Genomic DNA, 115343 nt, shown 5'->3' with positions numbered 1-115343 from the left:
TCGCACGTACTGCTTGTGGTTCAGTCAAGACGCATGTCCGTGGTGCGGTCGATGACGGCCCGCGCGATCTCGGTAGAGGTGCGGCTCTGCGCGAAGGCCCGGGCACGGAGACGCAGGACGGCCTCCGCGGCAGTCACTCCCAGTTGCACCATGATCATTCCAGTGGCCTGGTGGATCTCCTCCCGGTCGGACTCCACCCCCTCAAGCCACGTTACGACTCCTTCCGGGCCCATAGAAGTGTGATCAAGGGCTGTCACGGCCAGCGTGACGGCATCGGCGACCAGCAGAGACGTGCGCACATGATCACTACTCAGCGAGCCCGCGGTGTCCCGGTACAGGTCAAGGGTGCCCAGTGGCTGTCCGACGCTGCCCGCCAACGGAATGGAGAAGGCGGCCTCCGCGCCGGCCTTGGCCGCCTGAACGGAGAACAGTGGCCAGCGGCGGGCATCCGGGGCGCGGGTCAGATCCGTCGCGAACACCGGGGCCCGCAACCGGACCGCCTCCATGCACGGACCCTCACCGAGGGTGTACTGGATCTCCGCGAGCCGCGCGGCCACGCGGTCGCTCGCACAGAGCACGACCCCCGTGTCCACGTCCTTGCCCTGGACGAACACCGACAGCCCCGAGACATCCGGCAGGAGCGTCATACAGGCACGGCACAGCGCGTCGGGCACGTCGGCGGGTGACAGCCCTCGCACGCTGTCGATGAGCTCGCGGGCGATCCGGGCCCGCCGGACAAGGGTCTCCTGCTCAGCGTCTTCGCTGCTGAGCTCGTCGTCATTGGGCACCGTTCTCACCTCCCCGCAGGCACACCCACAAAGGCTTCACTCGATCTTGCCCTATCGACGGCACCGCGTCCGGCACGCCGAACGGCGTTCCTCGCCGCCCACTTCATCCGTCCCGCGGTCCCGTCGCCTGCCGTCGGCAGTCACGCCACATCACTGTGCGCGTCGCCCCCCTCCATGACCGGCGCGTCCACCCGCCTCCGCTTCCTCGCGGCGCGGGGGCCGAGTCCCCGCTTCGCGGGGCACAGAAACCCCGGTGGCGGCGCTGTCTCGGCCCTGCCGTCCCAACGGCCGACCGCAGCCGCCCCTGGTCGGCGCGCACCGACCGGTCGCCCGCGGAACAGTTTTGGCGGACCGCCGGGGCACATTTCGCCCAACTGGCGTCAAATACGGTGACGCTGGTTCTGAGTCGGGCTCAGGCGGAGATTCGGAAGCAGGCGGAGGTCCTGGGGACCGCTCGAAAGGGGCCGCACCTCCAGGTACTCCAGGCGCGGCGTGTGACTGACACCTGACCGCCGCGGACGCGGGTACGGAGTGGAAGTCCCACGGTGAGCGGCAGCGGATCCCGCGGCGCGGCGGCCTGCTGTCCGTCCTCATGAATGAGGCGATGTACGTCCAGGAGTTCGCCCTGCCGAGGATGGCCGGCTCCTTCGCGCGAACCCGGGCGGGCGCCGCCTCCCGCCTCCTGTCCAAGGAGTACGGAGTGACATGGAAGCCGTCCCGCTCGCAGTACTGACGCAGTCCGAGGCGGCCCCCGGCATGTCCATGACCTGGGCGGGGCGGGGCGGGGTGGGCGCTATCCGGGTCCACGGAAACGGAGTCACGCGCTCGCGTTCTCAAGACCGGTCCCAGGCCGCTCGGGCCACCCACCCCGCGCCGCTGAGAGATCGGCGCGGGGGCACGAGTTACGGGTCAGCTGTCGCCCTCGCGCTGGCCCAGGGTGACCTCGGCCGTGCGCTGCTTTCCGTCGCGGGTGTAGGTGAGCTTGACGGTGTCGTTGGGCTGGTGGGTCCAGATCTCGCCGATGAGGGTGGGGCCGCTGTCGATCACGCGGTCGTCGAGCTTGGTGATGACGTCACCGGGCTTGAGGCCGGCCTTGTCCGCGGGGCCGTTCGGCGTGACCGCGGCGGAGTCGCTCGCGCCCTTGTCCGTGATCTTCGCGCCGCCCGTGCCCTCCTCCAGCGAGACCGAGGCGCCGATCACGGGGTAGACGGGCTTGCCGGTCCTGATGAGCTGCTGCGCGACGGTCTTCGCCTGGTTGACCGGAATCGCGAAGCCCAGACCGATGGAGCCGGACTGGCCGGCGCCGCCCAGGCCACCACTCGTGGACTGGATCGCGGAGTTGATGCCGATCACCGAGCCCTGCGCGTCCAGGAGCGGGCCACCGGAGTTGCCCGGGTTGATCGAGGCGTCGGTCTGCAGGGCGCTCATGTACGAGGCCTTGCTCTGCGAACTGCCGTCGCTGGAGGCCACCGGGCGGTTCTTGGCGCTGATGATGCCGGTGGTCACCGTGTTCGAAAGGCCGAACGGGGCGCCGATCGCGATCGTCGAGTCGCCGACGGCGATCTTGTCCGAGTTGCCGAGCGGCAGCGGCTTGAGGTCGTTCGGCGCGTTCTTCAGCTTGATGACCGCCACGTCGTAACCCTGGGCGTGGCCGACGACCTCGGCGTCGTACTTCTTGCCGTTCGAGAAGGTGGCCGACAGCTTGCCGCTCTCGACCGCCTCGGCGACCACGTGGTTGTTGGTCAGGATGTGGCCCTGCTTGTCGAAGACGAAGCCGGTGCCCGTGCCGCCCTCGCCGTTGCTGCCCTCGGCCTCGATGGTGACCGTGCTCGGCAGAGCCGTGGCGGCCACGTTCGCGATCGTGCCGGCGTCGCGCTTGAGGTCGCCGCCGCTCTGGGACGCGGAAACCGTCGTGGAACCCGTGGAGTCGTTACGGTCCGCCGCCCAGTAGCCGATGCCGCCGCCCACGCCGCCCGCGATCAGCGCGGCCACCAGGACCGCGGCGACCAGGCCGCCGCGCCCGCCGGACTTCGGCTTGGGAGCGGGCTGCTGGTACGAGGATCCCCACACGTCCCCCGTGCCGCTCTCGCCGCCGTCTCCGTACGAGGGTGTGGCCGGCGGAGGAGGCGGCCAGGCACCCGCCTCCGGGGCGGGGGCGGCGTGCGCGGGAGCCCCCGAGGGCAACGTGGCGGTCGGCGCGCCTCCCTGGTACGAGCCCGCCTCCTGGAAAGAGGCCGAGCCCTGGGGCTGAGCCGTGCCCTGGTGGGGGCCGTGGGGGCCCACGGGGCCCGCTGCCTGCGCGGCCGCCTGCTCCGGCGGCACGGAAGCAGCGGGAGTGTCCACCGGCACGGGAGGTGCAGACGGGGCCGGGGGTACTGCAGTGCCCTCGTTCTCGGTGCTCACAGCTCTTCCTCTCGATCCACGGCTGTTCTTTCAGGTCGCATCCGCTCACGTTCGGTCGCGTGTGTTCAGGACTTCACTCACGCGTGTTCGGGAACCGACACGATTCAGCTGTGCATGTGCTTTTGTATGCCGTCAGCTTTTCCCACGGGACGTCAGGGCACCATAAGCGGCACCTGTGACTCCGGGAACTTCCTTTATATAGGACAGGTCCGACAAAACCATTTCATGTCCGCGCCACCCACCCCACGCGTACCCACTTGCGATGGCACCATGACGCGGTGACCCACGCACGACAGAACCTGACCCAGGTCGTCGCCCACCGCGGGGCCTCCGAAGAGGCCCCCGAGCACACCCTGGCCGCGTACGAGAAAGCGATCGAGGACGGGGCCGACGCCCTTGAGTGCGATGTCCGGCTGACCGCGGACGGGCATCTCGTCTGCGTCCACGACCGCCGCGTCAACCGCACCTCCAACGGCCGTGGCGCCGTATCGGCCCTGGAACTCTCCGATCTCGCCGCCCTGGACTTCGGCTCCTGGAAGAACCGCGACGAGGCACCCGACTGGGAACAGCAGCGGCCCCCCTCCTGGGAGCAGCAGTCCGTCCTCACCCTGGAGCGCCTGCTCGAACTCGTGGCCGACGCCGGCCGCCCCGTACGGCTCGCGATCGAGACGAAGCACCCCACACGCTGGGCCGGTCAGGTCGAGGAGCGCCTGCTGGTCCTCCTGAAGCGCTTCGGCCTGGACGCGCCACCCTCGCCCGCCGAGTCGCCGGTGCGCGTCATGAGCTTCTCGGCACGCTCCCTGCAGCGCGTCCGTATGGCGTCGCCGACGCTGCCGACGGTCTATCTGCTGCAGTTCGTCTCCCCCCGGCTGCGTGACGGACGGCTGCCGCCGGGGGTCGGGATCGCGGGCCCCTCCCTGCGGATCGTGCGCAACCACCCTGCGTACATCGAGCGCCTGAAGCGGGCAGGCCACCAGGTGCACGTGTGGACGGTGAACGACCCGCAGGACGTCGACCTCTGTGTCGGACTGGGCGTCGACGCCATCATCACCAACCGCCCGCGCGCGGTACTGCGCCAGCTCGGACGCTGAAACCCCCGCCCCACCGGCCTCGCGAGGCACTCGGGTTTCACCCACGGGCCCTTACGTCCTGGCCAAGCCGTCGAATTCAGGCCATACGGTTACAGGGAGTGCTCCGGCGCGTTCGGTCCGTATTCGATCGTTGCGAGTGCGTCACTGCACGTGCATTGGCCGGTTTCCGGTCCAGTCCAGGAGGGCATCCACACCGTGGCGTGGGGCAAAGGAGGTCTCGGGGGTGGCGTTGGTGGTGGCACAGGAGGTGCCCGCGTCGTCGAGCATGGCCGTACCCCATGGCCCTGCGGGCGTGGGACAGGCAAGACACCGGATGCGGGCTCAGCTGCGCACCGGCGGTGTGGCGGAAACGGTCATCGACGATGCCGTACTGATCCTTTCCGAACTACTGAGCAACGCGTGCCGGCACGGCAGGCCGCTGGGTGACGCCCTGGCCGGGGACGGCGACGTCCTGGCCGCGTGGCGCGTCGAACCGACCGGCCGGCTCACCGTCGAGGTGACGGACGGCGGTGGTCCGACCCGTCCGGTTCCGGCCACGCCCTCGGTCACCGCACGCGGCGGCCGCGGGCTGAACATCATCACGGCCCTGGCCGACGACTGGGGCGTACGGGACGACGCCCGGGGTGAGGTCACGGTGTGGGTGGTGGTGCACAAGGACGCTCACGCGGGGCGTCGCCGCGACGACTTCGCCACGCGGGTCACGGCCCCCGCGGTGTCCGCGATACCCGACCTGGACTTCGGGGACGCCTTCGACAGCCTGGACTGAAGCGGACCCGGCAGCGGGCAGCGGGCAGCGATCAGGCACTGCATCAGACACACAAGCGCGCACAGCAGCGAGCTCGAAGCAGACGGAAGTGCCGGTTCCGGGACGAACCGAAGCCACGCTCCGGGTACGACCCGGCACGTTGTCCACAGGGTCCCGTCGGTCCTCGTACGAGCGGCTAGGCTCGCGCCCGTACGAGTCGAGCCGTAACCGGGAGACATCCACGATGGCCAAGAAGCGACCCCAGACCAAGGCCAAGCCGGCGCAGCCGAAGGATGGAGCCCGCGCCGCCGGCGCCGACGGACACGTGCCGGTTGTCGGCGCACGCGAACCCTGCCCCTGCGACAGCGGCCGCCGCTACAAGGCCTGTCACGGCCGCGCCGCCGCGCACGCCGTGACCGAGCTGGTGCACCGGCCCTTCGAGGGACTGCCGGGCGAGGGCGACTGGGTCGCGCTGCGCGAGCTGGTGCCCGCGGCCACCGTCGAGCTGCATCTGAAGGAGGCCCTCCCGGAGGGCGTTCCGTCGGTCACGCTCGCGACGGTGCTGCCGATGGCCTGGCCGGCGCTGCGCCGCGACGACGGCTCGGTCCTCATCGGCCTGCAGAACGACACGGCGTCCGGTGACATCAGCCGCGACCTGGCCGACACCCTCCAGCGTGCGCTCACCGCCGAGCCCGGTACGCCGGTCCAGGGCCGCCGCGCCCCGAGCGACGGGGTGCGCCTCCAAGACCTCCTCGACCCCGAAGGCGCGTTCGAGCCAGTTGTGCACGCGGGCTTCGAGTTCTGGGTTCCGGACGCGCAGAACTCGACCGCGGAGGTGACCGCCTCCCTGGAGCGGGCCAACGCCGCCGCGATCCCGACGGTGAAGCTCACCGGTGTCGACGCGGCGTACTGGTGCGAGACCCCCGACAAGAACCACCTGCGCTGGGTCATGCCGCACCCGGAGGAGCAGCTTCTGGACGCCCTCGCGCGGCTGCACGCGGCGGGCCGGTCGAGCCTCGGCGAGGGCACCCGTCTCGTGGGTTCCTTCCGAGCCCACGGCCTCACCGTCCCCGTCTGGGACCTGCCGACGGGTGTCACGGCGGAGGACGTCGAGAAGCCCGCGGCCGAGTTCGCCGAGCGGCTCGCCGCCGCGCTGGCCACGGACGCACCGCTCACCGCGGACGAGCGCCGGGCACGCGGCGGCCTCACCAACCGCCAGGTCACCCTGAGCTGACACACAGCGGGCGCCCGGCCCCGGCTGACCGACCGGTCAGCCGGGCGACAGGCGTGCGGAGCGGGTGACTCCTGTCACAACTCCCGGACGTCACAAGCGAATCGGTGTCCGAATAGCCGAGATCGAATTTGCGAACCGCCGATCTCTTGTTACCGTTTCTGTAGCCCGGTTGCTGGTGCATCCCCCGTCGCCAGCAACCGGGTCTTTTCATGTCCGGATACGGGCCCGCCGTCGACGAAGTCCTCAACGCGCGGTCTGCGCAGGTGAGTTGCTCCCCGACCGCAGCAGCAGCGGCCCATCGGCACCCTCCGCGAACTCAGCGACCGCCGTGTACGACGGCGCGTCCGCGGTCGTACGTTCCCGCGGCGTCTCGCACAACCCGGGCTCGTCGTCCGCTCCCACCACGCAGTGCATCCGCACGGTGCGGTCTCCGGGCGCCATGAGTGTCAGTACGGACGTGAGATCGTCACCGGTCGCGTTGCGGTAGTAGGTACGCGCCCAGGTCTCCCGCCCCTGTGTCAGCACGCACGTCTGGGCCTCGATACCGCCCGGCGAGGTGAGTTCGGGACCGCAGCGGGCCGCGGTGGCGAGCCCCACACCCAGTGTCAGGGGGTCCTCGGGCGCTGCGGCGGGCGAACCTGGCGCCCGGTCGTCGGTGCGGCCGGCGCCACGGGCCTCGTCGGGGAGGCGGCCTCCCGCGTCACTGCCGCCGCCGGAGGCCCGCCCGCCCGGAGCGCGGTCCGCGGAGGTAGCTGCGCGGCCCGCGGCTCGCAGGGCATCGCCGGAGGCGTGTACGGACGTGTGTGCGGACGCGGGGGCCTCGCCGCCCGTCGGCCCCGCGGAGGCCACGGCGAGCGGAAGCGCGACCGTGAGCACGACGATGCCCGTGAGCATCATCAGGCGGACTCTTCGGGGGTCCAGGGGCCGTCCCCCGGAGTGACGCAGCATGAAAGGGACGATAACGAGCAAGGCGGGCGCGCGGCGGGCCGCGCGCCCGAGTGCCCTACAACTCGGGGGCGCTCACACCCGTACGAGTGAGCGCCTCCACCACCGCGTCCACCACGGCCTCCACGTCGGGCACCCAGGGGGCGGCCGAACCGGGCAGTGGCGCCCTCTCCCAGCGGATCGCGCCCTGGCCGGTCTCGGACGGGGGCAGGGCCACGTAGCCGCCCTCGCCGTGGAAACGCAGCGAGCCCGGCACGAAGTCCTTCGCGTAGAGCAGTTCGCCCAACTGCTCCAGGGAGTACGGCTTCACGAGCAGCGCCCACCGCGTCGGGGCCGCGATCACGGGGCCGAGGCGCATCCCCGTGTGGTCGAGTGCGGCGAGCGCGCGGGCGGCCGCCGGTGCCGGCAGGCTCACCGCGCACGGGGCCCTGCCTCCGGTGGCGAGGATGATCGGCGCCGTGGGCCGGTTCGTCCACCACCAGCGCGCCATGCGCTCGTCGGTGGTGGCCGCGAGGAGGCCGGGGTCGAAGGGATGGGCACCGGGCACCGTGCACTCCGAGTCCGGGCACCCGCATCGGGCCCGCCCCTGCGGGTCCGGGGCCACACCCGGCAGTACGGGCCACTCCCATGCGGTCGCGAAGGTCAGGGCCGCGCTGAGCATCTCAGGCCTCCCGTCGTTTCGCCTGGACAGGAGCCTGCGTCGCCTTCCGAGGATCTCGCGCATGTGCGCTCGTTCCTTTCCGTTGAACGCCGAGGAACCACATCACACCATGTGTCGATCACTTCACTGTGCGTACCTGCTGGCGCATCACACCCTTGTCCGAGACAAGGGGAACCCCTATGGGCCGATCATTGGCTGCGTCCGCGTCCATACTGCGTGTGTCTGAAGCACGGGCATGGCGTGGGGTGGCGGCGCCTGGCGTTTACTGTCGCGCGTATTTCTAGCCGCCTCCGCCACGGGAGGATGGGGCACGGTCGTCAGTGGTTAAGACGCCCGGGTCCGTCGCCAGGTTCCGGGACGATCCCAACCACCCCTGGCCTTCACCGAGTACGTACCCATCACGACCGCTGTGACGCTCTGTCGAGCAAGGCCAGTCGACCGCAAAGCACCGAGACTCGAGTCAGTTTTCAGTCAACTTTACATTCCCGCAACGGTCCCATGGACACCAGGAATCCCGGCAGGACAATGCTGGACATCCCCTTACGAGTGCGTGTACATGTGGAGACACTGCCAGCGGCGCAGAATGACATGGGGGTTTGCGATGCTATTGAGCAATACGCACCGGTCGGAAAGCCGGACACCATGAACGCCCCTCACCTTCCGAAAGTGGCCGGAATCGATTCAACGGTTCCGGCACCCGCACACACTGTCGCGCCTACACGTGCCACCACGGGTCCCGAACCGACCACTTCGCCCCACGCGCCCAGTGCCGTTCTCCAGGACAGACTCGCAGGCTGGGTCTCGGATCTCACCACTCTGCACGAGCTCACCGAGCGGCTGGCACGCACCGCCTCACTGGCGGACGCACTCCAGGAACTGCTGCGCGCCGGAGCCGCCCTCGTGGGCGCCCGGCGCGGCCTCGTGGTGCTGGAACCGGGCGACGGACTCGGCCCGGACACGACGATCGGCCTGGGGCTGGCCCGAGCCGATCTGGGCCACATCGAGACCGTCCCGCGCAGCTCCATGTCGTACGGCAAGATCCTCGACGGGCTCCCCGGGGGCGAGGGCGAGATCGCCCAGCCCGACCTCCTCTCCGAGGACGGGCTCGACCCGCGGCACCGCGAGGTGGCCGCCCGGCTCGGATATGCCGCGAGTTACGCGCTGCCGTTGGCCACGGAGGCGGCCGGCCGGCTGGGCGCCGCCGTGTGGCTCTACGACGAGCCGGCCGAGCCGGTCGAACGGCAGCGCCACCTGGTCGGCCTCTACACGGGGTACGCGGCCGAGCACCTGGCCCGCCTGGTGGAACTGGAGCGCACGCGCGCGTGCATGGCGACCATCTCGGAGGAGCTGCTCCCCTCCCGGCTGCCCCGCGTCTCCGGAGTCCAGCTCGCCGCACGGCACCGCACGGGTCCGCGCGGCGGCGGCGACTGGTACGACGCGCTGCCGCTGCCGGACGCCGCCCTCGGCCTCGCCGTCGGATCCGTCACCGGTTCGGGCCCCAGCGCCGTCGCGGCGATGGGCCGGCTGAGGGCCTCACTGCGGGCGTACGCCGTGATGGAGGGCGAGGACCCCGTCGCCGTCCTGTCCGATCTGGAACTGCTGCTCAGGCTCACCGAGCCGGCCCGCTCCGCCACCGCCCTGTTCGCGTACTGCGAGCCCGCGCTGCGCAAGATCACACTGGCCGGGGCCGGGCACAGCCCTCCGCTGGTGATCGGCGAGCGGCGCACCGAGTACGTGGAGACGTCGGTCTCGGCGCCGCTGGGGATGCTCGCCTGCTGGGAGGCGCCGAGCGTGGAGTTCCAGGCGGAGGCCGGAGAGACGGTTCTGCTGTACACGGACGGGCTGCTGCACCGCACCGGTGATCCCATGGACCGGGCCTTCTCGCGGCTGCACGCGGCCGCCGCGAGCGTGCCCAGGGCACTGCGCGCGGACCCGGGCGCCGTCGCCGACCACGTCCTGCGGAGCGTGCTGCCCGACGGCCTCGCCGACGCCGACAGCGACGAGGACGTGGTGCTCCTCGCGGCCCGGTTCGAGTGAGCCGCACGTCTCGCGGGTGAGCCGCACGTCATCAGGTCTTCCGGCCCTGGGCGTCCTTCCGTACGACCGTACGATGGAGGGCGTCCAGAGTCGTATCGAGGAGGCAGATCGTGTCGGAGGCGCTCAACCCGGAGACCCCGGAAGCCGTGCTTGAAGAGGCCGCCGACCAGGCGGACGGAGAAGAGCCCGTCAAGCAGCGCAAGAACGGCCTGTACCCGGGCGTGTCCGACGAGCTGGCCGAGAGCATGAAGTCCGGCTGGGCCGACACGGAGCTGCACGGCCTGGAGCCGATCCCGCAGGCCGCGCACACGGCCCGCCGCCGCGCCGCGCTCTCCGCGCGCTTCCCGGGCGAGCGCCTGGTGATCCCCGCGGGCAACCTGAAGACCCGTTCGAACGACACGGAGTACCCGTTCCGTGCCTCGGTCGAATACGCGTACCTGACCGGCAACCTCACCGAGGACGGCGTCCTGGTGCTGGAGCCCACCTCGGACGGCCACCGGGCCACGCTCTACCTGCTGCCGCGCTCCGACCGTGAGAACGGCGAGTTCTGGCTCTCCGGCCAGGGCGAACTGTGGGTCGGCCGCCGCCACTCCCTGACCGAGGCCGAACAGCTGTACGGCATTACGGCCTCGGACGTCCGCGAGCTGCCCGACAGGCTGCGCGAGGCGACCGGCCCGGTCCGCGTCGTCCGCGGCCACGACGCCGCCGTCGAGTCCGCGCTCACCGACAAGGTCACCGCGGAGCGCGACGCCGAACTGCGGGTCTTCCTCTCCGAGGCCCGCCTCGTCAAGGACGAGTTCGAGGCCGGCGAACTGCAGAAGGCGGTCGACTCGACCGTGCGCGGCTTCGAGGACGTCGTACGGGTCCTGGACCGCGCCGAGGCGACCAGCGAGCGCTACATCGAGGGCACGTTCTTCCTGCGCGCGCGGGTCGAGGGCAACGACATCGGCTACGGCTCGATCTGCGCGGCGGGACCGCACGCATGCACCCTGCACTGGGTGCGCAACGACGGCCCCGTGCGCTCGGGGGACCTGCTGCTGCTGGACGCGGGCGTGGAGACCCACACGCTCTACACGGCCGACGTCACGCGGACACTGCCGGTGAACGGCACGTACAGCGAGATCCAGAAGAAGATCTACGACGCCGTCTACGAGGCCCAGGAGGCCGGTATCGCGGCCGTGCGGCCGGGCGCCAAGTACCGGGACTTCCATGACGCCTCGCAGCGCGTGCTGGCCGAGAGGCTCGTCGGGTGGGGGCTCGTCGAGGGCCCGGTCGAGCGGGTCCTGGAGCTCGGGCTGCAGCGCCGCTGGACGCTGCACGGCACCGGTCACATGCTCGGCATGGACGTCCACGACTGCGCGGTCGCGCGGACCGAGACGTACGTGGACGGCACGCTGGAGCCGGGCATGTGCCTGACCGTCGAGCCGGGGCTGTACTTCCAGGCGGACGACCTGACCGTGCCGGAGGAGTACCGCGGCATCGGCGTGCGCATCGAGGACGACATCCTCGTCACCGAGGACGGCAACAGGAACCTCTCCGACGGGCTGCCCCGCCGCTCCGACGAGGTCGAGGCGTGGATGGCTTCGCTGAAGGACTGAGCTGAAGGACTGATACGAAACCGATGGCCGGGTACCAGTGGGGTGCCCGGCCGTTTTTCGTCCGCGGGTGACCTGCGGCTCGGCGCGCGGGCCCCATGCCCCCGCGGGGGCCCGTCGCACGTGAGGGGAACTGATCGGTGGACTCGTTCTGGGCCGGTGTCGGTGTCGACCTCCATCTCGAACCCGACGCGGCCGACGGGCGCCGGGCCGGCCTCGAACGGGCGTTGCGCGACGCCGTGCGGGACGGGCGGCTGGCCCCCGGGACACGGCTGCCGGCGACCCGGCGGCTCGCGGACGAGCTCGGGATCTCCCGGGGCACGGCCAAAGCGGCGTACGACCAGCTCGTCGCCGAGGGGTACCTCACCGCACGGCAGGGGGCCGGCACGCAGGTCGCCTCGCTGCCCTCCGCGAGCGCGGCCGCTCCAGGGACGGCGGCACGCGCGCGTGCGCCCCGTTTCGATCTGCGGCCCGGCAGCCCCGACGTCGGTACGTTCCCGGCGGCGGCCTGGCTGCGGGCGCTGCGCCGGGCCATCGCGAACGCGCCCTCCCTGGCGTACGACTACGGGGATCCGCGGGGCCGGATCGAACTGCGGACGGCCCTGTCGGGGTACCTGGGGCGGGCGCGCGGGGTGATCGCGCCGCCCGAGCGGATCGTCGTCACATCGGGATACGTACAGGGGCTCGCGCTCCTCACACGGGTACTGGACGGTGGCGCGATCGCCATGGAGGACCCCGGGCTGCCCTTCCACCGGGACGTGGTCCGGCACAACGGCGGGGCGGTGGTTCCCGCGGAGGTCGACGAACGGGGCGTGCGCGTGCGGGGGTTGGGTGACGCGGCGGCCGTCGTCGTCACGCCCGCGCACCAGTATCCGACCGGGGTGACCCTGCACCCGGAGCGACGACGGGCCCTCACGGACTGGGCACGCGCGCGTGGAGGCGTGATCGTGGAGGACGACTACGACGGGGAGTTCCGCTACGACCGGCAGCCCGTGGGCGCTCTCCAGGGCATGGCTCCGGGGCAGGTGGCCTACCTGGGGACGGCGTCCAAGACGCTCGGGCCCGCGCTGCGGCTCGGCTGGATGGTGCTGCCGCCGCACCTGGCCGACGCGGTCACCGACGCCAAGCTGCACAGCGACCACCACACCGAGTCCATCGGCCAGTTGGCGCTCGCCGAGCTGATCACCAGCCACGCCTACGACCGGCACGTGCGCGCGTGCCGGCTGCGCTACCGGCGTCGCCGTGACCAGCTGCTGGACCGGCTGGGCGCGCGGCGCGGAGTTCGGGGCATCGCCGCGGGGCTGCACGCGCTGGTCGACGTGGCGGACGAGGGGGCGGCGCTGGCGCGGGCCGCGGAGATGGGGCTCGCGGTGGGATGCCTGGGTGAGCACTGGCACGGGCCGGGCGACGGCCGACCGCAGGGGCTCGTGGTGGGGTACGGGACGCCTCGGGAGCGGGTCTATCCGGAGGCGCTGGAAGTGCTGGGCAAGGTGCTGGAGGAGGTCTGACCTCGCGAGCTTTCCCGCCGGAATTGGACCACAGAACAGCATCGATATTGGGCCTGTATGTGAGCCCACTGCGCCCATAGCGTCGTAGTCATGAGGAAGCGAGCAGCAGCAGCCGAGGCCCCCGCGCGGACGAGCCGTCTGGTCCCGCCCGCGGGCCCGCAACGTGTCCTGGCGCTGGCCCAGTTGAGCAACTCCGTCGGGGACGGTGCCTACTACGTCACCTCCGCCCTGTACTTCACGCACGTCGTCGGGCTCGCACCCGCGCGCGTGGGCCTCGGCCTCACGATCGCGTGGGCGGTCGGCTCGGTGGTGGGCGTGCCCCTGGGCCGTCTCGCCGACCGGCGCGGACCGCGCGGCACCGCGGTGCTCCTGGCGCTGGCCACGAGCTTCGCCGTGGCGTCCTTCCTCGTCGTGCGCGGCTTCGTGCCGTTCGTCCTGGCTGCGTGCGCGTACGCCACCGCGCAGTCAGGACTCGCGGCCGCCCGGCAGGCACTGCTGGCCGGACTGGTGTCCCGGCAGGAGCGGACGGGCCTTCTCGCGCACCTCCAGTCGACCCTCAACGCCGGGCTCGCGGTCGGAGCGGGACTCGGCGGGCTCGCACTGCACGCCGGGACACAGGCGGCCTACCTCACGGTGTTCGCGCTCGACGCGGCGAGCTTCCTGCTGTGCGCGGCCGTGCTGCTGCGGCTCCCGGCCGTCGAACCGGCGCACACGCGCGCGGGAGTCGCTCGGGAGCACGTGAAGGGCGGCACACCCGGGGTCCTGCACGACCGGCCCTACGCCGTCGTGACCCTCCTCAACACGGTGCTCCTGCTGCGGATGCCGCTGCTGAGCCTGGGCATCCCGCTGTGGATCGCCGAGCGGACCGAGGCCCCGACGTGGCTGGTCTCCGCGCTGTTCGTGCTCAACACCGGCGCGGTGATGCTCTTCCAGGTGCGGATGGCCCGCGGGGTGACGGGCGCGGCGTCGGCCACGCGCGCGGTACGGCGTTCGGGGCTCGTGATGCTGGCCTCGTGCGCGGTGTTCGCCCTGTCGGCCGGGGTCTCGCCCTGGGTGGCGGTGGCCCTGCTGACGGTCGGCGCGGTGCTCCAGGTCGTCGCCGAGATGCAGCAGTCGGCGGGCTCCTGGCAGCTGTCCTTCGACCTCGCCCCGGCCGACCGCGTGGGCGAGTACCAGGGCTTCTTCGGTACGGGCGTGACGGTGGCGCGGACCCTCGGCCCGCTCGTGCTGACGGCGCTGCTCGTGGGCTGGGGGACTCCGGGCTGGCTGCTCCTCGGCGGGCTGATGCTGGCGGCCTCGTACGCGATGGGACCCGCGGTGCGGTGGGCGACGGCCGGCGGGCCCGTCGCGCCGCGGGTCAGGCAGCCCGTGCCGGCGAACTGACCCGCACCGGCAGCGAGTCCGCGAACAGGGCCCCCGCCAGCAGCCCACCGCTGCCGCGGGGGCTCCACGCGCGCGCGTGGAGGTCGTCGTCGAGGGCTGTCAGGGCCGCGCGCCCCGCCGCGGTGGCCGTGCCACCCGCTTCGAGGACGCCGCGGGCGCCCGCCTGGACGCGCCGCAGCCCGTGCGGGCCCGCCGTGTGGAGCAACTCCGTGTCCTGGAGCGTCGACATGACGGTCAGCAGGGCGTCGAGCCGCGCCTGAGACTCGGGGGCACCCGCCGAGCGGGCCGTGGCCAGCGCCTCCAACGCCCTGCGCACATGCGGGAATCCGGCTCTCGCCTCGCCGCGCGCGCCGGCCGCGCCGAACTGCGCGGAGACCGACGAACCGCGTGAGGGCCTGCGCGGCGCCCCCCGGTCGGGGTGCGCGGCGATCCGCTTGGCGGTCGCCGCCAGGTCGCACCCCGTGGCCGCGGGCTCCAGGGCGGCCGCGGCGACCAGCAGACCGAGTACCCACAGCGCGCCGCGATGTCCGCCGCCCGCCAGGGCCACCGAGTGTTCGGTGCAGCGCCCGATCGCCCCGAGTTCCGCCCGCAGCCCGGGGGTCGCGGAGCCGGTGCGGCGGGCCGCCGCCGCCATCGCCGCGAGGCCGGGCGCCAGGGCCTTGGCGGACCAGCGCAGGGAGCAGTGGTCCTCCCCGGTCGCGCGGGCGCCGAGATCGCGCGGGTCGGGCAGTCCGGGCTTGGGGGCCAGCGCCAGCTGCCCGGTCAGTGCGGTCACGGCGGCGTGGGCCAGCGTCTCGTCCTCACGGCTGCTCATCGACGTGCCCGCCTACGCCGAGGGGCCTGTGGAGGAGGTGGAGAAGGCCGACGTGCCCGGAGCGGCGCCCGGGCCGTCACCGGGGGCTCTGTCCGGGGGTGTCCCTGCGTCGTCGCACGGCCGCGTGATGCTCGTGTCCTGGTGCGTTCCCGTCGTCATGAGTAAACGCTAGGAGGGCCACCCGTCAGGAACCTGGGGGAAGGCTGTGAGCACCCTGAGAGTGCCGAAGTGCCGAAGCCGGCGGGAGTGCCGCGCCGTCAGACAGCCAGCAGCGGTACGCCCTCGCGCCACTTGAGCATCTTGTCGAAGCTGACCACCGCCCCGCCCCTGCCGGGGCTGTTGCCGATGTGGACGTGGTCGGCGAGCTCCTCGATCAGACACAGGCCCCGGCCGTGCTCCGCGTCGCTGCGGGCGGGCCGGACGGGCACCCGGCCACGCCCCGACGGGAACCCGGGACCCGAGTCGGTCACTTCGATCCGGCACTTCTCGCCGTCCAGGTACGCCGTGACGCGGTAGGCCTCCGTGGGCTCGCCGCGGACCGCGTCGCCCCCGTGCTCGACGGCGTTGGCGCAGGCCTCGCTCAGCGCGACGGAGAGGTCGTAGGAGATGTCAGGATCCACCCCCGCCGACTCCATCGTGCCGATCAGCAGGCGCCGGGCGAGCGGAACGCTCGCCGCCTCACGCCGGAGATGGAGGGACCACCAGATGCTCATGCTCCAGCCTCCTGGCCGCGGCTCGACATACCGTTACGTATTGCCGCCGAGGGCCGGGTGTAAGCGTGCTGTTGACGTGATGCCGCCCATACGGGGGATGTGCCGGCACCATCTGCCGGTGTAGGCGAGGTGCGACTCGGCCCAGAACATGATCTTCCGGACCGTACGTCATCTTGTGGACCTGCCGTACGGAGCGGACGGGGCCAGTGCGATGATGAGCCCGCCATGACTGCCCCCCACCTGCGCACGCACACCGGAGGTGATCTCCGGGTCCTGAGGGCCTCGGTGTTCACCGCGGTCTGTGTCGTGCTGGCCGCGGCCGGTCATGCCATCGCCTCCTGCGCCACCGTTCCGCTGTGGTCGCTCGTCGCGGGATTCGTCGCCGTCTTCGCCGTCGCGGCGCCGCTCGCCGGGCGGGAGCGCTCGCTGACGGGCATCACCGTGCTCCTCGCGACCGGCCAGACCGTGCTGCACACGCTCTTCGGTCTCGGGCAGCACGGCACGGCGACCGCCGCGACCACGGGCGGGGACACCTCGCTGGTGGCCCGGGCCGCACGGCTGGTCTGCGGCGCGTCCGTCGCGACGCTCAGCCCCGCGCAGGCACAGCGGATCCTCGCCGACGCACGGCTCGACACCGGCAGCGGTACGAACAGCGCGGGCACCGCTCACGCCCTGCACGAGCAGACGGGCGCCGTGCCGGCCGCCGTCGGAGCACCGGCGTCGTTGCTGCCGTCGCTGTCGATGCTCCTCGGCCACGTTCTCGCCGCCGTCGCCGCAGGATGGCTGCTGCGCCGCGGGGACGTCGCCCTGCGGCGCCTCCTGCGGCTCTCGGCCCACGGAGTGTCGGAGGGGCCGCTCGTCTCCCTGCGCGGAGCCCTGGCACTCGTACGTGCCCTGCGCGCGGGCCTGCCCGGCGCTTGCCCTGCGGTACCGGACGCCCCGCGCGCGTGGCGGTACGAGCCACCGGTTCCGCGGACGACCGCTCTTCAGCACTCGGTCGTCCGGCGCGGTCCACCGGCCGGCGGGGCTCTCGTCCTCGCCGCCTGACACCGCGCACCACTTCGGACGTATCACTCCTGGGGTGCCGTCGTGCGGCACGCGCGCGTGCCCGCTCTTTCGCGCGCGCAATCCCCGGTTCTTCACCGCACCAGTGCTGAAAGTGGAGTGTTTCCCGTATGAAGGCTTCTCGTATCGCCGCGACCGGTGTCGTCGCCGCCTCCGCCGTCCTCGTCCTGTCCGGCCCCGCGTTCGCGCACGTCAGCGTGCAGCCCGAGGGCACGGCCGCCAAGGGCGGTTACGCGACGGTCAACTTCAAGGTGCCGAACGAGCGCGACAAGGCCTCGACGACCAAGCTGGAGATCAACTTCCCGGCCGACCACCCGCTCGCGTCGGTGATGCCGCAGGCCGTCGACGGCTGGAACGTCAAGGTCACCAAGTCGAAGCTCGACAAGCCGCTCGAACTGCACGGCGAGAAGATCAACGAGGCCGTCACCAAGGTCACCTGGACCGCGGACGGCAAGGGCATCCAGCCCGGCTACTTCCAGAAGTTCCCCCTCTCCATCGGCGCGCTGCCCGAGGACACCGACGAACTGGTGTTCAAGGCGATCCAGACGTACTCCAACAAGGAGGTCGTGCGCTGGATCGAGACCCAGGAGAAGGGCGCGGAGGAGCCCGAGACGCCGGCTCCGGTGCTCGCACTCTCCGCGGCCACCGACGACCACCACGGCGCCGCCGCCTCCGACGACACCGAGAAGGGCGACGACGCGAAGGCCGCCGCCAGTACCTCGACGACCGAGGCCGCCTCCGGCGACAGCAGCGACACCACGGCCCGTGTGCTGGGCGTCGTGGGAATCGTCGTCGGTGTGGCGGGCGTGGCGTTCGGCGTTCTCGCCGGCCGTCGGCGTACCAACGCGTAAGTCCGGTCCGACCCGACCCAACGTCGGACGCCCCACCGGCATCCCCGGCCGAACTCCGGCCGGGGATCCGGGCCCACGCAGTGGAATGCGGGTGCGGCGTCCCCGGGAGAATGCACTATGCACAAGAAGACGTACGCCGTGGCCGCTCTGTTCGCCGCGGCCGCTCTGACCCTTTCCGGCTGCGGCAGCGGTGACGGCGACAGTGGCAACGCTGTCGCCGAGGTGTCCACGGATGCCGGCTCGGACAAGGCCGCCACGGTCCTCGACAAGCCGTTCGAGAAGCCGGACCTCGTCCTCACCGACACGCACGGCAAGAAGTACGACCTCCGCGAGGCGACCAAGGGCAAGCCGACGCTGATCTACTTCGGCTACACCAACTGCCCGGACGTCTGCCCGCTGACGATGAACAACATCGCTGTCGCCGAGAAGCAGCTGGCCCAGGACAAGAAGCTGTCCCAGGCCGAGAAGGACTCGCTGCGCATCGTGTTCGTCACCACCGACCCGGAGCGGGACACCCCCGCCGCGCTCGGCAAGTGGCTCAAGGGCATCGACCCGGACGTCATCGGTCTGACCGGCTCCTTCGACACGATCCAGGCGGGCGCCCGGACGCTCGGCATCTCCATCGAGGCGCCGAAGAAGGAGAAGAACGGCAAGGTCACCTCGATGCACGGCACGCAGGTCATCGCCTTCTCCCCGAAGACCGACGCCGGTTACGTGCTGTACGGCGAGGACGCCACCGTCGACGACTACACCAAGGACCTCCCCGAGCTGATCAAGGGCGAGAAGCCGTGACCCGTCGTACGGCGACCGCGACTCGTACGGCGACCGCGACCGCCCTCGCCCTGGCCGCCTCGCTGGCCCTGGCGGGCTGCGGCGACTCGGACCCGGCCCCGTCGGACGGCGAACTGTCGGTCGGCTCGGCCTACATGCCGCAGCCCGTCTCGGACTCCATGGCGGCCGGTTTCCTGGTCATCGCCAACGGCGGCGGCGCGGGCGACAGGCTCTCCTCCGTCACCAGCGACGTCGCCGGCGAGGTCACCATCCACCGGACCGTCGGACAGACGATGGAAGAGGTGAACGACCTCGACGTCCCGGCCCACGGCAAGCTCGTCCTCGAAAGCGGTGGCGACCACCTCATGTTCGAGAAGCTGAAGCGCAAGCCGAAGGAGGGCGACACGGTGTCCCTGGAGCTGCACTTCGCGAAGTCCGGGCCCCTCAAGGTCGAGATGCCGGTGAAGTCCGCCGTCTACCGGCCGTCGGCGGCGACCGGCTCGTCCACGCAGTCGTCCACGCAACCGTCCACGACGTCGCACCACTGAGGGAGGGACCACCGTTGAGTCAGACCATCGCTCCCCGGGTCCGGACGCTGCTGTTGCTGCTCCTCGCCGTCACCGGCGCGCTCCTCGCCGGAGCCGCGCCCGTCTCCGCGCACGCCGCGCTGACCGGCAGCGACCCCCAGCAGGGAGCGGTGGTCGACGAGGCGCCCTCCCAGGTGTCGCTGACCTTCTCCGAGCAGGTCGCGATGTCCGACGGCTCGGTGCGCGTGCTCGATCCCAAGGGCAAGCGCGTGGACACCGGCAAGACGTCCGGGCTGGGCGGCACCACCTACGCCGTGAAGCTGCACTCCGGCCTGCCCGACGGCACGTTCACCGTCACCTACCAGGTGGTGTCCGCCGACAGCCACCCCGTCGCCGGTGCCTTCACCTTCTCCATCGGCGCTCCCTCGAAGACCTCCGTCGCGGTGTCCGACCAGGAGGCCGGCGGCGGGGTCGTGGGCGGGCTCTACGGCTTCGGCCGCTACCTCTCGTACGCGGGGTTCATCCTTCTGGTCGGCGGAGCGGCCTTCGTGCTGACCTGCTGGCCGCGGGGCACCGGCGTGCGGGCGGTGCAGCGGCTCGTGGTGTCGGGGTGGCTCGCCCTGACCGGGGCCACGCTCGCCATGCTGCTGCTGCGCGGGTCGTACACCGGCACGGGGAAGGTCGGCGACATCTTCGACCTGACCCTGCTCAGCCAGGTGCTGCAGACCAAGACGGGCGCCGCCCTGGTGTCGAGGCTGCTGCTGCTCGCCGCGGCCGCGCTGTTCATCGCCGTGCTCTTCGGCGCGTACGAGAAGCGCGACGACGAGGAGGAGAAGGGCGATCTGACCTTCGGGCTCGCCATCGGCGGGTTCGTCGTGGCGGCCGGTCTCGCCGCGACGTGGGCGATGGCCGAGCACGCCTCGGCCGGCATCCAGACCGGCATCGCGATGCCGGCGGACATACTCCACCTGCTCGCCGTCGCGGTCTGGCTCGGCGGGCTGTCGACGCTCCTGGTGGCGCTCTACCGCGCGCCGTCGATCGAACCGTCCGTCGTACGCCGCTTCTCGCGCGTCGCGTTCGGCAGTGTGGCCGTGCTGGTCGTGACCGGGATCTACCAGTCGTGGCGGCAGGTCGGCACGTGGTCGGCGCTCACCGGGACGTGGTACGGGCAGCTGCTGATGATCAAGGTCGCGCTGGTGGTCGTCCTCGTCGGTATCGCCTGGATCTCCCGGCGCTGGACCGCCCAGCTGTCGCAGGTACCCGCCGAGGAGCCCGTGAAGGCGTCCGTCGGGGCCCCCGCGGCGTCCGTCGGGGCCCCGGCGTCGCAGAAGACCGAGAAGTCGAAGCAGTCCACGGAACCCGGGAAGTCCGAGGAGCCGGAGGAGCCCGAGGAGCCCGAGAGCCGCCCGGACGAGAAGAAGACGGCTTCCGGAGGCGCTGACAGCGGGGGCGGCAAGCGGGCCGCTCAGCTGGCCCGGCAGCGAACCGCCGTGGCCACCACGCGCGAGAAGCGCCTGCGGGACGCCGACCCGCTCCGCTCGGGCCTGCGCCGCTCGGTGTTCGCCGAGGCGGGCGTCGCGATCGTCCTGCTGGCCGTCACCACCGTGCTCACGTCCACCGAACCGGGGCGCACGGAGGAGGAGGCCAAGGCCGCCACCGCCGCCACCTCGGAGCAGCCCGGCGGTGCACTGTCGCTGGACATGCCGTTCGACGCCGGGGGCGAGGACGGCAAGGGCATCGCCCGCGTCGAGCTCGACCCGGCCCGCGTGGGCGGCAACGACATGCACGTCTACGTGCAGCGGCCGAACGGCAAGGCCTTCGACATTCCCGAGGTCAAGGTCGCCTTCACGCTGGAGGCGCAGGACATCGGGCCACTGCCCGTGGTCCCCGACCGCATCGCCACCGGACACTGGACGGCGAGCGGGGTGCAGATCCCGATGGCGGGCAACTGGCAGATCGCGGTGACGGTGCGGACCTCCGACATCGACCAGGTGACCGTGGACAAGAACGCGCAGATCGGCTGAACGACACCATGGCTGAACAGTCCACTCCGGAGACCTCCCCTTCGGACGTCTCTTTCGACGGAGAGCCTCCCAAGAGGGCTGCTTCCCCCTCTGATCAGGCCCGTTCCGAAAAGGCGCCTCTTGAGGAGGCCGTTTCCCCGGAACCCCCGCGGCCCGCCTCCAGGGGCGTCGTCTCCCGGCGGCGTCTGCTCGGCACGGCCGGCGCCACCGGGCTCGCGCTCGGCGCGGCGGGCGGAGCCGCCGGATACGCCGCCGCGCCCTCCGCCGACCGGACCGCGCTCCTCAGCTCGATCGGCGCGGACGAGGTGATGTTTCACGGGAAACATCAGCCGGGCATCACGACCGCCCTCCAGGCCCGCGGCCATCTCGTCGCCTTCGACCTGACGGCCGGCTCGGGCCGCAAGGAGGCGGCCGCTCTGCTGCGGCGCTGGTCGACCACCGCCGAGCGGCTGATGGCGGGCGAGCCGGCCGCGAGCGGGGACACGGACGTCGCACGTGACGCCGGGCCGTCGTCCCTCACGGTCACCTTCGGCTTCGGCCACAGCTTCTTCGCCCGTACGGGACTGGAGAAGCAGCGCCCGATCGCCCTGGACCCGCTGCCCGACTTCTCCTCGGACCATCTGGACAAGGCCCGCAGCAACGGCGATCTGTGGGTCCAGATCGGCGCGAACGACTCCCTCGTCGCCTTCCACGCCCTTCGCGCGATCCAGCAGGACGCAGGCCGGGCGGCCAGGGTGCGCTGGCAGATGAACGGCTTCAACCGCTCTCCGGGCGCCACCACCCACCCCATGACCGCCCGCAACCTGATGGGCCAGATCGACGGCACGCGCAATCCCAAGCCCTCGGAGTCCGACTTCGACCAGCGGATCTTCGTACCCGACGCGGGCGACCCGGCATGGATGGCGGGCGGTTCGTACGCGGTCGTACGCCGTATCCGCATGCTTCTCGACGACTGGGAGAAACTCTCGGTCAAGGACCAGGAAGGCGTGATCGGGCGCCGGAAGTCCGACGGGGCGGCGCTGTCCGGCGGTACGGAGACGACCGCGATGGACCTGGAGAAGACCGACAGCGACGGCAGACTGGTCGTCCCCGTCAACGCGCACGCCCGGATCACCCGGCCCGACGCGAACGGCGGCGCGGCGATGCTCCGCCGGCCCTTCTCCTTCCATGACGGCATCGACACGGACGGCGTGCCGGACGCCGGCCTGCTCTTCGTCTGCTGGCAGGCGGACCCGCTGCGCGGCTTCGTCCCGGTGCAGCGCAAGCTCGACCGCGGGGACGCGCTGTCCACGTTCATCCGGCACGAGTCGAGCGGGCTGTTCGCGGCGCCGGGCGGGGCGGCGAAGGGGGAGTACGTGGGACAGAAGTTGCTCGAGGGGTGAGAGTCGCTCTCCGGGGCGGCAGCAGCGGAAGCGAGAGCCGGGCGGCGCAAGGCCCATTAGGGTGAGCCCATGCCAGCCAGCTACGCGTATCTCGGCCCCGAGGGCACCTTCACCGAAGTGGCCCTGCGGACTCTTCCCGAGTCGGCCACCCGGCAGCTCATCCCGATGGTGTCCGTCCCCGCCGCGCTCGACGCGGTCCGGGCCGGCGAGGCCGAGGCCGCGTTCGTCCCGATCGAGAACTCGGTGGAGGGCGGCATCACCACCACGGTCGACGAACTGGCCGTCGGCGAGCCCTTGATGATCTACCGCGAGGTGCTCCTCTCGATCACCTTCGCGCTGCTGGTCCGTCCCGGCACGAAGCTCTCCGAGATCAAGACGGTCAGCGCACACCCGGCCGCCCAGCCGCAGGTGCGCAACTGGATGAGGAACAACCTCCCGGACGTCATCTGGGAGTCGGCTGCCTCCAACGCGGACGGTGCCCGTCTGGTGCAGGAGGGGCGTTACGACGCGGCCTTCGCGGGCGAGTTCGCAGCGGCGCGGTACGGCCTGGAGGCCCTGGAGACGGGCATCCACGACGCCGAGAACGCGCAGACCCGGTTCGTCCTGGTGGGCAAACCCGCCCGGCCCGCGGCGCCGACCGGCGCGGACAAGACGTCCGTGGTCATCTGGCAGCGCGACGACCACCCGGGCGCCCTGCTCGAACTGCTCCAGGAATTCGCCGTCCGCGGAGTCAACCTGATGCTGCTGCAGTCCCGGCCGACCGGCGAGGGCATCGGCAACTACTGCTTCGCCATCGACGCGGAGGGGCACATCTCGGAGCGCCGGGTGGGCGAGGCGCTGATGGGGCTCAAGCGGATCTGTCCGCAGGTGCGGTTCCTCGGGTCCTATCCGCAGGCCGATGTCGACCCCAAGGACGTGACCGCGCCTCGGCCCGGTACGTCGGAGGGCGAGTTCATGGCGGCTGCCGACTGGCTGGCGCGCTGCCAGGACGGCCGTTTCTAGTCGGTCCTACCTGCAGATTTTCTCCGTCCACAGAGTTATCCACAGGCTTGCTTCTCGACCTGGGGACAAGTCGACAACGAAGTATGACTCAGTCGACATATCGGCCTACAGCCCACATCTCCGTCCACAGCCCCGCAGGTCACCCTTCGTCCACCCGTTTTCCTTGACCAATCCCTTAGAGCGAACCATTTCCACTCGAACGTGGGTGTAGAGAAGGTTTGACCCGGGAATTCTCTGCCCCGGATGCGGCTTTCGGAATGATCGCTTCCGATGTCCACAGATCTTTCGCACAGCCTGTGGATAACTTTTCCCGGGCACGGATTCCTGTGGACAACCCCCTCCTCAAGTCCCTTGTCCCGCAAGGAAATCGGGTCAACCCTCCACACTGCGCCTGCCCCGTTCCAGGGAACCCGGCCCGCTTTATTGACGCAATGCGAGCCAATCGGCAATTCCTCCAAAAAGGGGCAGAAGCGGCAGATCGGAATACCGGGTCGTGTGCCGGAACCCCGCACCGGTAGCCTTGTGGGGTGATTGACCTTCGCCTGCTCCGTGAGGACCCCGACCGTGTTCGCGCCTCCCAGCGCGCCCGTGGAGAGGACGTCGCGCTCGTCGACGCCCTCCTCTCCGCCGACGAGCGGCGCAGGTCGTCCGGCGTCCGCTTCGACGAGCTCCGTTCCGAGCAGAAGGCGCTCGGCAAGCTCATCCCCAAGGCCTCCGGCGACGAGCGGGCCGAGCTGCTGAAGAGGACGGGCGAGCTCGCGTCGGCCGTCAAGGCGGCCGACGCCGAGCAGCACGAGGCGGACGAGGAGACCAAGCGTCTTTTGACCCAGCTCGGCAACCTCGTGCACCCCGACGTCCCGGTCGGCGGCGAGGAGGACTTCGTCGTCCTGGAGACGCACGGCACGATCCGCGACTTCGGCGCCGAGGGCTTCGAGCCCAAGGACCACCTGGAGCTCGGCGAGGCACTGGGCGCCATCGACGTCGAGCGCGGCGCCAAGGTGTCCGGCTCGCGCTTCTACTACCTGACGGGTGTCGGCGCGCTCCTTGAGCTCGCCCTCGTCAACGCGGCGATCGCGCAGGCGACGGAGGCCGGGTTCATCCCGATGCTGACTCCGGCGCTGGTCCGCCCGCGCGCCATGGAGGGCACCGGCTTCCTCGGCCAGGCCGCGGAGAACGTGTACCACCTGGAGAAGGACGACTACTACCTGGTTGGCACCTCCGAGGTCCCGCTCGCGGCGTACCACATGGACGAGATCCTCGACGCCGAGAAGCTCCCGCTGCGGTACGCGGGCTTCTCGCCGTGCTTCCGCCGCGAGGCCGGCACGTACGGCAAGGACACGCGAGGCATCTTCCGCGTGCACCAGTTCGACAAGGTCGAGATGTTCTCGTACGTCAATCCTGAGGACGCGGAGAACGAGCACCAGCGGCTCCTCGACTGGGAGAAGCAGTGGCTGACCGGCCTCGAACTGCCGTTCCAGGTCATCGACGTGGCCTCGGGCGACCTGGGCGCGTCCGCCTCGCGCAAGTTCGACTGCGAGGCGTGGATCCCGACTCAGGGCAAGTACCGCGAGCTCACCTCGGCCTCCAACTGCGACGGCTTCCAGGCCCGTCGTCTGTCGGTGCGCATGCGCGACGGCAAGAAGGTGCAGCCGCTCGCGACATTGAACGGCACGCTGTGCGCCGTGCCGCGCACGATCGTGGCGATCCTGGAGAACCACCAGCTGGCCGACGGCTCGGTGCGCGTGCCCGAGGTGCTGCGTCCGTACCTGGGCGGCCGTGAGGTGCTGGAGCCGATCTCCAAGTGACCGGCACCACCGGGTCGTCCGGACCGACCGAAGCGACGGGCTCCGCGGGAGCGGCGGGAGCCGAAGCGACCGGATCCGCTCCGGCGTTTCCCTACAAGCTCGTTGCGACCGATCTCGACGGAACGTTGCTGCGCTCCGACGACACGGTCTCGCAGCGCACGCGTGAGGCGCTCGCCGCGGCCACCGTGGCGGGCGCCGCGCACCTCGTCGTCACCGGCCGGGCGGTCGCCTGGACCCGGCACATCCTCGACTCACTCGGCTACGAGGGCCTCGCGGTGTGCGGTCAGGGCGCCCAGCTGTACGACGCCGGCGCGCACCGGCTGCTCACTTCGGTGACCCTCGACCGGCAGCTGGCGGGGCTCGCCCTCGCCAAGATCGAGGCGGAGACCGGCCCGCTGGCCCTCGCAGCGAGCCGTGACGGCCTCGACGGTGACGTCCTGATCGGCCCGGGCTACCAGGTGCAGGGCCTGCTGCAGGCGGTCCCGTTCACCGACGTGGCCGAGCTGTGGGCCGCGCCCCTGACGAAGATGTACATCCAGCACCCCCGCCTCACCGACGACGAACTGGCGGCCGCTGCGCGGGCGGCGGCCGGCGGTCTGGTGAGCATCGTGATGGCGGGCGAGGGCATCGTGGAGATCCTGCCCCTGGGTCTGTCGAAGGCCACGGGGCTGTCCCTGGCGGCCCGTCGCCTGGGCGTGAAGGCGGCCGAGACGATCGCCTTCGGTGACATGCCGAACGACATCCCGATGTTCGCGTGGTCGGCACACGGCGTGGCGATGGCCAACGCCCACGACGAGCTCAAGGCGGTGGCCGACGAGATGACCCTGTCCAACGAGGAGGACGGGATCGCCGTGGTGCTGGAGAGACTGCTGGGCTAGGCCCCGTCGGCCTGGGGCCGCGCCGCCTGCCGCGAGCGGCCTCCCCGGGAGGGCGGCGACGGGCGGTGGCCCGCCGCCGGACCCGCGGGCCGGTCGGCCCGCGTACGGGAGCGGTCGAGTGGACAGGGCGGGCAGAAAGTTGCCACCGCGAGGCGGCACCTCGCTGAAACCCGCCCTGTCAGGGCGACAACGTCGTGCGGAGGATGCGCGGATCGAACGCGCGCGGGCTCAGAACCCGACCACGGCTTAGCAAGCCGGTGCCTTACCGCTCGGCCAATCCTCCGGGTGGGCGGCCCGCGCATGTGCGCGCTCGAAGCGGCCGCCCCGGGCAGTTCCCCGTGCGGGGTGGACTCGACGGAGGGGTAACTACTCCGGAGTCCGCGGACTGCCCTGGTGGGAGCTCGACGAACTGCTTCTGACGGGCATCGTCGTGCTCCTCTCCCGGACTGCGGCGCCGGCTGGACCCCGGCGATCTGGACATAACCACTCTGCCCGTAAGCCAAGTTGGACGCCACCGAATAAACGACCACCCGGCGGGCGTTCGCGCGCGACGGGGGCCGGAACCTCCTGGCGGAGAACACCACCGCGGAGGCCGGGGCCCGAGGGCGGAGACCGCTGGGTGGGCGTCAGGGCCGGTGGGCGGCGGGTCTAGCTGCGACGCCACCAGCGTCGTCGCGCCTTGCTGAAGAACCACCCCGCGGGCGGCTCGTCGGAGCGCCAGGGCTGCGGGTCGGGGCCGCCGTCGCGCCAGCGGGCCGCGAGCATTCGGGCACGCGCGGACGGCTCGGCCGTGTCGGCGGACCGTATGAAGTCCTCGTCGAGGACGAGGTCGTCCCAGGTCTCCCCGGCCTCCCCCCGGCCTTCGCCGGAGCCCTGCCCTTCGCTCCTCGGTGCCTTCGCTGCCATCCCCGTTCCTCCTCGTCCGGCATTCCCTCGGGCCAGTGTGCCGTTACGCGCGTAAAGCCGATCTCAAGACCAGAAGTGGCTCCACGCGCGCGTGGCCGTTGTCGTGGTCCACACGCGCGTGGAGCCGTCCGGGCTCCCCGTGGCGGTTACTCCTCGCCTGCCAGCGTCAGCGTCCGCAGCTTCTGACCCGCGAACCACGTGGCGGCGACGGTCACCACGACCAGCAGCACCGTGCCGGTGGTCAGGCTGACGTCCGAGGTGACGAGGTCCCCGCCGGACACCTTGTGGGCCACCGCGAGCGACCACTGCTGGACGCTGAGCGTCTTCGCACCGGAGACCAGCGTCCCGAAGAGTGCCTCCCACACGAGGGCGTAGACGAGTCCGAAGACCACCGCGTGCCGCGTGATGGTGCCGAGCAGCAGGAAGAGCGCGGCGTACGCGATGGAGGCGACCAGCGCGGCCACGGTGTAGGCGACGGCGATCTGCTGGCCATTGCCGTTGAGGATCATCCCGGCGATGAACGTCGGGACCGCCGAGAACGCCATGGTGACGGCGACGGCGACGATCAGCTTGGTGAAGATGATCGTGGGGCGCTTGACCGGCTTGGCAAGCAGGTAGACGACCGAGCCGTCGTCGATCTCGGGGCCGATCGCGCCGGTGCCGGCGATGACGCCGATGATGGGCACCATCGTGGCGAGCGCGAACCCGCCGAGGACGTCCACGGCGACCTGGTCGTCGGCGCCCGTGAAGGTGCGTACGGCGACGGAGATGACGATCAGCAGGACGGGCAGGGCGCCCAGGATGAGGGCCCTGCGGCGGCCGAGCAGGCCGCGGTAGGTGAGCCGGGCGACTGTGGGGTCGTACATCTTTTTCGGCCTCCTACGCCGCGACGAGATACGAGAAGACGGACTCGAGGGACTCGTCGGACGGCGAGACCGTGAGCAGCCGGATGCCGTGGTCGCGGGCCACCCGCGGCAGCAGTGCCGTGAAGCGTGGGAAGTCGACGGCCTGGATGCGCAGCACGCCCTCCTGGAGGTCCACTTCGATGCCGGACGTCGACGGGTCGGCGATGAGCGCGGCCGCGAGCGCGCGGTCGTCGCTGGAACGCACGAGATAGCGGTGCGGCCGGTCGGTCATCAGACGGCGGATCCGGCGGAAGTCGCCGCTCGCCGCATGCCGTCCGGCGACGATCACCTCGATGTGCGAGGCGAGTTGCTCGACCTCTTCGAGGATGTGCGACGAGAAGAGGACCGTGCGGCCCTCGTCGCCCATGCGCCGCAGCAGGTCCATCAGCTGCATGCGCTGGCGCGGGTCCATGCCGTTGAACGGCTCGTCGAGCAGCAGCAGGGACGGGTTGTGGACGAGCGCGGACGCCATCTTCACCCGCTGGCGCATGCCTTTGGAGTACGTCGAGATCTTGCGGTCCTGCGCGTACTCCATCTCGACCGTGGCGAGCGCCCGGTGGGCGGCCTTGTCGCCGAGGCCGTGCAGCTCGGCGTTGGCGACGACGAACTCGCGTCCCGTGAGGAAGTCGTACATCGCCTCGCGCTCGGGCACGATGCCGATCTGCTGGTAGATCTCCTCGTTGCGCCAGGTCGGCCGGCCGTCGAGGGTGACGGTGCCCGTGGAGGGGGCGAGGAAGCCGCCCATCATGTTGATGAGGGTGGACTTTCCTGCGCCGTTCGGGCCGAGCAGACCGGTGACGCCCGGGCCGATGGTCATCGTGATGTCGTTGACGGCCACCACGTTGCCGAACCAGCGTGAGACGTGGTCGATGGTGAGTGTGCTCATGGGCGCGGCCCGTTCCTTGGAAGGGTGGTGGCGGACGACGGGCGGGCGGTCACAGTCCGACCTTTCGGTAGCGGCGCATCAGGAGGCCGTAGCAGCCCGCGACGAGCCCCAGCACGACGAGCAGGTAGACCACACCCTCGCTCCCGGAGGGGCCCTCGCCGCCGGGGAAGGCGGACGTGGCGCCCAGGAAGGCGGTCTGGACCCCGTCGATCAGCGTGATGGGCGAGAAGAGCCCGAGCCAGGCGATCGCGTCGGTGCTGGACTGGTCGTAGGCGATGGCCTGGACGGTGGACACCGCTCCGTAGGAGATGGTCAGCACCGCGATGACGGCGGCGATGCCGAAGCCGCGCCGCGGGGTGACCGCCGAGATGACCAGGCCGATGCCGGCGAAGAGCAGGGAAAGCAGTGCCACGGAGACGAGCCCTTGTGCGAATCCCTTGGTCTGATCCGCGAAGTCGAGTTTGGCCAGCAGTGCGCCCACATACAGGACGAGCAGCGGCGCGGAGGTGAGCATGAACAGCGCCGAGGCCAGCGCCGCGTACTTGGCGCGTACGTAGTCCTCGGTCTCGATGGGACGCGAGAAGTACAGCGGGACGGTCTTGAAGCGCAGGTCGCGGGAGACCGCCTGCGGTCCCTGCGAGGCGACGTACAGGCCGATGACGGCCTGCATGATGACCGCGTAGCGCGTGTAGTCGACGGGCAGGTCCTTCGCCTTGGTGGCGACCGCCACCGCGACCATGATCAGCGCGGGGACGCACATCACCACGAAGAGCAGCATCGGCAGGACCTTGGACTTCACCGAGCGGCCGAGGCCGTAGGCGCCGCGCAGGGACTGCGAGTAGAGCGAGCGGCGGGCGTACGCGCGGCCGAGGCGTTGGCCGTCGTAGTTGCGGTAGCCGATGTTGTGGATCCTGGTCTGCTCGCCCGCGCGAGCCGAGGCCTGTGCCTGGGGCTGCTCAACCGCCATGGCCGACCGCCTCCTTCCGCTGTTCGTCGCCGTTCTTCGGGTCCGGCTGCGCCTGGGCGTCCCTGGCCGCCTGTTCGTCGCTGTCCTTGAAGACCTCCGCGATGTGGTGCCTGCGCTGCTCCATGCGCACCAGCCCGAGGCCGAGGTCGGCGACGACGTCCCGGACGAGGTCGTACGTCTCCTCGCCCTGCGCGGTGAGCAGGAGGATGTGGCCCGCGCCCGGGAGCCCGCTGCCGTCGTGGGTGTCGATCCCGCGCGCGTGCAGCACGTCGCGCAGTGCGCCGGTGCCGTCCGGGTGCTCGTCCGTGTCGGTGACCTCGACCGCGAGGATCGCCGTGCTCTGCGTGAAGTCCGTGGTGGAGCTGGACCGCAGGAGCTTGCCGCCGTCGATGACGACGACGTGGTCGCAGGTGCGCTCCAGCTCGCCGAGCAGGTGCGAGGTGACCAGGACGGAGATGCCGAAGTCGGTGTGGATGCGGCGGATCAGGCCGAGCATCTCGTCGCGGCCGACCGGGTCGAGGCCGTTCGTCGGCTCGTCGAGGAAGACCAGCTGGGGGTCGTGGACCAGCGCCTGGGCGAGTTTCACGCGCTGTTTCATGCCCGTCGAGTAACCACCGATGGGGCGGTACCGCTCCTCGTAGAGGCCGACGTGGCGCAGCGTGTCCGCCGTGCGCTCGCGGGCCGCCGCCGGGGGCAGGCCGGACATGCGCGCCATGTGGACGACGAACTCGGTGGCCGAGACGTCCGGCGGCAGACAGTCGTGCTCGGGCATGTATCCGACGCGCTCACGGATGTCGCCGCCCTTGGTGGCGACATCGAGTCCGAGCACCGCGGCGCGGCCCTCGGTGGCGGGGGACAGACCCAGCAGGATCTTGATCAGTGTGGACTTGCCGGCTCCGTTGGCTCCGACGAGTCCGGTCACACCGGGTCCGACGTCCACGGAGAGCCGGTCAAGAGCGGTCACCCTCGGGAACCGCTTGCTCAGGCTTTCGGTCGCGATCACAGTCACGGTTCGAAGGTAGTGGCGCAGGCCACACCACACATCAGACCTGGGAGCTGTATCGCCGTCACTCTCCAGTCGTACGGGCCCGTAGGGGTCGCCCTGAGGTCGAACGACCGGCGGCCGCCGCCCGGCATCGAGCGGCGTCCGTGGTCACCGGGTTGTCCCCAGCGACGCGGTTTTCCACAGGCCGCGTGCCCGCCCCTTGACGCAGCCTCCAACAATTGTCACATTCATCAGTGTCAAGTTACGGGCGCGTACGGCAGTCGGCTTGGAACGGACGGTGGCATGACCTCAGCAGTGGCCCCACCAGGCGAACTCACCGCGGAGCTGCGCGGGTTCCGTGATGTGCAGCGGCTCGCGTACGCCTGCGCGGAGGCGGTCGCCGCCCGGCTGGAGCCGGGGGTGACCGAGCGCGAGGCGGCCCGCATGCAGCGCGAGTGGCTGCGGGAGCGCGGGGTCCGGGACTGGTTCCATCTGCCCTTCGCCTGGTTCGGGGACCGCACGGCGTTCGCGGGCTTCAAGATCCCGCTGCAGTTCTTCCCCACGAACAGGCGGCTGGAGCGGGGCATGCCGTTCATCCTCGACCTGGCGCCGGTCCACAAGGGCTTCACCGCGGACATCGGATACTCCGGCTCGCTGGGACCGAACGCGCTGCAGGACAGGCTGCTCGCCGACCTGGAGGCGCACCGCGAGCTGATCCTGCGCGAGGTGCGCGAGCGGCGCCCGCTGCGCGAGATCTACGAGGACGTGGACCGGCTCATGGCCCGCCAGGGCTACGCGAACCGCCATCGGGCCTACCCCTTCGGCGTGATCGCCCACAAGGTCGACCGCGTGCGGCAGCGGCGCTGGTCGCCGCGCCTGTTCGGTTTCGGGACCCAGTCGCTCAAGGGCCTGGCAGCCGACGCGGTCCACGGCCACCGCGACGGCTGGTCCCCCCTGTGGTCGCCGTACCGCTTCTCGGACCACCCACCGCACCCGGGCCTGTGGGCGGTCGAGCCGCATCTGGGATTCCGGGGCACGGGCGCGAAGTTCGAGGAGATCCTGGTGGTCACCGACTCCAGGGACCCCGAGCAGAGCGCGTTCTGGCTGGACGACGATCTGCCGCACGTGCGGCGCTGGGCGGAGGACAAGTGACCCTTCACGGTGCGCGCGAGCGCTGGGTACGGACGGGCGGCATCGAGCTGTGTGTCGCCGAGTGGGGCGATCCGAAGCGGCCCACGGTGGTGCTCGTACATGGCTATCCGGACTCCAAGGAGGTGTGGTCCGAGGTCGCGGGGCGCCTGGCGGAGCGCTTTCACGTGGTGCTCTACGACGTGCGCGGCCACGGCAGGTCCACCGCTCCCAGGCCGCTGCGCGGCGGGTTCACCCTGGAGAAGCTGACGGACGACTTCCTGGCGGTCGTGGACGCGGTCAGCCCGGGCCGGCCGGTGCACCTGGTGGGCCACGACTGGGGCTCCGTGCAGGGCTGGGAGTTCACCACGGTCAAGCGCACGGAGGGACGGATCGCCTCCTTCACGTCGATGTCCGGGCCGTCCCTCGACCACTTCGGGCACTGGATCAAGAAGCGCGTGTCCCGCCCGACACCCCGCAGGGTCGGTCAACTGCTCGGCCAGGGCGCCAAGTCCTGGTACGTGTACCTGCTGCACACCCCTGTTCTGCCCGAACTCGCCTGGCGCGGCCCGCTCGGCAAGCAGTGGCCCAAACTCCTGCGGCGGCTGGAGAAGGTTCCCGCGGACGGCTACCCGACCCCGTCGCTGCCCACGGACGCGGCCCACGGCGCCTGGCTGTACCGGGACAACGTCCGGCCGCGCCTGCGCAGGCCGCGCACCGACGCGTACGCGCACGCGCCCGTGCAGCTCATCACGCCGCTGGGAGACGCGTTCCTGTCGGAGAAGCTCTATGACGAACTGGAGCTGTGGGCACCGAAGCTGGTGCGCCGCACCCTCCCGGCGAAGCACTGGATCCCCCGCACCCGGCCCGACCAGCTGGCCGCCTGGATCACCGACTTCGTGACCACCATCGAAAGCGGTCGTCCCGCACCGACGGTGAGCGGCCCGCACGCCGACCGCTTCGGCGGGCAGCTCGTGCTGGTCACCGGCGCGGGCAGCGGCATCGGCCGGGCCACCGCCTTCGCGTTCGCCGAGGCCGGCGCGCGTGTGGTGGCCGTCGACCGGGACGCGGAGAGCGCGGCGCGCACCGCCGAACTGTCCCTCCTCATCGGCGCCCCCGAGGCCTGGGCCGAGACGGTCGACGTCTCGGACGAGCAGGCCATGGAGAAGCTCGCCTCGAAGGTCGCCGCAGAGTACGGAGTGGTCGACGTACTGGTGAACAACGCCGGCATCGGACTGTCCGGCTCCTTCCTGGACACCTCCGTGGAGGACTGGCGCAAGGTCCTCGATGTCAATCTGTGGGGTGTGATCCACGGCTGCCGGCTCTTCGGGAAGCAGATGGCCGAGCGCGGGCAGGGCGGCCACATCGTCAACACCGCGTCGGCGGCCGCGTACCTGCCGTCGAAGGCGCTTCCCGCCTACAGCACCTCCAAGGCGGCGGTACTGATGCTCAGCGAGTGCCTGCGCGCCGAACTGGCGGGCCAGGGCATCGGGGTGTCGGCGATCTGCCCCGGGTTCGTCAACACCAACATCACCTCCACCGCCCGCTTCACCGGAGTCGACGCCGAAGAGGAGAAGCGACGCCAGAAGAGGTCCGCGCGGCTGTACGGGCTGCGCAACTACCCGCCGGAGAAGGTCGCCGAGGCGGTCCTGCGGGCCGTCGTCCGCAACCAGGCCGTGGTGCCCGTGACGGCGGAGGCGCGCGGCGGCCGTCTCATGTCCCGTTTCACTCCCGGAGCGCTGCGCGCGATCGCACGGATGGAGCCACCGCTGTGACCGAACAGCACGCCATCACACCCCGACGGGTGTCCTTCGACTGGGAAGAGACCCCGCTCCACTGGATACCGGACGAGCCGACCGCGACCCACGTCATCAACGTGCTGCATCTGCTGCTGCCGGCGGGGGAGCGATGGTTCGTCAAGGTCTTCAAGGAAGGCCTGCCTCTGGTCACCGACCCCGAACTCCTCAAGGACGTAAAGGGGTTCATGGGCCAGGAGGCGACGCACAGCGTGCAGCACGCGTACGTGCTGGACCACCTGGCGGCGCAGCGGCTGGACACGGACGCGTACACGAAGCACGTCGAGTTCCTCTTCCGGAGGATCCTGGGCGAGACTCCGCCGCTGGGCGCCCTGATACCGGAGCGCGAGTGGCTGCGCTTCCGGCTCTCGGTGATCGCGGCGATAGAGCAGTTCACCGCGGTGCTGGGCGACTGGGTGCTGGCCGCCCGGGGACTGGACGACGCCGGGTCCGACGAGGTCATGCTCGACCTGCTGCGCTGGCACGGCGCCGAGGAGGTGGAGCATCGCGCGGTCGCCTTCGACATGTACCAGCACTGCGGCGGTGAGGGCCTGCCGCGGTACGCGCGCCGGGTGGCGGGCATGGCGGTCACGGCACCTGTGATGCTGTACATGTGGGCGTGGGGCGCGGCCTATCTGATACGCAACGACCCCCAGCTCGCGGGGCGGTTGCGTTATTCGCTCGGGGCGCACAACCGGGCGGTGCGCAAAGGGCTGCTGCCCACGTGGAAGGAGCTCGGCTCGGCCGTGCCGCGCTATCTGCGGCGCTCGTACCATCCCTCGCAGGAGGGCTCGATGCGCCGCGCGGCCGAGTATCTGGCGCGGTCGCCCGCGGCTCGGGCTGCTGTGGGGGCGATCGGCAGGGCGGCGATCGCGTAGCGACGGGACTTCGGGACGACGGGGACCGGGAGGGCAGGAACCGTGATCGACGAGCCGGCCGGCGTGGCCTACCGGATCGAGGACCTGGCGCACCACAGTGGCGCCACGGTCCGGACGATCCGCGCCTATCAGGACCGCGGGCTGCTCCCCCGCCCGGAGCGGCGCGGTCGCGCCAACGTCTATTCCCCTACGCACCTTGCCCGGCTTCGGCAGATCGCGGACCTGCTGGACCGTGGTTACACCCTGGCCTCCATCAAGGAGCTCCTGGAGGCCTGGGACGCCGGGCGCGGCCTCGGCGGCGTGCTCGGTCTGGTCGCGGAGGTCGACGGGCCGTGGACGGACGAGGAGGCGGTCCGTATCTCGCGGACCGAGCTCGACGAGCGGTTCGGCGGCGACCCGGACGACGCGGCGGTGGCCGACGCGGTGGAGCTCGGCGTGCTCGAACGGATACCGGGACAGGAGGACATGTTTCTCGTCCCCAGCCCTCAAGAGCTGGCGGTGGCTGCGGAGTTGTACGAGGCGGGCGTCCCGCTGTCGGCGATCTCGGGCCATCTGAGGGAGTTGAGGGGCCAGGTCGAGCACATCGCCTCGCGCTTCCTGGAGTTCACCACCGAGCACGTCTTCGCCCGCTATCTCGGCGAGCACCCCCCGACCGACACCGACGCCGCCGAGGCGGCCGAGCTCGTACGGCGACTGCGGCCGCTCGCACGACAGACGGTGGACGCCGAACTGGCGCGGGCCATGCGGTTGTTCGCGCATCGACACCTGCGCCGGCACCTCGGTGCGGAACAGCCCCCCGCGGGTGCGGAGGAGACACGTACCGTGTCGGTGCCGGACACGACAATGGCCGCCGTGGAAGGGCTTGTCGGCGCGGAGCATGCGTCCGAGTTCATCGCTCTGGCGGCCGAACGCGAGGTCAGGGCACGGACGTTGGACGCGCTGGCCGCAAACCATGTGCAGGCGGCCAATGTTGACGAACCGGCCTGAACTGTCAGCCAGTTGTCCACAGAATCCCCAACTGGCCCTGTGGATAACGCATTTGGCTGTGGATCAAACCTCGAAGTCAAAATCAAATGCGTGATCAGCGTCTCTCCAGGCAATCTGACTGGATGAACGAAGGCGACATCGATGAGAGTGACGAGAACGGTGTGGACGAGAACGGAGTGAGCCCGGGCGGTGGGAGCCCGGACGGTGGGAGCGCGAGCGGGACCCGCCGGGGCGGGACGGACGAGCGGCGCACCGTGAAGGTGTCGAAGTACCTCTCCAAGCATCTGCGCCACCAGCCCGAGCGGATCGGGCTCACGCTCGACGAGGGCGGCTGGGTGGAGATCGGCACGCTGATGTCCGCGGCGGCCGCGCACGGCTTCCGGTTCACCCGCGGCGAGCTCGATCACGTGGTGGCCACCAACGACAAGCGGCGCTTCGCGATCGAGGGCACCCGGATACGCGCCAGCCAGGGCCACTCCGTGACGGTCGACCTGGGACTGCCGTCGGCGACCCCGCCCGCGTACCTCTACCACGGCACCGTCGCCCGCAGTCTGGACGCGATCCGCGCCGAGGGCCTGCGGCCCATGAACCGGCACGACGTCCATCTCTCGGCCGACCGCGAGACGGCGACCCGCGTCGGCGCCCGCCGCGGCCGTCCCGTCGTGCTCTCCGTGGACGCCGGCGCCATGGACCGTGACGGCCATGTCTTCCGGGTCAGCGCCAACGGCGTGTGGCTCACGGCCGCGGTGCCTCCGGGCTACCTGCGGTTCCCGGCCACGCACTGACCGGCCGAACCAGCGAGTCCGGCGGGGCCTGGGCGGCCCGGTCGGTCGGCAGTCCCGGACTGCTCGGTCACATCGGCTGCCCCGGGCGATCCGGTCACATCGGCTGCCCCAAGTGATCCGGTCACATCGGCCGCGGGCGAAACAGCCACACCGGCCGCCCGCAGTGAGCCGGCCGCGTCGGCCACGTCGGCCGTCCGGCACGTGCACCTGTCCGCTCGGCGCGCTCGGCCCGCCCGCCACCCGTCGTCCGGCCGGACCCGGCCCCGCCCCTCGGCCGTTCGGCGTGCCCCGTGGCTGCGCTTAGGCTCTGAGGCATGAGTCTGCGCCTGAGCACCGTGATCCTGCCGTACCTCCGCTGGCACGAGGGAGGGCGTTCCACCTGGCAGCGCGCCGAGCAGCTCGGGTTCCACACCGCCTACACGTACGACCATCTGTCGTGGCGGACGTTCCGGGAGGGCCCCTGGTACGGCGCCGTGCCGACACTGACGGCCGCCGCGGGCGCCACCGACCGCCTGCGCCTGGGCACGCTGGTGACCTCACCGAACTTCCGGCACCCGGTGACCCTCGCCAAGGAGCTGGTCTCACTCGACGACATCTCAGGTGGCCGGTTCACGCTGGGCATCGGCGCGGGCGGTTCCGGCTTCGACGCCACGACACTGTTGCGCGGCGACGAGGAGCCATGGACACCGCGCGAGCGGGCCGACCGCTTCGCCGAATTCGTACCGCTGCTCGACCGGCTGCTCACCGAGGACACCGTGTCGTACGACGGCACGTTCTACTCGGCGCGCGAGGCCTACAACCTCCCCGGCTGTGTCCAGCGCCCCCGTCTGCCCTTCGCGGTGGCCGCCACCGGGCCGCGCGGTCTGAAGCTCGCCGCCGCGCACGGGCAGGCGTGGGTGACCACCGGCGACCCGAAGCTCTTCGAGTCGGGCACCCCCGAGCAGTCGCTCCACGCCCTTCGTGGCCAGGTGGAGAAGCTGGGCGGCGCCTGCGAGACGGCCGGCCGCGATGTGCGTGAGCTCGACAAGGTCCTGCTCACCGGCTTCACCCCGGACCGCGGCCGTCCGCTGGAGTCCCTCGACGCGTTCGTCGACTTCGCGGGCCGCCACATGGAACTGGGCTTCACGGACATCGTGATCCACTGGCCCATCCCGGACTCCGACTTCGCGGCGGACGAGAAGGTCTTCGAGCACATCGCGATGGAAGCGGTGGCGCAGCTCGGCTGACGCCCGCTCCGGGACACGTCCGTCCGCCCACGCGCCCGACAGGCGGCCGAGGCCGCCCCGCTCGGACCACTCCGGTCCGGACAGCGCCCCCGGTCGGCCGCCCGAGCACCTGCCCGGGCGGCCGACCGCCCGACGTGCCCGACTGCCGCTCCGGCCAAGGCTCGGAAAGATCACAGAGCCGTCGTCGGCTCTGCGAACGCGCAGGTGAGGGCCCAGGTCACTCACCTGCGCGGACCGCCGCACGACCGTGCACGCGGGTACGCGAGAATGGCGGCGTGACCTCAGCGACCCGACGGCCCGGGACCCCGGCCTCCCCTCTCCCGCCCCGCCTGATCGCCACGGATCTCGACGGCACCCTGCTGGGCGACGACAAGTCCGTGTCACCGCGCACGGTGGCCGCCCTGGCCGCCGCCGAGGACGCCGGCATCGAGGTCTTCTTCGTGACCGGGCGCCCGGCCCGCTGGATGGACGTCGTCAGCGATCACGTCCACGGTCACGGCCTCGCCATCTGTGGGAACGGCGCCGCGGTGGTCGATCTGCACGGCGGACCCGGCGCCCACCGCTTCGTCAAGGTCCGGGAACTGGCGCGGGAGAACGCGCTCGACGCCGTGCGGCTGCTGCGCGACGCCGCTCCGGGCACCCTCTTCGCCATCGAGCAGACGTACGGCTTCTACCAGGAGCCCGCGTACCCGAAGCTGCACATGGAGGCCCCCGACGCCCTCGCGCCCGCCGAGAAGCTTCTGGCGTCGGACGCTCCGGGTGCCGACGAGCCGGTGCTCAAGATCCTCGCCTACCACCACGAGATCGCTCCGGACGACTTCCTCATGACCGCCCGCCTGGCGATCGGTGACCGGGCCGACGTGACCCGGTCCAGCCCCAGCGCCCTCCTGGAGATCAGCGGGCCCGGCGTCTCGAAGGCCAGCACCCTCGCACTGTGCTGCGCCGAGCGCGGTATCTCGCACGAAGAGGTCGTCGCCTTCGGTGACATGCCGAACGACGTGGAGATGCTCACCTGGGCGGGCACGTCGTACGCGATGGGCAACGCGCACCCCGACGTGATCGCCGCCGCGTCCGGGCGTACGGCCGCCAACACCGACGACGGCGTGGCGGTCGTGATCGAACGGATCCTCGCGGAGCGCCGGTAAGGCACTCCGGCTTGCTCGGCCGTCAGCCTCCCCGGGGACTGACGCCCTAGAGCTGGACCCCCCGACGGGCGAGCCACTCCCGCGGATCGACCCCCGAGCCCAACTGCGGTGTGAGGCGCACCTCGAAGTGCAGATGAGGTCCGGTCGAGTTGCCGGTCGTGCCCGCCTGGCCGATCCACTGCCCCGCGGCCACCCGCTCCCCCTGGTCCACCGTGGCGGCGGCCAGGTGGGCGTACTGCGTGTAGTAGCCCCCCGCATGTTCCAGCACGACCTCGATGCCGAACGGGCCGCCGCACGACACCTTCACCACCCGCCCTTCGCCCACCGACCGCACCGGCGTGCCGATGTCCACCGCGAAGTCCTGCCCCGTGTGCCGGCTCGCCCAGCGGTCACCGCCGCTGCCGAACCCGGCGGAGAGCCCGTACGTCTCCACCGGCGCGACCCACGGCTGGGTGAAGGCCGTCCGCGGCTGGTCGAGCCGGACGGAACCCCGGCAGGCACCGGCGGCGACCGAGGCGTCCGCCTGCCCCTGGAGCGTCCACTGGGCCTCCTCCAGTCTCCGCTCGATACCCCGCTTGATCTCGGCGAGTTCGCCGTTGCGCCGTTCCAGCGCCTGCCAGGCCGACGCCGCCTTGGCCTCGTCGGCGGAGAGCCGGTTCTCCGCCCGGCGGCTCTTGGTGACCGCGTTGTTGAGCGCCAGATCCGCCTGCCAGACGGCCCGCTGCCCGCGCATCAGCTCCTCAGGGCTCTCCGCGAGCAGCATCTGCGCGGTGTGCGGGAGCCCTCCACCGGTGCGGTACTGGGCCCGTGCGATGCGGCCGAGGTCCCCGTGCAGTGCGGCGATGTCCTGCCGCTCCCGTTCGAGAAGCCGCTCCAGCCGCTGTGCCCGGCCCCGCTGCACCTCCGCCTCGCGGCGGCCGGCCTCGTACTGCTGTGTCGCCAGTGACGCCTCCTCGTACAGCCGAACGACCTCGGCGCCGACCCCGCCGGAGCCACCGGTATCGCCCGTGGCCGTCGTGGGACCGGCCACCAGGACGGCCGTCGCGCACAGCAGCACCAGCACGAGCGGGGGGTGGCGACGGCGTGAGCGCATGACATGGATCGTGTCGCGCGGGGACGGGTCCGGTCCTGTTCAAGTCGTACACCTGGGGGACCGGTCGTCACGGATGGACCAGTGCGCTGAGCCGAACAGGGGTCCCCGGGAGCCCACTTCGGCGGGTCGGTGTGCACGGCTGCGCGTAGCGCGTCTGGTTCAGAACGGCGCTTCCCAGACCACCGACGTGCCGCCGCCGTCCTTCCCGGGGCCCGGCCCGTACCAGCTGTTCCCGCCGAGCGACTCCGCCCGCCGTTCGAGGTTCTTCAGTCCGCTGCGCCGGCCCCCCTCGGGGATGCCGACCCCGTCGTCCGCGACCGTCAGGCGCACGCCGGGTTCCTCGTCCGGCAGCCGTACGGTCGCGTCCACGGTGACGTCGATACGGGACGCCCCCGCGTGCCGGAAGGCGTTGGAGAGGGCTTCGCGGAGGGCCGCGATGAGGTTCTTGGCCGTGAGCTCTCCGACGGCCGTGTCGACGGGACCGACGAACTGGTGCGAGGGCTTGAAGCCGAGCGGTACGGCAGCCATGTTGATCTCGCGCAGTACGCGGGTGCGCAGCCCTGTCGGAAATTCCGCCGGCCCTTGCTGGAGCGCGAAGATGGCCGTGCGGATCTCCTGGATGGTGACGTCGAGTTCGTCGACCGCCTTGCCGACTCCCCGCCGCACCTCGGGCAGCACGGAGCGCCGCTGCGCGCTCTCCAGCAGCATCCCGGTGGCGAACAGCCGCTGGATGACGAGGTCGTGGAGGTCACGGGCGATCCGGTCGCGGTCCTCGTACACGGCGAGGCGCTCCCGGTCCCGCTGCGCCTCGGCCATCATCAGCGCGAGCGCGGCCTGCGAGGCGAACTGTGTCGCCAGGGTGCGCTCGGTCTCCGTGAACGGACGCGCGCCGTGCACCCGTGCCATGACGAGTGCGCCCAGGACGCGGCCGCCGCTCCTCAGTGGCAGCAGCATCGTGGGTCCGTAACCGCGGGCCAGGTCGGCGAGCATCCGCGGGTCGGCAGCCGCGTCCTCGACGAACACGGCTTCCCCCGCGAGGACTTGGCCCGCCACCTCGTTCTCGGGCGGCACGACCAGTCCCAGCGCCCTCGACGGCCGCTCGGACGCGGCGGCGACGATCTCCAGACCCCCTTCCGTCGAGGGCAGCAGCACCAGTCCGGCCATGGAGTCCGAGAGCCGGCGGGCCTGTTCCGCGACCACCTGGAGGGCTTCGTCGGCGTCACCTCCGGAGAGCAGCGCGGTGGTGACGGCCACGGATCCGTCGATCCAGCGTTCACGCTGCTTGGCGGCCTCGTACAGTCGCGCGTTCCCGAGGGCGATGCCCGCCTCGCGCGCCAGTACGCGCACCATGTCGAGGTCGTGCTCGCCGAACGGTTCACCGCCGCGCTTCTCGGCGAGGTAGAGGGTGCCGAGGCTCTCGCCCCGCAGCCGGATGGGGACGCCCAGGAATCCGGCCGTGGGCGGGTGGCGCAGTCGTTCGTGCCCGTCCGGCAGGCGCCCGATCCACCGGATGCTCTCCCCGTCGACGTCCTCACGTGCGCGCTCGGCGAGCCCGTCCCAGCCCTCTGCCGCCAGCCCGACCACCGCGTACCAGGCGTCCGCCATCTCCGCCGCTGTCTCACAGATCCGCTCGAGCGAGGACCGCAGTTCCAGCCCGCTTCCCACCGCCCGCATCGCTTCCAGCAGCCGCGGCACGTCGTCCGGATTCGGGGCGGCACCGGGGCCCGGCTCGTCTGACATGCACCGAGCCTAGTTAGTCCCATTTGTTCGGGAAAGTCGAGCGCCGTCAGCGATGACCGCACCCTCCCGGGGCATCCTGCTCGGGATGCCCTCACCGTGCGACGGCGGGCGTCTCCGTCCGGCTCTCCCGCTCGGCCATCTCCCGCAACGGTCCCCGCGCGTGCACCAGCTCGTCGAACGCTCCCCGCTGCACGACACGCCCCTCGGCCAGGACGATCACCTCGTCCGCCGCCTCCAGCCCCGCGAGCCGATGCGTGATCATCAACGTCGTGCGCCCCGCGGTCGCGGCCAGCAGGTCGGCGGTGAGGGCGTCGGCGGTGGCCAGATCGAGGTGCTCCGCGGGCTCGTCGAGAAGCAGCACGGGAAAGTCCGCGAGCAGGGCACGGGCCAGCGCCAACCGCTGCCGCTGCCCCCCGGACAACCGGGCGCCGTGCTCCCCGATCAACGTGTCGAGCCCGTCGGGCAGCCCGTCGGCCCAGTCGAGCAGCCGCACCCGGCCCAGCACGTCCCGCAACGCGGAATCGGTCGCGTCCTTCCGGGCGAGCAGCAGATTCTCACGCACCGAACTGTCGAAGAGGTGCGCGTCCTGCGCGCAGAGCCCCACCAGGCGCCGCACGTCGTCGCCGTCCATGCCGTACGCGTCCACCCCTCCCAGCGTGTACGTCCCCGCACGCGCGTCCAGGAAGCGCAGCAGCACCTGCGCCAGCGTCGTCTTGCCGGAGCCGGACGGCCCGACGACGGCGGTCCGACGCCCGCGCTCAAGTACCAGATCCACGTCGGCGACCGCGTCCCGCCGCTGTCCCCCATGGCGAGCGGCCAGGCCCTTCAGTACGACCGGGAAGGGCGACTCGGGTGCCTTCACGGGCCGCTCCGGCTCCCGTACGGGCTCGGGCGCGTCCAGGACCTCGTACACGCGCTCCGCGCTCCTGCGCACCCGCTGCCGGTACTGGACCGCCAGGGGGAGCCCCAGCACGGCCTCGAATGCGGCCAGCGGTGTGAGGACGACGACGGCCATCGTCACGCCGCTGAGGCGTCCGTCGAGGACCGCCTGGGCACCGGCGAGCGCGGCGGCCGTGACGGTGAGACCCGAGATCAAGGCGATCAGCCCGTCGCCGAGCGCGGTGGCGGTGGCGGCACGCGAGGCGATGCGGGTGAGTTCGGTGTCGGCCCGTCGCGCCTCGGCGGTACGTGCGGGGAGCGCGCCCGCGACCGTCAACTCGGCCGTTCCGGTGAGGAGATCGGCCACACGGGTCGCCAGCACTCCGCGGGCCGGAGCCAGCCGGTGCTCGGCACGGCGCGCGACGGCGCCGGTCAGCAACGGCACACCCACCCCGGCGGCCAGCAGCCCCACGGCGAGGGCAGCGCCCGCCTCGGGCAGCAGCCATGCCGTGAACCCGACGGAGCCGGCGGACACGACGGCCGCCGCGGCGGCGGGCAGCAGCCAGCGCAGCCAGTAGTCCTGCAGCGCGTCCACATCGGTGACGAGCCGCGAGAGCAGATCACCGCGCCGGGCGGTACGCAGTCCCGCGGGCGCCAGCCGTTCGAGACGCCGGTACACGGCGACCCTGGTGTCGGCGAGCATCCGAAGCACCGCTTCGTGCGACACCAGCCGCTCGGCGTACCGGAAGACGGCCCGCCCGATCCCGAACGTCCGCGTGGCCGTCACGGCGACCATCAGATACAGCACGGGTGGCTGCTGCGAGGCTCTGGAGATCAGCCAGCCCGAGGTGGCCATGAGGCCGACGGCACTGCCGAGCGCGAGACTGCCGAGCAGGAGGGCCAGCACGAGCCGTCCGCGCCGGGGTCCGGCCATGGCACGTACGCGTGTGAGCACGCCGCCGCCCCTCCGAGGAGGCAAGGGCGCTACTTCCTCGGGCCGCTCGGGCGCCACCGCCACCACGTCGGAGTGAGTCGTCCCCGCGTCGGCGGACCGTTCGGGTCGCTCGTCCGGGGCCGCCGGTTCCCACCGCACCACCCGGTCCGCCACGGCCAGCAGGGCCGGCCGGTGGACCACCAGAAGCACGGTCCGCCCGACCGCGAGACGCCGCACCGCCTCCACGACCTCGGCCTCGGTCGCCCCGTCCAGCGAGGCGGTCGGCTCGTCCAGGAGCAGCACCGGCCGATCCGACAGGAACGCCCGTGCCAGGGCGAGCCGTTGGCGCTGCCCGGCGGACAGTCCGGCACCGTCCTCACCGAGACGTGTGTGCACGCCGTCGGGCAGCGCGTCCACGAACTCCAGGGCCCCGGCATCGGACAAGGCCTGCCGCACCGCGGTGTCGTCCGCCTCCGGCCGGGCCAGCCGGACGTTCTCGGCGATGGACGCGGCGTACAGATGAGGCCGCTGCGGCACCCACGCGACCCGCGAACGCCATTCCTTCATGTCGGCTTCCGCGAGATCGACTCCCCCGACACGCACTCGGCCCGCCGTGGGTTCGACGAATCCCAGCGCCACGTTCAGGAGGGTCGTCTTGCCCACGCCGCTGGGGCCGACGAGCGCCACGGCCTCCCCGGGCCGGACCTCGAAGGACACGTCGGACACCGCGTCGGACGACCGGCCGGGGTACCGGACCGTCACGCCCTCGAAGCTCAACTCTCCCGAGGAGGGCACAGCGCCCGTCCCGGATGCCGGCACGGGCGTCTCCAGGACCGCGAAGATCTCCTCGGCGGCCGACAGCCCCTCTGCCGCCGCGTGGTACTGCGCCCCGACCTGCCGCAGCGGCAGATACGCCTCGGGAGCGAGAACGAGCACGACCAGCCCGTCGTACAGCGCCATGTCACCGTGGACGAGCCGCATCCCGACGGTCACCGCGACCAGGGCGACCGAGATCGTGGCAAGCAACTCCAGCGCGAAGGACGAGATGAAGGCGATGCGCAGGGTCCGCATGGTCGCCTGCCGGTACTCCCCGGTGATCCGGCGGATGGAGTCGGCCTGCGCCTTGGCCCGCCCGAACACCTTCAGCGTGGGAAGCCCGGCGACCACGTCCAGGAAATGCCCCGAAAGCCGGGACAACAGCCGCCACTGGCGGTCCATCTGGGACTGCGTGACCCAGCCGATGAGCATCATGAAGATCGGGATGAGCGGCAGTGTGCCGACGATGATTGCTGCGGACACCCAGTCCTCGGTGACAATCCGCGCGAGCACGGCGACCGGGACGACCACCGCGAGCCCCAACTGCGGCAGGTAGCGCGAGAAATAGTCGTCCAGGGCATCCACGCCACGGGTGGCGAGCGCGATCAGTGATCCCGTCCGCTGCCCGCTCAGCCACTCCGGTCCGAGCGCGCCGGCTCGCTCCAGCAGCCTCCCGCGCAGCTCCGACTTGACCGCCGCGCTCGCCCGGTGAGCGGCGAGCTCGGTGAGCCAGGAAACGAGCGCCCTGCCGACCGCGACCGCCGCCAACAGCACGAGTGGCGTGCGGAGTTCACCGACCGACAGTTCACGCTGGAAGGCTCCGACCACCACCTCGGCGATCAGCATGGCCTGGGCGACGACCAGTCCCGCCCCCGCGATGCCGAGACCGACGACCGCCATCAGGAAGAAGCGGGTGGCGCGGGCGTAGCGGAGAAGTCGCGGGTCGATCGGTTTCACGTGAAACACACCCTCGGGTCAAGCAGGTGTGTTTCACGTGAAACACACCCTCTTCTCATTGGGCATGTTTCACGTGAAACGTGCCCTCGGATTCATCGGTCTCAGTGCACGGTCTCGGCGATGTGCTGGGTACCGATCCGCTTGCGGAACACCCAGTACGTCCAGCCCTGGTAGAGCATGACCACCGGCATCGCGATCACCGCACCCCAGGTCATGATCTTCAGGGTGTACGGGCTCGACGAGGCGTTGGTGACCGTCAGGCTCCACTCGTCATCGAGCGAGGACGGCATGACGTTCGGGAAGAGCGTCAGGAACAGCATCGCGACCGCGGCGACGATGGTGAGGCCGGACAGGGCGAACGCCCAGCCCTCACGCCCTGCCTGGTTCGCCCCGATCGCCGCGACCAGCGCGGTCACGGCCACGACCAGAGCGACCAGGCTCTTACCGTCACCGCTCTCGACCTGGGTCCAGAGGAGGAACACCGCCGCGAGCGCGGCTGTCACCAGTCCGAGCCCGAGTGCCAGCTTCCGCGCCCGCTCCCGGATGTCTCCGAGGGTCTTGAGTGCCGCGAACACCGCCCCGTGGAAGGTGAACAGGGTCAGCGTCACCAGACCGCCCAGGAGGGCGTAGGGGTTGAGCAGGTCCCACAGGGTGCCCACGTACTCCATGTCCTGGTCGATCTTGACGCCCCGCACGATGTTGCCGAACGCCACGCCCCACAGGAACGCCGGGAGCAGCGAGGTCCAGAAGATGGCGTTCTCCCAGTTGCGCTGCCACTGCTCCTCGGGTCGCTTCACCCGGTACTCGAAGGCGACTCCGCGCACGATCAGGCAGACCAGGATGAGCAGCAGCGGCAGGTAGAAGCCGGAGAACAACGTGGCGTACCACTCGGGGAAGGCGGCGAAGGTCGCACCTCCCGCCGAGAGCAGCCACACCTCGTTGCCGTCCCAGACCGGGCCGATGGTGTTGATCAGCACCCGCTTCTCGGTCCGGTTGCGGGCGAGCAGCTTGGTGAGGACACCGATCCCGAAGTCGAAGCCCTCCAGGAAGAAGTAGCCGGTCCACAGGACCGCGATGAGGACGAACCAGACGTCGTGAAGTTCCATGACTCAGCAGCTCCCTGGGCCTAGTAGGAGAAGGCCATCGGCTTGTCGGCGTCCCGGAGGTCGCCGCCGATCTTCGTGGGCGGGTTGAGGTCGGCCTCGGTCAGCTCGGGCGGCCCGGCCTTGACGTACTTCACGAGCAGCTTGACCTCGATGACGGCGAGGATCGCGTAGATCGTCGTGAGGACGACGAGCGAGGTGATCATCTCGCCCTGCGACACGCCGGGGGAGACCGCGTCCCGGGTCTGCATCACGCCGTAGACGACCCAGGGCTGCCGGCCCATCTCGGTGAAGATCCAGCCCCATGAGTTGGCGATCAGCGGGAAGCCCATCGTCCAGACCGCCAGGAGCCAGTACAGCCGGGTGAGCCCGGCTCCGAGCGGCTTCCTCAGCAGCACCAGGTGCGGTACCTCGTCCTCCCCCGTCCGGTGGGCGGCCGGCAGCAGGAACCTCTTCCGTGTGAGCCACAGCCCCAGCAGGCCCAGCGAGAAGGACGCCATTCCGAAGCCGATCATCCAGCGGAAGCCCCAGTAGGCGACGGGGACGATGGGCTTGTAGTCACCGGGGCCGTACTTCTCCTGCTCGGCCTTGTTGGTGTCGTTGATGCCGGGCACGTACGAGTCGAAGTCGCTGTGGGCAAGGAAGGACAGGAGGCCGGGAATCTCCAGGGCCACCTTGTTGTGACCCTCGTCGACGTCCCCGTACGCGAACACGGAGAACGGCGCGGGCTTCTCGCCGTCCCACAGCGCCTCGGCCGCGGCCATCTTCATCGGCTGCTGCTCGTACATGACCTTGCCGAGGGTGTCCCCGCTGATCGCCGTGAGCAGACCGCCGACCGCCATGGTGACCAGGCCGAGCCGCAGCGAGGTCCGCATCACCGGGATGTGCTTCTTGCGCATCAGGTGGAACGCGGCGATGCCGACCATGAAGGCGCCTCCCGTCAGGAAGGCCGCGGAGAAGCTGTGGAACACCTGGTTGACCGCGGTGTTCTGGGTGAGGACCAGCCAGAAGTCGGTGAGTTCGGCCCGGCCCTTCTGCTCGTTGATCCGGTACCCGACGGGGTGCTGCATCCAGGAGTTGGCCGCGAGAATGAAGTACGCCGACAGCAGCGTGCCGATCGAGACCATCCATATGCAGGCGAGGTGGATCTTCTTCGGCAGCTTGTCCCAGCCGAAGATCCACAGCCCGATGAAGGTGGACTCGAAGAAGAAGGCGATCAGAGCCTCGAAGGCGAGCGGCGCTCCGAAGACATCACCGACGAAGCGCGAGTAGTCCGACCAGTTCATGCCGAACTGGAACTCCTGCACGATGCCCGTGACGACGCCCATCGCGATGTTGATCAGGAAGAGCTTGCCCCAGAACTTGGTGGCCCTGAGGTACTTCTCCTTCTCCGTGCGCACCCAGGCGGTCTGCAGGCCCGCGGTGAGCGCGGCGAGCGAGATCGTGAGCGGGACGAAGAGGAAGTGGTAGACGGTGGTGATGCCGAACTGCCATCGGGCCACGGTTTCCGGCGCCAGAGCCAATTCCACGTCGTCATCTCCTTACATCGCCGTAGAAACAGCGGCAGTTTGTCCCGCTTGTCGCAGACATAACGGAAGCAACTGGGACTCGCTTGTGAACGCGTTCACATTCACAAGCAATTATGCCGCATGCTCGTTCGAGCGGTGACGGGTGGGGGGTACCTGGATGCGGACTCCGGCACTCCACCCGCAAAGGCCCAGCTCAGCGACATGTGAGGGGTGTAGTGGCATACGCCACAGACGACTCGGGCCCCGACACCCCGCGAAGCGCGGGATGCCGGGGCCCGGGGTTGTCCGTGATCTCAGGTCCGGGGCTCGTCTAGAGCTCCTTGCGGAACCCCTCCGTCGTCTTCAGGAGGATGTCGTTGGCCTCGGTCTCGCCCACCGTCACGCGAACCCCCTCGCCCGCGAACGGCCGCACGACGACCCCGGCCCGTTCACACGCGGCGGCGAAGTCGCCGGTGCGCTCCCCGAGCCGCAGCCACACGAAGTTCGCCTGGGTGTCCGGCACCGTCCAGCCCTGCCCGCGCAACGTCTCGACCACCCGCGCACGCTCGGACACCAGCGACCCGACCCGGCCCAGCAGCTCGTCCTCGGCCCGCAACGAGGCGACCGCCGCGTCCTGCGCGAGCTGGCTCACGCCGAAGGGCACGGCCGTCTTGCGCAGCGCCGCCGCCACCGGCTCGTGCGCGATCGCGAAGCCGACCCGCAGCCCGGCGAGGCCGTACGCCTTGGAGAACGTCCGCAGCACGCACACGTTCGGCCGGTCCCGGTAGAGCTCGACGCCGTCCGGCACCTCCACATCGCGCACGAACTCCCGGTACGCCTCGTCGAGGACGACGAGGACATCGCCCGGCACCCGGTCGAGGAACCGTTCCAGCTCCGCCCGGCGCACCGCCGTGCCCGTGGGGTTGTTGGGGTTGCAGACGAAGATCAGCCGCGTCCGGTCGGTGATCGCGTCCGCCATCGCGTCGAGGTCGTGCACATCCCCCGGCGTCAGCGGCACCTGGACCGCCGTCGCCCCACTGATGCGGGTGATGATCGGGTACGCCTCGAAGGACCGCCAAGCGTAGATCACCTCGTCGCCCGGCCCGGAGGTCGCCTGCACCAGCTGCTGGGCCACGCCGACCGAGCCGGTGCCCGTGGCCAGGTGCGCGAGCGGCACCCCGAACCGGTCCGCCAGCTCGTTCATCAGCCCTGTGCACGCCATGTCGGGGTAGCGGTTGAAGGCGCGGGCAGCCGCGCTCACGCTCTCCAGCACGCCCGGCAGCGGCGGATAGGGGTTCTCGTTGGAGGACAGCTTGTAGGCCACCGGGCCGTCCGAGGCCGCCGCGGGCTTCCCCGGCCTGTACGTGGGGATACCTTCCAGCTCGGCTCGCAGCTTCGGGCTCGTCTCGCTCACCGCAGTCCTCCTTGTGACCGTCTCCGGCTCATCACCACCACCGGCTACCAATACTCCTCACCTTAAGAGGATTCGGCACCGCTGAGTACGGCCCGGGACCGACCGTCCGGCCGGCGGCCGGCGTCCGCGCACGCACTCCCGGGCATCACCGCACGAAGGCGTACGAAAGAGGGGGCGCGCCGTCCCTCAGCGCCCGCGCCGGTGGCTCGCGCCGTGGCGCGCATCCCTCGTGAAGGTGAGTTGAGACCTCTTCGAAACATGGCTCATTTGGCAGGCTCATGCGCGCGGACAAGTGACGCCCTGCCGTTGAAACGGTCAACTCCCTTGACTTCCAAGGCAATTGAGTGCTTTTGACCATGCAGAAACGTGCCTGTCAACGAGTGCATATGCGTCCGCACTACCCCACCGCATGAGCCCTACTATCGGCTCGCCATGACAGCAGCAGGGAAGCACCAGGTGAACCGGTCGGAGACCTCCCGACGAGGAAGCCGGCCGGGCCGAGCGGGCATCAGAGACGTGGCCGCGGCCGCCGGAGTCTCCATTACGACGGTGTCCGACGCCCTCAACGGCAAGGGGCGACTGCCGGACGCCACCAGACGCCATGTCCGCGAGGTCGCCGACCGGCTGGGCTATCGCCCCTCCGCCGCGGCCCGAACACTCCGTACCGGCAAGTCGGGCCTCATCGGCCTGACCGTGACGACCTACGGGGACGAACCCTTCACCTTCACGGAGTTCGCGTACTTCGCGGAGATGGCCAGAGCCGCCACCTCGGCCGCGCTCGCCCGGGGCTACGCCCTGGTCATCCTCCCCGCGACCTCGCGCCACGACGTGTGGTCGAACGTGGCCCTGGACGGGACGGTCGTCATCGACCCCTCCGACCAGGACCCGGTCGTCAGCGAACTGGTCCGCCAGGGGTTACCGGTGGTCTCGGACGGCCGCCCGGCCGGCTCCCTGCCGGTAACCGCCTGGGTGGACAACGACCACGAGGCCGCGGTCCTGGGAATCCTCGACCACCTGGCCGATGCCGGAGCCCGCCGGATCGGTCTCCTGACCGGGACGACGACCGACACCTACACGCACCTGTCGACCACCGCATACCTGCGTTGGTGCGAGCGTGTGGGCCAGGATCCCGTGTACGAGGCCTATCCCGCGCATGATCCGTGCGCGGGAGCGGTCGCGGCCGACCGGCTGCTCGCCCGGCCCGACCGGCCCGACGCCGTCTACGGGCTGTTCGACCCGAACGGCACCGACCTCCTCGCGGCGGCCCGGCGCTACGGCCTGCGCGTACCGGACGACCTGCTTCTCGTGTGCTGCAGCGAGTCCACCGTCTACGCCACCACCGAGCCGCCCGTCACGACGCTCTCCCTCAAACCACGACGAATCGGTACGGCAGTGGTCCAGCTCCTCATCGACGCGATCGAGGGGGTCGAATCGGACCAACCGGTCGAGCAGGTCATGCCGACGGAGCTGATCGTGCGCACGTCCTCCGAGCGACGGTCGCCGCGGACGACCGTCAGCCCACCGAGGTCCCCGGAACAGGGGTGACCTCCAACGCGGAAAGCTCCTCCCAATTCGGGAGAAAAGCACGGTGAACTGGGGTTCTGCTCCGATTCACCACCCCTGGGTCATCACATGGCGCGATCCGCATTCCTATGATGGGCGGACGACACCGCGGGCCGCTGCGACCAGGCAGTCCGACGCGGTGCAGATGCGGCGCGATGGTGGTGGAGGGGTCGATGACTCAGGGGGCCGGTCAGGGACCCGAGATGCGGACGCCGACGGTGCGCGACTTCCGCGTGCCGGCGTACGTGCACGAGGCCGGTCCGCACGCGCAGCCCCCCGGCCCGCACGCGCCCGCCTCACCGCCGTACGACCGGTCCGCCGGCCCGTACGACCAGAGCGCGGCCCCGTACGCCGGGGCCGCGGAGCAGTACGGCCGGTCCGGCCCCTACGCCGGGCCCCCGCCGCACGGCGAGGGCGGCGTCCCGGCCCAGGAGCCGGAGGGCTACACCCCGACGGAGCGCGATCTGCCGGTGATCAACCGCGGTGACACGGTGCAGGTGCCGGTCGGCCCGGAAGCCGTCCAGGTCCCTCAGCCCGACGAAGGGCCGGGGCCGCTGTACGTCGTCGGTGACGTGCACGGGTACATCGGCGAGCTCGTGGCCGCGCTGCGTGAGAAGGGGCTCATCGACGCCGAGGCCCGGTGGGCCGCCGGGACCTCGCGTCTGTGGTTCCTCGGCGACTTCACCGACCGCGGGCCCGACGGCATCGGCGTCATCGACCTCGTGATGCGGCTGTCCGCGGAGGCAGCGGCGGCCGGCGGCTACTGCAAGGCGCTCATGGGCAACCACGAGCTGCTCCTCCTCGGCGCCAAGCGGTTCGGGGACACCCCCGTCAACTCCGGCGCGGGGACCGCCACCTTCCAGGCCGCCTGGCTGCTCAACGGCGGCCAGAAGTCCGACATGGACCGCCTCGAGGACCACCATCTGCAGTGGATGGCCCGCCTCGACGCCATGGAGATGGCGGACGGGCATCTCCTCGTGCACTCCGACACGACCGCCTATCTCGACTACGGCGACTCCATCGAAGCGGTCAACGACACCATCCGCGAGACCCTCACGCGCAACGACGCGGACGAGTGCTGGGACCTGTTCCGCAAGTTCACCAAGCGCTTCGCGTTCCGCGACGACGGTGGCGCCCAGGCGGTGCGTTCCCTGTTGGAGACGTACGGCGGTTCACGCATCGTCCATGGTCACAGCCCCATTCCGTACCTCCGGGGCGAAGTCGGATCGGAGGACGGCGACACCCCGTCGACCCCCGTGGTCGACGAACCGCACGTGTACGCCGACAAGCTCGCGATCGCCATGGACGGCGGTGTGACCATGGCCGGAAAGCTACTGGTCCAGCAACTTCCTCTGGATAGCTGAGCGTTCAGCGGGCAGGCGTCTTCCGACGGAGGACACGTGCAACCCAGGGGCAATTTCTGGAAACCCCCTGTCACCGTGTGCCGTCGCCGCTCTACCATCGGCTTATCCGTAGCAGGCTCCCCTCCGTTTCTGCCCGACGGCTCGTCAGCATGCCGAGCCCCAAGCCCTACGGAGCATCGGGGGATGCACATGAACAGCGTTCCGCAGCACCTGCTGAGCGAGGACCGCCAAGAGTACGAGCGGATCCTCGACGAGGCGCTGCGCTCCGCACCACACCGTCCGGAACTCGCCGCTGTCGGTCAGCGGCTCAACCCCGAGCAACTGCGCACGATGGCGCTCAACGCCACCGCGATCATCACGGCGGCCGCGGCGACCGAGTACCAGCACTATGTGAAGGTCCGCGAGGAACTGCGCCAACCGGCGCCGTCCACCCCTCCCGTCCGCGAAGGGTCCACCAGCACCACGGATCCGGCCACGGGCGCCGTCGGGTTCGCCACCGCCATGGGAGAGGTCGCCGAGACCGCCGGGGCTGGTGCCGCCGCGGTCGTCGCCGTGCTCGCACCCGTCCTCGCCGGCACGGCCGCGGCGATATTCCTGCTCGTCGGCTACATATTGAAGATGCTCGACCCCGAACCGGGCATCGCTCAGACCCTCCTCACCACGGGGTGGGTCTTCGGCGCCATCACCGCGGCCACGATCCTGGTCGCCGCGGTCGGTCTACTGCTCGCCGCCCTGCGCAACGGCTCCAGCTCGCTGCAGGCCGGTGCCAACGGCGAGCGCAGCGAGGAGGCGTCCCTGGCCAGGGACGCCTGGCACGACGCCCTCCTGGAGCGCGGCATCCTGCCGTTCCTCAGGGATGCGCTCGCGGACCCGGGCACGGCGGCCCTCGGGCGCGCCAAGCCTGCGGCGCCGATCAGCCGAATACCGCAGCTCGGCTACAACCGCCCGGGCTTCAGCAGCCCTGACGGCGGCCCGGCAGCGGGCCCCCGCCCCAGTTTCTCGAGCCCGGACTTCAGCAGTCCGGACTTCGGGGGACCGGAGCACGCTCCCGAATAGGGGCCCTGCCTGCCAAGACTGATCGACGACGGAAATCCGTCGTCGATCTTTTCTTTTTGCATTCCCTTCAGCGATGTCGCCAGACAAGGCTGCCCACGTCTCTTACGTTGCCAACCATCACGTAAAGAGAAATGGGTCCCTTCTGATAATTGAGCACCATAAATAGTCCCACCTACACAGATTCGCAGGTGGGCTTGTTTTATCCAGGGGAGCGAAGGATGCTATATGCCATGTGGCAATCCATCATGATGCACTTCGCACCCAGGCAGGCAGGATGGCAGCGTTAGGTCAGCGGGCCGCAGGCCTCGTGGCTGACAGGGGCCAGGCCGTCGGGTCATCGGCAGGCAGTGTCTTCGCACTCCGCCGAGCAGCCCTGAGCGGCATGTCGGAGCGCCTCGAGGCCGTTAGCCTACTGACCTACAACGCCAACCGCGTCAGGACGGAGACCTCGGTGCCACAGGAAGAGCCCGGATTCCAGCGTGCACGACTGCGTGATCGCCTGAAGAAGGCGAGGGAGAGCGCGGGGCTGAAGCAACGGGAGGTCGCGGAGCAACTCGAGTGGTCACCCTCAAAGGTGATCCGGATCGAGGCCGGCACCGTCGGCGTGTCGGTGACCGACGTGCGGGTGCTGCTGGGGCACTACGGGATCACGGACCAGGCACAGGTCAAGGCTCTCACCGACATGGCACGGGCCGCGCGTCGCCCACCGTGGTGGGACGAGTACCGCGCCTGGGTGACCCAGGACTTCGAGACCTACCTCGGGTACGAAAGCTCCGCGTCGATCATCAGGAACTTCGAACCCAACCTGGTGCCCGGTCTGCTGCAGACCGAGGAGTACATGCGCACGGTCCTCAACCGGCTGAACTTCGGCACGGAGAAGACCGAGCAGCTCGTCCAGCTCCGCCTGGAGCGCCAGGACCGCCTCATCCAGTCCGACGGACCCGAGTCCTTCTTCATCCTGGATGAGGCCGTGATCCGAAGGACCGTCGGCTCGCTGGAGACGATGCACAAGCAGTTCGAAAAGCTGCTGACGATCAATGAAATGACCAACGTAACGGTATTCACTGTGCCCTTCAGCGCAGGAATCTACCCACGCTTCGGATCGCCGTACGCCCTTTTCGAGTTCCCTGACGACGAGGACGAGATGGTCGTCTACCTGGAGAACCCGGAGGGCGAGGCAATTCTTAGCGAAAAAGCCTTGGGCCGCACGTCACAGCGCCGCCCGACAGACTATCTCGACATCTTCTGGGAAGTGGAGAGGGGGGTTGCCACTGGGGTGACGCGAGAGTTCCTCTTCGGCCAGGAGTGACACAGGAAAAATGCTGGGGAGCATGTTACGGGACGTCACTGGCCGTAGAACAGGAACAGCTGTAGCGGCGGAGTCGAAGTGGCTAGGAAATGGCTTCCGAGCCAGAATCCTTCACCACGCCGAGGAAAGAATGCCAGGCATATGCACTGAACCCCAATAACGCCCTCTCGGGGTAGTGCGAATCCCGCACGGCCACTTGATCGGCGAAAGCCACCTCGACACAGTTTCCTCCGTTAGTCGCGGAGCTCTTTCGCCACTGCAGTTCAGCACCATCGAGTTCCATGCAGCCCCCACGTCTTCGCCTACGAAAAGTGGCGATGCCGAGCCATTTCGGCATCCAAATCAGTATGGGCGCCGCCGCCAGGGCTGCCAAGACGCACACCGGCGCCCACCACATGCCAATAAATGGAGGTATATGCATCATAAAAGCAATAAAAGGCCAGCCGCGTTGCGCAAACGGCTGGCCGAAAAGAAACCGCGCTTGTTCAGAATGAACACAGCAAAAGGGAGCCCTCGACCCGGCCGGCAAGCTTCAGGTCACGGACTCCCTCGCCAAGCACCCTCGTCTGCGAAACCGAAAGGAGCTCTGTCATGGAGTCTACAGACTCCATCCCGGAGAGCTACACACCGCACACGACCAGCTCAAAGAACTGGAAGCTGTGGGCGCGCTCAGCAGGCGCCAACGTATTCAAGGGAGCTTGCACGGCTCTTGGGGCCGGAGCAGTCTCCCTGTTGATCTGGTGGTTCGAAAACCAATAGCGTCACTCGCTCACCACTGGCCTCATCCGCGCGTCGGCACCGGGCCGGATCACCGAGGTCCTGGATTGCACTGCCCAGGGCCTCGGCTCCGCAGCACGAGGACCGTTCGGTCGGCCAAAGGTGACTGCCTCTGATCATTCCTGCCCGCGAACGCTCATCAGTGGCAACGCGAAAGCGGAGCTGCACTGGGATTGTCCATGCCTTCCGCCGTCGGACTCTCCCCGTACCTGGGCAGGCCCCGGCCGTCATGACCGGGGCCCCGCGAACGCAGCCGGCGCGTCCGCCCCTGCTCAGTCGGCCATGGGCAGGTAGACCCGATTGCCCGCGGCGGCGAACTCCTTCGACTTCTGGAGCATCCCGTCGGCTACCTCTTCGGGCGAAGCTCCCTTGACCGCGTCTCCACCGAACTGCTCGTTGATGCTGTGACTGATCTTCATCGAGCAGAACTTCGGCCCGCACATGGAGCAGAAGTGCGCCGTCTTGGCCGGCTCGGCCGGGAGCGTCTCGTCATGGAACTCCCGGGCCGTGTCCGGGTCCAGGGCCAGGTTGAACTGGTCCTCCCAGCGGAACTCGAAACGGGCGTCCGACAGGGCGTCGTCCCAGTCCTGCGCGCCCGGATGCCCCTTGGCGAGGTCCGCCGCGTGAGCCGCGATCTTGTAGGTGATGACCCCTGTCTTGACGTCGTCCCGGTTGGGCAGGCCCAGGTGCTCCTTGGGCGTGACATAGCAGAGCATCGCAGTGCCCCACCACGCGATCATCGCGGCACCGATGCCCGAGGTGATGTGGTCGTACGCCGGCGCGACGTCCGTGGTCAGCGGGCCCAGCGTGTAGAACGGAGCTTCCTCGCAGATCTCCTGCTGAAGATCGATGTTCTCCTTGATCTTGTGCATCGGGACGTGCCCCGGACCCTCGATCATGGTCTGTACGTTGAACCGCTTCGCGATCCGGTTGAGTTCCCCGAGCGTTTTCAGCTCCGCGAACTGCGCGGCGTCGTTGGCATCCGCGATCGAGCCGGGCCGCAGGCCGTCGCCGAGCGAGTAGGTGACGTCGTACGCGGCGAGGACCTCACAGAGCTCCTCGAAGTGCTCGTACAGGAACGACTCCTTGTGGTGCGCCAGACACCACGCCGCCATGATCGAGCCGCCGCGCGAGACGATGCCGGTCTTGCGGTTCGCGGTCAGCGGGACGTACGGCAGACGCACCCCGGCGTGGACGGTCATGTAGTCCACGCCCTGCTCGGCCTGCTCGATGACCGTGTCCTTGTAGATCTCCCAGGTGAGCTCCTCGGCGCGCCCGTCGACCTTCTCCAGTGCCTGGTACAGAGGCACCGTGCCGATGGGCACGGGGGAGTTCCGCAGCACCCACTCCCTGGTGGTGTGGATGTTGCGGCCGGTGGACAGATCCATGACCGTGTCGGCGCCCCAGCGCGTCGCCCAGGTCATCTTCTCGACCTCCTCCTCGATGGAGGAGGTGACGGCGGAGTTGCCGATGTTGGCGTTGACCTTCACCAGGAACCGCTTACCGATGATCATCGGCTCGATCTCCGGGTGGTTGACGTTGGCCGGCAGAACAGCCCGGCCCGCCGCGATCTCCTCACGGACGACCTCGGGGGACACGTTCTCCCGGATGGCCACGTACTCCATCTCCGGTGTGACCTCCCCCCGCCTCGCGTACGCGAGTTGCGTCACTGGCTGCCCGTCACGGCTCCGGCGGGGCAGGCGTGGGCGCCCGGGGAAGACGGCGTCGAGGTTGCGCAGGCCTCCGCGCGGTGAGGTGTGCTTGATCCCGTCGTCCTCGGGACGCACGGGACGGCCCGCATACTCCTCGGTGTCGCCGCGCGTGATGATCCAGTTGTCGCGCAGGGGCGCCAGCCCCCTGCGTACGTCCGTTTCGACGACCGGATCCGTGTACGGACCGGAGGTGTCGTACAGGGTGACCGACTGCCCGTTGGTGAGGTGCACCTGGCGGACCGGCACCCGCAGGTCGGGGCGCGAACCCTCGACGTACGCCTTGTGCCAGCCGATGGACTTGCCGCCTTCGCCGTTCTCGGGCAGGGCTGCTGCCCCCTCGTTCTCGGGCGAAGCGGACACCTCGGTGCTGTCGGCCGGGGCGGGTGCCCCGATCGTCTGGCTGGAGGCAGGCGTGCGTACGTCCTTGTTGGTCATGAGACCTACTCCCTACGCCGGCATTACCCGGTAACAGGTTCGGCGGTCGACGCAGCGTTTTCCGTCCCGGCGATGTTCCACGTGAAACATCGCGGATACGGAGGTCAGCGCCCTCTCAGCCCGGTGCTCCGAGCTCCCGCGTGTGCAAAGGTGCTTCCACGCTAGCGTCACAATGGGCGCGGTGAACAGTGGGCCCCTCGCGTTCTTGCGATGATCGGTCGGTGACCACGACGCAGCAGCCCCCACTTCCGCCGTCCGAACCCCCCCACGGACACGGCCACGACGGCCATGGTCACGGGGGCGGCCCCGGACACGGACCCCACGGCCCCGGAGGGGGCGGCGACGACGGCCCGCCCGGCGGCGGGCACGGTCACTCGCACAGCCATGGCCCCGCGGCCCCCGTCTCCATGCACCTGCGCAAGGTCATCGCCGCCGTGCTGATTCCTTTCGCCGCGGCGGTCGTCGTGGGCCTCGTGGTGCTCTGGCCCGGCGGTGCCCCCGGACACGAGCGCACGGGTGTCGGCTTCGACCGGCAGACCCAGCAGGCCACGGTGACCAAGGTCGACGAGGTCGACTGCAAGTCCGTGAACGCCTCGGGCGAGACTCCGACCGGTGACACCTCGACGGCCGAGGGTTCCTCGGCGCAGCAACAGGCGTCGGGCACCTGCAAGAAGGCGACGGTCCGGGTCGACACCGGGAAGGACAAGGGCCGTACCTTCACGGAGATCGTCCAGCCGGACTCCTCCCGGCAGTTGAAGCAGGACCAGGAGGTGATCGTGGCGTACGCGCCCGACGCCCCCAAGGAGCTTCAGTACTCGGTCACCGACGTGAACCGCAAGCTCCCGATGACACTGCTCGCCGGCATCTTCGCCCTCGCTGTGGTCGTGGTGGGCCGGATGCGCGGTGTCATGGCACTGATCGCGCTGGCTGTCAGTTTCCTGATCCTGACGTTCTTCATCCTCCCGGCGATCCTGCAGGGCTCGAACCCGCTGGTCGTCGCGGTGGTCGGGGCGAGCGCCATCATGCTGATCGCGCTCTACATGTGCCACGGGCTCTCGGCGCGGACGTCGGTGGCCGTACTCGGCACGTTGCTCTCCCTGGTGCTGATCGGGCTGCTCGGCTCGCTGTTCATCGACTGGGCCGCGCTGACCGGCAACACGGACGACAACACCGGTCTGATCCACGGTCTGTACCCGTCCATCGACATGAGCGGTCTGCTGCTCGCGGGAATCATCATCGGTTCGCTCGGAGTCCTCGACGACGTCACCGTCACACAGACGTCGGCGGTCTGGGAGCTGCATGCGGCCGATCCGACGATGGGCAGGCGAGGGCTGTACCGGGCGGGCATCCGCATCGGCCGCGACCACATCGCTTCCGTCGTCAACACGCTCGTCCTCGCCTATGCGGGCGCGGCGCTCCCTCTGTTGCTGCTGTTCTCCATCGCGGAGAGCAGCGTGGGAACGGTGGCCAACAGCGAGTTGGTGGCCGAGGAGATCGTGCGCACACTCGTCGGCTCGATCGGACTGGTCGCCTCGGTGCCTGTCACGACAGCGCTGGCGGCCCTGGTGGTCGCGGCGGACCGCCCGGGCGACGCAGCCCCGGCACAACAGCAACCACAGCCGCAGGCCGGTTCAAGGGCACCCCTGCGCGGGAGCGGCCGCCGCCGCAAGCACTGAACCCGACGGCGTACGGCGCGGGGGCGTCACAGCACGCCGGGCCGTCCTCGCGTCATCCCGCGCTCTGTTCCTCCGCCAGGATGCGGTCCAGGGCCTCGTCGAGATGGGTGTCGAAGTCGGCGAGCGAGCGCTCCTGCCCCAGCGGAACCACCCGGTCCGTACGGTCGAGGAACGCCAGCAGGGGTGCCGTGCCGCAACGGAACAGGGCCTGGTCGGCCCCCACCTGAAGCCGGATCAGGACATCGCCGAACCCCTCCGCGTCGGCGGGCGTGATGTGCACGTCCCCGTCCCCGCAGGGGCGGCCCACGCCATCGATCAACAGCTCCCTGCCGAAGGCCCAGGTCACGGGGGCGTCACCGGGCAGGTGGAAGGTCAGCCGCACGGCATAGGGATCACAGGTCTCGTAACGCAGCTCCACCGGGATACGGAAGGAGAGCTCCTCCGAGACGACGAAGCTCATCATGACCTCTGCCTGTACTACCGACTCGCGCATCGCCTACCCCGTCGTTTGCCGTCGACTGGCCGGGAATCATCCACCTGACACTGCAGGCATCTTGCTGAACGTACACACCAGATCACAAGGAGTGAGTTTTCAGATGCTGATAGACAGCGAAAGCGTGCCCAGCAGCCTGCCGATCTCGCCCTGCAATTGCCGCGCCGCCGGCATCAGCCGGTCGGCCTGGTGGGACGGCATGGAGATGGCCATCGTGGCCGCTGTACTGCCCACCGTGATGGGGATCGCGGCGCAGACCGTGCCCAGCGCGTACTCCTGACGCTCGATCACGGGCTGCATGCGTCGCGTCGATTCGAGGCGCCGCATCAGGGTGTGATCGTCACGCACCGTATATGGCGTGATGGACTGAACGGGGTAGCGGTCGAGGTGGTCCCTGCGCGTTTCGGCGTCGAGCTGGGACAGCAGACACTGGCCGATCGCATGCGCGTGCCCTGTCTCACGGAAGTCCGCCCACTCCTCGACCGCCGGATTGGCCGGGGTGTCTGCGACGCACTGGACCTCGATCTCACCGGCGGCGTAGACCGCGTAGTACACGGGTACACCGATCGAATCGCGCCACCGCCCCAGCGCGTCGGCGACCGTGCTGCGACGTTTCTGCTGGGCACTGCTGCTGCTCAGGCGCACGGCCGCCTCGCCGAGGAAGAACAGCCCCTTCTCGCGGCGCAGATAGCCCTCGTGCGCCAGGGTGCGCAGCAGGTGGTACGCCGTGGGGAGGGCGAGCCCGGCCTCACGGGCCAGCTGCTTCGCGGGCGCCCCGTACTCGTGGCGCGCGACGGACTCCAGCAGGCGCATCGCGCGCTGGACCGATCCGATGAGGGTCGTGGGGTGCGGCTCGGGGGTGGGAACCTGCGGTCCTGCGGGTGCGGTGTCAACCGTGGCCAAGGGTCACTCCCGAAGCGCGAGGGGGGCCGCCCGTGCGGGGGTAACACGGGAGGGTTCGGAACGCCGCTCGCGGGGATCAACCCCGCGTCGAATTCCGGACTTTAACCGTCTGCCACCGATCGCCGACGGCATGCGTCGAAAACTTCCCCCGCCCGAGGGAACTGTCGATTCCTGGTTACCGGCGGCGGTTGCCGCACAGGTGGGCCATCGGTCGCCACGAGCCGATGACCCCGTCGAGGAGCGGGCACGTCCGCGGCCGGCTCCTGTCGGCGAGGGGCGGCGATTCGCCTGCCCCTTCCGCCACCGCCTACCAGTCGCTCCTCGACGAGGAGTTCGACATGAACTTCCGCCCGACGTAGATCAGGCCGCCGACCAGTGCCACGAAGACCAGCAGCTTGAAGAGCAGGCCGATCACGAAGCCGACGATGCTCGCTATCAGGCCGCCGAACACGACCAGGGCGATGACCGGCACCGCGACCCACTTAATCCACCACGGCATCCCCGCGAAGATCTCTTGCATCGCCTTGTTCCTTGTCTCTCTGCCCGTTTCCGAGGGCTGTCCGTGCCCGTTCGCGGAAGCTGACGGGTCCTGCGTGTCCTGTCCTCGATGCTAGGTGCGGCAGGGGTGCCTGCGGGGGCCTGGCACCCCTTGTCCTCCCCTGACCGGTCCCCTAGGGAACCCTGAGGCGGACGTCAGCTCTCCGGCGGAGAGAAGACCACGACGACCCGCAGATCCTCGCTGATGTGGTGGAACTTGTGAGCCACTCCCGCGGGTACGTACACGACGCTGCCGCGGGCCACCTGGGTCGTCTCCATGCCGACCGTGATCGCGGCACGGCCGCTCACGACGAAGTAGACCTCGTCCTGGCGGTGGGGCTGCTGCGGGTCCTGCGTGCCCGCGTCCAGCGCGTACAGGCCGACCGACATGTTCTTCTCACGCAGGAACTGGAGGTAGGCGCCGTCGTTGGCGGCGCGCTCCGCCTCCAGTTCGTCCAGCCGGAATGCCTTCATCGCCCTTGTCCGCCCTTGCCCCGCTGCTCGTGTTCGATCTCGTCTGTCACGATCAGACACATGAAGAATTTCGTAGTCAAGACGATCGCCAACGCGGGCGCTCTGGCAGTGGCGGTGTGGCTGCTCGACAAGATCACCCTGACAGGTGACAGCACGGGCAAGGAGGTCGGCACCCTGCTCCTGGTCGCGCTGGTCTTCGGGCTGGTGAACGTGCTGGTCAAGCCCATCGTGCAGGTCCTCACCTTCCCGCTGTTCATCCTCACGCTCGGTCTGATCACGCTGGTGGTCAACGCCCTGATGCTGCTGCTCACCTCGTGGCTGGCGGACAAGCTCGATCTGAGCTTCCACGTCGAGGGCTTCTGGACCGCCGTGCTGGGCGGCCTGATCATCTCGGTCGTCTCCTGGGCGCTGAACGTCGTCCTCCCGGACACGGACTGAGCGACCCGGATGCCCTATCGCGTGTGCTTCGTCTGCACCGGCAACATCTGCCGCTCCCCGATGGCCGAATCCGTGTTCCGCGCGCGGGTGGCCGAGGCCGGGCTCGACGGCCTGGTCGAGGTCGACAGCGCGGGCACGGGGGGCTGGCACGAGGGTGACGGCGCCGATCCGCGCACCGTCTCCGTGCTGGAGACGAACGGCTACGAAAGCGGCCACGCGGCCCGCCAGTTCCTGACCGGCTGGTTCTCCCGGCTCGACCTGGTGATAGCTCTCGACGCCGGGCACCTCAGAGCCCTGCGGCGCCTCGCGCCCACCCCGGCCGATGCCGAGAAGGTCCGGCTGCTGCGCTCGTACGACCCCGCCGCGGGCGACGACCTCGACGTACCGGATCCCTATTACGGGGGCATGGGCGGATTCGAGGAGTGCCTTGAGATGGTGGAGGCGGCGAGCCCCGGTCTGCTCGCCGCTGTGCGGGAGCAAGTGGAGGGACGGGCGGCATGACGGATTTCTTCGAGGGAACGGGCGACGGTACGCGCGCGGTGCGGGCGGGCCTGCCCGAGCCGGTCAAGCACGAGCCGACCCTGCCGGGCCCGGTCTTCGCCGCCCACTTCCATCTGCCGGGCGATCCCACCGGCCCGTACACCTACGGACGTGACGAGAACCCGACCTGGACCCACCTGGAGCGCGCCATCGGCGAGCTGGAGGCGCCCGGGCGGGACGACGTCGAAACGCTCGTCTTCGCCTCCGGCATGGCCGCCATCTCTGCCGTCCTCTTCTCGCAGCTGAGCGCCGGCGACACGGTCGTGCTGCCGAGCGACGGCTACCAGGTCCTGCCACTCGTACGCGGACAGTTGGAGGCGTACGGGATCGAGGTGCGTACCGCGGCGACCGGCGGTGACGCCCAGCTCGACGTCCTGGACGGCGCGAAGCTGCTGTGGATCGAGACCCCCTCGAACCCGGGGCTCGACGTGTGCGACGTGCGGCGGCTGGTGGCGGCGGCCCGCGCGCGCGGCTGTCTCGTCGCGGTCGACAACACCCTGGCGACACCGCTCGGGCAGCGGCCCCTGGAGCTGGGGGCCGACTTCTCCGTGGCCAGCGGCACCAAGCAGCTCACCGGGCACGGAGACGTCCTGCTGGGGTACGTCTCGGGTGGCGACGCCGCGACGATGGCCTCCGTACGGCGCTGGCGCAAGATCGTCGGGGCGATCCCCGGGCCCATGGAGGCATGGCTCGCCCACCGCTCGCTCGCCACGCTGCACCTGCGTGTGGAACGGCAGAACGCGAGCGCGCTGGTGATCGCCGAGGCACTGCGGGACCGGTCCGAGGATCTCGGCGTCCGTTATCCGGGACTGCCTGGCGACCCCTCTCACAAGATCGCCTCGCAGCAGATGCGGCGCTTCGGATGCGTGGTGTCGTTCACGTTGCCCACGCGCGCGCGTGCCGACCGTTTTCTCGACGCGTTGCGGCTGGTGGACGATGCGACGAGCTTCGGCGGAGTGCGGTCGACGGCTGAGCGCCGCGGCCGCTGGGGCGGCGACGCGGTCCCGGAGGGCTTCATCCGTTTCTCGGTCGGTGCCGAGGACCCCGAGGACCTGGTGGCGGATGTCCTGCAGGCTCTGGACCGGTCGGCGACGTGAACGCCTGCTGAGCGACCGGTCAGTAGGCAGGTGGCGCAAGGCGGACGGTCCGAGCCTCCCCCCTCGTGGCTCGGACCGTCCCGGTTCTGCGCGCGAAGAACCGCGCGAACAAGGCTAGTTGACTCTGCGTCAGTGTCCAATCACGGTAGCGACAGAGACCTATCGACTTATTTATAGTTGAAGGCTTCCGGGGAGCTGGAGAGGGAAGGAACGCCATGGATTTGGCCCTGCTGCGGACCTTCGTGACCGTGCACAGGGCCGGTTCCTTCACCCGCGCCGCCGCGCTGCTCGGCCTGTCCCAGCCGGCCGTCACTTCACAGATCCGGACGCTCGAACGGCAACTGGGCCGCCCCTTGTTCCTGCGCCAGGCCCGCGGGGTGACCCCCACCACCATCGGCGACGAGCTCGCCCACAAGGCTGCTCCGCATCTCGACGCCCTGGTGGAGATCACCGAGACCGGCCTCGACGAGGACTCCTCGATCCGCACGCTCCACCTCGCCGGACCGCCGGAGTTCACCGCTGAGCGCGCGCTGCCCGCACTCACCGAGCTGATCGCCGACGACGGCCAGGGCTTCGCTCTGCGGGCCTCCTTCGGCAATGCCGAGGAAACTCTGGAAGGACTCTCCGCCGGGCATCACGATCTGGCCATCAGCACGGCCCGCCCTCGCGGTTCTCTGCTCACCGCGACTCCGCTCTGCGACGAGGAGCTTGTCCTGGTCGCCGCTCCCCGCTGGGCCACCCGTATCGGCTCCGCCAGGGCACGGCACAGGGGGGCGCCCGCCCTGGAGAACCTGCCGGTCGTGGAGGTGCACGAGTCGCTGCCGTTCATCACCCGCTACTGGGCCTCTGTCTTCGACTCCCTGCCCGCCGCGTCGGGCACCGTCATCGTCCCCGACCTGCGCGCGGTACTCGCCTGCGCCACCACCGGGGCGGGACTCGCGGTGCTGCCGCGCTATCTCTGCGGACCGGCCCTGGAGCGGGGAGACGTCGTGGCGCTGACCGAACCCGCGGTGCCTCCGCTTCGCACGTACTTCGTGGTGGTACGCAGCGGCACCCTGGCCATGCCGCATATTGCGCGGGCGCACGAGTGGCTGCTGCGCGCCGCCACCGACTGGGCGTGACAAAGATGCTTCCCCTGGTCAGCCCCACGATGTTTCACGTGGAACCAACCGGGCCACATTCCTCCCATGACCGTCCGACCCGTGGTCAAGCGCACCGCCCGGGCCGTCCTTCTGGACGGCGATGACCTGATCCTGATCAAACGGACCAAACCCGGCGTCGATCCCTACTGGCTGACGCCCGGCGGTGGGGTCGAGCCGGAGGACACGACCGTCGTCGACGCGCTCCACCGCGAAGTGCACGAGGAGCTCGGCGCCAAGATCACCGACGTCGTGCCCTGTTTCGTCGACACCGTCGAGCACATCGGCGAGGACGGCGGCGCGAGCGGAGTCAAGGTCCAGCACTTCTTCGTATGCCGCCTGGGCTCCATGGATCCCTCGCTGCGCCACGGCCCCGAGATCGACGAACCCTGCGGCGAGTACGAGATCGTGCGCATCCCCTTCACCCGCGTCGGCATCGCCTCCGTCCATCTCGTACCGCTGTCACTGCGGCACTATCTCGACGGGAACATCGAGGGCGTACGGGCGATGCACGCGCCCGATCTGGGCTGAGACGCACGGCTGCGGGCCGGGACCCCGAATCGGGCACACACGGCCCGTGAAGCGTCACCGTGGGCCCTGTGCCCGTCGTCCGTGGCCGGGCCCGCAGCCGGCGAGCCGTGAGCTCCGTGCCGCCGGAGTCAGGCCCTGGTCGCGACGAGTTCTTCCACCGCGTCGTGACGGATCCGCTCCGACGGGATGCCGATGTCGCGGAGCGCGTGCACACCGTTGCGGATCATGCCGGGCGGGCCCGACAGATAGGCGTCGTACTCGTTCCACGGGCCGTAGTCGCGTACCGCGTCGGGCAGCTGAAGATGGGCGTGCCGGTCGACTATCGGACGCACGGCGAGCCAGGGATGGCTCTGCTGGAGCTGGAGCATGGTGTCGAGGTCGTACAGGTCGTGATCGGTCCGGGCTCCGTAGAAGACCTCCACGGCGCGCCTTTGTCCGTACTCGGCAACGTCCTCGACCAGTGCCTTGATCGGTGCGATGCCGGTACCGCCGCCCAGGCAGAGCAGCCCGCTGTCGGTGGTGTGGTCGACGGTCATGGAGCCCGCGGGCGGACCCAGCCGGATGGTGTCGCCGGGGCGGGCCCGGTGCACCAGCGCACCGGAGACCCAGCCCGCCGGTACCGCCTTCACGTGGAACGACAGCAGTCCGTCGGACCGGGGCGCCGAAGCGAACGAGTAGTGCCGCCATATACGCGGCCACCAGGGGGTCTCCAGGCTCGTGTACTGCCCTGCGAGGAAGGGGTACGGCTGATCGGGCCGGACGGTGATGACGGCGATGTCCTGGGTTCGCAGGTCGTGCGAGACCACCTCGGCCAGCCACCAGGCCGGGGCGCGCAGTTCGTCCGTCGCGGCGGCATCGATCATGACCTGCGAGATCGTCGTGTACGCCCTGACCCAGGCCGCTTCCGTCTCCTTGTCCCAGACCGGCGCGGCGAACCGGCTGAGCGCGCCGATGAGGCACTCTCCGACGGCCGGGTAGTGCTCGGAGCGAGTGCCGTACTTGCGGTGGCCGCGGCCGAGGTTCTGCAGATACGCGACCAGGACCTCGGTGTTGTCGATGTGCTCGGCCGCCGTCAGCAGGGCCTTCAGCAGCCGGTCCCGCTGGGTGTCCATCGCGGCGGGGAACAGCGGACGCAGGTAGGGATGGCGGACGAACAGCAACGCGTAGAAGTACGAGGTGACCTTGTCGGCCACGGGCCCCACCTCGGCCATGGTGCGGCGGATGAGGACGGCGTCGGGAGTGGCGGGCGCGTCGGTCCGTACGAGGTTCCCGGCGGGGGCGTCGGCGGGCCCGGGCCCGGCGCGGGTGGAGCCTCCGGCCGGGGAGCCCGCGTGGCGGCCTCCCGCGCGCGTGCTTCCGGCTTCGGCCCGGTCGGCGCTCGGTGCGGGCTCGGCACCCCGGGGCGTTCGCCGCCGTGTCGCGTCACCATCTCCCGGCGTCGGCCTGCCGACGGGACGCAGCGCGGCCAGGCGCCGCCCCTCGGTCGTCTCCTGCTCGCCACCCGCGGGCGGCTCCGGCGGTGTGCGCGACGTGAACCAGTCGTCCCCACCGCCACCAGAAACGGCGTTGTCGGCCGATGTGGTGGCCGGAACGTCCATGGAGTGCCTCGCCTCGAACATCTTTCGGTCGGTACGCGCACCTCCTCGATCGGAAGATGCCTCTTCCCTCGCAGACTCCTTGCTTCTCCCGTTCCACCTCGGCGGCGACGCGGCCCCTGCGAACCGCGGAATCCCGGTCCCCCTGGGACGAGCACACCGAGAACGTGGCATCGGGCGCATTGTCGCCATCGAAGCATCCCACCCGGCTTCAACGCCCGGTCACATAACCGGAAATGCGGGTCTTCGATCTCTCTGTCCCGTTAGGCTGCATTGCTCTGTGTTCGCCCCGGTGGGAGGCGTGGGAACCCGGCCGGGCAGAATCCGGAATCTGCCATACCGACCACTGAGCGCCGCGCAGGTATTCGCCTCCCTCACGTCAGGAACCGGGTGCTGACCGACCCGTCGTTCTCGTCGGCTACCGGGCAGCGCACACCAGTTCATAGGCGTCCCGCAGATCCCGCCCCACGTAGGAGTGGGTGGCGAGGCCCGTCAGATGCTGGTCCGCATTGACCGCCACGGACACCGGGACCACCTGGAACAGATCCCTGTCCGACATCGAGTCGCCGTATGCGACACAGTCGGTACGCCCCACCCCGAACTCCTCGCAGAGCCGGTCCGCGATCCGCACCTTGGCAACCGAACTCAGAAGCCCCGCCGGATCCACCGGCTCGGTGAACGGCACCGCGGGGAAACGTGATCCGTACGCCGCGTGCGCGCCCCACCCTGTCAGCCTCTCCACGAAGAACGAGGGCGAGAGCGAGACAACAGCGCAGTAGTCGCCGTTCCGCCTGATCCGCGTCCAGACATCCTCGATGCCCGACAGCCACGGGGCACCCGTGAAGGCAGCCTCCACATGAGCCTCGGTGAGGTCCGCCCAGAGGGCGTGCACCTGCGTCGCGTACTCCGGCGGGCCTATGAGCCCCGCCCCGATCGCCTCGTCGAGCGCCACGGCCTCGGCCGCCAGCCCCAGCTGCCGGGAGATTTCCACAGGCGCCGACGAGCCGTGCAGCAGCGTCCCGTCCAGATCGAAGAGGTGAAGTCTCGCCATGTACGCCGAGGCTAGTACGTGGAGTTACTCCCATGGGCAGACGTCCGGGACGCTCCCGCCCGGCACGGTGTTTCACGTGAAACTAAGTCGCCCCGCGCGCCGGGCCACTCTCGTCGTCCACGCAGCCGCGTCCGCGTGCTGGCTCGGGCTCACGCTGGGGCTGCTCGCTCTGGGCGTCACCGCGGCCACCACCGGGTCCGCGGAGACCGCGGAAGCCTCCGTCCGCGCCATGAAGATTTTCGCCGACTGGCTCCTGCTCCCCCTGGCGTTTCTCACGCTCTTGAGCGGACTGCTGCTGTCCCTCGGCACTCCCTGGGGGCTCGCCCGGCATCGGTGGGTCCACACCAAGTTCTGGCTGACCCTGGCGACGCTCACCGCCACCGCTTTCGCGCTGCGCCCCGGGGTCGACTCAGCGGTCACCGCGGTGTCGGCCGGCGGGCCCCTGCCTGACCCCGGTGACGTCCTGTTCGGCCCGGTCGTCTCACTGTCCGCCTATCTCTTCATGACGGTCATCTCGATCCTCAAGCCCTGGGGGCTGACCCGACGCGGGCAGAGGATCCGTACGGCCGCCCGCAAATCGGTGGACGCCGAGGGCACCCGTCAGACAGCCTGACCTGCGTGTCGACTCCTTCCACCGCTTCCTTGTCCATCCGCCGGCTGACGACTCGCGATCTGTCCGCCTGCGCAGACCTCTCCGAGGACCGGAGCTGGCCCCGTGAGGAACACAAGTGGGGCCTGCTGCTCGCGGCCTGCACGGGGTACGGCATCGACGACCCCGATGGAGGACTCGTCGCCGCGTGCGTCGTGACCGCCTACGGGCCTCAGGACCAACCTGATCTGGCAGCCATCGGCATGGTGCTCGTCTCCGAGCGGCATGCCCGCCAGGGCATCGGGCGCCGACTCATGCGTCATGTGATGGCCGAGTCGGGGACCATCCCGCTGACCCTGCATGCCACGCCGTACGGGCGTCCTCTCTACGAAGAGCTTGGCTTCAAGGCCGTCGGCCGGGTCGAGATGGTCCGCGGCCACTTCACTCCCAGCGGCCCGGAGCCCGAGGTCCCCACACGTCCGGCCACGGCCGAGGACCTCCCTGCGATTCTGCGACTCGACGAAGAGGTCTTCGGTACTGACCGCACGCACATGATCACGCGTCTTCCCGCCTTCGCCGACCAGTTGCGTGTCGCCGAGGAGGACGGACGGATCACCGGGTACGCGGCTGCCTGGCCCAACATTGACAACCACGTCGTCGGCCCGCTGATCGCCAGGGACACGCAGACGGCCAAGGCGCTCATCGCCTCACTGGCGGCCCACACGGACAGTCCCTTGCGCACCGACATCGACGTACGGCATGAGGAGTTGCTGGCCTGGGTGAAGGAACGCGGGCTCGCCTCCACGAGCTTCAACGCGGTCATGACGTACGGCATCGGAGAGCTACCCGGCGACTGGGCGCGGCGATTCGCCCCGCTCACCGTGGCCGCGGGCTGACGGTGGCCACGGACTGAGCAGACGGCTGCCTGCTGAAATCGGCTCTGCTCCGTGCGATCGCCTGCGAGCGGTGCTGCAGGCGGGTGAGCCGAGCGACCGACAGCGAAGCGCCTGTCCCGTACGGGACAGGCGGTTCGCTGCTCATGACTTCCCTGAGATGCCTGAGGTACCTGAGGCGTCGGACCTCGTCAGGCGAGGGCCTTCACCGCAGCGGTGGCGACGGCGTGGTCCTGCTCCGGCGCGCCACCGCCGACTCCGATCGCGCCGATCAGTCGGCCGTCGCGGTGGACCGGGACACCGCCCGCGATGAAGAGGAGCGGGCGGTCGAGCGCGGTCGGCAGGGTGTGGAACAGCCCGCCGGGCTGGACGGCTTCGACGAGGTCCGCGGTGGAGGTGTCGAGCTGCAGTGCCGTGTAGGCCTTGCGCGTGCTGGTCTCGCCCGAGATCAACACCGCGCGGTCGTCACGTCGGAAGGCGAGCAGGTGACCGCCCGCGTCGAGGACCGTGACACTGACCGTGGCGTCGCCGGCTTCCGCGGCACGACGGGCCGCCGTGACGAGAGCCTCGGCGTCCTGAATGGTCAGCGGGGCAACGGTGGTGGTGCTCATAAGGGGTTTCTCCTTGTGGGGAGGTGCCGGGGTGGTGCTGTGCGGAGGACGACCGCCTGTCGGCGTCGCACCCGGACTCGGGGACGGCCTGCTCACGACCGGTCGCGCACGGCCGGCGTGGCCCACAGGGGTGCCGGGCCCGCACAGGGGCGAGACGGCCGGGCAGGCGGCTCAGTTGTGAACGGGGGCACGCTGCTTCGAGGACTGCACCGGCTCCGCCTCGACGGCGGGCGGGGCAACCGAGTCGGCTCGGCGCTCCAGGGCGGCCGAGAGGATCGCGAGCAGCAGGGCCGCGGCGGCGAGGACAGCGCCGACCCAGTTGGGGGCGGTGTAGCCCAGGCCGGCCGAGATCACGAGGCCGCCGAGCCAGGCCGAGAGGGCGTTGCCCATGTTGAAGGCGCCGATGTTCACGGCGGAGGCGAGCGTCGGGGCTCCGTGCGCCTGGTCGAGGACCCGCTTCTGCAGTGGCGGCACGGAGGCGAACCCGAGAGCGCCGATCAGCGTGATGGTCACGGCCGCACCGATCTTGTTGTGCGCCGTGACGGTGAAGAGGGCGAGTACGACTGCGAGAGCGCCCAGCGAGACGTACAGCATCGGCATCAGGGCGCGGTCGGCGAACCTGCCGCCGACGAGGTTCCCCACGACCATGCCGAGGCCGAAGAGCACGAGCAGCCAGGTGACGGAGCCGTCGGCGAATCCGGCGACATGCGTCATCATCGGCGCGATGTAGGTGATCGCCGCGAATACTCCGCCGAAGCCGAGGACCGTCATCAGCATGGCGAGCAGGACCTGGACGTTCTTGAAAGCGGCCAGTTCGTGACGCAGTCGGACGCCTTCCGGCCTGGGCATGTCGGGCACCAGTTTGGCGATGCCCGCGAGGCCGAGGACACCCAGTGCGGCGACGGCCGCGAAGGTCACCCGCCAGCCGGCCGACTGCCCGATGAGAGTGCCCAGCGGCACGCCGACGACGTTGGCGACGGTCAGGCCCGTGAACATCATCGCGATGGCGCCGGCCTTCCTGTCCGGAGCGACGAGGTCGGCGGCGACGACCGAGCCGATGCCGAAGAAGGCCCCGTGCGCGAGCGACGCGACGACACGGCCGATCAGCATGACGGAGAACGTGGGGGCCACGGCGGAGAGCAGATTGCCGACGATGAACAGTCCCATCAGCAGCATCAGCATCCGCTTGCGGGGCACCTTGGTGCCGAGGACGGTCATGAGAGGCGCGCCGAACATGACCCCCAGCGCGTAGCCCGTGACGAGGAAACCCGCGGTGGGGATGGAGACACCGAAGTCACCTGCGACCTCGGGCAGCAAGCCCATGATCACGAACTCGGTGGTTCCTATTCCGAAGGCCCCGATCGCGAGGGCCAGAAGCGCGAGAGGCATGGGGGAGAACCCTTTCCAGAAGATTGCAGGAGCGCTTTACGTGCGTTCACAATAGTTGCACACGCGGGTTAAGTGCAAGCGCAGGATATTGCAGCTGTGCTCTATCCTGGTGTCAGCCGCTCCGGGACGGAGGAATTGCCATGACAGCGACGGACCCCGCGCTCACCGCTCTCGCCCAGGGCTGGTGCGCCCTCTCCCTGCTGCACGGGAGGATCGAGGCGCACATCGAACGGGCCCTGCAGACCCGGCACGGCCTGAGCGTGCGCGAGTACTCGCTCCTCGACGTCCTCAGCCGGCAGCACGACGGCGACGGCGGCCATCTGCAGATGAAGCAGGTCGCTGACGCGGTCGTCCTCAGCCAGAGCGCCACCACTCGGCTGGTGACCCGGCTCGAGGACCGCGGCCTGCTTGCGCGCTACCTGTGCCCCACCGACCGTCGGGGCATCTACACGAACGTCAGCGAGGCAGGGCTCAAGCTTCTGGAGGAAGCTCGGCCCACCAACGACACAGCGCTGCGCGAGGCGCTGGACGAAGCGGCCACGAAACCCGAGTTGGCCCCACTGGTTCGCGTCGTGGAGTCGGCGAGCCTGCCCACCCCCGCGTAGGCGGACCGACGCAGGAGCAGACGGCGCCGAGCGGGGCCCGCGCCGGACACACCCCGCGAAGAAGCCGGCGACGGGCGCACGTGCCCGCGGGGCACACGACGGGCGCCTTCGACGCCGCGTGCGTGCTGCATAGGCTGTCCGCCATGGGAGATCTTGAAATACGCCCCGCTCTCGCGAACGACATCCCCGCGATCGTCGCGATGCTCGCCGACGACCCACTGGGCGCGCAGCGCGAGTCGCCGGACGACCTGACCCCGTATCTGGCCGCCCTGGAACGCCTCAGCGGAGATCCGAACCAGCATGTGGTCGTCGCCGTGCGCGCGGGACGCGTCGTCGGCACGCTCCAGCTCACGATCGTCCCGGGGCTGGCCCGCATGGGAGCGACGCGCTCGATCATCGAAGCCGTCCGCGTGCATGCCGACGAGCGGGGCAGCGGCCTGGGGACCCGTTTCATCGAGTGGGCCGTGGACCGGTCCCGGAGCGAAGGCTGCCAGCTGGTGCAGCTGACCTCCGACGCCAGCCGGAAAGACGCTCACCGGTTCTACGAGCGTCTGGGCTTCACGCCATCGCACGTCGGGTTCAAGCTGCAGCTCTGAGGCACGTCCCGCCGACGACGAATCCCATCCGGCATGACGAGGGGCGTCCTGTTTCACGTGAAACAGGACGCCCCTCGTCATGCACCCCGCTATGCGCCGCGATCGACGGCTACTTGATCCCGCGCCACCCCTCGGGGTCCACGCCACCCGGGACGGGAGCCCCCTCTCCGTACGGCTGGCGCGTGAACACGAACGAGCCGAGGTCCAGGTGGCTCACCGCCCCGTCGGGGCCCTCCACGGCCCGCAGAAGCTCGCCGGCGTAGTAGCCGTCGAGTCCTGTCCAGGACCCGTCCGCCCGGGCCCGAAAGCGCGAGCGCCGACCAGTGCCCGCGAGAGGGCCCAGCGTGACATCCCCGCCGGCGGTCAGACGCAGCACGAAGGCGTGCGTCCCCCAGTACCACGGTCCGGTCAGCTCCAGTACGGACCGGTCGGCTTCGGGCAGCGGCCGCCACGGCGCGGGAATCCGAGGCTCGGCCTCCGCGACGATACGGACGAGGTCGGCTGCCACCGTCGACACGGGCGGACCCGAGGTGCAGTTGGCGAGTACGACGACGGCCAAGTCGTCCTCGACACTGATCATGAGCCCGGCGAGGAAGCCCGGGAGGGAACCGCCGTGCCCCACGAGGGTGCGGCCGTCCCGGTGCTGGATCTGCATTCCCAGGCCGTACGCGGCACCTGCTGCCACCTCCTCCGCTTCGGCCGGAGCGGAGGGCGTACGCATCTCCCGTACGGAATCCGTGCCCAGTACCCGGTCGTCGCCCTTCGCGAGGAAGGCGGCGAAGCGGGCCAAGTCGCCGCTCGTCGACCAGAGTTGACCGGCCGGCGCCATCCGGCCGAGATCCTCGGTCGGCTCGGGAAGCATCACGTCCGCCCAGGGATGTACGGCCCAGCCACCCGCGTGGGGCGCCTGCGGCTGACCGCTCGTCCTGTGCAGCCCCAGTGGTTCGAGCACCTCGTTCCGCAGGACCTCCTCCCACGGGGCGTCCCGCAGTGCCTCGACCAGAGCGCCCAGCAACGTGTAGCCGGGGTTCGAGTAGTGGAACCGCCGGCCGACCGGATGCCGGTGCGGGTGCTCGCCCAGCACGTCGGCGAGTTCAGGACGCAGCGATCCCGCAGTGCGTTCCCACCAGGGGCCGGGAGACTCCGCGGCCAAGCCGCCTGTGTGCGCGAGGAGTTCGGCAATCGTCGCCTCCCCCGCGCCGGTGCCCGGAAGATACTTCTCCAGCGGATCGCCCAGGTCGAGTAGGCCCTCGTCACGCAGCCTCATCACCAGGACCGCGGTGAACGTCTTGGTGATGGAGCCGATGCGGTACTGAACGTTCTCGTCGGGCCCGTGCCCGTCCACGGAGGTACGGGAGCCGTGCCACACCGTGTCCCCGCCCCGCACGACCGCCGCGACCAACGACGGCGCCCGCCCGTCCGCCTGGGCGGTGGCGATTCTGTGCAGCAGGGCCCGGCGCGTGGCGGGAAGCAGATCTTCCCCAGATGTCGTCGTCATGACCCCAGTCCACCTGCCCCGACGGCTCGCGTCGAGCGCATTTGTCACCGGGTGGCGGTCAGGTCTGTGCCATGTCCACGAAGCGTGAGTAGTGACCCTGGAAGGCGACCGTGATCGTGGCCGTCGGGCCGTTACGGTGCTTGCCCACGATGATGTCCGCCTCGCCCGCGCGCGGCGACTCCTTCTCGTAGGCGTCCTCACGGTGCAGCAGGATCACCATGTCCGCGTCCTGCTCGATGGACCCGGATTCACGCAGGTCGGAGACCATCGGCTTCTTGTCGGTGCGCTGCTCGGGACCACGGTTCAGCTGGGACAGCGCGATGACGGGCAGCTCCAGCTCCTTCGCCAGCAGCTTCAGGTTTCGGGACATGTCCGAGACCTCCTGCTGCCGGCTCTCGGAGCGCTTGCCACCGGACTGCATCAGTTGCAGGTAGTCGATGACGACGAGCTTCAGGTCGGCACGCTGCTTGAGACGACGGCACTTGGCACGGATCTCCATCATCGACAGGTTCGGGGAGTCGTCGATGAAGAGCGGGGCGGCTGAGACATCGGGCATCCGGCGGGCGAGCCGGGTCCAGTCCTCGTCGGTCATCGTGCCGGAGCGCATGTGATGCAGCGCCACGCGTGCTTCGGCGGACAGCAGACGCATGGCGATTTCGTTGCGGCCCATTTCGAGCGAGAAGATCACACTCGGCATGTTGTGCTTGATCGAACAGGCTCGCGCGAAGTCGAGCGCCAGCGTCGACTTACCCATGGCGGGACGAGCCGCGATGATGATCATCTGCCCGGGATGCAGACCGTTGGTGAGCTGGTCGAGGTCGGTGAAGCCGGTCGGCACACCGGTCATCTCCCCCGAGCGCGAGCCGATCGCCTCGATCTCGTCGAGGGCGCCCTCCATGATGTCGCCGAGCGGCAGATAGTCCTCGGTCGTGCGCTGCTCGGTGACCGCGTAGATCTCGGCCTGGGCACTGTTGACGATCTCGTCCACGTCACCGTCGGCCGCGTATCCCATTTGCGTGATGCGGGTGCCCGCCTCGACCAGGCGGCGCAGGACGGCGCGCTCGTGGACGATCTCCGCGTAGTACTCGGCGTTGGCCGCGGTCGGGACCGTCTGGACCAGGGTGTGCAGATAGGACGCGCCGCCGACCTTGGTGATCTCGCCGCGCTTGGTGAGCTCGGCGGCGACCGTGATCGGGTCGGCCGGCTCGCCCTTGGCGTAGAGGTCGAGGATCGCGCCGTAGACGGTCTCGTGTGCCGGACGGTAGAAGTCGTGGCCCTTGAGGACTTCCACGACGTCGGCGATGGCGTCCTTCGAGAGCAACATGCCGCCGAGAACGGACTGTTCGGCGTCGAGATCCTGCGGTGGTACGCGCTCGAAGGACGAACCGGCCCCGTCCCAGGCACTGTTGTCCGAACCGCGGTCGTGCTGGTCGTCCCGGCTCCGGCCCCCGTCGCGGCGCTGGCGGGAGGCGGGCAGACGGTCACTGGGACCGCTGTCGGCCCACGGATCGTCCAAGGGCTCGGAAATACTCACCGGGCCACCTCCTCCCGTCCGCTGAGCGGACCTCGCCGTGCCTCTCATTCCTACGGCACGACACTGACAAATGAGACGCCCAACTCCGGTTCTGACGCGTCGGTTTTGCGAGGTTTCCGAGGACGGAGGAGGGAGAGGGTGCCGCACCACGGTAGGCCCGCGGGCACCGTCAGCCAATCTGGTTATCCACAGGCCATGTGGACGACGGCCCCGATGCTGTGGAGAACTCCGCAAAACCTGTGCACGACCCGGTGGACAGGCCTGTGAACAAGCACTCAGCCTCTTTTCCACACCCATCTTGACCTGCACTTATCCCGTCCACCGGCTGTGCAGAAGAAAAACTTTCCCGGTCGGACCAAGATCTATGGAAACGGCGTGTGACGACCCGTCGCACGAGTTTGCCAGTAAGGGTCACGAGACACTTGCATCTCTTACCTGTGGAAGATTAGATTGATGTGCATGACACAGGCTCCCGAGGCCCCCAAGGCCACCCGGCGTCGGCACGACCGAGAGATCGTCGCGCTGGCTGTCCCGGCCTTCGGCGCGCTCATCGCCGAGCCTCTTTTCCTGATGGCCGACACCGCCATCGTCGGCCATCTCGGCACAGCTCAACTCGCCGGTCTCGGAGTCGCCTCCGCTCTCCTCGCCACCGCCGTCAGCATCTTCGTCTTCCTCGCGTACGCCACCACGGCCGCCGTCGCCCGTCGGGTCGGCGCGGGAGATCTGCAGGCCGCCATCCGTCAGGGGATGGACGGCATCTGGCTCGCCCTGCTGCTCGGTGCCGCCGTCATCGCCATCGTCCTGCCCACCGCACCCGCTCTGGTGGAACTCTTCGGAACCTCGGACACGGCTACCCCCTACGCCGTCACGTACCTGCGTATCTCGACGCTCGGCATCCCCGCGATGCTCGTCGTCCTCGCTGCCACCGGCGTCCTGCGCGGCTTGCAGAACACGAGGACCCCGCTCTATGTCGCCATCGCGGGCTTCGTCGCCAACGCCGTCCTGAACGCGGCTCTCGTCTACGGCGCGGATCTCGGTATCGCCGGCTCCGCCTGGGGCACCGTCATCGCCCAGTTCGGTATGGCGGCCGCGTACCTCTATGTGGTCGTCCGCGGGGCGCGCAAGCACGGAGCGTCCCTGCGCCCCGACCTCGCAGGGATACGCGCTTGTGCCCAGGCCGGAGCACCTCTCCTCGTCCGAACCCTCTCCCTGCGCGCGATCCTGATGATCGCCACCGCTGTCGCCGCGCGCCTCGGAGACGCCGACATCGCAGCCCACCAGATCATCCTGTCGCTGTGGAGCCTGCTCGCCTTCGCGCTCGACGCGATCGCCATCGCGGGGCAAGCCATCATCGGGCGCTATCTGGGGGCGGGCGACGCCCGAGGAGCCCGCGAGGCATGCCGCCGCATGGTCGAGTGGGGTATCGCCGTCGGCGTCGTACTCGGAGGTCTGGTCATCGCAAGCCGCCCGCTCTTCCTCCCGCTCTTCACCAGCGACTCGTCGGTCCAGGACACGGCACTACCCGCTCTTCTCGTGGTGGCGCTGTCCCAGCCGATCTGCGGCATCGTCTTCGTCCTCGACGGCGTCCTGATGGGGGCGGGAGACGGCCCCTATCTCGCACGGGCCATGTTGGTCACTCTGGCGGTCTTCGCTCCGGTGGCGCTTCTCGTACCTGTATTCGGCGGCGGGCTCACCGCGGTCTGGGGCGCGATGACCCTCATGATGACCGTGCGCATGCTGACCCTGTGGCTGCGCACCCGTTCGGGCCGCTGGATCGTGACCGGCGCTACACGCTGACTGTTTCACGTGAAACGGTGGGCGGTTTCTCCGTTTCACGTGAAACAAGAAGCCGCCCAACCAAGGGTCTTCGTCGCCTTGCCGGCTGCCGGACTCCGGCCCGTTTCACGTGAAACGGAGAAACGGTCGGCCCCGGAGCGGGACCTCCCACTCCACGCCTCGCGCAGATTCGAGCCTCAGCAAGGACCAAAGGACCTCAAGACGCGAACCGCACGGAGCCCGAACCACATGAAGAAGGGCCGCACCCTCGCGGGATGCGGCCCTTCTCTCAGCTCTGCTGAGCGCAGGGGTCAGGCTGCGACAACCTCGATGTTGACCTTGGCGGCAACCTCGGGGTGCAGACGCACGGACGTCTCGTGGGCGCCCAGCGTCTTGATCGGCGAGCCCAGCTCGATGCGGCGCTTGTCGACCTCGGGGCCACCGGAAGCCTTGATCGCCGAAGCGACGTCGGCCGGGGTGACGGAACCGAAGAGACGACCGGCGTCGCCGGAGCGGACGGCCAGACGGACCTTGACGCCTTCGAGGCGGGCCTTGATCTCGTTGGCCTGCTCGATCGTCGCGATCTCGTGGATCTTGCGAGCACGACGGATCTGCTCGACGTCCTTCTCGCCACCCTTGGTCCAGCGGATAGCGAAGTTCCGCGGGATCAGGTAGTTGCGAGCGTAACCGTCCTTGACGTCGACGACGTCGCCCGCGGCACCGAGGCCGGAGACCTCGTGGGTGAGGATGATCTTCATTTGTCGGTCACCCTTCCCTTATCGCGCGGTGGAGGTGTAGGGCAGCAGCGCCATCTCACGGCTGTTCTTCACAGCCGTGGCGACGTCACGCTGGTGCTGCGTGCAGTTGCCGGTCACGCGGCGGGCACGGATCTTGCCGCGGTCGGAAATGAACTTCCGCAGCATGTTCGTGTCCTTGTAGTCCACGTACGTGACCTTGTCCTTGCAGAATGCGCAGACCTTCTTCTTCGGCTTGCGCACAGGCGGCTTCGCCATGTGTGTCTCTCCTGTTTGATCAAGAAGTGTGGGTACGGCCCACCTTCGGCACGAGGCCTAGAAGGGGGGCTCGTCCGAGTAGCCGCCGCCGGAACCGCCGGAGTTTCCACCCCAGCCGCCACCGCCGCTACCGGCCTGGTTGCCGCTGCCGCCGGCAGGAGCGCTGGTCGCCCAGGGATCTTCGGCGGGAGCGCCGCCACCCTGCTGCTGACCGCCGCCGGAGCCTCCGCCCCAGCCGCCGCCCTGCTGACCGCCACCGCCACCACCGGAGTAACCGCCCTGGCCACCCCGACCGGTGGTCTTGGTGACCTTGGCCGTGGCGTTCTTCAGGCTGGCGCCGACTTCCTCGACGTCCAGTTCGTAGACCGTGCGCTTGACGCCCTCACGGTCCTCGTAGGACCGCTGCTTCAGCCGGCCCTGCACGACGACGCGCATGCCTCGCTGGAGCGACTCGGCGACGTTCTCCGCCGCCTGACGCCAGACCGAGCAGGTCAGGAACAGGCTTTCGCCGTCCTTCCACTCATTGGTCTGACGGTCGAAGGTGCGGGGAGTGGACGCGACACGGAACTTCGCGACCGCCGCACCGGACGGGGTGAAGCGCAGCTCGGGGTCGTCGACAAGATTGCCGACGACCGTGATGACGGTCTCGCCTGCCATGGGGGAACCTCTCGGCGGGTTTGCTGCTGGCTGCTTGGTGCTGCTGCTACTCGGTGTCCGAGATCAGCTGAGCTGGAAAGCTCAGTGGGTCTCGGGACGGAGGACCTTGGTCCGGAGGACCGACTCGTTCAGGTTCATCTGGCGGTCGAGTTCCTTCACGACCGCAGGCTCGGCCTGCAGGTCGATGACCGAGTAGATGCCCTCGGGCTTCTTCTTGATCTCGTACGCGAGACGACGACGGCCCCATGTGTCGACCTTCTCGACCTTTCCGTTCGCCTCACGGACGACGGAGAGGAAGTTCTCGATCAGCGGCGAGACAGCACGCTCTTCGAGATCGGGGTCGAGGATGACCATCACTTCGTAGTGACGCATGTGTAACCCACCTCCTTTGGACTCGGCGGCCACGGTCGTTCCGTGGCAGGAGGGTTGTGATGCGTAGCAACGGTATCGGCAGCCACTGACAATCGGGCCGCTGCTCAGCGAACTGGGCAGGAGACCGTGTCGTGGCCTGGGCAGACACCGGTGCAGACGGTACAGACTACCCGCACACCCGCTTCCGGTTGAAATCCGGGGCTCCTGACCGTCAATCTGTACACATCGGGTGTGTATGGCGCTACGATGCGCCGCCTTCCGCAGGAGGTGCCACATGGCACAGGCATTGCGACCGAACACCGCCGGTTCCCTCTTCGCCACCGACCACAAGCCCCATCCGCTCCAGGACACCCTGCTCGCCGTGACGCTGGTCCTCGGAGTGACGGCCTTCGTGTCCGCGATGTTCCATGACCTGCATCTGCTCAGTTCGTGGGCGGGGCTGGTGGGGATCATCACCGGCGCGTACGGGCAGTTCGTCTCCGAGACGACCCGGGAACGGTTCGGGCTGATCCTGGGTCTGGGTGCCTCCGCCCTGGGCTTCTTCCTCGGCATGGCACACGGTGGCCTCTTCGGCGGCGTCATCGGCTGACGGCGGCTCCGGGACGGAGGCGGCTTCCGGGCCTCCCGACTCCCGGCCCACCGGCAGGACAACACCTCGCGGTGCCCCGACCGCGTATCGGTCGGGGCCCGGGATGCATACGGCCAGACGGGGCGCTCGCAGGGCGCAGTAGGCTTCGGCGCGAGAGCCGGAGCCCCTGTATCCATGGGGACACACCAGCCCGAGGAGCGCCCCGAATGAGCCTGACCCTGAGGACCATCAGCCGAGAGCAGCATCTGGCGTACATCCAGAGCCTGCCCGCGGCCAGCCACATGCAGGTCCCCGCCTGGGCAGACGTCAAGGCGGAGTGGCGCTCCGAGAGCCTCGGATGGTTCGACAACAGGTCCGGCGAGATGGTCGGGGCGGGCCTCGTCCTGTACCGCCAGCTGCCCAAGATCAAGCGCTACCTCGCCTATCTGCCCGAGGGCCCGGTCATCAACTGGTTCGCGCCGAATCTGACCGACTGGCTGGATCCGATGCTCGCGCACCTCAAGCAGCAGGGCGCCTTCTCCGTGAAGATGGGCCCGCCGGTGATCATCCGGCGCTGGGAGGCCACTTCGATCAAGAGGGGCATCCAGGACCCGGACGTGAAGCGCCTGCGCGACATCGAGGCCGACTTCATCGAGCCGCGCGCCTTCGAGGTCGCCGACAAGCTGCGGCGCATGGGCTGGCAGCAGGGCGAGGACGGCGGGGCGGGCTTCGGCGACGTACAGCCCCGCTACGTCTACCAGGTGCCGCTCGCCAACCGGTCGCTGGAAGACGTCCACAAGGGCTTCAACCAGCTCTGGCGACGCAACATCAAGAAGGCCGAGAAGGCCGGCGTCGAGGTCGTACAGGGCGGCTATCAGGACCTCGAGGAGTGGCAGCGCCTCTACGAGATCACGGCTCTGCGCGACCACTTCCGGCCTCGACCGCTCTCGTACTTCCAGCGCATGTGGACGGCTCTCAACACCGAGGACCCCAACCGCATGCGGCTGTACTTCGCCCGGCACGAGGGTGTGAACCTGTCCGCCGCGACGATGCTGGTCGTCGGAGGGCACGTCTGGTACTCCTACGGCGCCTCCGACAACATCGGGCGCGAGGTCCGGCCCTCGAACGCGATGCAGTGGCGGATGCTGCGCGACGCCTACGCGCTCGGCGCGACCGTCTACGACCTGCGCGGCATCTCCGACTCGCTGGACGAGACGGACCACCTCTTCGGTCTCATCCAGTTCAAGGTGGGTACCGGTGGGCAGGCCGCCGAATACCTCGGCGAATGGGACTTCCCGCTCAACAAACTGCTCCACAAGGCGCTCGACATCTACATGTCGCGCCGCTGACGCACCAGAATCCGTTTTCACACCTCTGATACACCGCTGCCACGAGAAAGGTTCCAGGTCCGGCCATGGCGCTCACGCTCTACGTCGACACCGCACGCTGGCGGGCGCACCACAAGCACGTGTCCGAGCAGTTCCCGGGGCTCGTGCCCGTCTGCAAGGGGAACGGCTACGGCTTCGGCCATGAGCGGCTCGCCGACGAGGCCACCCGCCTGGGCTCGGACGTCCTGGCCGTCGGCACGACCTACGAGGCGGCGCGGATCAAGGACTGGTTCGGCGGCGACCTGCTGGTGCTGACGCCGTTCAGACGGGGCGAGGAGCCCGTCCCGCTGCCCGACCGCGTCATCCGCTCGGTGTCGTCGGTCGACGGCGTCTACGGCCTCGTGGGCGCCCGCGTCGTCATCGAGGTCATGTCCTCCATGAAGCGGCACGGGGTGAGCGAGCGGGACCTGCCCCAGCTGCACGCCGCCATAGAGAACGTGCGGCTCGAGGGCTTCGCGATCCACCTGCCCCTGGACCGCACCGACGGCTCGGACGCCGTTGAGGAGGTCATCGGGTGGATGGACCGGCTGCGCGCGGCACGCCTGCCGCTGCACACCATGTTCGTCAGCCACCTCAAGGCCGAGGAGCTCGCCCGGCTGCAGCAGCAGTTCCCGCAGACCCGGTTCCGCGCCCGTATCGGCACGCGGCTGTGGCTGGGGGACCACGACGCCACCCAGTACCGCGGAGCCGTTCTGGACGTCTCCGCCGTCGCCAAGGGCGACCGCTTCGGCTACCGCCAGCAGAAGGTGGCCTCGGACGGCTGGCTGGTCGTCGTGGCGGGCGGTACGTCGCACGGAGTGGGTCTGGAGGCTCCCAAGGCCCTGCACGGCGTCATGCCGCGCGCCAAGGGTGTCGCCCGGGCCGGCCTCGCCACGGTCAACCGGAACCTCTCACCCTTCGTGTGGGGCGGCAAGCAGCGCTGGTTCGCGGAGCCCCCGCACATGCAGGTCTCGATCCTCTTCGTGCCCTCGGACGCTCCGGAGCCGAAGGTCGGTGAGGAGCTGGTGGCCCACCTGCGGCACACCACCACGCAGTTCGACCGCGTCGTCGAGCGCTGACCGCACGCGGCGCCTCGGCCGCCCGTACACGCGTGAAAGGCCGTACACGGAGTCCGTGTACGGCCTTTCACGCACCTCAACCACGCCTTGTTCGCTCAGAGCGAACGCGGATTCTTCCCGGGTTCGTCGCCGCTGCCCCACTCCACGTACGGACCGTCGAAGTGCGCGGCGTGCCGTGGCGGGCGGGCCGCGGCGCCCAGGACGAACACGTCCTCCGCTCCGTCCAGCACACCACCCGACGGATCGTCGTCCCCGGAGCGCCGCACCACGTCCCGCTCCGGCATGAAGATGTCCCGCACGATCACCGCGCACAGGTAGAGCGTCCCCAGCAGGTGGACGGCGATGGCCAGTTGGTACCCCTCCTGCGGCAGTCCCTTGTGGGCGTCGCCGCTGGTCGTGTACGCGAGGTACATCCAGATCCCGAGGAAGTACGCGACCTCGCACGCCTGCCAGATCAGGAAGTCCCGCCACTTCGGGCGGGCCAGCACGGCCAGGGGAATCAGCCACAGTACGTACTGCGGTGAATAGACCTTGTTGGTGAGGATGAAGGCCGCGACGATCAGGAACGCCAGCTGGGCGAAGCGGGGCCTGCGCGGAGCGGTCAGCGCGAGTGCGGCGACGCCCACGGAGGAGACCAGCATCAGCAGCGTGGCCACCGTGTTGACGGTGTCGGTGACGAGTGGCGTCTCCATGCGCTGGGAGAGGATCAGCCAGAAGGAGCCGAAGTCGACACCGCGTTCCTGGCTGAACGTGTAGAACTTCGACCAGCCCTCGGGCGCCAGCAGCATGACCGGAAGGTTCACGACCAGCCAGGAGCCGACGGCGCCGAGCAGGGCGGTACCGAACTCACGCCATCTGCCCGCGCGCCAGCACAGGACCAGCAGCGGCCCCAGCAGCAGCATGGGATACAGCTTGGCGGCCGTGGCGAGCCCCAGCAGCACGCCGAAGGCGAAGGGGCGGCTCCGAGCCCACATCAGCATCGCCGCGGCCGTCAGAGCGACCGCCAGCAGGTCCCAGTTGATGGTGGCGGTCAGCGCGAACGCGGGTGCCAGGGCGACCAGCAGGCCGTCCCAGGGCCGCCGCCGGTGGGTGCGGGTCACGCAGACGGCGATGACGGCGGCGCACGCCATCAGCATTCCGGCGTTGACCATCCAGTAGACCTGCTCCTGGTGCTGGATGGTGCCGCTGCCCGGCGTGAGCCAGGCGGCGACCTCCATGAACACGCCGGTCAGCACCGGGTACTCGAGGTACTCCATGTCGCCTTCGAGCTTGTCGAAGTACGGCACGAGCCCGTCGGCGAAGCCCCGTCCCTGGTAGAGGTGCGGGATGTCGGAGTAGCAGGCATGTGTGTACTGCGAGCTGGCGCCGAAGAACCAGGCACCGTCGTAGCAGGGCAGCTTCTGCACCATGCCGAGGGCGAACACGCCGATCGCGATGAGTGCGATGACCCGCACGGGAGTCCACCAGGACGTCCCGAGCAGCGCACGGCGCCCGAGGGGGCCGCCGAACAGTTCGCTGCCGGTCGCGGCGACCGGGTCCTCCTTGGTCGGCCGCACCAGATCTGGCTCGTGCACGCTCGCGCGCGTCGTTTCTGCACTGGGCATGCCGCACATCCTGCCGTACGCGCCTGGGAACACGCCCGGACGGGCGGCTCGGCCCGGACGGGCCCCCGCCGAGGCGGCCCGCTGTCCGCCGCTCATGCCTGCCCGGAGCGGGAGAAAGGCCCCTCTGCCGCCTCTCCGGCCGCTGAAACGCGACGTGGTCGCCGGCCGGAGCCGGCGACCACGTCGCGTTCGGGAAACCCTGGTGGCGCTAGCCCGTCGAGCCTCCGAACAAACCACCGTTGCCGTTGCCGTTGCCTCTGGAGTCGCCGTCCTCCTCGGACTGTGAGGGTGACGCGGTCACGCCTCCGTCCGTACCGCCGGCATCGGTCCCGCCGTTGTTGGTCCCCCCGGTGTCCTCGCACCCGAAGCCGCCGAAGTTGCCGCAGCTCTCACTCGCGGAGGGCGAGGGAAGGGTCTCGGACTCCGTGGGCGTGGGAGTCGGCGTGGCGCTCTCCTCCTCCGTCTCCGTGGGCGTGGGCGTCACGCTCGGGGTGGGGACGTCGTTGACGACCTCGCCGATCGGCTCGGGCGTCGGGAACTGCTCCACCTTCGAGCCCTTGAGCGCGTCCTCCATGTAGTCGTGCCAGATCTCCGCCGGGAACGAGGCACCGTGGATCTTGTCCTGGCCACCCGTTCCGTACATCTCGAGGAACTCGCGCTTCTTGTTGGACTCGTCGTCGTCCATCCGGTACATGGAGACGGCGGTCGAGAGCTGCGGGGTGTAGCCGACGAACCAGGCGGACTTGTTGCCGTCGGTCGTACCGGTCTTGCCCGCGACCGGTCGGCCGTTCAGCTTCGCCGCGGTACCGGTGCCCTCGTCGACGACGGTCTTCAGGACGTCGGTGATGTTGTCGGCGACCAGCGGGGTGAAGGCCTGCTTCGACTTGGCGACGTTCGCGTGGCTGAAGACCTGCCCCTCCTCGTTGGTGATCTCGTCGACCGAGTACGGCTCGTTCTGCTTGCCGCTCTCCGCGAAGGTGGCGTACGCGCCGGCCATACGGATCGCGCTCGGGTCGGAGGTGCCGATGGAGAACGACGGGAAGTTGGCGCTGGCCAGGCTGCCTTCCTTGATGCCCGCGTCCAGGGCGGACTCCCTGACCTTCTCGAGACCCACGTTCATGCCGAGCTGGACGTAGGCGGAGTTCGAGGAGACCCTCATCGCCTCACGGAGGTCGATCTGGAAGCTGGGCGGGTTGTACGACTCGTCGCCGTCGTTCCGCTGCAGCCACTCCTTGCCGTCCTTGTCGGTCCAGACCGACCCGTCGTAGTCCTGGATCTTGAGCTTGTTCTTGCCGCTGTAGAGGCTCTTGGGCGAGACCTTGATCCGCTCGTCCTGAGCCTGGTTCGGCCCGAGGTCGGGGTCGAGGACGCCCCACTTCATGGCGGCCGCGAGCACGAACGGCTTGAAGGTCGAACCGACCTGGGCACCGGTCTGGTCGGCGTTGTTGGTGAAGTGCTTGGTCGCGTCCTCACCGCCGTAGATGGCCCTGATGGCTCCGGTCTTCGGGTCCACCGACGCCCCGCCGAACTGGACGTGTTTGTCCGTCTTCGGGCGGGTCTTCTCGTTGATGTTCTCCTTGACGACCTTCTGCACCGCGTTCTCGAGCTGCTCGACCTTCTTCTTCTGGAAGGTCGTGTGGATCTCGTAGCCGCCCTCGCGAAGATCCTTTTCGGTGATCCCGGTCTTCTCGCTGTTGTTGACGATGTACGCCTTGGCGAGGTCGACGAGATAACCGACCTGACCGCCCAGCTGTGCGTTCGAACGCGGGTTCTGCAGCTTGGGGAAGTCGGGGTACTCGGACCGCTTCGCCTGCGTCAGGTGCCCGTCCTTGACCATCTCGTCGAGGATCCAGCGCCACCGGGTCTCCGCACGCTGGCGGTTGGCGGCGGGGGTGGCGGACGGGTCGATCGACTCCGCGCCGGCCGGGTCGTAGTACGTGGCTCCCTTGAGCACCGCTGCCAGGAAGGCGCACTGGCTCGGGTCGAGGTCCTCGGCGTCCTCGTCGAAGTACGTCCGCGCGGCGGCCTGGATCCCGTACGCCCCACGGCCGTAGTACGCCGAGTTCAGGTAGCCGGCCATGATGTCTTCCTTCTCGACATTGGCGCCGACCTTGATCGAGACGAAGAGCTCCTTGAACTTCCGCGAGATCGTCTGCGACTGATCCTCCAGCATCGCGTTCTTCACGTACTGCTGGGTGATCGTGGAGCCGCCCTGGGTCTCACCGCCCTTGGCCATGTTGAACAGGGCCCGGCCGATGCCGACGGGGTCGACACCCCGGTCGTTCTCGAACGTCTTGTTCTCGGCCGAGATGACGGCGTAGCGCATCTCCTTGGGAATCCGGGAGTAGTCGATGATCTGCCGGTTCGTCTCACCACCGGTCGCGACCATCTGTGTGCCGTCGGCCCAGTAGTAGACGTTGTTCTGCGCCTCCGCCGTCTTGGCGACGTCCGGGATGCCCACCAGCGCGTACGCGACTCCCGCGACGGCCATCATGCTGCCGAAGAAGCCGATGAACACACCGGTCACGAGCTTCCAGGACGGCACCCATCGCGCCGCCCCGTACCTGCCCGCGCGCGGGTAGTCGATGATCCGGTTCTGCGGCGGTGCGGAACCACGTCCGCGGCCCCGTCCGGGGCCGGTGGGCCCGCCGGGTCCGCCTCGCCGGCCGCCACCACCGTGGCCGCCGGTCCCCGCGCCGTCGGCCGCTCTGCGCCGGCCGCCGCCACTGTTGCTTCTCTGTGTCGCCCGCCGGGCTTCGGCACGGCTGCCGAACGGGCGATCCCCACCCCCCGAGTCATACGAGTCGGAAGGAGATTCGGTTGCGCCTCGCGGTGCCGCACGGCGGCCGGAGGACGACCCTGTCTGGCCGCGTCGGGCCGCGGCACGTCCGCCGCCCTGCGGCTGCGGCGGTTTGCGACGGTGCTCGCTCATCGAACGATTACTCCTCGGGCAGGCGCACCTGAGCGCGCCTGGAAACGGCGGCTGGTTTCCGGTCCCCCCGAAGTACGGATGCGGTCGTTTTTACATTCATCCGTACTGCACCAAGGACAAGGACGTCCCCAGGCGTCACACGGTTCCCGGTGGTTTGCATGGCGCACAGACTACGCACCGTCAAAACCCGCCTAGCGCCGAAGTTCACCCCAAATCAGGCAACTTGCTTCCTACGAATCGGTGATGTGACGCCGTTCACCGTGCCCCCTCTTGTCGCACGACGAGGTCCGATCTATCGTTCTGATGTATCGAGTCGATACATCAGCTCGGCATAAAGACCGTCACGGCAGGGCCGCGGCAGAGAGGAGGCGACGATGAGCCGGCGTTCCGGGATCCTCGAGTTCGCCGTCCTCGGCCTTCTGCGCGAGTCCCCGATGCACGGCTATGAGCTGCGCAAACGCCTCAATACGTCACTGGGTGTGTTCCGTGCGTTCAGTTACGGGACGCTCTACCCCTGCCTCAAGACGCTGGTCACCAACGGCTGGTTGATCGAGGAACCGGGGAGCACCCCCGAGGACGCCGTCGCGGCACCACTCGCAGGGCGTCGCGCCAAGATCGTCTATCGGTTGACGGCCGAAGGTAAGGAACACTTCGAGGACCTGCTCTCGCAGACGGGTCCCGACGCGTACGAGGACGAACATTTCGCCGCTCGTTTCGCCTTCTTCGGCCAGACGTCACGGGACGTACGGATGCGGGTCCTCGAAGGACGCCGCAGCCGTCTCGAGGAGCGCCTGGAGAAGATGCGTGCCTCGCTGGCGCGCACCCGGGAACGCCTCGACGACTACACCCTTGAGCTCCAGCGCCACGGAATGGAGTCCGTGGAGCGCGAAGTGCGCTGGCTGAACGAGCTCATCGAGAGCGAGCGGGCAGGACGGGACCATCAGCGTCCCGGGCCTGACGGCTCCGCTCAGCAGGACAAGACATCTGGGGAGTCGGGCGGCCTGCCCCGGCCCGGGGGCGACCTCGGGCCGGATCCGTCCGACGACACTGCCACGTGAGGTCCGCTCAGGGCTTCACCAAGTACACACAGGGAGCAACCGGAATGGGTTCGGTTCGCGTAGCCATCGTCGGCGTGGGCAACTGCGCCGCCTCGCTGGTTCAGGGCGTCGAGTACTACAAGGACGCCGACCCGGCGGCCAAGGTGCCGGGCCTGATGCACGTCCAGTTCGGCGACTACCACGTGGGTGACGTCGAGTTCGTCGCCGCCTTCGACGTCGATGCGAAGAAGGTCGGCCTCGACCTCTCGGACGCCATCGGCGCCAGCGAGAACAACACCATCAAGATCTGCGACGTCCCGAGCAAGGGCGTCACGGTCCAGCGCGGCCACACCCATGACGGGCTCGGCAAGTACTACCGCGAGACCATCGAGGAGTCGGACGAGGCTCCGGTCGACGTCGTCAAGGTCCTCAAGGACCAGGCGGTCGACGTCCTCGTCTGCTACCTCCCCGTCGGTTCCGAGGACGCGGCGAAGTTCTACGCGCAGTGCGCCATCGACGCCAAGGTCGCGTTCGTCAACGCCCTGCCGGTCTTCATCGCCGGCACCAAGGAGTGGGCGGACAAGTTCACCGAGGCCGGCGTCCCGATCGTCGGTGACGACATCAAGTCGCAGGTCGGCGCCACCATCACGCACCGCGTGATGGCGAAGCTGTTCGAGGACCGCGGTGTCCGTCTCGAGCGCACCATGCAGCTCAACGTCGGCGGCAACATGGACTTCAAGAACATGTTGGAGCGCGACCGCCTGGAGTCCAAGAAGATCTCGAAGACGCAGGCCGTCACCTCGCAGATCCGCGACCGTGAGCTCGGCGAGAACAACGTCCACATCGGCCCGTCCGACTACGTGGCCTGGCTCGACGACCGCAAGTGGGCGTACGTGCGCCTCGAGGGCCGCGCCTTCGGTGACGTCCCGCTGAACCTGGAGTACAAGCTCGAGGTCTGGGACTCCCCGAACTCCGCGGGTGTCATCATCGACGCCCTGCGCGCCGCGAAGATCGCCAAGGACCGCGGCATCGGCGGTCCGATCCTCTCCGCGTCGAGCTACTTCATGAAGTCCCCGCCGGTCCAGTACTTCGACGACGAGGCCTACGCCAACGTCGAGAAGTTCATCAAGGGCGAGGTCGAGCGCTAAAGCTCAATCTGCGCACGGCTGTTGAGGGTCCCCGGGGCATCGCTCCGGGGACCCTTTCCCTGTGCGAGGCTGTAACCCATGGCTGTCGTGGGTGACCTGCGCGTACTCCTGCGCTTCCGGAACTTCCGGCGTCTGCTTGCCGTACGGCTGCTGTCACAGGGCGCCGACGGGGTCTACCAGGTCGCTCTCGCCACGTACGTCGTCTTCTCGCCGGAGAAACAGACCTCGGCGGCCGCGATCGCCTCCGCGATGGCGGTCCTGCTCCTGCCGTACTCCTTCGTCGGCCCCTTCGCGGGCGTCCTCCTGGACCGCTGGCGACGCCGGCAGGTCTTTCTGTACGGGAACCTGCTGCGGGCGCTGCTCGCCTCCCTGACGGCCCTCCTGATGCTGAGCGGCGTGCCGGACTGGCTGTTCTACGCGTCCGCGCTGTGCGTGACAGCCGTCAACAGATTCGTGCTGGCGGGCCTCTCCGCCGCCCTGCCCCGTGTCGTCGACCCGGAGCGCCTGGTGATGGCCAACTCCCTGTCGCCCACGGCCGGAACGCTCGCCGCGACCCTCGGCGGCGGTCTCGCCCTCCTCGTACGCATCGTCGCCTCCGACTCCGACGCGGCGGTGGTTCTCGTGGGAGCGGCGCTGTACGGGTGCGCCGCGCTCGCCTCGCTGCGCCTGGCTCCGGAACTGCTCGGACCCGACCTCCGGTCGGTGCGACCACGGCTGCGGACAGCGGTGATCGGCACAGCGCGTGGGCTGGCCGCGGGCGTACGTCACCTCGCCGAGCCTCCGCGCCGGGAGGCCGCCTGGGCGCTGACAGCGATGACCCTGATGCGGTTCTGCTACGGCGCGCTGACCGTCATGGTGCTGATGCTCTGCCGGTATGCCTTGTCGTCCGGCCCGGACGACGACGGGGTCGCCCTTCTCGGTCTGGCCCTGGGTATCTCCGGTGCGGGCTTCTTCGCCGCGGCTGTGCTGACCCCGGCGGGAGCAAGCCGTCTCGGGCCCGGCGGCTGGATCATCGCCTGTGCGGGATCCGCCGCGGTTCTGGAGCCGGCGCTGGGCCTCCCGTTCGCCGAAGTCCCGCTGCTCGTCGCGGCCTTCGTGCTGGGTCTGACCACCCAGGGCGCGAAGATCGCCACCGACACGTTGGTCCAGTCGTCCGTCGAGGACGAATTCCGTGGCCGGATCTTCGCCGTTTACGACGTCCTGTTCAACGTCGCCTTCGTCGGCGCCGCGGCGGTGGCCGCCCTGATGCTGCCTCCTGATGGCCGCTCCGTGGCCCTTGTGGTCACGGTGGCCGTTATCTACGGGGCAGTTGCTGCGGCTATGGCCCGCTTTGAGCTCCAGTAAGTGTCACATCAATGCCACAGAGACTCCCTGGGGTACAGAGTTGTCAGTGGGGGCCGGTAGCTTACGTCCGTCTTATTTCGCGCCACGCGCTCCTAGTTCGAGGGGGACCCCCAAGTGACCACTCCGCCGCCCCAGGGCCAGAATCCGTTCGCTCAGGGGCAGCCGCCCGAGGGGAACCCGTACGGGCAGCAGCCTCCGCAGGGCTTCCCGCAGCAGCCCAACGCTCCGTACGCCCCGGTCCCGCCCGAGCCGCCGAAGCGCAGCTTCAAGAAGTACCTGCGTTTCGGAATCGTGGCCATCGCCCTCATAGTCGCCGGCGCCGGCTGGTTCGCCAGCCGTGACGATGCCCAGAGCGCCAAGGTCGGCGACTGCATGAGCATCGGCAACCCGGACAGCACCACCGACCCGGAGCTCGAGGTCGTGGACTGCGGCAACTCGAAGGCCGCGTACAAGGTCGAGCAGAAGAAGACCGACGACTCGGGCTGCGACCGCACCAAGTTCGCCGAGTACACCGAGACCGGCGGCAGCAGCGACTTCACCCTCTGCCTGTCGGAGTACTCCTCCAAGTAGAAGCTTGCTGACGCCGAGGGCCCGTTGTTTCACGTGAAACAACGGGCCCTCGGCGTTCCAGCACCGTCGCGCCGACGTCATGTTTCACGTGAAACATGACGTCGGCGCGTTTTCAGCTCTGCTCCGCCCACCACTCCTTGAGTGCCGACACCGCCGCGTCGTTCTCCATCGGCCCGTTCTCCAGACGCAGTTCCAACAGGAACTTGTAGGCCTGACCGATCGCAGGGCCGGGACCGATTCCCAGGACCTGCATGATCTGGTTGCCGTCGAGATCGGGCCGGATCGCGTCCAGCTCCTCCTGCTCCTGGAGCTGGGCGATGCGCTCCTCCAGGCCGTCGTACGCGCGGGAGAGCGCGGTGGCCTTGCGCTTGTTGCGGGTCGTGCAGTCCGAGCGGGTCAGCTTGTGGAGGCGGTCGAGGAGTGGACCCGCGTCACGGACGTACCGCCGGACCGCCGAGTCCGTCCACTCTCCGGTGCCGTACCCGTGGAAGCGCAGGTGCAGCTCGACCAGGCGCGAGACGTCCTTCACGAGCTCGTTGGAGTACTTGAGATCCGTCATCCGCTTCTTGGTCATCTTGGCCCCCACCACCTCGTGGTGATGGAAGGAGACCCGCCCGTCCTGCTCGAAACGACGGGTGCGCGGCTTGCCGATGTCGTGCAGCAGCGCGGCCAGCCGCAGCGTGAGGTCCGGACCGTCCTCCTCCAGCGCCATGGCCTGCTCCAGGACGATCAGCGTGTGGTCGTAGACATCCTTGTGCCGGTGGTGCTCGTCCCTCTCCAGCCGCAGCGCGGGCAGCTCGGGCAGCACCCGGTCGGCCAGTCCCGCGTCGACGAGCAACGTCAGCCCCTTGCGCGGGTGAGCGGAGAGGATCAGCTTGTTCAACTCGTCACGCACGCGCTCGGCCGAGACGATCTCGATACGGTCGGCCATGGCCTTCATCGCCGCGACGACATCCGGCGCCACCTCGAAGTCGAGCTGCGCCCCGAAGCGCGCGGCCCGCATCATCCGCAGCGGATCGTCGGAGAAGGACGATTCAGGAGTGCCCGGGGTCCGCAGAACACGCGCCGCGAGATCGTCGAGCCCGCCGTGCGGATCGATGAACACCTTCTCGGGCAGCGCCACGGCCATCGCGTTCACCGTGAAGTCACGGCGGACCAGGTCTTCCTCGATGGAGTCGCCGTAGGACACCTCGGGTTTGCGCGAGGTCCGGTCGTACGCCTCCGAGCGGTACGTCGTCACCTCGATCTGGAAGCTCTGATCCACGTCTCCGACGCGGGCGTCCTTCTGCGCCCCCACCGTGCCGAAGGCGATCCCGACATCCCACAGGGAATCGGCCCAGGGCCGCATGATCTTCAGTACGTCCTCGGGGCGGGCGTCCGTCGTGAAGTCCAGGTCGTTGCCGAGCCGGCCGAGGAGGGCGTCCCGGACCGAGCCACCGACCAGGGCGAGAGAGAACCCGGCCTCCTGGAATCGGCGGGCGAGGTCATCGGCGACGGGGGACACCCGCAGCAGCTCGCTCACCGCGCGGCTCTGCACCTGGTTCAGCGCACTGGGACTGTCTTCGTTGGCATTCGACACAACAGAAAAGGGTACGTGGCCCCGGCGTCCGAGGGCGCCTTCATTAAACGTGCACAGGCACGTCCCCCCTCGCCGTGGGCACACTGTCGTAGATAAGCCCACATAGCGGGGCAGCACGGTCTCTTCTCCTGATCTTGTGGAGCGGACCGCGGCACTTACCCTCAGCGCGCATCGTTACCATGCGTGGACGCACAATCCGACGACCACTGACGACGACGAGGGACGGGCGAGCGCGTGGCCGAGGCGGCAGACTTCCAGGGGACCAGTCCCTCACCTGCCCGCCGCTGGCTGCGGCGCACGGGAGCACTGCTCGCCGGGGCGCCCCTTCTGGCCGGTCTCCTCCAGCTGCCCGTGTCACCGTCCTCGTACGCGGCGGAGTCCAGCGCTCCCGCCGAGGTCACCGGCTCCCGCACGGTCGGCGTCTCCCTGGACTCGCTCAGCCCGCGTGTGCCCTCCGACGGTGACACGCTCACCGTCTCCGGCAGGGTCGTCAACAAGGGCAAGCAGGCGGTCACGGACGCGTACGTCGGCCTGCGGGTGGGCCCGAAGCTGGAGGGCCGCTCGGCGATCGACGACGCCGCGAAGAGCAACCCGTACACGGGCACGGAAGCCGGCGGCAAGTACGTGGCGAAGTTCGCGAAACTGACCCCGGGCGTCCCGCAGACCTTCAGCATCTCCATCCCCGTCGACAAGCTGAACCTCGGCGCCGACGGCGTCTACCAGCTGGGTGTCACCCTCACCGGCCGGACCGCCGCCGCGCCGTACGACCAGATCCTCGGCATCGAGCGGACCTTCCTGCCGTGGCAGCCGGAGCCCGCGGACAAGAAGACCAGGACGACCTACCTCTGGCCGCTGATCTCGGGCTCCCACATGACGGCCGAGACGGGATCGAACGAGCAGCAGACCCCGCTCTTCAAGGACGACGACGATCTGGCCGCCGAGATCTCCCCCGGCGGCCGCCTGGAGCAGCTCCTCAGCCTCGGCAAGGACCTCGACATCACCTGGGTCGTCGACCCGGACCTGCTGGCCTCCGTAGACGCGATGACGCGCAGCTACCGGGTCCAGGTCAACGGCTCGAGCACCACCACCACGGCCGGCACGCACCAGGCTGTGGCCAAGCAGTGGCTCAACGAACTGGAGAAGGCGGTCCAGGGCGAGGAAGTCGTCGCTCTCCCCTTCGCCGACCCGGACCTGGCGTCACTGGCTCACAACGGCACGAGTGTGACCGGGTCGCTGAGCCACCTCAAGGACGCCACCACCGTGGCCGGGACGACCGTGAAGTCCATCCTCCATGTGACGCCCGACACGGACTACGCCTGGCCTGTCAACGGCGCGATCGACCCGTCGATCGTCAAGGTCGCGACCTCGGCCGGCGCCGACACGGTCCTCTCCCGCAGCGACAGCCTGGAGGAGACCGGCGCGCTTCCGTACACGCCCTCGGCGGCCCGGCCGATCGGCGGCGGCACCACCGCGGTGGTCACGGACGCCCGGCTGTCGACGGCGTTCCAGGGCGACATGACGGTGGCCGGCAACTCCACACTCGCCGTGCAGCGCTTCCTCGCCCAGAGCCTGATGCTCACCCGCCAGGCCCCCGACAAGCAGCGCAGCGTCGTCGTGGCCCCGCAGCGCATGCCGACCGCCAGCCAGGCCCAGACGATGGCGCAGGCACTGACCGCCCTCGAGGAGGGGAACTGGTCGCAGTCCGCAGACCTGTCAGCGGCCACCAAGGCAAAGCCGGACGCGGGCGCCACCACCCGGATCCCGTCGGCCTCCGCCTATCCCTCCTCGCTGCGCAGGCAGGCTCTGCCGCAGTCCGCCTTCGAGCAGATCGAGGGCACGCAGAAGAAGCTCGACAGCTTCCAGGTGATCCTCTCGGACAAGTCCCGTGTGGTCACCCCGTTCGGGCGGGCCATGGACCGGGCGATGTCCACGTCCTGGCGCGGACGGTCCGCCGAAGCGGCGACGTACCGCAACGGTGTCGAGCAGTACCTCGTCGGGCTCACCGAGGGCGTCGGGCTGATCCAGAAGTCCGACGCGAAGCTCTCGGGCCGCAGCGCCACGATCCCCGTCACCGTGCAGAACAACCTCGTCCAGGACGTCGACCACCTGGTGCTGCGTCTGACGTCCACGCAGCCGAGCCGCCTCAGCATCGGTGACGGCTCCTACCAGGAGCGGCCGGTCGCGGTCTCCGGCGGACACAGCCAGTCCGTGAAGTTCACCACGAACGCCCACGCCAACGGCCGGGCCGAGGTGGTCGCCCAGCTGTTCACGAAGGACGGCCAGGCCTACGGACCCGAAGTGACCTTCGACGTGAAGGTCACCGAGATCACGGCCACTGTCATGCTGGTCATCGCCGGCGGAGTCCTGCTGCTCGTGCTCGCCGGATTCCGGATGTACACGCAGCGCAAGCGGGAAGCCGCCCGCCAGGCCGCGCAGGAAGCGGAGAACGGCCCCGGGGACGACGAGACGGAGCCCGCCCCCGCCGACGACGCGGAGGCCGGTGCCGACGCGGGGAACGGTCGAGAGAAGACGACCGCCGCCGAGTCGGGCGCGCATGACCCGGAGCACCCGAGTGACCCTTCACCGGACACCGCACCGGAAATCACCGACCCGTCCGGGACGGGTGAGAGAGTGGACCGTTGAGCGATGTCGTGGCCGGTGGGCCCGGGGACGATGAGGTGGGGTAACCATGAACGCGCCGTACGACGGTGACCGCGGTCAGGGCGCGGGGAGCTCCGGCTACCCCGACGACCCGCCGCAGGGCCCGCCGGAGCCCGGCGAGGTGCCTCCGCAGCCCCCGGCCGACGTGTACCTGCAGGACGCCTACGCCCAGGATCCCTACCGGGCGCAGGACCTGTCCGCCCAGGACCCCGTCGCCGAGGCCCTCTACGACCGCGCCGCGCATCCCCCGCCCCCGCCCGGCACGTACCAGCCGCAGCCACCGCTCTACGCCCAGCCGCCCCAGTCCCCGTACGCCCCCGATCCCCGCGTGTGGGCCCAGACTCCGGCTCCCGAGCCGGAGGGCCCCACTCAGTACCTGCCGTACGGGGACGACCCGCGTACGACGCAGTTCGTGGGTGTGGACGATCTGGTGACCCAGGCCGGCGAGGAGCGCCACGAGCCGGACGCGTTCGCTCATCTCTTCCGGGACCAGCAGCAGGGCGGTGTCCATCCGCCCTCCGGCCCGCCCAGCGTGCCCTCGCCTGCAGCGGAACCGGCTCCGGCCGCCGCGGCCCCTTCGGCGCCCGCGCCCGCCCCCGCGAAGAAGTCCGGGGGCCGCGCTTCAGGTCTGTTGAAGTCGAGCGCGGTGATGGCGGCCGGCACCATGGTGTCCCGCCTCACCGGCTTCATCCGCTCCGCCCTGATCGTCGCGGCTCTGGGCGTCGGCACCCTCGGTGACACCTTCCAGGTCGCGTACCAACTGCCGACGATGATCTACATCCTGACCATCGGTGGCGGCCTCAACTCGGTCTTCGTACCGCAGCTGGTGCGTGCCATGAAGGACGACGACGACGGCGGCGAGGCCTTTGCCAACCGGCTGCTGACCCTCGTCGTCATGGTTCTCGGCGCACTCACCGCGCTCGCGGTCCTCGCCGCGCCCTTCCTGATCCGCATGCTGTCGGCACCTATCGCGAGCGAGGCACCGGCCAACGACGTCGCTGTCACCTTCGCCCGCTACTTCCTGCCCACGATCTTCTTCATGGGCATTCACGTGGTGATGGGCCAGATCCTCAACGCTCGCGGAAAGTTCGGCGCGATGATGTGGACCCCGGTCCTCAACAACATCGTCATCATCGTGACGCTCGGACTGTTCATCTGGGTGTACGGCACCGCGGCAAGTTCCGGCATGAAGGTGACGACCATCCCGCCGGAAGGCGAGCGGCTGCTCGGCATCGGCGTTCTGCTCGGCCTCGTCGTCCAGGCCCTCGCGATGATCCCGTACCTGCGCGAGACCGGATTCCGGCTGCGGCTGCGCTTCGACTGGAAGGGCCACGGCCTCGGCAAGTCCGCGAAACTCGCGAAGTGGACCGTGCTCTTCGTCCTCGCCAACCAGGCGGGCGCGATCGTCGTGACCCAGCTGTCCACCGCGGCGGGCAGCGACTCACCGGTCGACGGTACCGGCTTCGCCGCCTACGCCAACGCGCAGCTCATCTGGGGTCTCCCGCAGGCCATCATCACGGTCTCCTTGATGGCCGCCCTGTTGCCTCGGCTCTCGCGCTCGGCCCACGAGGGCGACAGCGGAGCGGTCCGCGACGACATCTCCCAGGGCCTGCGCACGACGGCCGTGGCGATCGTGCCGATCTCCTTCGGCTTCGTCGCCCTCGGCATCCCGATGTGCACGCTGATGTTCGGTGCCTCCGGCACCACCGAGGCCACGAACATGGGCTACATGCTGATGGCCTTCGGCCTCGGCCTGATCCCGTACTCCGTGCAGTACGTGGTGCTCCGCGCCTTCTACGCGTACGAGGACACCCGAACCCCCTTCTACAACACGGTCATCGTGGCCGCCGTCAACGCCGGGGCCTCGGCGCTCTGCTTCTTCCTGCTCCCCCCGCGTTGGGCGGTGGCGGGCATGGCCGCGTCGTACGGTCTCGCCTACGCGACCGGCGTCGGGGTCGCATGGAGCCGCCTGAGCAAGCGCCTGGGCGGCGACCTGGACGGGGGCCGCGTCCTGCGTACGTACGCGCGGCTCGCGATCGCCGCGGTGCCGGCCGCGCTGCTCGCCGGCGCGGCCTGCTACGGAATCGGCCACACGCTGGGCCAGGGCGTCGGCGGCTCGTTCGCCTCCCTGCTCGGCGGTGGTGTCGTACTGCTCGGTGTCTTCTACGTCGCGGCGCGGCGGATGCGCATCGAGGAGCTGAACGGAATGGTCGGCATGGTCCGCGGGCGCCTTGGGCGCTGAGAGCGGGGTAGGCGCACAACCATCGTCCGCGACCGCGTGTCGTGCAGAGGGACGGACTGTGGGCACAATTGGCTTTGGCGTCGGACGGCGTGCAACGGATGGGGAGGCAGGGACGACGGTGGCGGAACGGAGCACGGCTGCCGTCGACGTGGCAGACAACAGTGGCGATGAGCCGCTGACCGCGAAGGCGGACCAGTCCACGGCCGACGGGGTGGCCCAGAACCGGGAGCGGGACACGGACAGCTCGGAGAGCGAAGAGGAACAGGGGAGCGGGGCGAACGAGAGCCCTGGCAGGACCTCACCGCCCGAGTTGCACAGCGGTCACAAACTCGCCAGACGCTATCGGCTGGAGGAGTGCGTCACCCGTCTGGACGGTTTCAGCAGTTGGCGTGCGGTGGATGAGAAACTCCGCCGAGCCGTCGGTGTGCACCTGCTGCCCGCCGACCATCCACGAGCGCGCTCCGTCCTGGCGGCGGCCCGTTCGTCGGCCCTGCTGGGCGATCCGCGGTTCGTCCAGGTCCTGGACGCGGTCGAGGAGAACGACCTCGTCTACGTGGTGCACGAATGGCTGCCGGACGCCACGGAGCTGACGGCGCTTCTGGCCGCCGGGCCGCTGGAGGTGCACGAGGCGTACCAGATGGTCAGCCAGGTGTCCCAGGCGATGGCTGCCGCACATCGCGAAGGGCTGGCTCATCTGAAGCTGACCCCCGGCGCCGTGCTGCGCACCTCGTCCGGCCAGTGGCGCATCCGCGGCCTCGCGGTGAACGCCGCTCTGCGCGGCATCAGTTCCGACACCCCGCAGCGCAGGGACACGGAGGCGATCGGCGCACTGCTGTACGCCGCGCTCACCCAGCGCTGGCCGTACGAGGACGACGCATACGGCCTCTCCGGGCTGCCCAAGGGCGTCGGCCTCATCGCACCCGACCAGGTACGGGCAGGTGTGCACCGGGGTCTGTCGGAACTGGCCATGCGCGCGCTCGCCAACGACGGCGCCACCGCGTCGCGCCAGGAGCCTGCGTGCACCACGCCGGAGGAACTGGTGAAGGCAGTCGGTGAGATGCCCCGCATCCGGCCTCCGGAGCCGGCGTTCACGGCGCCGCCCGAGTACCAGCGCACGACGTACCAGCAGGGCAACTACGGTCGTCCCGCGGCCCATCCGGGAGCGACCCAGCCGGTACCGGCACCGCTTCCCCCTCTGCAGACCCGCACGGGCAAGGCGCTCAAGTGGACCGTGTCCGCGCTTCTGATCGCCGCACTGGGGCTCGGCAGTTGGCAGCTCGCGGACGCGCTCATGGACCACGGGAAGTCCGACGAGACGGGCAACACCCAGACGACGGAGGACAACGACAAGGGCGGCGCGGCGGCGAAGCCGGCCAAGACGATCTCCATCGAGGGCGCCGAGGAGTACGTGGCGAAGGGTTCGGCGCAGGCGCCGGGGGATGTGGCCAAGACGTACGACGGCGACAGTTCGACGTACTGGCGGAGCAAGAGCTTCCTCGACGGCCCGGCGATGAACCCGGCCTACAAGCCGGGCGTCGGCATCGTCTACGACCTGGGCTCGAAGCGGGAGCTCTCAGCCGCCTCGATAGGGCTCCGGTTCGCCGGTGACCACACCACGGTCACGCTGTACGCGACGGACTCGATGAGCTCGTCGACGTCGCTGAGCTCCATGCAGAAGATCGGGACCCTGACCACGAGCGGTACCACCGCAAAGGTGAAGGTCGACAAGAAAGTGAAGACCCAGTACGTGCTGGTGTGGTTCACTGCGCTGCCGTACGCGCCCGGCGACCAGTTCAGTGACGCCGGGTACAAGCAGGCTGTCACCGACGTGAAGTTCACCGGCTGAGCACTCACCGAGGGGGAGGGGGTTCGATGGCGGACGACGCCGGATTCAGCGAAGCGAGCGATCAGGACCTCCTCTCCCGTCACGTCGAGGGTGATCCCGATGCCTTCGGCGAGCTCGTGCGGCGTCACCGTGACCGGCTGTGGGCCGTGGCGCTGCGGACGCTGGGTGACCGCGAGGAAGCCGCTGACGCCGTCCAGGACGCCCTCGTGTCCGCCTACCGGGCCGCCCACACCTTCCGCGGCCAGTCGGCCGTCACAACCTGGCTGCACCGGATCACGGTGAACGCCTGCCTGGACCGCGCCCGCAAGGCCGCGTCCCGGAAGACCTCCCCCGTGGATGACACAGAGCGCCTCGAGCAGCTCCTGGAACCGCACGAGTCGGCCTCCGCCCCGGCCGAGCGCAACGATCTGCACCGTGAGCTGCTGGAAGCGCTGGGCACCCTGCCTCACGATCAACGGGCCGCACTCGTTCTGGTGGACATGCAGGGCTACCCGGTGGCGGAGGCCGCCAGCCTGCTCGATGTGCCGACCGGCACGGTCAAGAGCCGCTGTGCACGGGGAAGAGCCAGACTCCTCCCCCTCCTCAAGCACCTGCGCACCGACAGCGGGAGCGACAGAGCGAGCAAGAAGTCGGGCGAGGGAAGGAACCGCACGCAGGGGACATCCGTCCCACCCGCAGCGGGACCACATGTCGGACCAAGCGACTCAGCTGCTGTGAAGGGCGGAGGTGGGCGAGCGTGACATCAACGACCGACACGGCCGGGCACCCGGAGGTCGCGGAGATCTCCGACCTCACCGAAGGCCTGCTGCCGCCTTCCCGTACGGCGGACGTGCGACGTCACCTGGACGCCTGCGTGCTCTGTGCCGACGTGTACGACTCCCTGGAAGAGATCCGCGGCATGCTCGGCACACTGCCGGGCCCACCGCGCATGCCTGATGACGTCGCTGGACGCATCGACGCCGCTCTCGCCGCAGAAGCCCTGCTGGACGCCAAGGCGCCCAAGGCTGACGCCGCAGGCTCACTCCCGTCGTCCGTCAGCGCCTCCCGTGCCACGTCCGACATCGAGCACGACGACATTCACGCCGACGGGCATGTTTCACGTGAAACACCGACGGTGGCGGACCGTCCCGCTGGACATTCCCGAGCGGCCACCGGACCCGGTCGCATGAGCCGGGCCCGCCGGGGCCGTCGCAGGAGCGTCGTCCTGGGTGCCATGTTCACTGCGGCCGCCCTGGGGCTCGGTGGCCTCCTGATCCAGTCCATGGGGAGCGACAGCGCGGAGAACGACTCCGCGACAGCCTCCCCGAAGCAGAGCGACTCCGCGCAGAGCTTCGCCGGGAAGAAGCTGGAGAACCAGGTCAAGGATCTCCTCGCGGATGCCACCACAGGGGAGAAGAAGGACGGAGGTCCTCGCAGCTCCCGCCCCCGTGGCACCGAATCGGCTGAGGGCCCGAGCATCCTCACCGAGCCCACGGATTCCGTGCCCGACTGCATCAAGCAGGGGATCGACCGCGACGTCGCACCGATCGCTGTCAAGGAAGGCTCCTACGGCGGCACCGAGGCCTATCTCGTAGTGCTGCCCGCCGCCACCGACGTCACACAGGTCACGGCGTATGTCGTCGACTCGGCCTGTGTGAACAAGCCGTCGATCTCCGCCGGCAAGATCCTGCTGGAGCGCTCCTACCCGCGCAGCTGAGCGGGCCGACTCCGCCACGAACGGCCTTCGTCACACACTTCACGCAAGCCGCGCTGTCCCCTGGCAACGACTCGTCTTCGTGTGCCCGGACACAGCGGGAATGCGCGCCCCTTAGGATCCGTTGGGTGGGGTGAGAGTTCTGAGAGAGGCTCCCCCGGTCGTAGAAGCAGTCCCCAGAGACGAGGAACCAAGCCGTGAGCGACGTCCGTAACGTGATCATCATCGGCTCCGGGCCCGCCGGATACACGGCGGCGCTCTACACCGCGCGTGCATCGCTCAAGCCGCTGGTGTTCGAAGGAGCCGTCACCGCGGGTGGCGCCCTCATGAACACGACCGACGTGGAGAACTTCCCCGGTTTCCAGGACGGCATCATGGGCCCCGAGCTCATGGACAACATGCGGGCGCAGGCCGAGCGCTTCGGTGCCGAGCTGGTTCCCGACGACATCGTCACGGTCGACCTCAGCGGGGAGATCAAGACCGTCACGGACACGGCGGGCACCGTGCACCGGGCGAAGGCAGTCATCATCACCACCGGCTCGCAGCACCGCAAGCTGGGCCTGCCCAAGGAGGACGCACTCTCCGGTCGCGGCGTCTCCTGGTGCGCGACCTGTGACGGCTTCTTCTTCAAGGACCAGGACATCGCCGTCATCGGCGGTGGCGACACCGCGATGGAGGAAGCCACCTTCCTCTCCCGCTTCGCCAAGTCGGTGACCATCGTCCACCGGCGCGACACGCTGCGCGCCTCCAAGGCGATGCAGGAGCGCGCCTTCGCCGACCCGAAGATCAAGTTCATCTGGGACAGCGAGGTGGCCGAGGTCCAGGGCGACCAGAAGCTCTCCGGTCTGCAGCTGCGCAACCTCAAGACCGGTGAGACGTCCGAGCTGCCCGTCACCGGCCTGTTCATCGCGATCGGCCACGACCCGCGCACCGAGCTCTTCAAGGGCCAGCTCGACCTGGACGAGGAGGGTTACCTCAAGGTCGAGGCCCCCTCGACCCGGACGAACCTGACAGGTGTCTTCGGCGCCGGCGACGTCGTCGACCACACCTACCGCCAGGCGATCACCGCCGCCGGCACCGGTTGCTCCGCCGCCCTCGACGCCGAGCGCTTCCTGTCCGCGCTCGCGGACGGCGAGCCGGCAGAACCCGAGAAGACCACCGTCTGACCCTCCCGTCCGCCTCACCGCACCAACCAGTTAAGGAGCCCGCCGTGGCCGGCACCCTGAAGCACGTGACCGACGACTCTTTCGAGCAGGACGTACTCAAGAGCGACAAGCCCGTACTGGTGGACTTCTGGGCCGCCTGGTGCGGACCGTGCCGCCAGATCGCGCCGTCGCTCGAGGCGATCGCCGCCGAGTACGGCGACAAGATCGAGATCGTCAAGCTCAACATCGACGAGAACCCGGGAACGGCCGCCAAGTACGGCGTCATGTCCATCCCGACCCTGAACGTCTACCAGGGTGGCGAGGTCGCCAAGACCATCGTGGGTGCGAAGCCGAAGGCCGCGATCGTGCGAGACCTCGAAGACTTCATCGCCGACTGATTCGGCAAACCGTCGCTTGCGAGTGACGATGTTTCACGTGAAACACAGATGGGCCAACCCTCATGGGTTGGCCCATCCGCATGTAGGCGCAGAGCAATCGAGTGGGCGGCTCCTCTATAGGGCAGCACGCGGATTCACAGCGGACGCAGCGCTGGTTCCTTCTGTACGGCTCCCAGCAGCCGGTCGAGCGCCATCTCCACGTCTTCCTTCCAGGAGAGCGTTGTCCGCAGCTCCAGGCGCAGTCGTGGGTACGTCGGGTGCGGCCGGACGGTCTTGAATCCCACCGCCAGCAGATGGTCGGCGGGCAGAACGCAGGCCGGCTCCTTCCACCTGGCGTCACCGAAGGCCTCGATGGCCTTGAAGCCCCGCCGCAGTAGATCCTTGGCCACCGTCTGGACCATCACGCGCCCGAGCCCCTGCCCCTGGAAGCCCGGCATGATGAACGCTGTCATCAACTGGACCGCGTCGGGTGAGACCGGGCTCGTGGAGAAGGCCGTCGAACGTGGCACGTAAGCAGGCGGTGCGTACAGCACGAAGCCCACTGGTACGTCGTCCACGTAGACGACCCGGCCGCAGGATCCCCACTCCAGCAGAACGGCGGAGATCCACGCTTCCTTCTCGAGGTCGGGCGTGCCTGCCTTTACCGCGGCCTGGCCCCTGACTGGGTCCAACTCCCAGAAGACACACGCACGACAGCGCTGGGGAAGGTCCTGAAGGTTGTCCAGCGTGAGCGGTACGAGCCGACGCCCCATGAAGGCAGTTCCTCGCTTCCTTCGCCCGCGGCGTCGCGAGCGGCTGTCAGAGCGCTCCGTTCCCTGAGCAGGCTGCCGACGAACCCGCCGACCGCCCCGAGCCCCAAGCCCGCGCTCACCAGCCCTGTGCGGCTCACCGTTCGCATGGCCCCGCCTCCCCACAGAAGGTGCTGCCAGGTGAATGCGCCATATCCGAACGCATCGTATCCACGATGCGATTCCATCGATACCGTCCGAAAGCAAAGAGCGGGCCGTGTCCCGGTGTGCACCGGAATTCGGCCCGCTCTACTGGTCTGCGGTCGGATTCGACCGGCCGACCGACGCTCAGGACTCCGTCTCTTCGGACTCGTCGTCCAGGAGACTGTTCTGCAGAACCGGTCCTTCACCTGGCGCGAGCGAGCCGAGAATCCGTTCTAGGTCTTCCATCGAGGCGAACTCGACGGTGATCTTTCCCTTCTTCTGGCCGAGGTCGACCTTCACCCGGGTCTCGAAGCGATCCGAGAGACGCGTCGCAAGGTCGCTCAACGCCGGGGAGAGCAGAGCGCCGGCCCGCGGACCCTTGGAACGCGGAGCCGACTGCGGCCGCGAACCCATGAGGGTGACGATCTCCTCGACGGCCCGCACCGAGAGTCCCTCGGCCACGATCCGGTGAGCCAGCCGGTCCTGCTCCTCCGAGTCAGCGACGGAGAGCAGCGCCCGCGCGTGCCCGGCGGAGAGCACGCCTGCGGCGACTCGACGCTGAACCGACGGCGAGAGCTTCAGCAGACGCAGGGTGTTGGAGACCTGAGGGCGCGATCGGCCGATCCGGTCCGCCAGCTGATCATGCGTGCAGTTGAAGTCCTGGAGCAGCTGATCGTAGGCGGCAGCTTCTTCCAGAGGGTTCAGCTGGGCACGGTGAAGGTTCTCCAGCAGGGCGTCCAGGAGGAGCTTCTCGTCGTCAGTGGCCCGCACGATCGCCGGAATGGCCTCGAGCCCCGCTTCACGGCACGCCCGCCAGCGCCGCTCGCCCATGATGAGCTCGTAGCGCCCCGCACCGGTCTGCCGTACGACGACCGGCTGGAGGAGCCCGACCTCCTTGATGGAGGTGACGAGTTCAGCGAGAGCGTCCTCGTCGAACACCTCTCGCGGCTGGCGCGGGTTCGGCGTGATGGAGTCGAGAGGCAGCTCGGCGAAGTGCGCCCCCACGGGTGCCGCGGGAGCCTCTCCGAACACGCTCGGCTGGTCCGATTCAGGTGAAACGTGGGGCGGCGGGAGTGTGGCCACCTTGGCCGCCGCCACCCCACGCTCCGCGGTCAGTACGGGTACGGCTCCCGGTGACGTGGATGCCCCACCCATCGCCGGTGGTGCTGCCTTCTCCCCTGTCGGTGCAGCGGGGATCAGTGCGCCGAGACCACGACCCAACCCCCTCCGTCGCTCGCTCACTGGATCCCCTCCACCATGCTCTGTTCGTTGTGTGCGCCCATGTGGGCATGCTGCGCGTCGTAGGCCACGCCGGCTCCGCGCAACGCGATCTCCCGCGCCGCCTCAAGATAGGACAGGGCGCCACTCGACCCCGGGTCGTAGGTCAGCACCGTCTGTCCGTAGCTGGGGGCTTCCGAGATACGGACCGAGCGCGGAATGCTCGTCCGCAGTACCTCTTCACCGAAGTGACTGCGCACCTCGTCGGCGACCTGTGACGCGAGACGCGTCCTGCCGTCGTACATGGTGAGCAGGATCGTCGACACGTGCAGGTCGGGGTTGAGGTGCCCCCGCACGAGGTCGACGTTACGCAGTAGCTGGCCCAGGCCCTCCAGGGCGTAGTACTCGCACTGGATCGGAATGAGGACTTCGGCACCCGCGACGAGTGCGTTCACGGTCAGCAGTCCCAGCGAGGGAGGGCAGTCGATCAGGATGTAGTCCAGCGGCTGCTCGTACGCCTGAATCGCCCGTTCCAGCCGACTCTCGCGGGCGACCAGGGAGACCAGCTCGATCTCCGCACCGGCGAGATCGATCGTGGCCGGCGCACAGAAGAGTCCCTCGACATCGGGAACCGGCTGAACGACCTCGGAGAGCGGCTTGCTGTCGATCAGCACGTCGTAGATGGAAGGGACTTCGGCGTGGTGATCGATGCCCAGCGCTGTGGAGGCGTTCCCCTGAGGGTCCAGGTCGACCACCAAAACACGACCACCGTGCAGCGCGAGAGAGGCAGCAAGGTTGACCGTGGTCGTGGTCTTACCGACCCCGCCCTTCTGGTTGGCGACCACCATGACGCGGGTCTGCTCAGGCCGTGGCAGGCCCTCGCCGGCTCGGCCTAGAGCCTCTACCGCCAGCTGGGCAGCACGACCGATGGGAGTGTCGTCCATCGGGGGCGGTGTTTCACGTGAAACATCCTCCCCCATCGATTCGGTTCGGGGACCGGGGACCGGATCGGTCATCGGTCCCGCGATGTTGGCGTTGGACCGCAAGGATTCACTCTCCTCGACTTCAGGCTCGCAATGAACAGAGCCTCCCATGTCTTCGGGGTCGTGAACCAGCGAGGCCCGTGCTTCTGTGGAGAAATCCACCTCTGTGGACAACTCCGTGCCCTCTCCGGGGGACGTGCTGTCGCGAGGAGAGGGTCTTTTTCCGAAGGATCCCAGGGATCCCAGAGGGTTACGGTCGCGGGGTTCGGCCGCGGCGCGTCCGCGGCCGATGATGCCATGCAGCAGTGAGCGACGTTTCACGTGAAACACGATGCACAGCCCGCGAAGCCGTCACGGCGCGACACTCCGGCATGCATAGTTTTGGCAGCTTGTGTGGAGTACGTCTCGTCGTCAGGACGGATCAGTGAACGGCTTCCCCGCTCGACAGCACGCGCCGAGAACCCTCCGCTTCCGCCGGCCCGCCGTCAGCGACGCTTCCTGGTCCGTCCGGTACGCGCCGCCTTAGCCCGCTTGGCCGCGAAGCGGACGCCACCGGGACTCTCACCGACCTCCACCCGCACCACGGTGGCCAGCGGTTCCACGATGCCCTCGCCGACGTGCAGCACAGAGGTGTCCACGGCACCGAGCTTGCTCAGAGCGGCTCCGGCAGCCTTGACCTCTTCCTCCGCGGTGTCGCCCTTGAGGAGGAGCATCTCTCCGTACGGACGCAACAGCGGGACGCCCCAGGCCGCGAGGCGGTCCAGCGGAGCCACGGCCCGAGCGGTCACCACGTGAACAGGCGGCAGCTTGCCGAGGACCTCCTCGGCTCGCCCACGCACGACGGTGACATGGTCGAGCCCGAGAAGCTCGACAACCTCGGTGAGGAAGTTCGTGCGCCTCAGGAGTGGTTCAAGCAGCGTGATCTTGAGGTCCGGGCGGACGAGAGCCAGGGGGATGCCGGGCAGCCCGGCACCGGACCCCACATCGCACACGGTCACGCTCTCGGGGACCACCTCGGAGAGCACGGCACAGTTCATCAGGTGCCGCTCCCACAGACGGGGCACTTCACGGGGTCCGATCAGACCGCGCTGGACTCCCGCGTCGGCCAGCAGCTCCGCGTAACGAACCGCGTCCGCGAAGCGATCGCCGAATACCACCCGGGCCTGCTCGGGCGCAGGGGGGAGCTCCGCTGCCTCCGTCACGGGGAACCGTCCTTCCGTACCGCTTGAGCGCACTGCGCGCTGACTTCCAGGACTATCAGGAACTATCGGGGACTATCAGGCTGACAAAGTTCGGCCCCGCCTGCGAACACAGACGGGGCCGGAAGTACGACGTGCTTGATCAGGCGGGCAGTACGACGACGAAGCGCTGCGGCTCCTCGCCCTCCGACTCGCTGCGCAGGCCGGCGGCCTTGACGGCGTCGTGCACCACCTTGCGCTCGAAGGGGGTCATCGCCTGCATCTTCACCGGCTCGCCGGAGCTCCTGACCTCGGCCGCGGCCTTCGCGCCCAGCTCGGAGAGCTCCTCGCGCTTCTTCGCGCGATAGCCCGCGATGTCCAGCATGAGCCGGCTGCGGTCACCGGTCTCCCGGTGCACGGCCAGGCGCGTGAGCTCCTGGAGCGCCTCCAGCACCTCGCCGTCTCGGCCGACCAGCTTCTGCAGGTCACGGCTGTGGGAATCACTGATGATCGAGACAGCCGCACGATCGGCCTCGACATCCATGTCGATGTCGCCGTCGAGGTCGGCGATGTCCAGCAGACCCTCGAGGTAGTCGGCCGCGATCTCGCCCTCCTGCTCCAGGCGGGTCAGGGTGTCGCCACCCTCAGGGGCAGCGGAGGTGGTGCCTTCCGTCACGGGATGGACTCCTTCTACTTCTTGGACGGGGACTTGGGCCGCTGCGGACCCTTGCGCTGTCCTGACTGGGCCTTGCTGCGGGTACCGCCGGACGCGGACTTGCCGCCCGCCGGCTTGGGACCGGGCTTGGCGTCCTGCGGCTCGTCGGACTTGGTGAGGGAGGTCTTCGGTGCGGCCTCGCCCGCCGGCTTGGCACCGCCCTGCGCCGTACCCGACTGTCGCTGGGACTTGCTCTGGCGCTTGGGCTGCTGGCGCTTGGGAACCGCGCCCGTGCCCGGCGTGCCGTCCTCGGTCTCGACCACGGTCGAGGCCTCGCTCTTCACCACGGTGCCGTCGGCCTGCGCCGCCAGGCCCGCCTTGCTCAGACCGTTGATGAACTTGCGCTCGAAGTCGTTGCGGTCGCGGCCCTTGGCGACGATGGCCTTGACGATGGCCTTCTCGCCCCGGCCGCGCGTCTTGCCGTGCTGCGTGACGCGCTTGTGCAGCCGGTCCAGGTAGGAGGCCTGAGCCTTGGAGCCCGGTGTCGGGTTGTTGTGGATGACGTACATCTGCTGGCCCATGGTCCACACGTTGGTGGTCAGCCAGTAGACAAGGACACCGACGGGAAAGTTGATGCCGAAGACGGCGAACATGATCGGGAAGACGTACATCAGCATCTTCTGCTGCTGCATGAACGGCGTCTTCACCGTCGTGTCGACGTTCTTCGTCATCAGCTGACGCTGCGTGTAGAACTGCGAGAACGACATCAGGACGATCATGATCGCCGTGACGACGCGCACGTCCGTGATCGAGGAGCCCAGAGCCTGGACCTTGGCGTCACTGTCCGTGAACTTCGCGGCCAGCGGAGCACCGAAGATGTGCGCCTTCTGCGCGCTCTCCAGCAGCCGGTCGTTGATCACGCCGATGGTGTCGTTCGACGCGATGCTGTTGAGCACGTGGTACAGGGCGAAGAAGAACGGGGACTGCGCCAGGATGGGAAGGCACGAGGAGAGCGGGTTGGTGCCCGTCTCCTTGTACAGCTTCATCATCTCTTCGGACTGGCGCTGCTTGTCGTTCTTGTAGCGCTCCTGGATCTTCTTCATCTCGGGCTGCAGCGTCTGCATCGCCCGGGTGGCCTTGATCTGCTTCACGAAGAGCGGGATCAGGCAGATACGGATCAGGATCACCAGGGACACGATGGACAAGCCCCAGGCCCAGCCCGTGTCGGGGCCGAAGATGGCGCCGTACACCGAGTGGAACTGGACGATGACCCAGGAAACGGGTGTCGTGATGAAGCTGAAAATACTGGCAATCGTGTCCACTAATCAGGCTCCTTGAGCATGGGACGGGGTCTCGGCGGCCGGGCTCGAGGGATGGTTGGACATACCGTGCCCCTCGGTGGCCGGTTCGGCGGCGGAGTTCCCGCCCTTGCGTGCACGCCAGGCGTTACGCAGCATTTCGTGCCACCGCGGACGCTTGCGCGGCGGGACATGGTCCACACCGCCCAGCGACCACGGATTGCACCGCAGGATGCGCCAGGCGGTGAGTGCCGTTCCCTTGATCGCACCGTGACGGTCGATGGCCTGGTACCCGTAGCGGGAACACGACGGGTAGTACTTGCACACCGGCCCGAGCAACGGGCTGATGGTCCACTGGTACAGCTTGATGAGAGCCAGCAGCGGGTACTTCATCGCGCGCCCCCTCCCAGTAGCCGCTCCAGGGCGGCGTCCAGGTCTCGGGCCAGCTGTGCATGGTCGGCGTCACCCGCACCGGGCAGCGCTCGTACGACTACCAGGCTACCGGGGGTCAGCAGAGCCACTCGGTCACGCATCAGATGGCGAAGGCGACGCTTCACCTTGTTGCGTACGACGGATCCGCCGACGGCCTTGCTGACAACGAAACCCGCACGCGTCGGGGGAGCGCTCTCCCCAGGCGCGTGCGGGTCCGTTGCACCGCTACGTAGATGGACGACGAGAAGCGGGCGTCCGGCCCGGCGTCCTCGGCGTACCGCGGTCGCGAAGTCCTCGCGCCGCCTCAGCCGATGCTCGGTAGGCAGCACGTCATGACCTGTAAATGATCAGGCGGACAGGCTGGCGCGACCCTTGCCACGACGGTTCGCGAGAATCGCTCGACCGGCACGGGTGCGCATCCGCAGGCGGAAGCCGTGGGTCTTGGCACGACGACGGTTGTTCGGCTGGAAGGTGCGCTTGCTCACTCGGGGGCTCCAGAAGAAATCGGTAGTTGCGGGGTGCCGTCCTGGCTGTCACCGTGCGCCCACGAGTAGCTCGTAATTACGCCCGAGTGCACCGCTTCCCGATCACTCGTCGTGATCTGTGCCCATCGGAGGCAGGCGGCAGCAGCCATCGACAACTCGACCTGGTCACGGTACGCGCGGCTACGCCATCCGGTCAAACCAGCGCTGTCCGGGAGACACTATCCACAGGCTGGGGACAACAACTTGAACCGCATGGGTCGCCCTGACTACCGTGGCCGGACTCCGGTTCGCTCCCTTCTCCCCGCTCCATCTCGTTCGTTCCGGCCGCTCCAGCGGCCTCGCCCACCCGCCCACCGAGTTCCAAACCCGATCCGTCCCAGGAATCACACGTTCGTGGGACCCGCGAGAGAGCGTGCCCTGTGGCTGACGTACCTGCCGATCTTGCCGCAGTGTGGCCACGCGTATTGGAGCAACTTCTCGGTGAGGACCGCGGACAGGGTGTGGAGGCCAGGGACGAGCACTGGATCAAGCGCTGTCAGCCGCTGGCACTCGTGGCGGACACCGCACTGCTCGCCGTCCCGAACGAGTTTGCGAAGGGCGTCCTCGAAGGGCGCCTGGCGCCGGTCGTCAGTGAGACGCTGAGCCGCGAGTGCGGCCGCCCGATCCGTATCGCGATCACCGTCGACGACTCCGTGGGGGAACCCTCCGCTCCCTCGGCGCCGCCCGCGCAGCAGTCCCCGTCGCGTTATGAGGAGCCCGAGCGCCCGTCCGCGCAGAACCGAGACGATTACCGGGGATATGGCCGGCACCGGGCGGACGACCGCAGGGACGACCGCTCCCAGGGCCGCCCCGACCAGCAGCAGCCCCACGGGGACCAGCTCCCGACGGCCCGCCCCGCGTACCCCGACTACCAGCGCCCCGATCCCGGCGGCTGGCCGAGGCCCTCGCAGGACGACTACGGGTGGCAGCAGCAGCGGCTCGGTTTCCCGGACCGTGACCCCTACGCCTCCCCCGCACGGGACTACCGGCAGCAGCAGTCGGACCGGTCCCCGTACGAGCAGCGGTCCGACTACGAACAGCAGCGGCCGGACTACGACCAGCCGCGCTCCGACTACGACCAGCGCTCGGACCGCCGCGAGCGCCCGCAGCCGCCGTCCCCGTCCGGCATGGGGCACGTCCACCGCGGCGGTCCCGTCGGCTCGGCGCTGCCCGCCTCCAGCGGCGCCCCGGGCCCGCTGGCCGCACAGCCGGCTCCGGCGACGGGCCCCGGCGAGCCCACGGCGCGCCTGAACCCGAAGTACCTCTTCGACACCTTCGTCATCGGCGCCTCGAACCGTTTCGCGCACGCGGCCGCGGTCGCCGTCGCCGAGGCGCCCGCGAAGGCGTACAACCCTCTCTTCATCTACGGGGAGTCCGGCCTCGGCAAGACGCACCTGCTGCACGCGATCGGGCACTACGCCCGCAGCCTCTACCCGGGCACGCGGGTGCGGTACGTGAGCTCGGAGGAGTTCACCAACGAGTTCATCAACTCCATCCGCGACGGCAAGGGCGACAGCTTCCGCAAGCGGTACCGCGAGATGGACATCCTGCTCGTGGACGACATCCAGTTCCTGGCGGACAAGGAGTCGACGCAGGAGGAGTTCTTCCACACCTTCAACACGCTCCACAACGCGAACAAGCAGATCGTGCTCTCCAGCGACCGGCCGCCGAAGCAGCTGGTGACGCTGGAGGACCGGCTGCGGAACCGTTTCGAGTGGGGTCTGATCACCGATGTCCAGCCGCCCGAGCTGGAGACGCGTATCGCGATCCTCCGTAAGAAGGCGGTGCAGGAGCAGCTGAACGCCCCGCCGGAGGTGCTGGAGTTCATCGCGTCCCGCATCTCGCGCAACATCCGCGAGCTGGAGGGCGCGCTGATCCGGGTGACGGCGTTCGCGTCGCTCAACCGGCAGCCCGTGGATCTCGGTCTGACCGAGATCGTCCTCAAGGACCTGATCCCCGGCGGCGAGGACTCGTCCCCCGAGATCACCGCGCCGGCCATCATGGCGGCCACCGCCGACTACTTCGGCCTCACGGTGGACGACCTGTGTGGCTCCTCCCGCAGCCGGGTCCTCGTCACGGCACGCCAGATCGCCATGTACCTCTGCCGCGAGCTCACGGACCTCTCCCTGCCGAAGATCGGCGCGCAGTTCGGCGGCCGCGACCACACGACCGTCATGCACGCGGACCGCAAGATCCGCGCGCTGATGGCCGAGCGCCGCTCGATCTACAACCAGGTCACCGAACTCACGAACCGCATCAAGAACGGCTGACACCCACGGCGGTACGTCGCCGAAGGCGCCCCGGGACTCGTTCCCGAGGGCGCCTTTCGCTTTGCCGGGCGAGCGTCCCTGGTGCGTCGCCGACCGCTCCGGCACACACGGCCGAGGGCGCCCTCGGCCGCTCTCAGAGCCCTCCTGCGCCCCACGAGGACCTGCGTCTGAGGGCCCCGGCACCCCTCCCAGGCGCTCCGCAAGCCCTCCCGAGCCGTGTCCGGAGCCGCTTCGGGGTTACCTGAACGCCACCAGCTGTTCGAATAGAGGGCTGGTTACGGCCGCCCTCCACAGATTCGTGGACTTTCTCGCGTCCACATCCTGGGGACCGCGAAGTTGTCCAGATCGTGTCCACAGGGTGCACTGCTGAAAGAACATCAGCCCAGCTCAGGTGCCTGTGGATTGGTGGACGAAGGATCTCCACAGACTGTGGACGACGAGAAGATCCACAGGCTGTGCAGAAAGTTGTCCACCGGCGGCCCACAGGCTGGGGCCGGTTGTCCCCAGCGATCCCCAGCTTCTCCACACCGCTGTCCACTGTTCGGCAACGCGACGCGCCTTCTCACCGTGTCGAGTGAAAGGCGTCACACGAAGGTGCCGGGTTGGGCTGTGGGGAACGTGGGTAAAGCTGGGGACGGCGCTGGGGAGAACTACCCCCTGCCTGTGCATCGGGTGTGCAGAACTTTCCCCCGTCCACAGAAGACGCCTGTTATCCACCGCCTCCGCCCACAGGGCCAGTGGACAAAAAACAGACCCTGACCTGCGAATACGGGGTTATCCACGGTATCCACAGCCCCTACTACTACTGACAACTAGAGAGAGCCTGGCAATCGTTTCGAAGACGGGGCTGTGCACAACTCGCGCTCGGCACCTCGGGTGCCGCCCGGAACGACTTGACCCCGAGGGGCGCCGACTGTCAGTGCGGTGCGTCAGACTGGTCCCCGGCGTCCTGCCCATCAGTGGGCTGAGCGACACCGAGTCAGAAGACGAAGGCGAAGCAGGGCGAGAGCGCCGGCAACAGACGGAGGCGGCAACGGTGAAGATCCGGGTGGAACGCGACGTACTCGCGGAGGCAGTGGCCTGGGCGGCACGCAGCCTCCCGGCCCGTCCGCCGGCGCCTGTGCTCGCCGGCCTCCTTCTGAAGGCCGAGGAGGGCGCGCTGAGCCTCTCCAGCTTCGACTACGAGGTCTCGGCCCGGGTCTCCGTGGATGCCGAGATCGACGAGGAAGGCACGGTGCTCGTCTCCGGCCGCCTGCTCGCCGACATCTGCCGCGCGCTCCCCAACCGGCCGGTGGAGATTTCCACAGACGGTGTACGGGCGACCGTGGTCTGCGGTTCCTCGCGGTTCACACTCCACACCCTGCCTGTGGAGGAATACCCGGCGCTGCCGCAGATGCCGTCCGCGACCGGCACCGTCCCCGGTGAGGTGTTCGCCTCCGCAGCCGCCCAGGTCGCCATCGCCGCCGGCCGCGACGACACGCTGCCCGTCCTCACCGGCGTGCGCATCGAGATCGAGGGCGACACGGTCACGCTGGCGTCCACCGACCGCTACCGCTTCGCGGTCCGTGAGTTCCTGTGGAAGCCGGAGAACCCGGAGGCGTCCGCGGTCGCCCTGGTGCCCGCCAAGACGCTCCTGGACACCGCCAAGGCCCTCACGAGCGGCGACAGCGTCATCCTGGCGCTGTCCGGCTCCGGAGCGGGCGAGGGCCTGATCGGCTTCGAGGGCGCGGGCAGGCGGACGACCACGCGTCTGCTGGAGGGCGACCTCCCGAAGTACCGCTCGCTGTTCCCGACGGAGTTCAACTCGATCGCCGTCATCGAGACCGCCCCCTTCGTGGAGGCCGTCAAGCGTGTGGCCCTGGTCGCCGAGCGGAACACCCCGGTGCGGCTGAGCTTCGAGCAGGGCGTGCTCATCCTGGAGGCGGGCTCCAGCGACGACGCACAGGCTGTGGAGAGGGTCGACGCGCAGCTGGAGGGCGATGACGTCTCGATCGCCTTCAACCCGACGTTCCTGCTCGACGGACTGAGCGCCATCGACTCCCCGGTCGCCCAGCTCTCCTTCACGACGTCCACCAAGCCGGCGCTCCTCAGTGGCAAGCCCGCCCTGGACGCCGAGGCGGACGAGGCCTACAAGTACCTGATCATGCCGGTGCGGCTCAGCGGCTGACGGAAGAGCCGCAGGTGAGGGCGTACGTCTGAGCGGCTATGCCCACAGGTGTGCAGGAGCGTCCGGGTTTAGGCTCGGACGCAGGTACGAAAGTGCCCTCCTGCCACATCGCTAGTGAAGGAACAACCTGATGGAGCTCGGTCTCATCGGCCTCGGCAAGATGGGCGGCAACATGCGCGAGCGCATTCGCCGCGCAGGTCACACCGTCATCGGATACGACCGCAACCCGGACCTCGCCGATGTCCACAGCCTCGAGGAGCTTGTGGGCAAGCTCAAGGGGCCGCGGGTGGTGTGGGTGATGGTTCCGGCGGGTGCCGCGACCCAGTCCACCATCGATGAGCTGGCCGAGCTCCTTCAGCCCGGTGACGTGGTCGTGGACGGCGGGAACTCCCGCTGGACGGACGACGAGAAGCACGCCGGGGAACTGGCGGCGAAGGGCATCGGCTTCGTGGACGCGGGCGTCTCGGGCGGTGTGTGGGGCCTGGAGAACGGCTACGCCCTGATGGTCGGCGGCGACGCCGAACACATCGCCCGCGTCCAGCCCGTCTTCGACGCCCTCAAGCCGGAGGGCGAGGCGGGCTTCGTCCACGCGGGCAAGGTGGGCGCCGGCCACTTCTCCAAGATGGTCCACAACGGCATCGAGTACGCGATGATGCAGGCCTACGCCGAGGGCTGGGAGCTCCTGCAGGCCGTCGACTCCGTCACCGACGTGCGCGAGGTCTTCCGTTCCTGGCAGGAGGGCACCGTCATCCGTTCCTGGCTGCTCGACCTCGCGGTCAACGCCCTGGACGAGGACGAGCACCTGGAGAAGCTGCGCGGGTACGCGCAGGACTCCGGCGAAGGCCGCTGGACGGTCGAGGCGGCCATCGACAACGCCGTGCCGCTGCCCGCGATCACCGCCTCGCTCTTCGCACGGTTCGCGTCCCGCCAGGACGACTCACCACAGATGAAGATGGTCGCGGCCCTGCGCAACCAGTTCGGCGGCCACGC

101 protein-coding genes, 1 tRNA gene and 1 riboswitch are annotated in these 115343 nt (G+C 69.4%); of the genes, 56 read left to right on the top strand and 46 right to left on the bottom strand.

The window, feature by feature from the left end; all coding sequences use genetic code 11:
* Nucleotides 1-20 precede the first annotated feature (20 nt).
* Nucleotides 21-788: a GAF and ANTAR domain-containing protein gene (locus tag KUF83_RS25190; protein ID WP_217457202.1), complete on the bottom strand. Its 768-nt coding sequence runs from the start codon at nucleotides 786-788 to the stop codon at nucleotides 21-23.
* Between the two features lie 592 nt (nucleotides 789-1380).
* Between KUF83_RS25190 and KUF83_RS25185 the strand changes: the two genes are divergently transcribed.
* On the top strand, nucleotides 1381-1521 hold the full coding sequence (locus KUF83_RS25185; RefSeq protein WP_217457201.1) for a hypothetical protein: 141 nt from the start codon (nucleotides 1381-1383) through the stop codon (nucleotides 1519-1521).
* Nucleotides 1522-1697: 176 nt separating this feature from the next.
* Here KUF83_RS25185 and KUF83_RS25180 read toward each other — a convergent pair whose 3' ends face one another.
* Nucleotides 1698-3191, bottom strand: a complete 1494-nt coding sequence (locus KUF83_RS25180) for a S1C family serine protease (RefSeq protein WP_217457200.1) — start codon at nucleotides 3189-3191, stop codon at nucleotides 1698-1700.
* Between the two features lie 278 nt (nucleotides 3192-3469).
* On the opposite strand from KUF83_RS25180, the gene KUF83_RS25175 reads away from it, so the two are divergent.
* The 3 genes from KUF83_RS25175 to KUF83_RS25165 all read left to right on the top strand — a co-directional run bounded on the left by KUF83_RS25175 (nucleotide 3470) and on the right by KUF83_RS25165 (nucleotide 6261).
* Nucleotides 3470-4282 carry a glycerophosphodiester phosphodiesterase gene (locus KUF83_RS25175; RefSeq protein WP_217457199.1) on the top strand — a complete coding sequence of 271 codons (813 nt, stop codon included), beginning with the start codon at nucleotides 3470-3472 and terminating at the stop codon, nucleotides 4280-4282.
* 136 nt (nucleotides 4283-4418) lie between these two features.
* Nucleotides 4419-5048, top strand: a complete 630-nt coding sequence (locus KUF83_RS25170) for an ATP-binding protein (RefSeq protein WP_217457198.1) — start codon at nucleotides 4419-4421, stop codon at nucleotides 5046-5048.
* A gap of 223 nt (nucleotides 5049-5271) precedes the next feature.
* The gene (locus KUF83_RS25165; protein ID WP_217457197.1) at nucleotides 5272-6261 is read left to right on the top strand and encodes a DUF5926 family protein; all 990 of its coding nucleotides are present in this window, start codon (nucleotides 5272-5274) and stop codon (nucleotides 6259-6261) included.
* A 243-nt stretch (nucleotides 6262-6504) separates the two neighbouring features.
* Here the strand turns inward: KUF83_RS25165 and KUF83_RS25160 are convergent, their stop codons facing one another.
* Together KUF83_RS25160 and KUF83_RS25155 are read right to left on the bottom strand one after the other, a co-directional pair.
* Complete coding sequence (locus KUF83_RS25160; protein WP_217457196.1) at nucleotides 6505-7209, bottom strand: hypothetical protein; 705 nt, start codon at nucleotides 7207-7209, stop codon at nucleotides 6505-6507.
* A 55-nt stretch (nucleotides 7210-7264) separates the two neighbouring features.
* Nucleotides 7265-7930 (bottom strand): bifunctional DNA primase/polymerase, encoded by a 666-nt coding sequence (locus KUF83_RS25155; protein WP_217457195.1) that lies wholly within the window; start codon nucleotides 7928-7930, stop codon nucleotides 7265-7267.
* Nucleotides 7931-8392: 462 nt separating this feature from the next.
* On the opposite strand from KUF83_RS25155, the gene KUF83_RS25150 reads away from it, so the two are divergent.
* The 4 genes from KUF83_RS25150 (at nucleotide 8393) to KUF83_RS25135 (ending at nucleotide 14390) form a co-directional block, all read left to right on the top strand.
* Complete coding sequence (locus KUF83_RS25150; protein ID WP_217457311.1) at nucleotides 8393-9904, top strand: PP2C family protein-serine/threonine phosphatase; 1512 nt, start codon at nucleotides 8393-8395, stop codon at nucleotides 9902-9904.
* A 110-nt stretch (nucleotides 9905-10014) separates the two neighbouring features.
* Complete coding sequence (locus KUF83_RS25145; protein ID WP_217457194.1) at nucleotides 10015-11502, top strand: aminopeptidase P family protein; 1488 nt, start codon at nucleotides 10015-10017, stop codon at nucleotides 11500-11502.
* Between the two features lie 137 nt (nucleotides 11503-11639).
* Entirely contained in the window at nucleotides 11640-13007 is a 1368-nt protein-coding gene (locus KUF83_RS25140) for a PLP-dependent aminotransferase family protein (RefSeq protein ID WP_217457193.1), read from the top strand.
* Nucleotides 13008-13097: 90 nt separating this feature from the next.
* Entirely contained in the window at nucleotides 13098-14390 is a 1293-nt protein-coding gene (locus KUF83_RS25135) for an MFS transporter (protein WP_217457192.1), read from the top strand.
* Here the strand turns inward: KUF83_RS25135 and KUF83_RS25130 are convergent.
* Both KUF83_RS25130 and KUF83_RS25125 read right to left on the bottom strand, forming a co-directional pair.
* Nucleotides 14365-15204 carry a triphosphoribosyl-dephospho-CoA synthase gene (locus tag KUF83_RS25130; RefSeq protein ID WP_217457191.1) on the bottom strand — a complete coding sequence of 280 codons (840 nt, stop codon included), beginning with the start codon at nucleotides 15202-15204 and terminating at the stop codon, nucleotides 14365-14367. The genes KUF83_RS25135 and KUF83_RS25130 overlap by 26 nt on opposite strands.
* 257 nt (nucleotides 15205-15461) lie before the next feature.
* A complete protein-coding gene (locus KUF83_RS25125; protein WP_217457190.1) occupies nucleotides 15462-15917 on the bottom strand; it encodes an ATP-binding protein in 456 nt (151 codons plus the stop codon).
* 225 nt (nucleotides 15918-16142) lie between these two features.
* On the opposite strand from KUF83_RS25125, the gene KUF83_RS25120 reads away from it, so the two are divergent.
* The 9 genes from KUF83_RS25120 (at nucleotide 16143) to KUF83_RS25080 (ending at nucleotide 26222) form a co-directional block, all read left to right on the top strand.
* Nucleotides 16143-16964, top strand: a complete 822-nt coding sequence (locus KUF83_RS25120; RefSeq protein ID WP_217457189.1) for a hypothetical protein — start codon at nucleotides 16143-16145, stop codon at nucleotides 16962-16964.
* Between the two features lie 128 nt (nucleotides 16965-17092).
* Nucleotides 17093-17833, top strand: a complete 741-nt coding sequence (locus KUF83_RS25115) for a YcnI family protein (protein WP_217457188.1) — start codon at nucleotides 17093-17095, stop codon at nucleotides 17831-17833.
* A gap of 117 nt (nucleotides 17834-17950) precedes the next feature.
* Nucleotides 17951-18625: an SCO family protein gene (locus tag KUF83_RS25110; RefSeq protein ID WP_217457187.1), complete on the top strand. Its 675-nt coding sequence runs from the start codon at nucleotides 17951-17953 to the stop codon at nucleotides 18623-18625.
* On the top strand, nucleotides 18622-19152 hold the full coding sequence (locus tag KUF83_RS25105) for a copper chaperone PCu(A)C (RefSeq protein ID WP_217457186.1): 531 nt from the start codon (nucleotides 18622-18624) through the stop codon (nucleotides 19150-19152). Before KUF83_RS25110 ends, KUF83_RS25105 begins: the two co-directional genes overlap by 4 nt.
* A gap of 14 nt (nucleotides 19153-19166) precedes the next feature.
* Nucleotides 19167-21155, top strand: coding sequence for a copper resistance CopC/CopD family protein (locus KUF83_RS25100; protein WP_217457185.1), 1989 nt, complete (start codon nucleotides 19167-19169; stop codon nucleotides 21153-21155).
* Nucleotides 21156-21163: 8 nt separating this feature from the next.
* Nucleotides 21164-22537 (top strand): iron uptake transporter deferrochelatase/peroxidase subunit, encoded by a 1374-nt coding sequence (gene efeB / locus KUF83_RS25095; protein ID WP_217457184.1) that lies wholly within the window; start codon nucleotides 21164-21166, stop codon nucleotides 22535-22537.
* 69 nt (nucleotides 22538-22606) lie between these two features.
* Nucleotides 22607-23539 (top strand): prephenate dehydratase, encoded by a 933-nt coding sequence (gene pheA, locus KUF83_RS25090; protein ID WP_217457183.1) that lies wholly within the window; start codon nucleotides 22607-22609, stop codon nucleotides 23537-23539.
* A gap of 527 nt (nucleotides 23540-24066) precedes the next feature.
* A complete protein-coding gene (gene serS, locus KUF83_RS25085) occupies nucleotides 24067-25344 on the top strand; it encodes a serine--tRNA ligase (RefSeq protein ID WP_217457182.1) in 1278 nt (425 codons plus the stop codon).
* Nucleotides 25341-26222, top strand: a complete 882-nt coding sequence (locus KUF83_RS25080; RefSeq protein WP_217457181.1) for an HAD family hydrolase — start codon at nucleotides 25341-25343, stop codon at nucleotides 26220-26222. The genes serS and KUF83_RS25080 overlap by 4 nt, the downstream gene beginning before the upstream one ends.
* A 197-nt stretch (nucleotides 26223-26419) precedes the next feature.
* On the opposite strand, the gene KUF83_RS25075 is transcribed toward KUF83_RS25080, so the two are convergent.
* From KUF83_RS25075 to KUF83_RS25050, 6 genes are all read right to left on the bottom strand, one after another.
* Nucleotides 26420-26505: transfer RNA gene (locus tag KUF83_RS25075), tRNA-Ser, on the bottom strand.
* 365 nt (nucleotides 26506-26870) lie between these two features.
* Complete coding sequence (locus KUF83_RS25070; RefSeq protein ID WP_217457180.1) at nucleotides 26871-27128, bottom strand: hypothetical protein; 258 nt, start codon at nucleotides 27126-27128, stop codon at nucleotides 26871-26873.
* Nucleotides 27129-27274: 146 nt separating this feature from the next.
* Nucleotides 27275-27994 (bottom strand): ABC transporter permease, encoded by a 720-nt coding sequence (locus KUF83_RS25065; protein WP_217457179.1) that lies wholly within the window; start codon nucleotides 27992-27994, stop codon nucleotides 27275-27277.
* 13 nt (nucleotides 27995-28007) lie between these two features.
* Nucleotides 28008-28919, bottom strand: a complete 912-nt coding sequence (locus KUF83_RS25060; RefSeq protein ID WP_217457178.1) for an ABC transporter ATP-binding protein — start codon at nucleotides 28917-28919, stop codon at nucleotides 28008-28010.
* 49 nt (nucleotides 28920-28968) lie between these two features.
* Complete coding sequence (locus tag KUF83_RS25055; protein ID WP_217457177.1) at nucleotides 28969-29886, bottom strand: ABC transporter permease subunit; 918 nt, start codon at nucleotides 29884-29886, stop codon at nucleotides 28969-28971.
* The gene (locus KUF83_RS25050) at nucleotides 29876-30889 is read right to left on the bottom strand and encodes an ABC transporter ATP-binding protein (RefSeq protein ID WP_217457310.1); all 1014 of its coding nucleotides are present in this window, start codon (nucleotides 30887-30889) and stop codon (nucleotides 29876-29878) included. The genes KUF83_RS25055 and KUF83_RS25050 overlap by 11 nt, the downstream gene beginning before the upstream one ends.
* A 285-nt stretch (nucleotides 30890-31174) precedes the next feature.
* Here KUF83_RS25050 and KUF83_RS25045 point away from each other — a divergent pair, with 285 nt between their 5' ends.
* The 7 genes from KUF83_RS25045 to KUF83_RS25015 all read left to right on the top strand — a co-directional run bounded on the left by KUF83_RS25045 (nucleotide 31175) and on the right by KUF83_RS25015 (nucleotide 38816).
* Nucleotides 31175-32023 carry a M24 family metallopeptidase gene (locus KUF83_RS25045; protein WP_217457176.1) on the top strand — a complete coding sequence of 283 codons (849 nt, stop codon included), beginning with the start codon at nucleotides 31175-31177 and terminating at the stop codon, nucleotides 32021-32023.
* Nucleotides 32020-33774 (top strand): SDR family oxidoreductase, encoded by a 1755-nt coding sequence (locus KUF83_RS25040; protein ID WP_217457175.1) that lies wholly within the window; start codon nucleotides 32020-32022, stop codon nucleotides 33772-33774. Before KUF83_RS25045 ends, KUF83_RS25040 begins: the two co-directional genes overlap by 4 nt.
* On the top strand, nucleotides 33771-34673 hold the full coding sequence (locus KUF83_RS25035) for a metal-dependent hydrolase (RefSeq protein ID WP_217457174.1): 903 nt from the start codon (nucleotides 33771-33773) through the stop codon (nucleotides 34671-34673). The genes KUF83_RS25040 and KUF83_RS25035 overlap by 4 nt, the downstream gene beginning before the upstream one ends.
* 42 nt (nucleotides 34674-34715) lie before the next feature.
* Nucleotides 34716-35660 (top strand): MerR family transcriptional regulator, encoded by a 945-nt coding sequence (locus tag KUF83_RS25030; RefSeq protein ID WP_217457173.1) that lies wholly within the window; start codon nucleotides 34716-34718, stop codon nucleotides 35658-35660.
* 122 nt (nucleotides 35661-35782) lie between these two features.
* Nucleotides 35783-36445, top strand: a complete 663-nt coding sequence (locus KUF83_RS25025; RefSeq protein ID WP_217457172.1) for an RNA 2'-phosphotransferase — start codon at nucleotides 35783-35785, stop codon at nucleotides 36443-36445.
* A gap of 314 nt (nucleotides 36446-36759) precedes the next feature.
* On the top strand, nucleotides 36760-37671 hold the full coding sequence (locus KUF83_RS25020; protein ID WP_217457171.1) for an LLM class flavin-dependent oxidoreductase: 912 nt from the start codon (nucleotides 36760-36762) through the stop codon (nucleotides 37669-37671).
* Between the two features lie 275 nt (nucleotides 37672-37946).
* Nucleotides 37947-38816, top strand: a complete 870-nt coding sequence (locus KUF83_RS25015) for an HAD-IIB family hydrolase (RefSeq protein ID WP_217457170.1) — start codon at nucleotides 37947-37949, stop codon at nucleotides 38814-38816.
* Between the two features lie 46 nt (nucleotides 38817-38862).
* Here the strand turns inward: KUF83_RS25015 and KUF83_RS25010 are convergent, their stop codons facing one another.
* The 6 genes from KUF83_RS25010 to hisC form a co-directional block, all read right to left on the bottom strand.
* On the bottom strand, nucleotides 38863-39909 hold the full coding sequence (locus tag KUF83_RS25010; protein ID WP_217457169.1) for a M23 family metallopeptidase: 1047 nt from the start codon (nucleotides 39907-39909) through the stop codon (nucleotides 38863-38865).
* 159 nt (nucleotides 39910-40068) lie between these two features.
* A complete protein-coding gene (locus KUF83_RS25005) occupies nucleotides 40069-41649 on the bottom strand; it encodes a GAF domain-containing sensor histidine kinase (protein ID WP_217457168.1) in 1581 nt (526 codons plus the stop codon).
* A 91-nt stretch (nucleotides 41650-41740) separates the two neighbouring features.
* Nucleotides 41741-45235 (bottom strand): thiol reductant ABC exporter subunit CydD, encoded by a 3495-nt coding sequence (gene cydD / locus KUF83_RS25000; protein ID WP_217457167.1) that lies wholly within the window; start codon nucleotides 45233-45235, stop codon nucleotides 41741-41743.
* A 101-nt stretch (nucleotides 45236-45336) separates the two neighbouring features.
* Nucleotides 45337-46341, bottom strand: a complete 1005-nt coding sequence (cydB, locus tag KUF83_RS24995; RefSeq protein ID WP_217457166.1) for a cytochrome d ubiquinol oxidase subunit II — start codon at nucleotides 46339-46341, stop codon at nucleotides 45337-45339.
* A gap of 20 nt (nucleotides 46342-46361) precedes the next feature.
* Nucleotides 46362-47867 carry a cytochrome ubiquinol oxidase subunit I gene (locus KUF83_RS24990; RefSeq protein WP_217457165.1) on the bottom strand — a complete coding sequence of 502 codons (1506 nt, stop codon included), beginning with the start codon at nucleotides 47865-47867 and terminating at the stop codon, nucleotides 46362-46364.
* Nucleotides 47868-48177: 310 nt separating this feature from the next.
* On the bottom strand, nucleotides 48178-49260 hold the full coding sequence (gene hisC, locus KUF83_RS24985) for a histidinol-phosphate transaminase (protein WP_217457164.1): 1083 nt from the start codon (nucleotides 49258-49260) through the stop codon (nucleotides 48178-48180).
* A gap of 432 nt (nucleotides 49261-49692) precedes the next feature.
* Between hisC and KUF83_RS24980 the strand changes: the two genes are divergently transcribed.
* The 4 genes from KUF83_RS24980 to KUF83_RS24965 all read left to right on the top strand — a co-directional run bounded on the left by KUF83_RS24980 (nucleotide 49693) and on the right by KUF83_RS24965 (nucleotide 54552).
* Nucleotides 49693-50805 (top strand): LacI family DNA-binding transcriptional regulator, encoded by a 1113-nt coding sequence (locus tag KUF83_RS24980; RefSeq protein ID WP_217457163.1) that lies wholly within the window; start codon nucleotides 49693-49695, stop codon nucleotides 50803-50805.
* 191 nt (nucleotides 50806-50996) lie between these two features.
* A complete protein-coding gene (locus KUF83_RS24975; RefSeq protein ID WP_254644332.1) occupies nucleotides 50997-52187 on the top strand; it encodes a metallophosphoesterase in 1191 nt (396 codons plus the stop codon).
* A gap of 183 nt (nucleotides 52188-52370) precedes the next feature.
* Nucleotides 52371-53243 carry a hypothetical protein gene (locus KUF83_RS24970; RefSeq protein WP_217457162.1) on the top strand — a complete coding sequence of 291 codons (873 nt, stop codon included), beginning with the start codon at nucleotides 52371-52373 and terminating at the stop codon, nucleotides 53241-53243.
* Between the two features lie 382 nt (nucleotides 53244-53625).
* Entirely contained in the window at nucleotides 53626-54552 is a 927-nt protein-coding gene (locus tag KUF83_RS24965; RefSeq protein WP_217457161.1) for a helix-turn-helix transcriptional regulator, read from the top strand.
* An 82-nt stretch (nucleotides 54553-54634) separates the two neighbouring features.
* Here the strand turns inward: KUF83_RS24965 and KUF83_RS24960 are convergent, their stop codons facing one another.
* The gene (locus tag KUF83_RS24960; RefSeq protein ID WP_217457308.1) at nucleotides 54635-54835 is read right to left on the bottom strand and encodes a DUF397 domain-containing protein; all 201 of its coding nucleotides are present in this window, start codon (nucleotides 54833-54835) and stop codon (nucleotides 54635-54637) included.
* Between the two features lie 766 nt (nucleotides 54836-55601).
* Entirely contained in the window at nucleotides 55602-57476 is a 1875-nt protein-coding gene (gene thiC / locus KUF83_RS24955; protein ID WP_254644331.1) for a phosphomethylpyrimidine synthase ThiC, read from the bottom strand.
* A riboswitch (TPP riboswitch) is annotated at nucleotides 57469-57626 on the bottom strand. It overlaps the preceding gene by 8 nt.
* A 71-nt stretch (nucleotides 57627-57697) precedes the next feature.
* On the opposite strand from thiC, the gene KUF83_RS24950 reads away from it, so the two are divergent.
* A complete protein-coding gene (locus KUF83_RS24950) occupies nucleotides 57698-59152 on the top strand; it encodes a YibE/F family protein (protein WP_217457160.1) in 1455 nt (484 codons plus the stop codon).
* Between the two features lie 52 nt (nucleotides 59153-59204).
* Here the strand turns inward: KUF83_RS24950 and KUF83_RS24945 are convergent, their stop codons facing one another.
* The 4 genes from KUF83_RS24945 to KUF83_RS24930 all read right to left on the bottom strand — a co-directional run bounded on the left by KUF83_RS24945 (nucleotide 59205) and on the right by KUF83_RS24930 (nucleotide 61559).
* The gene (locus KUF83_RS24945) at nucleotides 59205-59645 is read right to left on the bottom strand and encodes an SsgA family sporulation/cell division regulator (protein WP_217457159.1); all 441 of its coding nucleotides are present in this window, start codon (nucleotides 59643-59645) and stop codon (nucleotides 59205-59207) included.
* Between the two features lie 99 nt (nucleotides 59646-59744).
* Entirely contained in the window at nucleotides 59745-60548 is an 804-nt protein-coding gene (locus tag KUF83_RS24940; RefSeq protein WP_302828543.1) for an IclR family transcriptional regulator, read from the bottom strand.
* Between the two features lie 307 nt (nucleotides 60549-60855).
* Nucleotides 60856-61068: a DUF5326 family protein gene (locus KUF83_RS24935; protein ID WP_217457158.1), complete on the bottom strand. Its 213-nt coding sequence runs from the start codon at nucleotides 61066-61068 to the stop codon at nucleotides 60856-60858.
* 173 nt (nucleotides 61069-61241) lie between these two features.
* A complete protein-coding gene (locus KUF83_RS24930) occupies nucleotides 61242-61559 on the bottom strand; it encodes a cupin domain-containing protein (RefSeq protein WP_055610299.1) in 318 nt (105 codons plus the stop codon).
* A 60-nt stretch (nucleotides 61560-61619) separates the two neighbouring features.
* Here KUF83_RS24930 and KUF83_RS24925 point away from each other — a divergent pair, with 60 nt between their 5' ends.
* The 5 genes from KUF83_RS24925 to KUF83_RS24905 all read left to right on the top strand — a co-directional run bounded on the left by KUF83_RS24925 (nucleotide 61620) and on the right by KUF83_RS24905 (nucleotide 65304).
* The gene (locus KUF83_RS24925; RefSeq protein WP_217457157.1) at nucleotides 61620-61997 is read left to right on the top strand and encodes a phage holin family protein; all 378 of its coding nucleotides are present in this window, start codon (nucleotides 61620-61622) and stop codon (nucleotides 61995-61997) included.
* Nucleotides 61998-62006: 9 nt separating this feature from the next.
* A complete protein-coding gene (locus KUF83_RS24920) occupies nucleotides 62007-62498 on the top strand; it encodes a low molecular weight protein-tyrosine-phosphatase (protein ID WP_217457156.1) in 492 nt (163 codons plus the stop codon).
* The gene (locus tag KUF83_RS24915; protein WP_217457155.1) at nucleotides 62495-63634 is read left to right on the top strand and encodes a cystathionine gamma-lyase; all 1140 of its coding nucleotides are present in this window, start codon (nucleotides 62495-62497) and stop codon (nucleotides 63632-63634) included. The genes KUF83_RS24920 and KUF83_RS24915 overlap by 4 nt, the downstream gene beginning before the upstream one ends.
* Nucleotides 63635-63849: 215 nt before the next feature.
* Nucleotides 63850-64755, top strand: a complete 906-nt coding sequence (locus KUF83_RS24910) for a LysR family transcriptional regulator (protein WP_217457154.1) — start codon at nucleotides 63850-63852, stop codon at nucleotides 64753-64755.
* 66 nt (nucleotides 64756-64821) lie between these two features.
* Complete coding sequence (locus KUF83_RS24905) at nucleotides 64822-65304, top strand: NUDIX domain-containing protein (protein WP_217457153.1); 483 nt, start codon at nucleotides 64822-64824, stop codon at nucleotides 65302-65304.
* 128 nt (nucleotides 65305-65432) lie between these two features.
* On the opposite strand, the gene KUF83_RS24900 is transcribed toward KUF83_RS24905, so the two are convergent.
* Together KUF83_RS24900 and KUF83_RS24895 are read right to left on the bottom strand one after the other, a co-directional pair.
* On the bottom strand, nucleotides 65433-66923 hold the full coding sequence (locus KUF83_RS24900) for a globin domain-containing protein (RefSeq protein ID WP_217457152.1): 1491 nt from the start codon (nucleotides 66921-66923) through the stop codon (nucleotides 65433-65435).
* 394 nt (nucleotides 66924-67317) lie between these two features.
* Nucleotides 67318-67950 carry an HAD family phosphatase gene (locus tag KUF83_RS24895; RefSeq protein WP_217457151.1) on the bottom strand — a complete coding sequence of 211 codons (633 nt, stop codon included), beginning with the start codon at nucleotides 67948-67950 and terminating at the stop codon, nucleotides 67318-67320.
* Nucleotides 67951-68026: 76 nt separating this feature from the next.
* Here KUF83_RS24895 and KUF83_RS24890 point away from each other — a divergent pair, with 76 nt between their 5' ends.
* Together KUF83_RS24890 and KUF83_RS24885 are read left to right on the top strand one after the other, a co-directional pair.
* Entirely contained in the window at nucleotides 68027-68563 is a 537-nt protein-coding gene (locus KUF83_RS24890) for a DUF2269 family protein (protein ID WP_217457150.1), read from the top strand.
* A gap of 5 nt (nucleotides 68564-68568) precedes the next feature.
* Complete coding sequence (locus KUF83_RS24885; protein WP_217457149.1) at nucleotides 68569-69435, top strand: GNAT family N-acetyltransferase; 867 nt, start codon at nucleotides 68569-68571, stop codon at nucleotides 69433-69435.
* Between the two features lie 188 nt (nucleotides 69436-69623).
* On the opposite strand, the gene KUF83_RS24880 is transcribed toward KUF83_RS24885, so the two are convergent.
* Both KUF83_RS24880 and KUF83_RS24875 read right to left on the bottom strand, forming a co-directional pair.
* The gene (locus KUF83_RS24880; RefSeq protein ID WP_217457148.1) at nucleotides 69624-70043 is read right to left on the bottom strand and encodes a heme-binding protein; all 420 of its coding nucleotides are present in this window, start codon (nucleotides 70041-70043) and stop codon (nucleotides 69624-69626) included.
* A gap of 171 nt (nucleotides 70044-70214) precedes the next feature.
* Nucleotides 70215-71432 (bottom strand): MFS transporter, encoded by a 1218-nt coding sequence (locus KUF83_RS24875; RefSeq protein WP_217457147.1) that lies wholly within the window; start codon nucleotides 71430-71432, stop codon nucleotides 70215-70217.
* A 140-nt stretch (nucleotides 71433-71572) separates the two neighbouring features.
* Here KUF83_RS24875 and KUF83_RS24870 point away from each other — a divergent pair, with 140 nt between their 5' ends.
* Nucleotides 71573-72037, top strand: coding sequence for a MarR family winged helix-turn-helix transcriptional regulator (locus KUF83_RS24870; RefSeq protein WP_217457146.1), 465 nt, complete (start codon nucleotides 71573-71575; stop codon nucleotides 72035-72037).
* Between the two features lie 143 nt (nucleotides 72038-72180).
* On the top strand, nucleotides 72181-72633 hold the full coding sequence (locus tag KUF83_RS24865; protein WP_217457145.1) for a GNAT family N-acetyltransferase: 453 nt from the start codon (nucleotides 72181-72183) through the stop codon (nucleotides 72631-72633).
* Between the two features lie 109 nt (nucleotides 72634-72742).
* Here KUF83_RS24865 and KUF83_RS24860 read toward each other — a convergent pair whose 3' ends face one another.
* Nucleotides 72743-74131, bottom strand: a complete 1389-nt coding sequence (locus KUF83_RS24860) for a serine hydrolase (RefSeq protein ID WP_217457144.1) — start codon at nucleotides 74129-74131, stop codon at nucleotides 72743-72745.
* Nucleotides 74132-74189: 58 nt separating this feature from the next.
* The gene (gene dnaB / locus KUF83_RS24855) at nucleotides 74190-75665 is read right to left on the bottom strand and encodes a replicative DNA helicase (protein WP_217457143.1); all 1476 of its coding nucleotides are present in this window, start codon (nucleotides 75663-75665) and stop codon (nucleotides 74190-74192) included.
* A 459-nt stretch (nucleotides 75666-76124) separates the two neighbouring features.
* Between dnaB and KUF83_RS24850 the strand changes: the two genes are divergently transcribed.
* Entirely contained in the window at nucleotides 76125-77462 is a 1338-nt protein-coding gene (locus tag KUF83_RS24850; RefSeq protein ID WP_217457142.1) for an MATE family efflux transporter, read from the top strand.
* A gap of 290 nt (nucleotides 77463-77752) precedes the next feature.
* Here KUF83_RS24850 and rplI read toward each other — a convergent pair whose 3' ends face one another.
* The 4 genes from rplI to rpsF all read right to left on the bottom strand — a co-directional run bounded on the left by rplI (nucleotide 77753) and on the right by rpsF (nucleotide 79483).
* A complete protein-coding gene (gene rplI / locus KUF83_RS24845) occupies nucleotides 77753-78199 on the bottom strand; it encodes a 50S ribosomal protein L9 (protein WP_217457141.1) in 447 nt (148 codons plus the stop codon).
* 18 nt (nucleotides 78200-78217) lie between these two features.
* Nucleotides 78218-78454, bottom strand: coding sequence for a 30S ribosomal protein S18 (gene rpsR / locus KUF83_RS24840; protein WP_003949403.1), 237 nt, complete (start codon nucleotides 78452-78454; stop codon nucleotides 78218-78220).
* Nucleotides 78455-78511: 57 nt separating this feature from the next.
* Nucleotides 78512-79111 carry a single-stranded DNA-binding protein gene (locus KUF83_RS24835; RefSeq protein WP_217457140.1) on the bottom strand — a complete coding sequence of 200 codons (600 nt, stop codon included), beginning with the start codon at nucleotides 79109-79111 and terminating at the stop codon, nucleotides 78512-78514.
* 81 nt (nucleotides 79112-79192) lie between these two features.
* The gene (rpsF, locus tag KUF83_RS24830) at nucleotides 79193-79483 is read right to left on the bottom strand and encodes a 30S ribosomal protein S6 (RefSeq protein WP_028804085.1); all 291 of its coding nucleotides are present in this window, start codon (nucleotides 79481-79483) and stop codon (nucleotides 79193-79195) included.
* 274 nt (nucleotides 79484-79757) lie between these two features.
* On the opposite strand from rpsF, the gene KUF83_RS24825 reads away from it, so the two are divergent.
* The 3 genes from KUF83_RS24825 to KUF83_RS24815 all read left to right on the top strand — a co-directional run bounded on the left by KUF83_RS24825 (nucleotide 79758) and on the right by KUF83_RS24815 (nucleotide 82497).
* A complete protein-coding gene (locus tag KUF83_RS24825) occupies nucleotides 79758-80072 on the top strand; it encodes a hypothetical protein (protein WP_217457139.1) in 315 nt (104 codons plus the stop codon).
* Nucleotides 80073-80278: 206 nt separating this feature from the next.
* On the top strand, nucleotides 80279-81400 hold the full coding sequence (gene femX / locus KUF83_RS24820; RefSeq protein ID WP_217457138.1) for a peptidoglycan bridge formation glycyltransferase FemX: 1122 nt from the start codon (nucleotides 80279-80281) through the stop codon (nucleotides 81398-81400).
* A 65-nt stretch (nucleotides 81401-81465) separates the two neighbouring features.
* On the top strand, nucleotides 81466-82497 hold the full coding sequence (locus KUF83_RS24815; RefSeq protein ID WP_217457137.1) for an alanine racemase: 1032 nt from the start codon (nucleotides 81466-81468) through the stop codon (nucleotides 82495-82497).
* Between the two features lie 95 nt (nucleotides 82498-82592).
* Here KUF83_RS24815 and KUF83_RS24810 read toward each other — a convergent pair whose 3' ends face one another.
* A complete protein-coding gene (locus tag KUF83_RS24810) occupies nucleotides 82593-84110 on the bottom strand; it encodes a glycosyltransferase family 87 protein (protein ID WP_217457305.1) in 1518 nt (505 codons plus the stop codon).
* Nucleotides 84111-84309: 199 nt separating this feature from the next.
* Nucleotides 84310-87033: a transglycosylase domain-containing protein gene (locus KUF83_RS24805; RefSeq protein ID WP_217457136.1), complete on the bottom strand. Its 2724-nt coding sequence runs from the start codon at nucleotides 87031-87033 to the stop codon at nucleotides 84310-84312.
* 374 nt (nucleotides 87034-87407) lie between these two features.
* Between KUF83_RS24805 and KUF83_RS24800 the strand changes: the two genes are divergently transcribed.
* From KUF83_RS24800 to KUF83_RS24785, 4 genes are all read left to right on the top strand, one after another.
* Entirely contained in the window at nucleotides 87408-88091 is a 684-nt protein-coding gene (locus KUF83_RS24800) for a PadR family transcriptional regulator (RefSeq protein WP_217457135.1), read from the top strand.
* Between the two features lie 44 nt (nucleotides 88092-88135).
* Complete coding sequence (locus KUF83_RS24795; protein ID WP_217457134.1) at nucleotides 88136-89218, top strand: inositol-3-phosphate synthase; 1083 nt, start codon at nucleotides 88136-88138, stop codon at nucleotides 89216-89218.
* Between the two features lie 78 nt (nucleotides 89219-89296).
* Entirely contained in the window at nucleotides 89297-90562 is a 1266-nt protein-coding gene (locus KUF83_RS24790) for an MFS transporter (RefSeq protein WP_217457133.1), read from the top strand.
* Nucleotides 90563-90676: 114 nt separating this feature from the next.
* On the top strand, nucleotides 90677-91132 hold the full coding sequence (locus KUF83_RS24785) for a hypothetical protein (protein ID WP_217457132.1): 456 nt from the start codon (nucleotides 90677-90679) through the stop codon (nucleotides 91130-91132).
* 112 nt (nucleotides 91133-91244) lie between these two features.
* On the opposite strand, the gene KUF83_RS24780 is transcribed toward KUF83_RS24785, so the two are convergent.
* The gene (locus tag KUF83_RS24780; protein ID WP_217457131.1) at nucleotides 91245-92711 is read right to left on the bottom strand and encodes a CCA tRNA nucleotidyltransferase; all 1467 of its coding nucleotides are present in this window, start codon (nucleotides 92709-92711) and stop codon (nucleotides 91245-91247) included.
* A 234-nt stretch (nucleotides 92712-92945) separates the two neighbouring features.
* On the opposite strand from KUF83_RS24780, the gene KUF83_RS24775 reads away from it, so the two are divergent.
* The 7 genes from KUF83_RS24775 to trxA all read left to right on the top strand — a co-directional run bounded on the left by KUF83_RS24775 (nucleotide 92946) and on the right by trxA (nucleotide 102696).
* A complete protein-coding gene (locus tag KUF83_RS24775; protein WP_217457130.1) occupies nucleotides 92946-95354 on the top strand; it encodes a DUF6049 family protein in 2409 nt (802 codons plus the stop codon).
* A 46-nt stretch (nucleotides 95355-95400) separates the two neighbouring features.
* Entirely contained in the window at nucleotides 95401-97614 is a 2214-nt protein-coding gene (gene murJ / locus KUF83_RS24770) for a murein biosynthesis integral membrane protein MurJ (protein WP_217457129.1), read from the top strand.
* A 118-nt stretch (nucleotides 97615-97732) separates the two neighbouring features.
* Nucleotides 97733-99460 carry a protein kinase family protein gene (locus tag KUF83_RS24765; RefSeq protein ID WP_217457128.1) on the top strand — a complete coding sequence of 576 codons (1728 nt, stop codon included), beginning with the start codon at nucleotides 97733-97735 and terminating at the stop codon, nucleotides 99458-99460.
* 26 nt (nucleotides 99461-99486) lie between these two features.
* Entirely contained in the window at nucleotides 99487-100200 is a 714-nt protein-coding gene (gene sigM / locus KUF83_RS24760) for an RNA polymerase sigma factor SigM (protein WP_217457127.1), read from the top strand.
* Nucleotides 100197-101156: an anti-sigma factor gene (locus tag KUF83_RS24755; protein WP_217457126.1), complete on the top strand. Its 960-nt coding sequence runs from the start codon at nucleotides 100197-100199 to the stop codon at nucleotides 101154-101156. Before sigM ends, KUF83_RS24755 begins: the two co-directional genes overlap by 4 nt.
* 194 nt (nucleotides 101157-101350) lie before the next feature.
* Nucleotides 101351-102319: a thioredoxin-disulfide reductase gene (gene trxB / locus KUF83_RS24750; RefSeq protein ID WP_217457125.1), complete on the top strand. Its 969-nt coding sequence runs from the start codon at nucleotides 101351-101353 to the stop codon at nucleotides 102317-102319.
* Nucleotides 102320-102363: 44 nt separating this feature from the next.
* Nucleotides 102364-102696, top strand: a complete 333-nt coding sequence (gene trxA, locus KUF83_RS24745) for a thioredoxin (protein WP_122616554.1) — start codon at nucleotides 102364-102366, stop codon at nucleotides 102694-102696.
* A gap of 134 nt (nucleotides 102697-102830) precedes the next feature.
* Here the strand turns inward: trxA and KUF83_RS24740 are convergent, their stop codons facing one another.
* From KUF83_RS24740 to rpmH, 9 genes are all read right to left on the bottom strand, one after another.
* Nucleotides 102831-103448, bottom strand: coding sequence for a GNAT family N-acetyltransferase (locus KUF83_RS24740; RefSeq protein WP_217457124.1), 618 nt, complete (start codon nucleotides 103446-103448; stop codon nucleotides 102831-102833).
* Nucleotides 103449-103772: 324 nt separating this feature from the next.
* Complete coding sequence (locus KUF83_RS24735; RefSeq protein ID WP_217457123.1) at nucleotides 103773-104870, bottom strand: ParB/RepB/Spo0J family partition protein; 1098 nt, start codon at nucleotides 104868-104870, stop codon at nucleotides 103773-103775.
* On the bottom strand, nucleotides 104867-105940 hold the full coding sequence (locus KUF83_RS24730; RefSeq protein ID WP_217457304.1) for a ParA family protein: 1074 nt from the start codon (nucleotides 105938-105940) through the stop codon (nucleotides 104867-104869). Before KUF83_RS24730 ends, KUF83_RS24735 begins: the two co-directional genes overlap by 4 nt.
* 374 nt (nucleotides 105941-106314) lie before the next feature.
* The gene (gene rsmG, locus KUF83_RS24725) at nucleotides 106315-107031 is read right to left on the bottom strand and encodes a 16S rRNA (guanine(527)-N(7))-methyltransferase RsmG (protein ID WP_217457122.1); all 717 of its coding nucleotides are present in this window, start codon (nucleotides 107029-107031) and stop codon (nucleotides 106315-106317) included.
* A gap of 139 nt (nucleotides 107032-107170) precedes the next feature.
* Nucleotides 107171-107683: a R3H domain-containing nucleic acid-binding protein gene (locus KUF83_RS24720; RefSeq protein ID WP_217457121.1), complete on the bottom strand. Its 513-nt coding sequence runs from the start codon at nucleotides 107681-107683 to the stop codon at nucleotides 107171-107173.
* Nucleotides 107684-107697: 14 nt separating this feature from the next.
* Nucleotides 107698-108984, bottom strand: a complete 1287-nt coding sequence (yidC, locus tag KUF83_RS24715; RefSeq protein ID WP_217457120.1) for a membrane protein insertase YidC — start codon at nucleotides 108982-108984, stop codon at nucleotides 107698-107700.
* Between the two features lie 3 nt (nucleotides 108985-108987).
* Nucleotides 108988-109353 carry a membrane protein insertion efficiency factor YidD gene (yidD, locus tag KUF83_RS24710; protein ID WP_217457119.1) on the bottom strand — a complete coding sequence of 122 codons (366 nt, stop codon included), beginning with the start codon at nucleotides 109351-109353 and terminating at the stop codon, nucleotides 108988-108990.
* Complete coding sequence (rnpA, locus tag KUF83_RS24705; protein WP_217457118.1) at nucleotides 109350-109721, bottom strand: ribonuclease P protein component; 372 nt, start codon at nucleotides 109719-109721, stop codon at nucleotides 109350-109352. The genes yidD and rnpA overlap by 4 nt, the downstream gene beginning before the upstream one ends.
* A gap of 18 nt (nucleotides 109722-109739) precedes the next feature.
* A complete protein-coding gene (rpmH, locus tag KUF83_RS24700) occupies nucleotides 109740-109877 on the bottom strand; it encodes a 50S ribosomal protein L34 (protein WP_006381191.1) in 138 nt (45 codons plus the stop codon).
* Nucleotides 109878-110296: 419 nt separating this feature from the next.
* On the opposite strand from rpmH, the gene dnaA reads away from it, so the two are divergent.
* The 3 genes from dnaA to gnd all read left to right on the top strand — a co-directional run.
* On the top strand, nucleotides 110297-112186 hold the full coding sequence (gene dnaA / locus KUF83_RS24695) for a chromosomal replication initiator protein DnaA (RefSeq protein ID WP_217457117.1): 1890 nt from the start codon (nucleotides 110297-110299) through the stop codon (nucleotides 112184-112186).
* Nucleotides 112187-113222: 1036 nt separating this feature from the next.
* Nucleotides 113223-114353, top strand: a complete 1131-nt coding sequence (gene dnaN / locus KUF83_RS24690; protein WP_055611472.1) for a DNA polymerase III subunit beta — start codon at nucleotides 113223-113225, stop codon at nucleotides 114351-114353.
* A gap of 130 nt (nucleotides 114354-114483) precedes the next feature.
* On the top strand, nucleotides 114484-115343 hold an 860-nt coding region (gnd, locus tag KUF83_RS24685), incomplete at its 3' end, for a phosphogluconate dehydrogenase (NAD(+)-dependent, decarboxylating) (RefSeq protein ID WP_217457116.1).

Source organism: Streptomyces sp. BV286, from assembly GCF_019090165.1.
Lineage (GTDB): Bacteria > Actinomycetota > Actinomycetes > Streptomycetales > Streptomycetaceae > Streptomyces.
This window is presented reverse-complemented; position numbering and strand designations above follow the sequence as displayed.

Excerpts from the sequence above, each read along its gene's own strand:
- KUF83_RS24860 (WP_217457144.1), bottom strand. The coding sequence starts at position 74,131 with ATGACGACGACATCTGGGGAAGATCTGCTTCCCGCCACGCGCCGGGCC.
- KUF83_RS25110 (WP_217457187.1), top strand. The coding sequence starts at position 17,951 with ATGCACAAGAAGACGTACGCCGTGGCCGCTCTGTTCGCCGCGGCCGCT.
- KUF83_RS24905 (WP_217457153.1), top strand. The coding sequence starts at position 64,822 with ATGACCGTCCGACCCGTGGTCAAGCGCACCGCCCGGGCCGTCCTTCTG.
- KUF83_RS25055 (WP_217457177.1), bottom strand. The coding sequence starts at position 29,886 with ATGGCGGTTGAGCAGCCCCAGGCACAGGCCTCGGCTCGCGCGGGCGAG.
- cydB (WP_217457166.1), bottom strand. The coding sequence starts at position 46,341 with ATGGAACTTCACGACGTCTGGTTCGTCCTCATCGCGGTCCTGTGGACC.
- KUF83_RS25125 (WP_217457190.1), bottom strand. The coding sequence starts at position 15,917 with ATGAGCATCTGGTGGTCCCTCCATCTCCGGCGTGAGGCGGCGAGCGTT.
- KUF83_RS24925 (WP_217457157.1), top strand. The coding sequence starts at position 61,620 with ATGAAGAATTTCGTAGTCAAGACGATCGCCAACGCGGGCGCTCTGGCA.
- pheA (WP_217457183.1), top strand. The coding sequence starts at position 22,607 with ATGCCAGCCAGCTACGCGTATCTCGGCCCCGAGGGCACCTTCACCGAA.
- KUF83_RS24975 (WP_254644332.1), top strand. The coding sequence starts at position 50,997 with ATGACTCAGGGGGCCGGTCAGGGACCCGAGATGCGGACGCCGACGGTG.
- KUF83_RS24850 (WP_217457142.1), top strand. The coding sequence starts at position 76,125 with ATGACACAGGCTCCCGAGGCCCCCAAGGCCACCCGGCGTCGGCACGAC.
- KUF83_RS25005 (WP_217457168.1), bottom strand. The coding sequence starts at position 41,649 with ATGTCAGACGAGCCGGGCCCCGGTGCCGCCCCGAATCCGGACGACGTG.
- KUF83_RS24730 (WP_217457304.1), bottom strand. The coding sequence starts at position 105,940 with ATGGGAGGCTCTGTTCATTGCGAGCCTGAAGTCGAGGAGAGTGAATCC.
- KUF83_RS24800 (WP_217457135.1), top strand. The coding sequence starts at position 87,408 with ATGAGCCGGCGTTCCGGGATCCTCGAGTTCGCCGTCCTCGGCCTTCTG.
- rpsR (WP_003949403.1), bottom strand. The coding sequence starts at position 78,454 with ATGGCGAAGCCGCCTGTGCGCAAGCCGAAGAAGAAGGTCTGCGCATTC.
- KUF83_RS24935 (WP_217457158.1), bottom strand. The coding sequence starts at position 61,068 with ATGCAAGAGATCTTCGCGGGGATGCCGTGGTGGATTAAGTGGGTCGCG.
- KUF83_RS25160 (WP_217457196.1), bottom strand. The coding sequence starts at position 7,209 with ATGCTGCGTCACTCCGGGGGACGGCCCCTGGACCCCCGAAGAGTCCGC.
- femX (WP_217457138.1), top strand. The coding sequence starts at position 80,279 with ATGAGCCTGACCCTGAGGACCATCAGCCGAGAGCAGCATCTGGCGTAC.
- rpsF (WP_028804085.1), bottom strand. The coding sequence starts at position 79,483 with ATGCGTCACTACGAAGTGATGGTCATCCTCGACCCCGATCTCGAAGAG.
- KUF83_RS24895 (WP_217457151.1), bottom strand. The coding sequence starts at position 67,950 with ATGGCGAGACTTCACCTCTTCGATCTGGACGGGACGCTGCTGCACGGC.
- KUF83_RS25150 (WP_217457311.1), top strand. The coding sequence starts at position 8,393 with ATGCTGGACATCCCCTTACGAGTGCGTGTACATGTGGAGACACTGCCA.
- KUF83_RS24825 (WP_217457139.1), top strand. The coding sequence starts at position 79,758 with ATGGCACAGGCATTGCGACCGAACACCGCCGGTTCCCTCTTCGCCACC.
- KUF83_RS25130 (WP_217457191.1), bottom strand. The coding sequence starts at position 15,204 with ATGAGCAGCCGTGAGGACGAGACGCTGGCCCACGCCGCCGTGACCGCA.
- KUF83_RS25155 (WP_217457195.1), bottom strand. The coding sequence starts at position 7,930 with ATGCGCGAGATCCTCGGAAGGCGACGCAGGCTCCTGTCCAGGCGAAAC.
- KUF83_RS24920 (WP_217457156.1), top strand. The coding sequence starts at position 62,007 with ATGCCCTATCGCGTGTGCTTCGTCTGCACCGGCAACATCTGCCGCTCC.
- KUF83_RS25010 (WP_217457169.1), bottom strand. The coding sequence starts at position 39,909 with ATGCGCTCACGCCGTCGCCACCCCCCGCTCGTGCTGGTGCTGCTGTGC.
- KUF83_RS25065 (WP_217457179.1), bottom strand. The coding sequence starts at position 27,994 with ATGTACGACCCCACAGTCGCCCGGCTCACCTACCGCGGCCTGCTCGGC.
- KUF83_RS24810 (WP_217457305.1), bottom strand. The coding sequence starts at position 84,110 with ATGTGCGGCATGCCCAGTGCAGAAACGACGCGCGCGAGCGTGCACGAG.
- KUF83_RS25045 (WP_217457176.1), top strand. The coding sequence starts at position 31,175 with ATGACCTCAGCAGTGGCCCCACCAGGCGAACTCACCGCGGAGCTGCGC.
- murJ (WP_217457129.1), top strand. The coding sequence starts at position 95,401 with ATGAACGCGCCGTACGACGGTGACCGCGGTCAGGGCGCGGGGAGCTCC.
- yidD (WP_217457119.1), bottom strand. The coding sequence starts at position 109,353 with ATGAAGTACCCGCTGCTGGCTCTCATCAAGCTGTACCAGTGGACCATC.
- KUF83_RS24865 (WP_217457145.1), top strand. The coding sequence starts at position 72,181 with ATGGGAGATCTTGAAATACGCCCCGCTCTCGCGAACGACATCCCCGCG.
- KUF83_RS24815 (WP_217457137.1), top strand. The coding sequence starts at position 81,466 with ATGGCGCTCACGCTCTACGTCGACACCGCACGCTGGCGGGCGCACCAC.
- KUF83_RS24740 (WP_217457124.1), bottom strand. The coding sequence starts at position 103,448 with ATGGGGCGTCGGCTCGTACCGCTCACGCTGGACAACCTTCAGGACCTT.
- KUF83_RS25070 (WP_217457180.1), bottom strand. The coding sequence starts at position 27,128 with ATGGCAGCGAAGGCACCGAGGAGCGAAGGGCAGGGCTCCGGCGAAGGC.
- KUF83_RS25115 (WP_217457188.1), top strand. The coding sequence starts at position 17,093 with ATGAAGGCTTCTCGTATCGCCGCGACCGGTGTCGTCGCCGCCTCCGCC.
- thiC (WP_254644331.1), bottom strand. The coding sequence starts at position 57,476 with ATGACCAACAAGGACGTACGCACGCCTGCCTCCAGCCAGACGATCGGG.
- KUF83_RS24795 (WP_217457134.1), top strand. The coding sequence starts at position 88,136 with ATGGGTTCGGTTCGCGTAGCCATCGTCGGCGTGGGCAACTGCGCCGCC.
- KUF83_RS25165 (WP_217457197.1), top strand. The coding sequence starts at position 5,272 with ATGGCCAAGAAGCGACCCCAGACCAAGGCCAAGCCGGCGCAGCCGAAG.
- KUF83_RS24980 (WP_217457163.1), top strand. The coding sequence starts at position 49,693 with ATGACAGCAGCAGGGAAGCACCAGGTGAACCGGTCGGAGACCTCCCGA.
- KUF83_RS24960 (WP_217457308.1), bottom strand. The coding sequence starts at position 54,835 with ATGGAACTCGATGGTGCTGAACTGCAGTGGCGAAAGAGCTCCGCGACT.
- KUF83_RS24880 (WP_217457148.1), bottom strand. The coding sequence starts at position 70,043 with ATGAGCACCACCACCGTTGCCCCGCTGACCATTCAGGACGCCGAGGCT.
- KUF83_RS24875 (WP_217457147.1), bottom strand. The coding sequence starts at position 71,432 with ATGCCTCTCGCGCTTCTGGCCCTCGCGATCGGGGCCTTCGGAATAGGA.
- sigM (WP_217457127.1), top strand. The coding sequence starts at position 99,487 with ATGGCGGACGACGCCGGATTCAGCGAAGCGAGCGATCAGGACCTCCTC.
- KUF83_RS24805 (WP_217457136.1), bottom strand. The coding sequence starts at position 87,033 with ATGAGCGAGCACCGTCGCAAACCGCCGCAGCCGCAGGGCGGCGGACGT.
- rplI (WP_217457141.1), bottom strand. The coding sequence starts at position 78,199 with ATGAAGATCATCCTCACCCACGAGGTCTCCGGCCTCGGTGCCGCGGGC.
- KUF83_RS24915 (WP_217457155.1), top strand. The coding sequence starts at position 62,495 with ATGACGGATTTCTTCGAGGGAACGGGCGACGGTACGCGCGCGGTGCGG.
- KUF83_RS24870 (WP_217457146.1), top strand. The coding sequence starts at position 71,573 with ATGACAGCGACGGACCCCGCGCTCACCGCTCTCGCCCAGGGCTGGTGC.
- KUF83_RS24835 (WP_217457140.1), bottom strand. The coding sequence starts at position 79,111 with ATGGCAGGCGAGACCGTCATCACGGTCGTCGGCAATCTTGTCGACGAC.
- KUF83_RS25135 (WP_217457192.1), top strand. The coding sequence starts at position 13,098 with ATGAGGAAGCGAGCAGCAGCAGCCGAGGCCCCCGCGCGGACGAGCCGT.
- KUF83_RS25020 (WP_217457171.1), top strand. The coding sequence starts at position 36,760 with ATGAGTCTGCGCCTGAGCACCGTGATCCTGCCGTACCTCCGCTGGCAC.
- KUF83_RS24910 (WP_217457154.1), top strand. The coding sequence starts at position 63,850 with ATGGATTTGGCCCTGCTGCGGACCTTCGTGACCGTGCACAGGGCCGGT.
- efeB (WP_217457184.1), top strand. The coding sequence starts at position 21,164 with ATGGCTGAACAGTCCACTCCGGAGACCTCCCCTTCGGACGTCTCTTTC.
- KUF83_RS25120 (WP_217457189.1), top strand. The coding sequence starts at position 16,143 with ATGACTGCCCCCCACCTGCGCACGCACACCGGAGGTGATCTCCGGGTC.
- KUF83_RS24945 (WP_217457159.1), bottom strand. The coding sequence starts at position 59,645 with ATGCGCGAGTCGGTAGTACAGGCAGAGGTCATGATGAGCTTCGTCGTC.
- KUF83_RS24900 (WP_217457152.1), bottom strand. The coding sequence starts at position 66,923 with ATGTTCGAGGCGAGGCACTCCATGGACGTTCCGGCCACCACATCGGCC.
- KUF83_RS24930 (WP_055610299.1), bottom strand. The coding sequence starts at position 61,559 with ATGAAGGCATTCCGGCTGGACGAACTGGAGGCGGAGCGCGCCGCCAAC.
- KUF83_RS24790 (WP_217457133.1), top strand. The coding sequence starts at position 89,297 with ATGGCTGTCGTGGGTGACCTGCGCGTACTCCTGCGCTTCCGGAACTTC.
- KUF83_RS25060 (WP_217457178.1), bottom strand. The coding sequence starts at position 28,919 with ATGAGCACACTCACCATCGACCACGTCTCACGCTGGTTCGGCAACGTG.
- KUF83_RS25185 (WP_217457201.1), top strand. The coding sequence starts at position 1,381 with ATGAATGAGGCGATGTACGTCCAGGAGTTCGCCCTGCCGAGGATGGCC.
- KUF83_RS24970 (WP_217457162.1), top strand. The coding sequence starts at position 52,371 with ATGCACATGAACAGCGTTCCGCAGCACCTGCTGAGCGAGGACCGCCAA.
- KUF83_RS25025 (WP_217457172.1), top strand. The coding sequence starts at position 35,783 with ATGAACGAAGGCGACATCGATGAGAGTGACGAGAACGGTGTGGACGAG.
- KUF83_RS24965 (WP_217457161.1), top strand. The coding sequence starts at position 53,626 with ATGTCGGAGCGCCTCGAGGCCGTTAGCCTACTGACCTACAACGCCAAC.